Raw genomic sequence first — 115,343 nt, forward strand, 5'->3', positions numbered from 1 at the left:
ATAAAAAAATGATGTCGAATAATGTCGGCTCCTTGTCTTTATATTAAAACGCTTACAGATGACTGCTCAATTGAAAGAAAACGGCACTTTGGCAGGAGCCGTGTGACAAAATTTAATAGTTTCATTTTTTAGTCTGGTTTCGGCTGCCGCGGCCGACTCGAGGAAAATAAAGGCTCGCTGAAGAATTGCATAAAAAAAGACCATTCCTGATTGGAATGGTCTTTCCAGATTGTTGACAAAATCCTAAAACGGTTTTCAGTTTTAGGATTTTGTCACCCTTTCAGCGTGATTGAAAACCCTTGCAGTCTAGGAAGGCCGAGCATCGGAGCGCAGCGAATGTTGGAATTCGTGAGCACCGACGCGCAGGCCTGACAACGAATGCGAGGGTTTCTCGACACGCTGAAAAGACCATTCCTGATTGGAATGGTCTTTCTTCATCATATTCAGCTTTTCAGCGGCCCGTAGCCCGCCGCTCGCAAATTTTCCGCCATCGCTTCATACCCTCTGCTGTTTGGATGTACGCGGTCAATTGACAAATATTCTTGTTCGTGTCCTTTAAAGACAGCATAAGTATCGATCACCTTGATTTGCGGAGCGGACTCGAGCTGTTTTAAATGCCTGTTAAAGCCGGAAATCCATTTGTCCGCTAATTCGATCGACGGAAAAGGGTTGTATAAATTGAGAAGACGGACGAGGTAACGCGTATCTTTGTCTCCCTTTATGTCTCCGATTTTCTCAAGCATGCCTGAGTAGTTTTTCTGACAGTGTGAGGAAGCTTCCAAAAAGACGTGTTCATCCTTTTCTTTTTCATATATCTCCAGCGATTGCAGAAGGTCATTGCCGCAGCCCGTTATCGTGATGACGTCCGCTTTTTTGACCTGTTCCATGATGAACGGCTCGTTCAGCATCGCCAGAATGTCCGACGTTTCAAGACCCGATTTCGCAAATACAAGCAAAGAAACGCATTCGTTCAAATCCTCTTCCATTTTCCTTTTATAGCGCTGGACAAACCCCGGCTCAAACAAACCTGCACCGACCCCGACGGTTAGAGAATCGCCGAGAGCCGTATATTGAAGCGTCATATCCTTTCCCCCTCCGGTATGCCGTTTTTTCGCGGCAGCTACCATATATGTACTCGGGAGAGGCTCGAAAGGATACTTTTCTTTTTTCCTAAAAACCTAACTTTCTCGAAATGTCAAGCGCCGCCTTTTTCACTCTTTCGGTCAAATAAGGAAGACGGTCTTTCTGAAAGCGGGCTTCAAACCCGGCGATGCTGATCCCCGCCGCGACTTCGCGCTTATGATTGAAAATCGGCGCGGCGATCGCAGAGGTGTAGTCTTCGAGCTCCGAATGACTGACCGTGCAGCCGCTCCGGTACGACTCATTCAAAATACGGATCAGCTCGTTCTTATCCCGGATCGTACCGGAAGCGATCGGCACCAGCTCTGTTTTCTTGATATAGGCATCCCGCTCCTCTTCAGGTAAAAACGTCAGAATGCTTCTTGCGCAGGCTCCGGCATATAAAGGGGACCGCCTCCCGATCGCTGTATAGAGGCGAACGGTCTGCGTGCCCTCAATTTTTTCTATATACATCGCTTCATTTCCCTGCCTCACGATCAAATGGACGGCTTCATCCACGTCATCGCGGAGTTCTTCCATGATAGGCAGAGCGATTTTTCGGATATCAAGCCTTTCTGAAACAAGGTGGCCGTATTGCAAAAACAGCAGTCCTAAAGCATACATCCCGTTCTCGTCACGGTCGAGAAAACCCATTTCTTCGAGAGAACAAACCATGCGGTAGACAGATGTTTTCGGCATGCCTGTCAGCTCAATCATGTCGCCCAGTGAGAGCCTTTCTCTCGTCAGGAACAGATTGAGCAGGGTCATAGCTTTGACAACTGTTTTGTTTTTATGTTCCATGCCTTCCCCCTCCTGATACACATCACACCTATCATAACATGTATTCAAGCTTCAATCGGGCGGAAAGTTCGCTGATTTTCGTCTCCCGTTCGATGTAAATGCGCTCTGCTTCCTGAAGGCTGACAAGCTGAAACTGTACCTGCTCGCCCGGCATCATCTGCGTCACCTGTGAAAAATCGGCGGATACGATATGGGCGATTCTCGGATATCCGCCCGCTGTCTGTCTGTCTGCGAGAAGAACGATCGGATTGCCGTCAGGCGGCACCTGAATCGTTCCGAACGATACCGCTTCAGAGATCATTTCCAGCGGCTGAGTGAGTTCGAGCGCTTCTCCTTGAAGACGGTACCCCATCCGGTCGGATTTGGCCGTCACCCGGAATGTATCCGCGAAAAAGCGTTCTTGCGATGATGAGGTGAAGCAAGCGAACTGATCGCCTTTGATGACACGAATGACCGGATTCTTTTTTAACGGGAGAAAATATTTGCGGTCGACAGCCCACTTCGGAGCCCCAAAGCCTAAGCCATCGCCATGGTCTGCAAGCTTTCTGTACATCGCTTCCGACAACGGCGCCGGGCTGCCTAGTGATAACACGTCTCCCTTTTGAAGCGCCCTTCCTTGAAAGCCGCCGAGCCCTGCTCTGACATATGTGCTTTTGCTTTCCATCACAGGCGGCACATCAATCCCTCCGGCCACCGCCATGTATGCACGGCTGCCGCGCTTGCACATGCCGAATGTCAGCACACTGCCTTCTTTGATGAAAACCGGACGCCAAAGCGGGACTTCTTCGTCATTTACCATCAGTGAAAAGTCAGCGCCCGTCACCGCTATAAGAGCCGGTTTTTGAAAGCGGAGAGACGGCCCCGGTCCCATCAGCGTCACTTCAAGTGCAGCTTCGTTCTGGCTGTTCCCCGCGAGGAGATTGGCAATCCGCAAAGAATCGGCATCCATGGCCCCGCTGACAAGCACGCCGTATTTTTGAAAACCTGCGCGGCCCAAGTCTTGAACCGTCGTCATCAGACCCGGCTTTAACACTTCTATGCTCAAGATTTTCCCTCCTTCAGCGCGTGATACTCCTCTTCTGTCACGCTGACAAATTTCACGATATCCCCTGCTCTCAGAAGGCTCGGAGGCTGTTCATAAGGCTTGAATAATTCAAGCGGCGTATTGCCGATCAGCTGCCAGCCGCCCGGCGTTGAAAGGGGATAGACGCCTGTTTGCATGCCGGCGATTCCCACGGAGCCGGCGGGAATCGAAGTCCGCGGAGAGGACCGCCGCGGCGCGGCTATCTTTTCAGACATTCCGCCTAAGTAAGGGAAGCCCGGCGCAAAGCCGATCATATAAACGAGGTACTCACCCGAGGTGTGAATATCGATGACTTCCTGTGCAGTCAGTCCGTTGATGTCGGCCACTTCCTCCAAATCAGGGCCGAAACGGCCGCCGTAACAAACCGGAATTTCCACCGTACGCTGATTTGTTTCTTCTTCCATTGTGAGCTCTTGGAGATGATGTTCGATGAGGGCTTTTACCTTTTCATACGGAGAATCAACAGCCTTGCCGCTCTCCATCTTGCGGTATACTTCAAACGGCTGATAGAAAACGGTCACACTCGTGAAAGCCGGCACACACTCAATAAAACCGGGAAACGGATCGTTTTCAATCCGCTTTGTCAGTGCACTGACGACACGATGCGTCTGTTCGCTTATCCCCTCTCCGAGCTGAATGATAACCGCGGAGTCGCCGAGCGGAGACATTGTCACATTCGATAGATTTTTCATTCTGTTTCACCTTGCCTTTCATCCCCTTAAATCAAAAATCAATACAGATAAACCACTCTGTATTGATTTTGAGATCCTATAACACGCCAAATTGTTCGTCCCGAACATCGGTAACCAGCATATGGCCGGGCGAATGCGTGATCATCAGCTCCGGCTTTACGTGCATGGCGACGGCCTGAGGGGTGACGCCGCATGCCCAAAATACCGGAACTTCTCCTTTTTTTATCGTGACCGCATCGCCGAAATCGGGTTTTGCGATGTCTGTTATACCGATGGCTTCAGGACTGCCGATATGGACAGGTCCTCCGTGAACAGCGGGAAACCTTGATGTAACCTGAACGGCACGCACCGCCTGCTCTTCCGGAACCGGCCTCATACTGACAACCATCGGCCCTTGAAAACGGCCTGCCGGGACACAAGGAATATTCGTTTGATACATCGGAACATTTCGCTTTTCTTCAATGTGTCTGACAGGGATTCCGTTATTGATTAACGCTTGTTCAAACGTAAAGCTGCAGCCGATTAAAAAACCGACCATGTCGTTTTCCCATAAAGAATGGATATCGGTCACTTCATCCGCCAATTCGCCGCGCCTGTATACGCGGTATTTCGGAAAATCGGTGCGGATATCGGCGTCCGGCGCCATGATGGACGGCACCGGAGATCCGGGATCTGTGACATCGAGAATCGGACACGGCTTTTGATTGCGCTGGCAAAACAGCAAAAACTCAAAAGCGAGCTCTTTTTTCAAAATCACCAGGTTTGCCTGGGTAAAACCCCCGGCCATCCCGGCTGTCGGACCCGTTATTTCGCCTTTTCGAATCAGGGCCCTGACTTCGTCAGGGCGCATTTCATTTACATGACGCAACGATATCATCCCCATAACTTAGGAATTTCATTGATTAACGTATAGCCTCCCATGACCGCCATGACAATAACGACCAGAATACCCGGAATTGTAAGCCAGATCGGATGCCTGTAGTCGCCGACGATATTCTTCTTATACGCGCCGATCAAAAGGGATCCGAGTGCGATCGGTAAGATTAAACCGTTTAATGCGCCGGCAAGCACGAGAAGGTTGACCGGCTTACCAATTGTTACAAAGCAAATCGTTGATACGATAATAAAGACAATAATAATGCCGCGCGAATTCTTTTCAATTTTCGGAGAAAACGTTTTAAAGAAAGATACGGACGTATAAGCAGCGCCGATTACAGATGTAACAGCAGCTCCCCACATGACGAGACCGAAGATTTTGTAGCCGATATTTCCCGCAGCAAGCTGGAAGACAGAAGCCGGCGGGTTATCCGGATTAATGTGCAGGCCTTTTGAGACGACTCCAAGTACAGCAAGGAAAAGCGCAATTCTCATGACAGATGTGATCAAAATGCCGGAAACAGAGCTTTTCGTTACTTCAGGAATCGCAGCCCTCCCTTTAACACCCGCATCAAGCAAACGGTGTCCGCCGGCAAATGTAATGTATCCGCCGACCGTGCCGCCGACAAGCGTCACAATCGCAAGAATGTCGATATTATCAGGCATGATCGTTTTTGTTACTGCTTCTCCAACTGGAGGACCGGTCGTAATCGCAACGTACACCACTAATAAAATCATGACAAAGCCCGCGATCAGCGTAAACCGGTCCATCGCTTTTCCCGCTTCTTTAATGACAAAGATCAAAACCGCGATCGCGGCGCTGATGATCGCACCCGTCTGCGGTGTAATGCCGAATAAAACCTGGAGGCCGAGACCGGCGCCTCCGATATTGCCGATGTTGAAAGCAAGCCCGCCCAGAACGACGAGAAATGCGATGACATAGCCGAGTCCCGGAAAGACGAGGTTGGCGATTTCCTGCCCTCTTTTTTCAGAAACCGCAATGATTCTCCATACATTGGTTTGAACGAAGATATCTAAAATGATGGAAACGAGGATGACAAAGCCGAAGCTTGCAGCCAAGCTCTGTGTAAAGACTGTGGTTTGCGTTAAAAATCCCGGCCCGATTGAGGATGTGGCCATTAAAAAAGCGGCGCCCAAAAGCAACGTCCAGTTGCTTGATGACGCTTTTGTTTTTTTATTTTGTTTCAAATGGTATTCCTCCTTTTGTCAACATCATGTAGAAAAAGCTTGTATTTTAATATCTGCTGCTCTGAGTTCACGGCGGATTTTTTTCGCAAACTGAAGCGCGTGTGCACCATCTCCGTGAATGCACACCGTATCTGCTTTAAGGCTGACATCCGTTCCTTGCAGGCTGCGGACTTTGCCTTCTTTGACCATGCGGATCACCTGACCGACGGCTTCATCATCATCATGAATCAGCGCATCATTCTGGCGGCGGGAAGTCAGCGTTCCGTCTTCCTGATATGTACGGTCGGCGAACACTTCGTGAGCCGTTTTCAAACCGGCTCTTTCACCGGCAAGCACAAGTTCGCTTCCCGCCAAACCGAATAAAATCAGTTCCGGGTCTGTTTGATAAATTGCACGCGCGATCGCATCCGACAGTTCCCGGCTTTGCGCCGCCATATTATACAGTGCGCCATGGGGTTTCACATGCTGCATGGTCACACCTTCGGCCTTTAAAAATCCTGAAAGCGCACCGATTTGATACACGACAAGATCGTATGCTTCTTCAGGCGTAATCGCCATATTGCGGCGCCCGAATCCCGCTAAATCGGGAAGTCCCGGATGCGCGCCGATTTTCACGCCTTTTTCCGCCGCCATTTTGACGGTTTTGCGCATGACGCCAGGGTCTCCGGCATGAAATCCGCAAGCGATGTTGGCTGATGTAACAAATTCGAGAATCTCCTCATCGAGCCCGATTTTATAAGCGCCGAAGCTTTCTCCAAGATCGCAGTTTAAATCAACTTGATTCATCAAATCCCCCCTATATATTGATGCACATTCGGTCGAATTTTAGTATATCCCTCATTTTGTTCCGATTTTCGGAACCTTAATTCCGAATAATCAAACTTGAATAGATTATATCAAGGATTTGCCCGCTTGGCATCATATTGTTAGAAAACCTCACATAAAATAAATCATTTTTCCTAAAAAGTTTTAGCTGAAAAACCTGATTTCACAAGGTTTTTTCAACTTGCTTCAGTCCATGAATATTTTTTATTTTGCACAAAAAAAAGAGCCGTAAATCGGCTCTTTTTTCGGCTAGGACAATACCCAATGCCTGATCGCTTTTGCGACTCCGTGTTCGATATTGGAATCCGTGATCCAGTCTGCGGTTTCTTTGACGATTTCCTGGGCGTTCCCCATGGCAACGCCTAAACCCGCTTCTTTGATCATGGCGATATCATTTAAACTGTCTCCGACCGCCATCACGTGTTCCATCGTAAAGCCGAGGCGCTCGCATACTTTTGCCAAAGCGGCCGCTTTATTGATCCCGATGGCGTTGACTTCAATATTGGTCGGGCTTGAATTGCTGACTTCCAATTCTTTGTTCTTTTTCAGCTCTTCCAGGACCCGGTTTCTGACGTCGTCATCCGGAATATCAAAGCCGAATTTCAGCCATTCATACGCCTGAATATCCTCAGGAAACTCGCCTCTCCACACTTTATCGACGCTGGCGGCCCAGAAATCGGTGTTGTGCAGATTGCGCAAATCCCACATCATTTGGACATGATCGGGATGAAGCAGCTGACGCTCGACCAGGTTGAAAGACGAATCCCAAATTTCACTGCCGTTTGCCGTGATCAAAAAAGAAGACAGTTCGAGCGACTCCGCCAACTCCCGGCACGTCATCAGCGTGCGGCCGGTACTGAGCACGACATAAATCCCTTTTTCCTCTGCTTCTTTAATCGCATTTCTGTTTTCATCAGAAATGGTCTGTTCATCATTTAATAGTGTTCCATCCATATCCAGAGCTACTAGCTTCACATCGATTCGATCTCTTTGACTGACTGACACGATATTTAAGATACCTCACTTTTTTTAGGCTTTTATCTATTCTAATATAAAAATCGGCCAGGACAAAGAAATCTTAAACGAGCTGTTCCGCCGCCAGTGCGATATGCTCTGCGGTCAAACGGTAATATTTTTTCAAATAATCGATCGTCCCGACCTGTCCGAAGGCTTCATGAACCCCGATTCTCTTGAGCGGAGCGGGATGATGTTCACTCAGCACTTCCGCGACTGCGCTTCCCAATCCGCCTATGACATTATGGTTTTCTGCCGTGACAATCGCATTCGTTTTTTGTGCGTAGCGAATCACGGTTTCTTGATCGATCGGCTTGATGCAATACATATCGATGACCGCTGCATCGATCCCTTTTTCTTTTAGCAGTTCTGCCGCCCGCAAAGCTTCTGCGACCATGATGCCGCTGGCAAACAGCGCCGCATCGCTGCCGTCTTTGAGAACTTTAGCTTTTCCATCTGCAAATGTTTCATGTTCATCATAAAGTCTGACCGCCTTTTTTCTGATCGTCCTGATATAGTGAATGCCGTACTCCGCCGCAGCCTTTTTGATCAAAAATTGGAGCATTGCTGCATCGCTCGCTTCATAAACAAAGGCATTCGGGATTACCCGGGCGAGTCCCAAATCTTCAAAGGCCATGTGTGTTCCGCCGTTATGTTCAGCCGTAATGCCCGAATCTGAACCGAGAATCTTGATGTTTGTTTTGGCATAGGCACCTGAAACAAACAGCTGATCAAAGCAGCGTCTTGTCGCAAACTGGGCGAACGTGTGAACAAACGGGATTCTTCCGGTTAACGAAAGCCCGGCCGCAATCCCTATCATATTGGCTTCCATAACCCCGCAATTGATCACTCGCTCGGGAATGCGCCGTTTAATTTTGTCCATGGAAATCGAGCTCATCAAATCCGCTTCCAACGCCACGATGTCCGCGTTTTCCTGAGCCAGTTCATAAACGGCCGAGCTGTATGCCTGCCTCATTTCGACAGCATCCAGCTTGACATTTGCTGCCGCCTCATTCATGCCCTCACTTCCTTTTCTTCAAGCGTCATCATGATCTTTTCGATTATGCGATTTTGTTCATCATTCGCTCTAATGTGGTGGCTGTTCTCCATATTTTCAAAATAAGGGATGCCCTTTCCCTTCACCGTATCAAGGATGACGGCAACCGGCCTTTCCCGCTGGGCTTCTCCTCTTTTGATCGCTTGATAAATCGCATCCGGTTCATGTCCGTTTACCCTTTCGGAATAAAAACCGAAGGCTGAAAATTTGCTGACAAAATCCAGCGGATCAATAATATCTTTAGTCGGACCGTCCAGCTGTTGTTTATTATCATCCACAAACACATAAAAATTGTGGAGCTTATGGTGTGCCGCGAATTGGATCGCTTCCCAACATTGACCTTCATTCAGCTCCCCGTCGCCGACAATAACAAAGGTCCGGTTAGAGCGTCCTGAAAGCTTGTGCGACAGTGCGACTCCTGCCGCAGCCGAGATCCCCTGGCCAAGCGACCCGGTCGTCATATCGACTCCCGGTGTTAAATTCCGGTCAGGATGCGACGGAAGAGCCGTGCCGTTTTGGTTTAGCGTATAGAGCACATCTTCTTCAAAATAGCCGGTAAGATGAAGCGCTGCATACAAGGCGGGGCCGCCGTGCCCTTTTGAAAGGATAAAAAAGTCACGATCTTCCCACGACGGATTGGCGGGATCTATTTTCATCACCTTTCCATATAAAACGGCCAACACATCGGCGATTGACAAGCTGCCTCCATAATGCCCAAAACCGAGGTGATGAAGCTGTTTCAGTGTCAGCAGCCTGATTTGGTCACGAAAACGTTCCATATTGATTTCCTTCACTGACATCATTGCCCACTCCTTTATGCTTCAGCTTTATGATCGGACTTCCCCGCCTTTCCGCGTTTAAAGCCCAGTAAGACCGCACCGGCCACTACCGCTGCAATTCCAATTACAACTCCTCCTGCCCCCAGCAGTTTCAACGCATGCCCAAGCACGATTCCTGTCGCGGCAAAGTCGGTATCGGAAAATGTCGTATTGGCAAAGCCTAAATCACCCATGACCGGCAGCAGAAACACAGGGAAAAATGTAATGATCAGACCGTTGACAAAAGACCCCAAGACCGCTCCCCGTATCCCCCCTGCAGCGTTTCCGAAGACGCCGGCCGAGGCCCCTGTGAAAAAGTGGGGAACCACTCCGGGAAGAACGATGACGGCTCCGGCTGCTCCGAGAATCAACATGCCGGTGATGCCGCCAATGAAGCTGCAAAAAAAGCCGATTAGTACGGCGTTTGGTGCGTACGGAAAAATGATCGGACAATCCAGTGCCGGCTTGGAATCCGGCACAAGTTTGTCAGATATGCCTTTAAAAGCCGGAACGATCTCTGCGAGCACGAGTCTGACTCCCGAAAGAATAATAAACACCCCTGCCGCAAATGTGACCGCTTGAATAACGGAGAAGACAAGGTAATGTGTACCGCCGCTCAACTCGCGCTCCACATAGCCCGCCCCTGCAAATAAGGCAATCAAAACGTACAAGATGGTCATGGTGAGCGCAATGCTGACAGAACTGTCCCTTAAAAATCCGAGGCCCTTCGGAAACCCGATTTTTTCAGTCGAGCGCGAGCCCTTGCCTGCTGCTTTGCCGATTAACCCGGACACAGCGTAACCGATTGAAGAAAAGTGGCCGAACGCGACCTTATCATTGCCGGTTATCTTTTTCATAAAAGGCTGAACCATCGCCGGAAACACACTCATTGTCAAGCCGAGCGAAACCGCTCCGACGCCGATCAAAAACGGACCCTTCAAACCCGCCACCGCCAGTATGACGGCGATTAAACAAGCCATATACAATGTGTGATGGCCCGTCAAAAAAATGTATTTTAATCTGGTAAAACGGGCGATTAAGATGTTGGACAGCATCCCGAAAAACATAATCAGCGCTGTCGCCGTCCCGTATTCGTTGAGCGACATCGCGACAATCGCTTCATTGTTCGGAACGACGCCGTTCACATGAAAGGCGGCTTGAAACATCTTTCCGAACGGCTCAAGCGAACCAACAAGAATACCCGCCCCGGCTGAAATCACGATAAAACCTAAAAACGATTTCGTCGTCCCTTTCACGATTTCATTGGCCGGCTTTTTTTGAAGCAGAAGACCGATAAAAGAAATGGCTGCAATTAATACAGCCGGCTGGCTTAACACATCCATCATCAGCTTTAGCGCTCTTTCACCCATTTGCAGTTCCTCCTTTTCTGTGATTAAAGCACTCCTTTTTCCTGCAATGTTTTAACCAGTTTTGTTTTCAGTTCATCCATGTCTATAATGCTTTCAAGCACGACGATATCCCGCAGGTGGGCTGCTCCTTCCGCGATATCTTTGGCAACGACAAACAAATCCGCTTGATCAGGAGACGCTGAGCTCAAATCCGAATGATCCACCTCGATCTCCATTAACCCCATTTCCTGCAAAATATCTTTAATATTCATTTCCAGCATAAAACTGCTTCCAAGTCCTGATCCGCAAACTGCCAATATCTTCATGTTATCCCTCCTGTTTTTAATTGGATGAATAGGCTTCGATTAAACGTTTGATATGATCCAACGACTCGGTTTCCTTTAAGGAGTCCTGATTTTCTTTATTGCTGAGAAGCCGGGTCAGTTGGGAAAGCGCCTTCAGATGTGTCGTATGGTCAACCGCCGCAATGCAAAACAAAAGCCTTACCGGATACTGTTCATCATCCAAAAAATAGACCGGCTCCTTCAGTTTCAGGAGACTCATTCCCACCTTTCGGACGCCTTTTTCAGGTCTTGCATGAGGAACGGCAATCTCGGGGCCGATGATCATATAAGGTCCCATCTTTTTGACATTGTCGATCATGGCATCTGTGTATTCCTTCAAGATCACCTCCTTATCAAGCAAAGGCTTTGCCGCTGTTTGAATCGCTTCTTCCCAGCTTTTGATTTGGTCAGCCATTTGAATGGTTTCATCTGTCAGCAGATCTTTCAACACTGGTCGTTTCCCCCTTGTTTCCGTCACTTTTTGAATAAATACAATATTTTTCAATGCTTCTCTTAGGCCTTTTTCATCTATGATTTTGGCGTGCTTCTTGAGGATGTGAAGAAATTCGTCTGTCAAAAGCTCCTTTTGCTTCACGCCGAACAGTTCCTGATACACTTCATTGACAAGCCTGCTTTTTTCAGCGGGCGTCATCAGCGGCCCGACCATGTAGTATCGTTTTTTGGTTTTAAGCTCAACGGTGGAAAACACGGCATCATAACGGTCAAAGACGTCAGGTGTGAATGCCTGCAAAGACATCGCCTTCTCAACGACAATCTCTGAAAATAGCGATTCAAGCTGGCGCCTGACCATCAAGGATGAGCTGACACCGCTCGGGCAAATGACGACAGCTGTCTTTTTCGATGATCCGGACTGTACCGGCTGCTCAAGCAATGCACCAAAGTGAATCGTGATAAAGCCGATTTCTTCTTCTGGAACCGGTTTGTTCAGCAGCGCTTCAAGGTGCCGCATCAGCTTTTGAACGATGGTAAACAGTTCTTTGTGCTCTTTCTTAATCTTGCTGAGCAGGGGATTGTGAATCGGAATGCGGTATTTCATTCTGAAATATGCCGGCTTCAAGTGCCGATAAAGAGATTCCGCCACCTCGCGTCTCCTCGGAAATGTGATGCATGCTCTTGATTCAAATTCAAGCACAAGCTTTTCACACAGCTGATAAAGCGGATCATGCGCCGGCTGTTGTCCAAATGAAAGCCCGAGCAGCTGGATCAAAATGTAGCAAAGTTCGGTTTCATAGACGGGAATCCGAAGTTCATTCACAAGCCTTACGGCTGCGTTTTTCAGCGGACTTTGCTTTAAAAGCTCCCCCTCCTCCTGGTGAAAACGAACAATTTTTCCTTCGGCCACTCTGATCGAATACATCATCAGAAAGTAAACAAATTCATTGAGCCTTTCTTCAACGAGTTGAATCCTGTATTCTTTCGAGACAAGTTCAACCGCTCTTTTCGTTTCTTGTTGTGTGTGATCGCACGAGCCGGAAACTTTTAAAATATAATGAAGGATTTCTTTGCCGTAAGGCTTTTGCAGAAAATAAGAAAGGTGGTGCATGACAGGAACTCTTTTATCAAACTCGCTTCCTATTAAATGATAGCCGCGCTGTCTTGTATATCTGATCGCCACCAAAAACGGAGCCAGCGCCTCATTCGCTTTTTTCACATCATTCATGACCGTATTTTTGCTGACCTGCAATAACTGTGTGAGATGAGCGGATGAAATCGGCTCCCTGCGGACAAACAGGAACATGTACAAGGCTTTGATCCGCTCTTCCTGTGTAAAAATAAACGAGCGGCCGATGTCTGAACAGGCTTCGGAGAACCGCAATTCAAGCAATTTTTCCGGAACGGCCAGCCGGTTTTTTCTTTTATATTCGATTTCAGGCAGCTGCTTGCCGGTCAGCCAATGATTGATTTTGTCCAGGTCATAGCAGATTTGCCGTTTTGATAATTGAAAATGATCAATCAGCTGATGCATGGTCGCTTCTCTGACCCGCAGCAAATATTGAAGCAATTGAGCCGGACGTTTCTCGTTGATCATTTTTGCGCCCCCTTTATTGCCATCATATAATAAAGCGTTTTCATTTTGTTTGCCGATTGGGTACAATTCATGGGACTTCCGATCTTCAAGATTGGTCTGATATCCTTCTTTTTTATCGTACAAGCATGAAAAAACCTCTCAAAAGGTGTTGAGAGGTTTTTTTTCTATCAATCAGCTGTCATGCCAATATACTTTCATCAATTCTTCCGACCACTTCGGCTGTATGATTTGCCCTTTCGGAAGAAACTCTTTCATTACCGGTTTGATATCGATTACAGGTGTTCCGTTAATCGCATCCAACCCTTTCACTACAAGCTTGCTCCCGGATTTTTCAAGGAGTGTCACAACGGTTGCGCCGAGCCTGTTGGGCCTGTTTTTTCCCCGTTGGGCGAAAATGCCTGTCTCAGGATAGTTTTGATTGTTTCTCGGGCGCCTCGCCTGATATTGTATTTGATCCTCTTTTACTTGATGAAAGTAAAAGATAATGTCCAAATGAGAAAATGCTTCGATCCCTTTTAAAGCGTCCGGATGAATATCTTCAGCCAAATTAATTTCAGAAATCACATCGCCCCAATGATCATCCTGCGGCACAGTCCGCAAGTTTTTCACAAACGCGACAGGCTTTAATTCTATCAATTTTATCCCCCACTTTCACTTCGCTTCCATAAAAATCCCGATCTCCGCTTTCGCTGCCGGTTTTCCGTTTACTGAGGCGGTTCCGTTGCCGAATAAAAACCCTCTTTTAAAGCGGGAAACTTCAAAATAAAGATCAAGTTTGTCTCCCACAAAGACCTTGCCGGTGTATTCAGCTTTTTTCACCGAAGACAGAAAGCCGATCTCAGCCGGGTCTTTGAGCGCAGTAAATGCAGCGGTTTGAGCCAGCGCTTCAATGATAATGGAAAATGGCATTTCCTTTTGGTTTTCCGTGATAAACCAGTCGTTTTCCGTTATGAATTTATATCCTTTCACCCATTTTCCCGGCTCGCTCTCAACAACACGGTCAATGAATAGAAACGGGTATCGATGCGGCAGTAGAGAATTGTTCACGCTGATCATCCTTTTTTACATGATTATACCGTAGTTTCATTTTTTTCTCTTTTATTTAACGCGATGACACAGAATGAAGCTGCTGAACACTCAAACATTCCACCATGACAAAAAGCCGGGGTCTAAGCCCCCGGCTTTGCTTCATCAATTCGATTTCAGATTGTCCGGGAAGACGGTTAGATCCACTCCCCATAAATTCGGCAGAATGTAGAACACAGCTCCGACGATTAAAATCAGTGTGAAAATATTAATAACAAAGCCGGTTCGAACCATCTCGCTGATCTTCAATTTGCCCGATGCGAAAATAATTGCATTCGGCGGCGTGCCGACCGGCAACATGAAGGCGCAGTTTGCCGCCATTGCAGCAGGCACCATTAATGCGTACGGGTGAACATTCAGCGCTAAAGCGAGCGAGGCCAGTACAGGCAGAATCATAGTCGCCGTAGCCGTATTCGACGTAATCTCCGTCAAAAAGAGAACCAATGCCGCTGAGATAACAACAATGACCACAAAGTTAAATCCATCCAATACCGTAAGCCTTCCGCCGATCCACTCGGCGAGACCCGTTTCTTTAAAACCGGTCGCGAGCGCCAAGCCTCCTCCGAATAAAAGGAGAATCCCCCACGGCAAGTCCTTCGAAACCGACCAGTCCAATACCCTGCCCCCTTTATTGAGCGAAGGGATCAAGAAGAGCAATGAAGCTGCGAATATCGCAATCATTGTATCATCAATACCGGGTATTTTGTCATCCCATAAAAATGTCCTCGTCACCCACATAAACGCGGCAAACCCGAAGACAAGCAGAACCATTGTTTCTTCAAAGCTCATCTTTCCGAGCTTTCTTTTTTCTTCGAGAATCAATTCTTTTCCGCCCGGAAGCTCCTTCATCTTGATCGGATGCGCCACTTTCGTCAAGTACAGCCATACCGCTACAAGCAAAATGACAACGACCGGAACGGCAAAAGCCATCCACCCCCCGAAAGACACTTCAACTCCGTACAGCTTCTTAATATTGGCCGCCAAAATAATGTTTGGCGGTGTGCCGATTAGCGTACCGAGTCCGCCGATCGTCCCCGCATACCCGATGCTGAAGATCAGCGCTTTTGAAAATTTCGCTTCTTCTCCGGCTAAATCTTTTCTTTCAGATTTCATGACGGCTGATACCTGATGAATGATAGCGGTTCCAATCGGAAGCATCATCATGACCGCGGCCGTATTTGAGACCCACATGGACAAAAACCCTGTGGCCGCCATAAACCCGAGGACGATCCTTGACGTGCTCGTTCCCACTACAGAAATGATATTAAGCGCGATCCGTTTATGAAGATTCCAGCGCTCCATCGCAAGTGCAATCAAAAAGCCTCCTAAAAATAAAAAAACGATTGGATCGCCGTAGCTTGACGTGACAGCTGCCCCTTCCAGCGCCCCGGTTAGCGGAAGCAGCACGATCGGCAGCAATGATGCAGCCGGAATCGGAACAGCTTCCGTAATCCACCATACCGCAACCCACAACGTGGTCGCCAATACCATTCTTCCTTCATGGCTCAGACCCTCGGGAAAAAAGAACAAAAGGACGGCGAAAAACAATGCAGGACCAAGCAGCAGTCCGATTTTCTGAGGCGTTTTATAGCTCGGCGGCTTTTCTTCCTTCATGGTTTGCTCCGACTTGATCTTTAAATCAGCATCTTTTCCCGCCCTGACAGGCATGGCGAACAAAAGCAGCCTCTTCGCTTCCCGGTGTGATCTCCAAAGCATATCCCATGCTGACACAACGCTTGATTTCATCAAAAATCCCCCTTCCCCTCTATCGATAAAGCGCTTACAATAGTAAATAAAAAGTAAGCTGCCGACTGTCGACAGTTATAACTTAATTATAACGGACAGCTAATGGCAGTCAACACTTTTTTGTCACAAAATACTCAATATTATGGTAATTTTAGGTTGATGGTATTTCTCTCTTTTTGCTAGACTATTAGTGATTTCCGCAGTGAAAAATAAACGAGGTGAACAGCGTGAAGTTTTCCATACAACGTGCAGTCTCTTATCATGATCAAGTCCACCATTATTTAAAAGATATGATTATTAAAGGAGGATATCGACCCGGCGAACGGATCTACGAATCCAAAATCGCCAAGGAGCTGCAAGTGAGCCGCAGCCCCGTCAGGGAGGCGATTCGGACACTTGAACAAGAAGGATTATTATCGATAGATGATAAATCAAAAATTACAGTTTATGAACCGACAATCAAAGACCTTAAAGAAATATACCAATGCCGCCAAGCGCTCGAATCCCTGGCCGTTTCATTGGCAACCCGCCTTGCTTCAAATGCAACACTGGAGCTCATTTCCGAAACGCTCTCTGAAGCGCGTAAGCACCAGGAAACCCAAAGTCCGGAGTCGGCCAATGCACTTCTTCGTCTAAATACGCAATTTCATGATGTCATCATCGAAACGAGCGAAAACGAACGCCTGCAAAAACAGCTGCTTGATTTGCGGTCGCTGACCTTTTTCTACCGGAGCAAAAACCTTGAAAAACCGGCGCGCACCCTTGACATCATCAATCAGCACGAGGAGATTCTGCGTCACATGCAGGACAGAAATGACGCCAAGGCTGCCGAATCAATGAGGAAGCATATAGAGGCAGACCTTTGCTATTTAAAAGAGGTGTTGTTCGGAAGCAGTTCCGCACGCTAAAAAAGCAGGGTTACCCCTGCTTTTTTCAGTTCTGGCAGACAAATTCGGCTGTGCGGTTGATCCCTTTGATGATATCCGGAAGGCGGTCGCGTTCATTCACAATATGAACGCGCTGAAACCCTGCGGCTGCAGCCCTCTTCCCCGCTTCTTCCGTGAGGCAGACCGCCTGCAGACGGGCAGCCGTTTTTTCCGGATGGAGGCCGATTGTCTCAGCCTCGTTTACGAACAGCTCGACGCATGTTCGATTGGCAAAGATCACGATATCAACAGGAAACTCCTCGATCTCCCGTTTAATGATCGATGTAAAGCGGCTGTCGATCATCCTGTCATGTGTAATCAATACCTCACAACCGGAGTGCGGTTGATTTTGCACGGCTTCCCGGCTGCCGATCAGCAAACAGCTGTCCGAAATCGGCATTTCCGCCTGCAGAAAAGCGGAAAATCCCCGTTCTTCAAGAGCTGCTTTTACATGCAGATCTGAAGCGTAGAGCCGGCCGCGCATTTCCCTGACATCGATCTTCAAAGCGGCAAGCCGGCTGAAAAATCTGCGCAGTGACGCACTTGAGGTGAACAGCAGGCTGTCAAAAGAAGCAATTCGCTCTAAAACTGTATCGTCAGGCACCGTTTCGAGTGATTTCCATTTCGGCCATTCAACAACTTCAGCGCCTTGTTCACGAAGCGTCTCCACCGGGACTCGTTCTTCTTCACAGCTTTTGACCGCCATCATGTTCAGCCCGATCAAAGGCTTTTCTTCAAACCAGCTGTTCTGCCTGAATGATACGATGTCGCCGATGACGATGATCGCGGGATTTTTAATTTGATGCTCGGTTATTTTTTCCCTGATATTCTGCAATGTCCCTTTAACGCTCCGCTGCCGGCCCCATGTGCCCCATTGGATGACCATCGCGGGAACAAGGGGAGACTTGCCGTGTTTCATCAGCTGCTCGCATATATAACCAAGGTTTTTGATCCCCATGTAAAAGACGAGGGTTTGGACGCCTTTGGCCAGCCCTTCCCAATTCATTTCCGGTTTGCCCGATTTATCATGGGCGGTGACAACGGCAAAGGATGAAGCGAAATCGCGGTGGGTCACAGGCAGTCCGGCATAAAGAGGCGCGGCGATTCCCGATGTAATGCCGGGCACCATTTCGTACGGGATGCCGTGTTCGCTGACGGCTGCTGCTTCTTCTCCGACTCTGCCGAACACGCTCGGGTCTCCTCCTTTCAGCCGGACCACTTTGAGGCCTTGCAGCCCCTTTTCAATGAGCAGTGCATTGATTTCACTTTGTTTCATATAATGGCGGTCCGGGAGCTTGCCGCAGTAGACAAATTCACATGATGCTTTTGCATGCTCAAGCAGCCGGGAATTGACGAGCCTGTCATACAATATGACATCCGCCGCCTCGATCAGCTTTCTTCCTTTTAATGTGATCAATCCTGAATCGCCCGGTCCGGCCCCGACAAAATATACTTTCCCATTCCCCATCAACTGTCATCCTTCCATCTGCCGATTCTGTGAACGCGTGTTTTTTTAATAAAGAGGGAGCACATTCAGCGACCCTTGAGGCTTTTGACAATACATGTCTTTGAGCCGTTTAATAAACGATATACAAATCTTCGCCTTCAACGACCGTTTCGTATGTCTGAACACACCCTGTATCAGGCTCTTGGACTTTGCCGTCTTCAAGGCTGATCTTCCAGTCGTGCATTGGACAGAAGACGAATTTGCCGCTTACCATTCCTTCGGCAAGCACGCCCCCTTTGTGGGGGCAGCGGTTTTCAATCGCGCGGACATTGCCGTTTGAAAGCTTGAATACCGCGATTTCCTTGTCCTCGATAAGCACTGTCTTCCCAAGCTGATTCGGCAAATCCCCGATCTTCGAAACAAACACCTTTGTTAAGTTCTTGTTCACCATGTGAATTCCTCCTCAAGTTGATTTCTCATTTTAAGAAGTGACAACATTTTCGAATAGCTGTTTTGTTGTCTTTTCGTCTTCCAAAAAGTCTTTCCACGGGTCTTTATGGACAGACAGCGCTTGATTGATGCGGTCATTCAGCTCTTTGCGTTTTTCTTTATCATTCAATACGGATTGGACGTGGGACAAGCTGACACGTTCGATCCAAGCAGATGTCCGTTCTAAATAGTTGGCTGTTTCACGATAGTATTGGAGATACGCGCCTGTGATTTCGATGACTTCTTCAGCCGTTTTGACTTTCATTAACAGATCGCCGGCGCGCAAATGCGTGCCTCCGTTTCCGCCGACGTAAATTTCCCAGCCACCGTCGATGCCGACGACGCCGATATCTTTAATGCCGGATTCGGCGCAGTTTCTCGGACAAGCGGAAACCGCCATTTTAATTTTGTGAGGCGTGTAGAGCCCTTCAAATTTTTTCTCAAGGTCAATTCCGAGGGCCATTGAGTCTTGCGTGCCGAAGCGGCAGAACTGTTCGCCGACACACGTTTTTACGGTTCTGAGCGTTTTTCCGTAAGCAAATCCTGAAGGCATGTCAAGATCAGCCCATACTTTCGGAAGATCTTCTTTTTTGACGCCGATCAGGTCGATCCGCTGGCCGCCGGTCATTTTCACTAGCGGAATTTCATATTTGTCGACGACATCAGCGATGCGCCGCAAATCATTCGAATTGGTAACCCCGCCGTACATCCGCGGTACAACTGAATATGTGCCGTCTTTTTGAATATTGGCGTGCATCCGTTCATTGACGAAGCGGGATTCTCTTTCATCTTCATATTCCTTCGGATTGATCATGCCGAGGTAGTAGTTAAGCGCAGGGCGGCATTTGGAACAGCCTTCCGCCGTTTTCCAGTCGAGCACGTTCATGACTTCTTTCGTATGGGTCAGCCCTTTTTCTCTGATTTCGGCCACGATTTCGTCTCTTGACAGGTCCGTACATCCGCAAATCGCTTCTTTTTGTGCTGAAGCATCAAACTCTGAGCCGAGCGTATGCTGAAGAATCTCAGCGACAAGCGGCTTACATCCTCCGCAAGAGCGTGATGCGCCTGTGCAGGCTTTAATTTCATCCGTCGATGTGCAGCCCTGCTCTTTGATCGCCTGAATGATCATTCCTTTCGAAACGCCGTTACAGCCGCATACGATCTCATCGTCGCTCATCGCAGCGGTCAAGCTCATGCCTTCTTCCTGATTCAAAGGCTGTAAGATTGAAATTTTAGAAGTATCTGAAATATCTGCTCCTTTTTGAATCATGGAAAACAGCCTGTTACCTTCGCTGCTGTCTCCGAACAGTACGGCGCCGATCACCTGATTGCCGCGCAGAACGATTTTCTTGTAGATTCCGTCCTGTTCGTCAAACACTTTAAGCGCTTTTTTGTCTTCTCCGTCATCCTCATTAAAATCACCGGCAGAAAAGACCTCAACACCGGAAACCTTCAGCTGGGTTGATAAAACAGACCCTTCATACGGAGCTGTTTCAACGCCGCAGATTTTTTTGGCAAGCACTTTCGCCTGTTCATAAAGAGGCGCGACAAGTCCGTAGGCAATGCCTCTATGTTCCGCACATTCTCCGACAGCATAAATGTTGGGAACTTCGGTTTCCATGTAATCATTGACGACGATTCCTCTGTTTACCGGAAGGCCGCAGTCTTTGCCGAGCTGAACGTTCGGCTTGATTCCGACCGCCATGACGACCAAATCGGCTTCAAGCATTGAGCCGTCTTTGAATTTTAAGCCTTCGACACGCGTTTCTCCGTAAATTTCTTCTGTCTGCTTTTCCAGCAAAAATTTCATGCCCTGCTTCTCCAGCTCTTTTTGCAAAAGCCGTCCTGCGGTTGCATCAAGCTGACGCTCCATCAAATATGGCGCGAGATGGATAACGGTAACGTCCATGCCAAGGTTAAGAAGTCCGCGCGCTGCTTCCAGTCCCAGCAATCCGCCGCCGATAACGGCTGCTTTTTTGTACGTTTTGGAAGCTTCGAGCATGATATCCGTATCCTTGATATCACGGAATGCTGTTACACCTTCTTTATCCGCTCCGGGCAATGGCAGAATAAAAGGGAGAGAACCTGTCGCCAAAATCAGTTCATCATACGGCTGGACTCTTCCCGCATCCGTGATGACGGTTTTGGACTCCGGATCAACTTTAACGACTTCTTCCCCCGTATACAGCTGAATCCCGTTTTCTTCATACCAATCCCAATCATTCAGTGTAATGTCCTTAACATCCGTATCTCCTTGAAGCACTTTGGAAAGAAGAATCCGGTTATAGTTTGGGTGCGGTTCGTTTCCAAAAATCGTGATCTGAAACTCTTCGCTTGAAATTTTAAGAATTTCTTCAACGGCCCTGACCCCGGCCATACCGTTCCCTACCAGGACTAGCTGCTTTTTTTTCACTATGATCCTCCCCTTTTTCAAAACAATTCACTATACGCCCTAAACAAGTATTCTGTTTACATCTTTAAAACTATCACAAATTATAGTTAATTTTGTAAACTTTTTATGACTTTTTATGACAATTTATTCACATAATTGTCAACTGACGGACGAATTTTTACGGAGCAAACCTTAAATCCCGGCATTCTGCAAGACGGATCGAGCGTTTCCGCTATCAAATCGTTCACATTTTGCGAATCTGCCCAATGCATCGGCACAAAAATGGTATCCGGCCTGATGGCTTCCGATAATTTGCTCCTGACAATGATGCTGCCTCTTTTTGACTCCACCCTGACCAGCACCCTGTCGCTAATGTTGTATTTTTCCGCCGTTTTCGGATGAATTTCCATAAATGATTCAAAGTGTCTGGCCTTGAGTGCAGCGCTCCTTCTCGTCTGTACTCCGGTTAAATAATGAGACATCACCCTTCCGGTCGTCAGATAAAGGGGATACTCTTCAGTCGGTTCATCTTTTTTGATCATTGGTTCGTTCGGGACGACGCACATTTTCGCTTTTTTGTCCGGGTGGGCAAAGGATGATTCAAACAGGCGCTGTGTCCCGGGGTGTCCCTGTTCGGGACAAGGCCATAAAATGCCGCCTTCCTTTCTCAGACGTTCATAAGTGATGCCCGAATAGTCGGCAATTCCGCCGCGGCTCGCTTTTCTTAATTCATTAAAAACATCCTCTGCCGATCGATATGAGAAATAACGGCCTTTTCCAAGCGCAGCAGCAATATCGCAAATCATTTGCCAGTCATGCCTCGCTTCACCGGGGCACGGTTTTGAAGCTTCCCTTAATGTCACTCTGCCTTCCAGATTGGTCATCGTTCCTTCGTCCTCGAGATAGGATGATGCGGGGAGAATGACGTCCGCGAGTCTAGCCGTTTCAGAAAGAAACAAATCAACGGCGGCAAAAAACTTTAATTTTCCCAAAGCGGATTTGACAAAGCCTGCGTTCGGACTGGATACAACAGGGTTTGAACACATTAAAAACATCCCGGTAATTTCACCTTCATGAACTTTCTCCATCATTTCATAGGCGGATACACCCTTTCCTGGAAGGTCTTCAGCTTTTATGCCCCAAACATCCGCAATATAAGCGCGGTCAGCTTCGTTTTCAATCGACCGGTACCCTGGCAGCTGATCTGCTTTCTGGCCGTGCTCCCGCGCCCCCTGCCCATTTCCTTGTCCGGTGACGGCGCCGTAGCCGCAAGCAAATTTGCCGATTTTCCCAGTTGATATTAGAATATTCAGCAAATTTCTGACGGCAGCCGTTCCGTCCGTTTGCTGTTCAACCCCTCTTGCCGTGAACAGCATTCCCGTCTCCTCACGGGCAAATTTTACTGCAGCTTTTTTAATCTGCTCGATTTGTATCCCGGTTTTGGCCGAAATGTCTTCAAGTGATAAAGACGCCACATGGCGCTTGACCTCTTCAAAACCTTCAGCTCTCTCTCTGAGAAAAGCTCCGTCTGTCAGCTGTCCTTCAATGATGACTTTCAGCATACCGTTTGCGAGCGCGGCGTCTGTTCCCGGCTTGATTTTCAAATGCAGATCGGCGATCTTGGCCGTTGCCGTTTCGCGGGGATCGATGACAATGATGTAGGCCCCGTTTTGCTTCGCTTCTTCAAAATACGGCATGATCGTCGGCTGGCACTCTGCGATATTCGTACCTGCGAGGATGATGACCCTTGCATGGGGGATCTCGGAAAGGGCATTTGTCAGCCCCCGGTCCATTCCAAAGGTTTGATTTGCAGCTGTAGCGGCCGCCGACATGCAAAGCCTGCCGTTGTAGTCAATATGCTTCGTCTTCAAGGCGACGCGGGCGAACTTCCCCAGCAAATACGCTTCTTCGTTTGTAATGGACGCGCTGCCGTATACACCCAAAGCATCGCGGCCATCTTCATGCTGGATCGCTGTTACTTGCTGTTTGATGTACTGAAGCGCTTCATCCCATGTCACACGGACGAAGTCGCCGTTTTTTTTGATCAGCGGATGGGTGATCCTCTCCGAATGAAAGGCATGCTGGTGGGCGTTCATCCCTTTCATGCACAGCCGTCCTTTTGTCGTCGGATTGTCTTTTCCGACCGCCGTGTATTTTTTTCTTGTCACAATTGTCTGTTCAATGAGCTGCATTTTGCACTGCATGCTGCAAAATGGACATTGGGTGTCATACGTTTTTTCGGATTGCACTTCTTTTTGCTTCGTGCGAAAGTACTTTAGCAATCGTTCTGTCAATTCACATCAGCCCTTTTATCGTTTCTTGCTGAGCCAGCCGCTTCTCTTTTTCAAGCCGTTCGATCAGCTGGCCGCGAAGTCCGTTGTCAAATAAAACTTCCCGGATATGAATGATGCCGGCGCGTTCAATCCAATGCCCGACCTTCTCGAGATAATTTGCTGTTTCACGGTAATATTGAAGAAGGCCTTTCATGAATTCCCCCGCTTCCTCCGCCGAGTCGGCTACTGAAAGCAGCTCTCCCGGAGAAGCATGCTGGCCTCCTTGGCCGCCCGCATAAATCTCCCAGCCCCCGTTTACTTTGAGAAGTCCGATGTCATGAACTGAAGCGTACACGCAATCATCCAAACAGCCCGACACCCCGATCGAGACCTTGGCCGGAATGAGGAGGGATTCTGCTGCTTTTTCCAAGTCTGCCGCCAATGTTTGTATCTGCGGTTCGCCTCGTGAACCGCATGTGCACGTTTTAACCGCGGCGATCCCATGCTGAGGCGGCGGGCAATGCGGCATGCCGAGTTCTTCTTTCACGCGCTCTATATACTCCGGCTTGATACCAGCAAGCTTTAATCTCTGATGGTGTGTCATGTACACCTCTTGTATTTGATACTTTTCAATCACTTCTGCAATGCGCTTCAGCTCTTCGGCATTCGTTCGGCCTCCGTACATTTGCGGAATCATTATATTCGTCTCCTCATCGCGCTCCTTATAGATGATGTCCGGACGGATCATTTTTAAATAGTAGTGAATCGCGGGCAAGCAAATCCGGCAGCCGCTGCTGTTTTTCCAGCCGAGCGCCGAGATGACTTCGTGAACGGAAGAAAGATTTCTTATCTGTATTTCGTTCACGACTTCATCTTCCGTGAATGAAGTGCAGGCGCACATCGGCTGTTCCGCCGCAGATACGTAATCATCCTGTTCAGCGGTATGGAGCAGCAGTTCTTCGACTAACGGCCTGCAGCCGCCGCATGATCCGGAAGCATTTGTACAGCCTTTGACCTCCTCGGCCGTCTTTAAACCGTGCGTCTGTATGGCTTCCATGATCGCGCCTTTTGAAACCGCGTTGCATTGGCAGATCGTTTCACCAAGCGCCATAGAAGCGACTGAACTGTCTTCTTCCGATTGAAACAGCTCTTTTTTGACAACGGTAATATCCCTTTGTTTGATGATGCTTTCCAACAGCCTTCGGCTGCCGCTGGTGTCTCCGTATAAAATCACGCCGGCCATTTTATCCTCTTGAAAAACCGCTTTTTTATAGACTCCTGCCGCTTCGTCAAAAAGTTTAATAGCCGTCGTCGAGTCGTCCTCTGTGATTTTCCCTGCCGAAAAGACATCGATGCCGGACATTTTTAAAGCTGCGGACTGGACGGAGCCCTGATAACCAACACATTCGAGGCCGCAAATATGTTTGGCCAGCACTTTCCCCTGTTCATACAATGGCTTGACTAAGCCATAGACCGTTCCGTTATGCTCCGCGCATTCACCGACGGCGTAGACATTTGGCACATTTGTCTCCATATAGTCGCTGACAATGATCGCCCTGTTGGTTGCAATACCGCTTGCCTTGGCCAGTTCGATATTCGGTCTGACACCGGCAGCCATGACGATGAGATCGGCGCTGATCTTCGTCCCGTCTTTAAACCGCACACCCTTGGCGCGGGATCTTCCTAAAATCGCCTCTGCATCTTTATCCAAATGAAAATGAATCCCTTGGCGCTCCAGCTCTTTCTGGAGCATGGCAGATGCCGGCGGATCAAGCTGGTTCTGCATGATGCAGGAAGAGTGGTGAATCACATCAACCTTCATCCCGAGGTTTGCCAACCCTCGCGCCGCCTCAAGGCCCAAAATTCCCCCGCCGATAACGGCCGCTTTTTTAAACCGCTTTGATGCCTTTATCAATGCCCGGCAATCGTCTATTGTTCTAAAACCATATACCCCTTCTTTATCTGCACCATGAACCGGGAGAATAAACGGGGAAGAGCCCGTCGCAATAATCAGTTTGTCATAAGCGATTTCGCGGTTTTGATCTGTCGCCACCGTCTGTTTAACCGTATGGATTGCGACAGCCGTTTCCCCTGTATAAAGTGTAATCCCGTTTTCTTCATACCAGCTCCGGCTTTTTGTCATCACATCGTTCCAATCCGTTTCTCCCTGAAGGACAGAAGACAGCAGAATCCGATTATAGCTGAGGTGTGGTTCACTGCCGATGATGACGATCTCAAACTGGTTCCCGCCGTGTTGTAAAATTTCTTCGGCCGTGCGAACTCCGGCCATGCCGTTTCCTATTAAAACCAGCCTTTGTTTCCCCATTTTCTCCCCTCCTCTCTGCAGCTTTGCTCTGGATTATTATTTCACATTGCATCGCTAAAGCGTTCAAACCTGTTACATTTCCTGACAAAAAATTTTAGAAACAGGACGGTTTGACCAGTACTCATTGATGACGATTTAACGGCTTTGGCCGCCGATGTTAAAGTTCAACATTTTATCACATTTTTTATCACGTTCTGCTTGTTTCTTTTCCTGCAATCTACTAGGCTTATAAGTAAAGAACATAAGGAATGGAGGAGGAGAATGCTACCGATTAAAAGAAGACAGCAGATATTGGCGTGGGTCAAAGAAGAAGAATCTCTGCGCATTTCAGAAATTTCGAAAAGGCTGAACGTCTCTGAAATGACCGTTTACCGCGACATTAAACCGCTTGTTGAAAACGGACAGGTCATCAAGACGGCAGGCGGAATCACGCTAAACAAGCCGAAGCAGCAGCTTGGGCAGCTTTGCGTCGTGTGCGGAAAAGGGGCAGGCTCGAGGCTTTCCGTGCAAATTGTAAAAAACGACAGTCAAATTGAACAATTTTGCTGTGCCCATTGCGCAATGCTCCGCTATGAGAAAGTGAAAGATGACGTCTCCCAGATAATCTGCAGGGATTTTTTGCTAGATACGACGATCAGCGCCAAAGCCGCCGTCTTTTTGCTGGATACGAATCTTCATTTGAACTGCTGCGAGCCGCAGGCGATCCCTTTCGCTTCTGAAGCGGATGCACGGAAATTCAAAAAAGGCTTTGGCGGGCAGCTGTTATCGTTTGACGATGCCGCGCTTCTCGTCCAGAAAACGATGAAGAACAGCTGCTGCAGCCTGAAGACGTGAAATTTTGTTAAAAGATTGGATGAATGTGATGAAAAGAGCAACACTCTGGACAGTTCTCGCTGTTCTTTGTATCATTCTGCTGCCAAAAGCCGCTTTTGCTCACGCATATATCGTAAAATCAACTCCCGCTGAAAATCAGGAGCTGAAAAAAGCGCCTGCAGAAATCAAGATCGAATTCAATGAAGCGATTCAGAACGGGTTTCATTCGATAACGGTCAGAAATTCGTCGGGTGAGCGCGTTGATTCCGGCAAAACGGAAATCGATCCGCAAAACGCCAAAATCATGACCGTCATGCTGAAACCGAAATTGAAGGATGATATCTACTCGGCCGAATGGAGAGCTGTATCAGCAGACGGGCATCCCGTATCAGGCACGATCCCTTTCAGCATCGGAAACATTCAAGGCGGGCTGCCGAAAGATCAGCAAAAACAAGCATCAGGCCTGCCGGCAGCCGATACCGTCATGGAACGCGTCCTTTTGTATACCGGTTTCTCCCTGTTCATGGGGGCCGCTCTCTTTCAGCTCGTATGGTACCGCCCTGAAAACGGCTGGCCGGGTGGCAAACGGCGCCGTCTGAAGCGGATCAAGAATGCGGCGCTCTTATTGACAGGGGCCGCCATCATCATTCAGCTGCCCCTGCAAACCAAAGTAAACGCGGGCGTTTCCTGGATCGGGGCTTTCCAGCCTTCGCTTTTGCAAGAAACGCTTCTGAATACGACGGGCGGAATGCTGTGGCTGATCAACATCGCCATCATCGCCTTGCTTGTTTTTTGTTCGAACAGAAAAGGTCTGAAGAGCGCGATCTTGAGCCTGTTCCTTTTTGCCGGACTTTTGTTCGTCAAATCGCTCGACGGCCATGCCGCTTCGACGAGCGCCGGCTATATGACAATCGCGATGAACTTCATCCATCTGAATACCGCTTCCATTTGGACGGGCGGACTCGCGATGTTTGTGCTGTTTTTCGGAAAAGACTGGCTGAAGCCTGACAAAAGTTTAATATGGGAAACCATTCGGCGCTTCTCGCCATGGGCGCTCGCTTCTGCAGGGCTTCTGATATTCTCGGGCCTTTTCAACAGCTTCTTCATTGTTCACACACTGGATAACCTGCTAGGGACGGCTTACGGAAAAGCGCTCCTTGTAAAAGCGGCCCTCGTTCTTCTCATGATCGGACTCGGGGCATTACACTATTTCCGTTTTAGAAAAGCGCCGAAACAGCAGGGCGCCCGTTCGCTGAAGGCTGAATGGACGGTCGGACTTCTCATTCTGGTGACCACGGCGGTTTTCACCAATATTCCAAGTCCGCCCGCGCCGCTGCCGCAGCCTTTCAGTGAGACGAAGCAATTGACGGAAGGAAACACGCTGTCGCTCCGAATCAGCCCGAACATGCCGGGCTCAAATGCGTTTGAAGTCACAGTCAGAAACAGAAAAGGAGACGTCGTCAAAGATATTCAAAAAATCGAATTAACCGTTGAGAAAACCGGGCTTTTCGGGGATGACAAAGAGAGCACGTTCAGCCTCAGCAAAAATAAAGACGGCGTTTTTCAAACGAAAAATTTAAATTTAAGCGAAGACGGCATCTGGAAAATCCGTGTTCACGGGTTAACGGCGTCATTTGAGGAGATCAGAACGGTTTTCAATGCAAAAATTAATAAAAAGGAGTTTTGATTATGTTTAAAAAAACATTATGGCTGGGTGCAATCCTAGCATCATTTTTGCTTTTCTCCGTGCCTGTCAGCGCACATGTCACGGTAAAACCGGCAGAATCAGCAGCAGGCTCATGGGAAACATACACCGTCAAAGTACCGGTTGAAAAAGACAACGCCACAACCAAGGTCGTTCTCAGCATGCCAGACGGTGTTGAATTTCAGCAGTATGAACCGGTGCCAGGCTGGAAAACAAGCACTGAAACCGGTAAAAACGAGAAAGTGACAAGGGTGACGTGGGAAGCCGAAAACGGCGGCATTCAGCCTGGTGAATTCCAACAGTTTACTTTCACCGCCAAAAACCCTGACAAAGAACAAAAGGCCGCCTGGAACGCTTACCAATATTATAAAGACGGCACGATTGTCGAGTGGACCGGCGATGAAAACGCCGATACCCCGCATGCAATCACAAGCATTGTCGATGCTGCAAAGCTCGGGCACGAAACGGTTGACGCACACGGCGCTTCAACGAAACAAAACACAGCCGCAGAAAACGAAGACGGTCAAGCCGGACAAGGGATTCAAACCGCTTCCCTCATCCTGTCGATCCTCGCCGTGCTTCTTGGGGGTGCTGCGTTGCTCTTGACAGTGCGCAAAAAGAAATCGTAAAAATGAAAAGCTGTCGGGAATATCCCGACAGCCTTTTTGTGCCCATTTCAGTTCGAATCCCGCACGATCTGATAATACATGCCCGTTTTTTGATCGACCACCGCCTCTAAATGAAGCCCGTCATCAGTCTCAAATGTTCCATTCAGGCGAGCGGCATCCCCTGTATATAACGTGTACTTGCTTCCCTTAGGCGTTGTGAACGGTGAAGAAGCTTCCGCACTCTCCGTTTTCGGGTGATCCGATTTTACAATTGCGTAATTTAAGTCGCGGTACCATTGATATTTGCCGTTTTCCCGTTTGATGTGAGCGAGGCAAATTCCCTCTCCCTCCGAATCGCCGAATCGAAAAACGACGACTTGTTCGCCGTTTAAATCGATTTTGTCTATAATATCGTCTTTTGTGATGTTCTCGTAACGAATACCGTCCTCAATCGCTTCCTGTTCGCTGTTCACCCATTTGGTTTGTTCATCATTTTCTTGGGCGCTCGCACAACCCGCAACCAAGATCGCCAAAAATAATAAAACTGTTCGTTTTTTCATCCGCTTCCTCCGACTTTAATTGTTTTAGGGCATTATATGAATTCGGCCAGCGTTGAATATATCCTCTTTGCAGGAAAATTTCCAATACGGTGATTCAAAAATTGACAAACTTATCTTACAATAGAAAAAGTTCTGAATGATTGAGTAGGGAGAGATCGGAGTATGAAAGTATCGATTCTGTTTGTCTTGCTTGCGGCCATTTTATGGGGAACGACGGGAACAACCCAGGCGTTCGCGCCTGAAGAAGCGGCGCCTCTTGTGTTCGGCGCTGTCAGAATGGCGGTCGGCGGCATCACCCTGCTCTTGTTCGCGGCTTTGCGCGGTCAATTAAAACGCAGCGGCTGGCCCGTTAAAACGCTGATTATCGCAGCATTGAGCATGGCATTTTATCAGCCTTTCTTTTTTTCAGCTGTCAGTCTCTCAGGGATCGCCGTCGGAACGGTCGTCGCCATCGGCAGCGCTCCGATTATCGCCGGCTGCCTCGAATGGCTCGTGTTCAAAAAAGTACCCCAAGCGAAATGGTGGATCGCAACGGCTGCAGCGATAGCAGGCGTATCCTTGTTATTCATCCCTTCCGCCTCATCGGGAGGGAGCTTTCTCGGCATATTGCTCGCACTCGGCGCCGGTCTTTCCTTTGCCGTCTATACGCTGACAAGCAAAAAGCTCCTGCAACAGCAGAAGCCGGAGGCTGTCACAGGCACCGTGTTCTTTTTAAGCGCTGTATTGCTTGCCCCGTTGTTGTTTCTGTACGATTTGAGCTGGATCTTATCGGTTCAGGGATCGGCTGTCAGCCTCTATATCGGCGTCATTGCAACCGGTGCCGCGTACCTGTTATTTACGACAGGATTGGCAAAAGTGCCCGCCTCAACAGCGGTGACCCTGTCGCTGGCTGAACCGCTCACAGCGTCGCTTTTAGGAACCGTGCTTGTCAAGGAATCGCTGCCTCTTGTTTCCTGGGCCGGAATCGCATTGCTTCTGCTGGGCATTTTTTATATTTCCTATCAGCCCAAAAAGAATAAAATGAACGCTGAACAAGTGAAAGCGTAAAAAAACCGCCCGTGGATATGCGGGCGGGTTTTCATGTTGTCTTGTTATTCATCCAAACCGATAGACAAATATTTTGTTTCCAAATACGGCTCGATGCCTTCCTGTCCGCCTTCGCGTCCGATGCCGCTTTCCTTCATGCCGCCGAAAGGCGCCTGAACGGTTGACGGTCCGCCATCATTCCAGCCGAGAATGCCGTAATCAAGATTTTCGGATAAATAGATGCCGCGGCGGTAGTTTTCCGTAAAGAAGTATGCCGCTAAACCGTAAGGCGTATCATTGGCGAGCTTGACTGCTTCGTCCAGCGTTTTAAAAGTCGTAATCGGCGCAACGGGACCGAATGTTTCCTCATGCATGATCGTCATTGAAGGATCAACATCCGTCAGCACTGTCGGGTGGACAAAGTAGCATGATTTCTCATCATCGCTTTCGTATTCGGCGCCGATGAGAACTTTCGCCCCTTTATCCACCGCGTCATTGATTTGATCAACTATTTTTTGGAAGCCGTTTTTATTGATGACCGGGCCGATTGATACACCTTCTTCAAGTCCGTTTCCGACTTTCAGCTTGGCGACTTCCGCGCGGAGTTTTTCTGCAAATTCATCCTTAACCGATTCATGAACGATCAGACGGTTTGCACAGACGCACGTTTGTCCGGCATTCCTGTATTTCGACAGCATCGTCTGTTTAACGGCGAGGTCGATGTTGGCATCTTCATCAACGATCAGCGGAGCATGGCCGCCGAGCTCCATTGACACATGCTTCACCGTCTCGGCGCTGTTTTTCATTAAATGTTTGCCGACAGGCGTTGACCCGGTAAACGTAATCTTGCGGATCAGCGGATGGCTTGTAAAAATAGAACCGATCTCTTTTCCGTCGCCGGTCACACACTGAAGGACGTCTTTCGGAATGCCCGCTTCGTGGCCGAGGCGAACGAGCTCAAGCGCCGTTAAAGGCGTGTCAGGCGCAGGCTTGATGATAAAGGTACAGCCTGCCGCCAAAGCCGGTGCCGCTTTTCGCGTGATCATCGCCGCCGGAAAGTTCCACGGGGTAATCGCCGCAACAGGACCGACTCCCTGGCGCGTGACGATGATGCGCTTGTTCGTCACAGATGCGGGAACCGTTCTTCCGTAGATGCGTTTTGCTTCCTCCGCATACCATTCGATATAGCCTGCGCTATATATGACTTCTCCCTGTGCTTCAGCGTACGGCTTGCCGTTTTCAAGCGTAATTAATTTTGCCAGCTCGTCCTTCTGCTCCACAATCAAATCAAACCATTTTTTCAGCAAGCCCGCTCGTTCTGAAGCCGATGTTTTCGACCATTTTTGAAATGCTTCATGCGAGCGGACGACAGCCTCTTCGACTTCCTTTGCAGATTGCTGGGGAACCGATTTGATTTTTTCTCCAGTCGCAGGATTATATACTTCTAGCATGCTGGTCATGTTGAATCTCCTCCCCTTTACGTTTTGAACTGCTGTTGTATAAAAGAAAACCGATCAATGTCCATCCTGCCAAGATCAGCCACTCATACGGCCATGTGAGCGCGGCCGGCATGCCTGGCAAATAAAAGGCAAGAAAGATAACACTTAAGAGGATAGCAGATATACCCGTCGTTTTCCACTTATTGATTTTATACGGTCTGTTTAAATCCGGCTCTGTCTTTCTCAGCTTCATGAATGCAATCGACACGATCAAATATCCGACTATAATACCTGTTCCCCCTGCATTAACGATCCAAACAAGAGCCGGGCGCCCGAGCAGCGGCGCAAAAAACGCCAGCGCCCCTAGAAATAAAATCGCGTTAGTCGGCGTTTTATACTTCGGATGGATGAAGCCGAACCATTTCGGCACCATGCCTTTTTCCGACATGGCAAACAGAATGCGGCTCGCGCCGATGATAAATGCGTTCCAGCTCGTAATGATACCGGCGACTCCGCCGAGGACAAGCACCGTGCCGAACAGCTGGTTCCCGAGCAGATTGACCATTGCATCCGCGGTCGCCAAAGAAGTCGTTGCAAGCTCGCTTTCTGACAGCCCCATCGTCACGCCGAAAACAATCAGCAAATAAAACACGACCGCACTGACAATCGAAATAATCAAAATTTTGCCGATGATTTTTTTCGGGGCATTAATTTCAGCCGCAACCTGTGGGATGACGTCAAATCCGACAAACAGAAACGGTATCATGACGAGGACGGACATCATACCGGAGAACCCGTCTTTAAAAAGGGGCTGTACATGTTCGACATCACCGTTTACCAAGGCGCCGCCCAAAAGGAGAAAGCCCGTGGCGATAATCGCGATCGTGAAAACCGACTGAAATATCGCGGCCGGCTTGACGCCGAAGTAATTGAGCGCGGTCAGGACGACCGCACCTCCTGAACCGATCAACACCCAAGTGGCATACACGTCCCAGCCGCTTAGCGACCAGAGAAAGCCCTGATGTTCGACAGGCAGGACGTAATCAATGACGGTCGGCAATGCGACCGCCTCAAATGTAATCACCGAAACATAGCCGAAAAGCACCCCCCAAGCGGCGACAAAAGCCGTTTTTCGGCCGAACGCCCTGTAGACGAAAATCAAGCCGCCCCCCGTTTCAGGGATGGCAGAAGACAGCTCTGCGTACGTTAACCCGATTAGGATGACGAGTATGCCGCCGATGATAAATGCGATGGTACTGCCCAAAAAGCCGGCTGTCGAAATCCAGTCGCCGGAAAGGACGACCCAGCCCCAGCCGAGCATAGCCCCGATCGCTAAAAATAGCACATCCGTCTGCGACATCGTTTTTTTCATTTGCTGTTTACCCATCAAAATCCGCCCCTTCTTTTAGAAGATGTCAAACTAGAGCTGTTCCAGTGCTTCTTCGATGATGTCGAGTCCTTCCTCAAGCAATTGATCAGTAATGACGAGCGGAGACAGAAAACGGATAATGTTGCCGTTGATTCCTGCCGTCAACAAGAGCAGGCCGTGTTCATTGGCGTACTTGGCAATCTTGGCCGCAGCTGCTTTGTCCGGCTCCTGCGTCTTTTCGTCCCGGACAATTTCAATCGCCGCCATCGCGCCAAGTCTGCGGACTTCCCCAATCTGCGGATATTTCATCTTCCATTCAAGCGCCCGCTCTTCGATGGCTTTACCGATTTCTTCAGAGCGTTTGTTGAGCTGTTCCGATTCGATAATATCGAGCACTGCCAAAGCGGCTACGCATCCAAGCGGACTTCCGGCGTATGTGCCCCCGAGTTCCCCCGGATCCGCCGCATCAAGCATTTCCGCCCGGCCGATGACACCGCTGAGCGGAACACCGGCAGCCAGCGATTTTGACACCGTCACAAGATCAGGAACGACATCAAAATGCTCAATCGCAAAATATTTGCCTGTTCTGGAAAAGCCTGTTTGGATCTCATCGGCGACAAAAACGATGCCGTGTTTTTGACAGAAGGCTGCGACATGCTGCACAAACCGTTTGGAAGGAATAATAAATCCTCCTTCTCCCTGCACCGGCTCCATGACAACGCAAGCGACCGTCTCCGGAGCAACAGATGAGACGAAGAAATCGTCAAATGCCTGAATAACCATGTCATCGTAGCTTTCATCAGTCATCCCTTCAGGTTTTCTATAGTAGTAAGGAAACGGCGCCTGATATACTTCAGGTGCAAAAGGGCCGAATCCGAATTTGTATGGTTTTACCTTGCTCGTCATGCTCATCGTCATGTTTGTGCGCCCGTGGAATCCGCGGGTAAAAGAAACGACTGCTTGACGCTTCGTATATTTTCTGGATATTTTCACGGCGTTTTCTACGGCTTCCGCCCCCGAGTTCAGGAAAATCGCTTTTTTCTCGTGTGAGCCCGGTGCAAGCCGGCAAAGTTTTTCCGCCAATTCGATATAGGCCTGATACATCATGACGTTAAAACCCGGATGAATGAGCTGTTCGGCCTGTTGCTTGACAGCTTCTACAACTTTCGGATGTGAATGCCCGACATTTAATGTACCGATCGCCCCGGCAAAATCGATAAAACGGCGCCCGTCAATATCGTATAAAACGGCCCCTTCCCCTTTAGCGGCCAGATGACGGTTTCCGTTGGAGACACCCCTTGCCACAAATTGATCCCGTTTGGCCTGCCAATCTTCCGTTGTGAATGCTTTTGTGTTCAGACTCATAAAAAATCTCTCCCCCACTCTTATTTCTTATAATTCTGAATATTTTTTGGTATGATGAAAAGTACCAATCATTAATTTTCAAAGGTACCAGGGGGGAGGCGCTATGATTACGATACCGATTGACCGCTCCAAGGATGCGGATTATATTTATCACCAAATTTATCAACGGATTAAAGAAGAAATTTTCAGCCGCAATCTTTTGCCGGGAAAAAAACTCCCTTCCAAGCGCGAGCTCGCCGAAGCATTGAACGTCAGCATTAATTCGGTCAACGCTGCCTACCAGCAGCTTCTGGCAGAAGGTTATCTTTATTCACGTGAAAGAAAAGGCTTTTTTGTAGAGCAGATCGAAACGTTCCATGCCAGCCGCCATCCCGGCCCTTTTCAATTGGAAAAAGAACTGGTTGAAAAGCCGGCAAGCAAAGACGGCTGGATATCGTTTTCCCATATGAGCGTCGATACGGCGCATTTTCCATTTAAAACATGGCTTCGCTGTGAACAGAAAGCGGTTTCTTCTCATGTAAACGAACTTGGAGAAATGACGCATCCGCAAGGTGTCTACGAAGTGCGCCAAACGATCGCACGGTTTATCGCTTTAACGAGAGGCGTCAAGTGTCACCCCGAACAAATCGTGATCAGCGCAGGCACGCAGTCCTTAATTCATACGCTTCAGGATCTTCTCCCCGCCTCAGCCGTCTATGCGATGGAGGAGCCGGGATACAGCCGCATTTATCGACTGCTGAAAAATGAAGGGAAAGAAGTGGCCACGATTCAGCTCGATCATAAAGGAATGCGGATCAGCGAGATTCACCGTCTGAATCCGGATGTTTTATTTGTCACGCCTTCACACCAGTTTCCAACAGGAATCATTATGCCGGTATCGAGAAGGATTCAGCTTTTAAATTGGGTTTCCGACGGGGAAAACCGCTATATTGTGGAAGACGATTATGACAGCGAATTCAAATATGGGAGCGATACGATCCCCGCCCTGCAAAGCCTTGACCGCTCTGAGAAAGTCATCTATATCGGCACGTTTTCAAAATCGCTTCTTCCGGGTCTGAGAATCAGCTATATGGTACTGCCGCAAAAGCTGCTGAAGCGATACAGAAAAAGGCACCATTTCTCGATTCAATCGAGCAGCGTTTTAACACAGCTCGCCTTGCAGGAATTGATCGAATCGGGGGAATACCAAAAGCACATCAAGAAAATGAACCAGATTTACGAAGAAAAGCGGACAAGGCTGATCGGAAGCCTTGTCAAAACCTTTAACGGCCGGGTGAAAATTAAAGGCGAAAGCGCAGGCCTTCACTTTGTGGCCGATTTTGAAACAGATAGAAGTGAAGAAGAGGTTTTATCAAGAGCAAAGGATAGACGGGTCGAGGTTTACGGCATGAACCGGTTTACGTTAAAGAAAGAGCAGACAAAACATGAAGGAACAGTATCGCTCGTGCTTGGATTTGCTAAAATCGCTGCCGATCAGATCGACAAAGGGACTGCCAAGCTTTATGAAGCGGTATGCGGTGATGAGAAGTTTTAAAAAATACCGGCAGGTTCGCTCCTGCCGGTATCAACTTGGCTTTAGAAAGCCAACGTCTGCCCGTTTACCACCGTTCCTTTTCTACCTGAAGAACCGCCTCAATCAGTCCCGGAAACTGCTCCTCCAATTCCCGTTTGCAGAGGGAGTAATAATGATGCTTCCCTTCAATGCGGACTTTGAGTAGCCCCGCTTCTCTCAGCACCTTGAAATGGTGGGACAGCGTAGACTTTGCGATATTGAGATTTGTGCATGTACCGCACGTTTTCTCGGCTGTGTCAGCCAGGGCTTTGACAATCTCAAGCCTGTATGGATCACTCAAGGCATGGAGAACAGATGTTAACTTCATTTCATTTGTTTTCATGGGTTAAATGTATCATAATCCTAGCTTCAAGACAATTCGTCAAGAAGGCAAATAGGTTGCCGCCAAAGCAAAGACATGTTACGATGCAATTGTTCGATGATTTTCGAACAATCAATTCAATGTGTATACAACGTACACGCAAAGGAATTCTAAATGACATGACGGAGGTTTGAACCGATGATCGTATTGCAAGCCTATATGAAAGTAAAACCAGAAAAACGCAACGCCTTTCTCGAAAGCGTACAACCGCTGCTTAAACATTCAAGAGCTGAAGCCGGCAATGCCCAATACCAGCTGTTTGAAGATACCGAAGATGCCAATACATTTGTCATGCTTGAGCAATGGAAAGATCAAAACGCAATTGACGCCCATAATCAGACAGAGCACTTTCAAGCTTTCGTTCAAGCCGCGGGCGACCTTTTATCAGAACCGCTGAATGTGGTTAAAACGCACACACCGGATTAAAGAAAGGATGACGTTTAAATGAATGAAGTATTGAAATCATTGACAGACCATAGATCGATTCGCAGCTATACAGATGAGCCCGTGAACCCTGAACAGCTGGACAAGATCATTCAAGCCGTTCAAGCCGCACCGACTTCAATCAACGGCCAGCAGGTCACCGTGATTACGGTTCAAGATGAAGAACGGAAAAAGAAAATCGCCGAATTGGCCGGCGGACAGGTCTGGATCGAGCAGGCCCCCGTTTTCCTTTTGTTCTGCGCGGACTTCAACCGTGCGAAAATCGCCCTTGAGAAAAACGGCGAAACGCTTGCGATCACAGACGGAATGGAATCCGTGCTTGTCGGAGCTGTCGACGCAGGCATCGCTCTCGGTACGGCCACAGCGGCCGCTGAATCGATGGGGCTTGGCACTGTGCCGATCGGCGCTGTCCGCGGCCGTGCAGAAGAGCTGATCGAGCTGCTCAATATTCCCGAATACGTCTTCCCTGTCGCAGGGCTTGTCGTCGGCCATCCGGCGGACCGCTCCGCGAAAAAGCCGCGACTTCCTGAACAAGCGGTAAGGCACAGCGAAACCTATCAACCTGACTTAAAACCGCTGATCGACGCGTACGATGAAGAAATATCCGAATACATGACAAAACGGACAAACGGACAGGAAACAAGAAACTGGTCTCAGGGCATATCCGCTTATTACAATAAAGTGTATTATCCTCACATCCGTGAGATGCTTGAGAAACAAGGATTTAAACTCGAATAGATACTTTAGGCTATCGGTGATCGATAGCCTTTTTTCATGCGTTCCATTCCACATTTCGATGAGCATCGAAGGTCTTTACCTTTACACTATGTAAAAAAGGAGTGGAACACATGAAACCATTTGCAAAATATAAAGCATTTCTAGACCTCCATCATCAGTCAGGCCCGTTCGTTCTGCCGAATGCCTGGGATGCGGCCAGCGCCAAAGCGTTTCAAAACTGCGGTTTTAAAGCAGTCGGCACAACCAGCGCCGGAATTGCCATGTCCCTCGGCTATCCCGACGGCGAACATCTCCCTTTTGAAACATTGCTTTCCGTCCTGAAAACCATCACGGATGCCGTCGATATTCCCGTCAGCGCAGATCTTGAAGCGGGTTACGGCCAATCACCGGAAGCAGTTGCTGAAAACGCAAAAAAAGCCGCAGCGGCCGGCGTTGTCGGTATGAATATTGAAGACGGAACGAAAGACCCCTGCCGGCCGCTTTGTGATGCAACATTAATGGAAGAAAAAATTGCGGCTGTCAAAAAACTGAACCTTCCTGTTTTGATCAATGCCCGCACGGATGTATACTGGCTCAATGCAGACGCTCCCGGTTCCCGGCTTCAAACAGCCGTCCGGCGGGCAAATCGGTACAGACAAGCAGGCGCGGACTGCATATTTATCCCCGGAGCCAATGATACAGGCACCATTGCCGGGCTGAGAAAAGATATACCCGGACCACTCAACGTACTGGCCGGCTCACACACTCCCTCTTTACAAATTCTTTCCGAACTGGGGATCGAAAGAATCAGCTGCGGATCCGCCCCGTTCAGAGCCGCCCTGTCGCTGGTGAAAAAGATCGGTGAAGACATCATCACCCGTGGCTCCTTCAGTCATATGACGGACGGAGTCCTTTCATACGGCGAAGCTGCCGATTGGATCAGCCTTCACCGTAACCCAAAACAAAATCGTTGACCTAAACAGTTCGGTCTGTTAATATTTCATTTATGAAAACTCATGGGTTTTTTCGTAACCCATGAGTTTTATCATTGCGAAAGAAGGAGCCGGAATGAACGAAAAAAGAGCAGCAGTCTTAAGGGCCGCCAAAAAGCTGTTTGCCCAAAAAGGCTATCATAACGTTGCAATGCAAGCGATCGCTGAAGAATGCAAAATGTCAAAAGCATCTATTTATAAACTGTTTCAATCTAAAGAAGATCTTCTGCTGGCATTGATCAAGTTCAGAAAGCATGAAATGCTGAACAAAAGCGCCATCATCAATACGGAAACCTCGCTGACGCCAAAAGAAAGACTCGCTAAAAAAATCGCTTTGGAGATTACGGAATTCAGGGAAAACCGCCAATTTATCAATTTCCTCTCCAATGAGGGATCGTCTCCGGATACCGCGGTATTTAAAAAGCATCTGAAAGAAACAAAATCGCTGATCATCAGCTGGCATAAAGACTCTATCATTCAAGCGTACGGCGAAGAGGTGGAACCGTTTATATGGGATATCGTCATCATTTTCCACGGTTTGATGAGAGAATTCCTGTTTTTAGTCGGCACTGGAAAAGCGCAGCCCGACGTTAAAACGATTCCGCCATTCATTATGTCGGTTCTGGATCTCTTCATAGAGAAAAAGCTGAACGAAGATCAGAAAAGTTCATTAAATGAAGACATTATTGCCTCCTATACGAATTTCTCATCATGCTGGGCACCGCCCAAAAAAGAGGAATTGCTTGAAGACCTTTTGCAAAAACTGAAAAACAAGATTTCCTCGCTGCCACAAGACGACGTTTCCGTGACAGAATTGCTGTCTGCCGCAGATTTGCTGAGCGAGGAGCTTTTCGCCAATGAGCCCCGCACGTATTTAATTAAGGCTCTCCTTGATTACCTTGGAAAAATCGAGGCGCTCCAATGCGATGTTTCACAAATACAAACAATTAGTATCAAAGAATAAGAGGGATTGATATGAACACAGGAACTGAACAACAGACATACAACAGAAATATCATCGTAGGTTTGCTCATTGCAGGGGCGTTTATCGCGATCTTGAACCAAACGCTTCTGGTTACGGCACTGCCGCATATTATGGCAGACTTAAACATAGACGCTACAAAAGCTCAATGGCTGACAACGGCGTTCATGCTGACAAACGGGATTCTCATTCCGATTACCGCCTTTTTAATCGAAAAATTTTCGAGCCGCGCGCTCGTTATTGCCGCGATGAGCATCTTTGTGGCGGGAACGGTCGTCGGCGCAGTTGCGCCTAACTTCCCGGTTCTCCTTGCGGCGCGAATCATCCAGGCCGCGGGTGCGGGAATTATGATGCCGCTCATGCAGACGATCTTTTTAACGATTTTCCCGGTTGAAAAACGCGGGGCTGCAATGGGTATGGTCGGTTTGGTCATCGCATTTGCACCGGCCATCGGACCGACATTGTCAGGCTGGATCGTCGACAGCTTTACATGGAGATACTTATTTTATATTATTCTGCCAATTGCCCTGATTGATCTTGTGCTTGTCATCTTACTGATGAAAAACGTTACGAAATTGAGAGAAACATCAGTCGACATCTTATCTATTATCCTGTCCAGCCTGGGTTTCGGCGGTTTATTGTACGGCTTCAGCAACGCCGGATCAGAAGGCTGGGGAAGCAATACCGTTTTAATTTCCTTTGCAGTCGGTGCGGTCGCTCTGTTCTTCTTTATCTCTAGACAATTAAGAATCAAAAGGCCGATACTCGAGTTTCGCGTTTTCCAATCGTGGACTTTTACGATAACAACGCTCCTCGGTATGATCGTTTTTGCATTAATGATCGGTACTGAAACCATTTTGCCGCTGTATACGCAAAACGTCAGAGACGTGACAGCTTTCGATTCCGGTCTGATGCTTCTGCCGGGCGCGATAGCAATGGGTATCATGTCGCCGATCATCGGCCGGATTTTTGACAAGATCGGTGGAAAAGGTCTTGCGATTATCGGTTTTGCCATCTTGCTGCTGACGTCGATCCCGTTTGCGGATCTGCAAATGGATACTTCGCTGACATTTATTATCGTCATTTATACGCTGCGGATGATGGGCACTTCCATGATTATGATGCCTCTCACAACCGCTGGCATCAATGCACTTCCGATGCATCTCATCCCGCACGGAACAGCGATGAACAATACGATGCGCCAGATCGGCGGTTCAATCGGCACGGCCGTTTTGATTTCCGTCATGAGCAATTCAGCCAAAAACGCTGCCGCATCTAACCCGTTAAATGCGCTCATTCACGGCATGAATTCCGCCTTTATCGTGGCCGCTGTCTTGGCGCTGATCGGATTTATCCTTTCGTTCACATTGAAAAAGAAGCCGCAGGCCGACAAACAAGGCCAGCCGGCGCGCTGATCCTGACACGCCAGTTCAATCAAACTGGCGTGTTTTTATATGGTTTGATATATTTGATCCCTTGCAGCGTAAGAAGCATGAAGACCTGCTCTGCGTCTCCTTTCATATGAAATGAATATCATTCGAATTCTTCTCCTGAACAGACAAAAAGGCTGCCGGATACACCGGCAGCCTCGCTCTTTTATTTTAATCCATTTTCAACTTCTGTCACCATTTCAGATACGGACTCAAGACCTCCGCCTGACAGGTACCAGTAACCTGGATCAAGATATGTGATATGGCTCTTTTTATAAGCTTTTGTTGATTTTACAATTTCATTTTCAATGACTTCTTTTGCTGTTCCTTTTTCGCCGATGGCAGCGCTTCGATCGATGACAAACAGGTAATCAGGGTTCTTTTCAGAAATATACTCGGAAGAGACGCTTTGGCCGTGAAGGGAAGCCTCGATGTTTTTGTCGACAGGTTCAACGCCGAGCACATCATGGATCAAACCGAATCTTGAGCCGCTTCCATATGCGCTGATTTGTTTATCGCTTGTTAAGACGACCAATCCTTTGCCGCCTTTTTCTTTCGCAAGCTTGTTGGCTTTCTCTACTTTATCATCGATTTTCGCAAGAGCTTCTTTGACAGCATCTTCTTTACCGAAGATTTTTCCAATATTTTCGGTATTTTCTTTAAAACTGTTCATGTAGTTCTTCTGGTCAAGCTCGATGTCGATCGTCGGTGCGATCCTTTTAAACTCGTCATACTGCTCAGACTGTCTGCCTTCGATGATGATCAAATCGGGGTCAAGCTCTGCAATTTTTTCAAAATCAGGCTCTTTTAGTCCGCCGACGCTTTCGTATTTACTGTCTTTGTATTTTTTCAAGTAAGACGGGAGGGTTTGTTTCGGAAGGCCGACAACGCGATCGCTCAAGCCAAGCTCGTCAAGCGTGTCAAGCATTCCAAAGTTGAAGACAACGACTTTTTTCGGGTTTTTCGGTACATCTGTTGTACCGCTGTTATGTTTAATTGTGACGGTTTCTTTTTTAGAGGAAGATTTTGCATCTGTATCAGCAGCTTTGTTTCCGCAGGCGGATACGACAAGAACGGTTATCAATGCCATAATCAATAAAGATAGTTTTTTCAATTCAAGTCACCTCATCATTTAAAATATACACAGATTTTTTGGTCTCCGATTTGTTGGATCGGAATGTCCATATCATAGATGTCTTTCAGCACCGGCGTTTGGATAATGTCTTCCGCCGGCCCCTCTTTTACAATCCGCCCGTTTTTCAGGGCTGCGATTCTGTCTGAATAAACCGAGGCAAAATTAATGTCATGAATGACAATGACGATCGTTTTACCGCGATTTTCGACAAGGTCTTTCAAGAGCTTCATTATCTCTACTGAATGTTTCATATCGAGGTTATTTAATGGTTCATCAAGCAATATATAGTCGGTATCCTGAGCGATGACCATTGCGATAAAAGCACGCTGGCACTGGCCGCCGCTCAACTGATCGAGGTGTTTATGCTCAATCTCTCTCAGCTTCATATAATCAATCGCTTCGTCGACATATACCCAGTCCTCTTTCGAGAGCCTTCCCTGTGAATAAGGAAATCTGCCGAAACTGACGAGCTCCCTGACAGTCAGCCTGATGTTGATCTGGTTGGACTGCTTTAAAATGCTGATTTTTTTGGCTAAATCATTGCTTTTGTATGCGCTGATTTCCTTGCCGTCAATCAGCACTTTTCCGGCGTCCATGCCGATCAGCCTGCTGATGATGGACAAAAGCGTGCTTTTCCCCGCTCCGTTCGGTCCGATGAAGGACGTGATCATTCCTTTTTTTATCGTTAAAGTCGTGGGATGAACAACGGTCTGCTCTCCGAATTGTTTCATGATATCTCGTACTTCTATCATCATTTACGCTCCTTCAGCAACAGGTAAATAAAATAAATCCCGCCGATAAAATCAATGATCACAACAAGCGTCACCGTTAAACCAAACAGTTTTTCAACAATGAACTGGCCCCCGACAAGCGCAATGATGCTGAACAAAACCGCTCCGGGAATCAGGACGCTGTGCTTATACGTTTTAAATACTTCCCGCGCCACATTGACGACGAGCAGCCCCAAAAATGTGATCGGCCCTACAAGTGCAGTAGACACGGAGACGAGAACGGCGACGACGATCAGCATTTTCTTCACCGTCCGGTCGTAATCGATTCCGAGGTTGACGGCTTGATCCCTGCCGAGCGAAATGACATCAAAGTACGGATTATACCGCCAAGCGTAAACGAGAATCGCCAGAATGATGAGCGAAGCAAGCATTAAAATGTCCGTGTTCAAATTGTTGAAGCTGGCAAACATCTTGTTTTGAACAACTTGAAACTCGTTCGGATCGATCAGCATTTGCATAAAGGATGACAGGCTTCTGAACAATGTGCCGCATACGATTCCAACTAACAGCAGCAAGAAGATGTGCCTTCCCCCGCGGCGAAACATCAGGAAAAACAACACAAATGAAAAACAGACCATCAAACCGGTTGACAATAAAAAATTGCCGTTTTTACCAAGATCGGCAAGTTTGGCTGCACCGAAAAAGTAAATAATCCCGGTTTGCAGCAGAACATAGAGAGAATCGAGTCCGAGAATGCTCGGCGTCAAAATTCTGTTGTTTGTGATCGTTTGGAAAATCATCGACGAATACGCAATGGCTGTACCGACAACGATGATCGCAAAAACTTTGGCAAACCTCCGCGGAAGCGCATATTCCCATACAGACGGCAATCCGTAGAACAGAAACAAGCCGATGCAGGCTGCCGCTATCACGATGAGTATAAGCATTTTCTGTTTATGACGCATAGGCTTTTCTCCTTAAAAGCAAGTAAAGAAAAACGCCGCTCCCGATGATGCCGACCATCAAACCAACCGAAATTTCGTACGGGTAAATGACGAGACGTCCCGCTATATCGCAAAACAAGACGAAAACGGCTCCGAGAACCGCCGTATGAGGCAGGCTGTTTTTCAAATGATCTCCCCTGTAGATGGACACGATGTTCGGGATGATCAATCCCAAAAAGGGAAGCGTGCCGACCGTCAGGATGACGACGGACGAAATAATAGATACGATGATCAATCCGATATTGACCACCCGCTTATAATTCAATCCAAGATTGATGGAAAAAGACTCCCCCATCCCGGCCAACGTAAATTTATTGGCGAACAGATAGGCAATGATAACGAGCGGTATACTCAGAAATAAGAGCTCATACCTCCCCTTCATGACCAGCGAAAAATTCCCTTCAAACCATGCATTGACGTTTTGAATGATATTGTACTGATAAGCCATGAAAGTGGAGATGGCGCTGACAACACTTCCGAGCATCATACCGACGAGAGGGATGAAGATCGCATCTTTGAACTTGATTCTGTCCAAAATTTTGACGAACAAAAAACTGCCAAACAGTGCAAAAACAAAGGCAAACAGTATTTTAACCACAATTCCTGCAGACGAAAAAAGCACGATCGCAATGATCACACCGAGCCTCGCCCAATCCATCGTTCCAGCGGTGGTCGGTGAAACAAATTTATTGCGCGTCAGCTGCTGCATGATCAGCCCGCAAATGCTCAAGCTCATTCCCGCAAGCACGATGCTAATCAAGCGCGGAATTCTACTTATGTAAAGCGTTTGAATTTCGTCCTCGTTAAAGCGGAAAAGATCAAGAGGCGAAAGCTCCTTAACGCCGATGAAAATCGAGCTGATTGAAAGAATGATGAGCATTAGCAATAAGTATCGTAATTTCATGCTGCAGTAGCCTCCTTGCACAACAAAGCAAACCCCTCCGCCGACGTTAATGATTATCATTATCAATAAGGGTCTTCATATATCTTACCATTTTTTCTGACATAGTCAATAAGATTAATAGATACAAAGGTTGAAACCATGCGATTTCCCCATCTTTAGTCCTCCTCAAAAATACATTTGTTCATTCCTGAAAGAAAAAACTTGATTCTTCTTGTAAAAAGCGCAATAATTAAGATTAAATTTATTTCGAAAATTTAAACTTTGGGAGATGTAACAAATGAAAGTCGTTAAATTTGGGGGCAGCTCGCTCGCTTCAGGGGCTCAGCTAGAGAAAGTATTTCAAATTGTCACTTCTGATCCGGAAAGGAAGGCCGTCGTTGTATCAGCACCCGGAAAACGGCACCCCGAGGATACGAAAGTAACGGACCTTTTAATCGAATGCGCCGAACAGTACTTATCATCAAAAAAAGCGCCCGATCTGGTTGAGGCGATTGTCGGACGGTATGCCGATATCGCGCTTGAGCTCGGACTTGACGATGTCGTGATCGACCGGATCCGGGCCGACCTGCTTCAGCTGCTCGAAGGTGATAAAACAAATCCGGAACGGTTTATCGATGCGGTCAAAGCAAGCGGCGAAGATAACAATGCCAAATTGGTAGCGGCTTACTTCAGGCACCAGGGAGTTGAAGCGCACTATGTCAGTCCAAAAGACGCCGGGCTGTTTGTGACGAGCGAGCCAGGCAACGCACAAGTCCTGCCCGAGTCGTATGACAATCTGTTTCAGCTGAGACAGCAAAAGGGCATCATCATCTTTCCCGGCTTCTTCGGTTTCAGCCGGGAAGGCGAAGTCATGACGTTTTCGCGGAGCGGCTCTGACATTACGGGTTCCATTTTAGCGAATGGATTGAAAGCCGAGTTGTATGAAAACTTCACTGACGTTGACGCCGTTTATTCTGTCAACCCGGCGATCGTATCCAACCCGAAAGAAATCCGCGAGCTGACATACCGGGAAATGAGGGAGCTGTCGTATGCAGGCTTTTCCGTCTTTCATGATGAAGCATTGATCCCTGCTTTCCGGGCGCGCATACCGGTTCAGATCAAAAATACAAACAATCCGGACGCGGAGGGGACAAGAGTTGTCACCACACGCGACAATACGAACGGACCTGTCGTCGGGATCGCCAGCGACAGCGGATTTTGCAGCATTTACATCAGCAAATATTTAATGAACCGCGAAATCGGCTTCGGACGCCGCGTTCTGCAAATCCTTGAAGATGACGGGCTGACGTATGAACACATTCCATCCGGCATTGATGATATTACGATCATTTTAAGGCAGGATCAAATGGATCAAGCAGCAGAAAAACGGATAATCAAACGGATTAAGGAAGAACTGGATGCCGATGAAGTGACGATTGAACACAATATTGCCCTGATTATGGTCGTCGGCGAAGCCATGCGCCATAACGTCGGAACGACGGCAAGAGCGTCAAAAGCATTGTCCGATGCGCGCGTCAACATCGAAATGATCAACCAGGGCTCCTCGGAAGTCAGCATGATGTTCGGCGTTAAGGAAGCTCAGGAAAAACAAGCGGTCCGCGCGTTATACCAGGAATTTTTCGCAAAAGTTCTCGTTTAAAAAAACCCCTTTTTTTATGGGGTTTTTTTGCTGTCAGAAAATATACCCTTCCCTAAAATTGCCTGCCTTAAATTCATTCACAAAACCGTTTTGAAAGCCGATATGTAAAGTAAATAAACTGATGGGAGAACACTTATGAATCTGTTGAAAAATATAAAAATCAGAAGCAAACTATTTGTCATCATTATCATTTCAGCGCTGGCTTTGTCGATTGTCGGCATCCAGGGGATAGGCGGGCTGAACAAGCTTTCCAAAGGTTCAGAGATCATCTATCAAGATCAATTGGTTCCCAACCAGTTGTTTGCAAAATTAAAAGCGAACAACCTTGATATTGATACGTACAAATTCGAGCTGATGGTGACGAAAGACAACGATCGAAATGAAACATTGCAAAAACACATTAAGGAAAAAAACGAAGAAAACAGCACCTTAATGGAAAAAATCGATCAGCTGAAATTAATGGACAACGTCTCTAAAAAATACGAAAATTTCAAAACCGAATACAAGAAATTGCAAGATATCAGCAGCGAGATGCTCAGCTTGGCGGTGAAGAACGAAAATGATAAAGCATATGACGTCTATCTAAAAAAGATGGAGCCTCAAAGAGAAACGGTCAACCAGCTCATTGAAGACATTCAAACCTTAAATGCTGATAACGCCAAAACAATCTATCAGCAGGATTCTAAAGAAGCCGGTTCAATCATCACGCTTCTCATCATTGTCATTGCTGCAGCGCTTGTTTTATCCATCTCGATCGGCCTCTTAATGACAAGGCTGATCACAAAGCCGATCAAAGACATTCAGGCGCTGTTCGCAGAAACCGAGCAAGGCGATTTTACTGTCAAAGGAACATATCAATCGAAAGATGAATTGGGATTGCTGACATCATCATTTAACAAAATGGTAGGAGGCGTCCGTTCGATCATTGAAACGGTCGGCGAAACGTCGCACCAAGTTGCTTCTTCATCACAAGAGCTGAGCGCCAGTGCGGATGAAAGCACAAAGGCGAGCGAATACATCTCAACAACGATCCAGGAGCTTGCAGTAGGCTCCGATCAGCAGGTGGAAAGCGTTGAAAACAGCAGAACCGTTATTATGGGAATGACCGAGTTTGCCGGAAGAATTTCTTCAAATGCCGAAAAAGCGGCCTCCACCGCTGACCAGACGGCGAAGATGTCGCTTGAAGGCACGAAAGCCATTGATAAAGTGAGCACTCAAATGAAGTCTATTAATGAAACGGTCGTCTCGCTCTCAGAAGCATTTAAACATTTAACAGAGCGTTCCAATGAGATCGGAAATATTACCGAAGTGATTACGAGCATCGCTGAACAAACGAACCTGCTTGCTTTAAACGCGGCCATTGAAGCGGCCCGGGCGGGAGAACAAGGAAAAGGCTTTGCCGTCGTCGCGGATGAAGTCAGGAAATTAGCCGAGCAATCGGCCCGCTCAGCAGAACAGATTACAAGATTGATTACGATCATTCAAAACGATACGAAGCAGACGATGAACTCGGTCATTTCGGCAACCGGCGAAGTCAAAGAAGGACTTGTCGTCGTTCATGAAGCGGGAGGCGCTTTCCAAAAAATCGAAAACTCGATTACGGAGGTCGTCACACAGATCAATGACGTGACAAACTTGGTGAAAAACCTGACAGCCGGCGCAAGCGAAATCGAAACCGCCATTTCCGGCGTCAAAGAAGTAGCCGAAACAGCAGCGGGAGGCACGCAAACGGTTAGTGCGGCAACTCAGGAGCAGCTTGCTTCAATGGAAGAAATCGCCGCCGCATCACAGATCCTCGCGCAAAACGCCGAAGAGCTGCAGCACCTGATCCAGAAATTCAAAATTAAAGATTAACAAAACCCGCCAGACGCTGTCTGGCGGGTTTCTATTCATCATCATCTCTCGCTGTCAGCGGCAGACGGATGATAAATTTTGTTCCTTTGTTTTTCTCACTTTCAATCTCTACCGTACCGTTGTGCAGGGCGACGAGCTGTCTGACGATCGACAGCCCCAGCCCGTATTCTCCGTAAGGGGTGTTCGTCCGTGATAAATCTGCTTTATAAAAACGATCCCAAATGTTTTCAATATCCTTTTCATCAATGCCGATTCCGGTATCCTCTATTTCGATCACCGTCTCCTTATAGTCTTCCCGGCCTCTCAGCCAAACGGTTCCGTTCGTTGTGAATTGAATACTGTTTTTCGTAATATTGACGAGTATCTGGATGAGCCGGTCGTAATCGGCATTGACCATCACATGATCCTCCACATCGAGGATCAGCTGATTCTGTTTCTCCTCAGCCTGAAGCGCCAGCTGCTCTTTAATGATTTCAAACACTTCGATCAGCGGATAATGCAGTTTTTGCAGTGTAATCTGATTGGAACGGATTTTTTCATAATCAAGGTTTTCGTTGACGAGGCGAATCAGCCTTTTTGTCTCCTCCGTAATCAGCTTCATACATTTATCCTGCTGATCTTCGGGTATCGTCTGGCTGTTCATCCCTTCCACTAAACCGCTGATCGTCGTCAGCGGCGTCTTCAGCTCATGTGAGACGTCAGTGATAAACTGCCTTCTTCGCTTTTCAAGCCGGTCGATTTCTTCGCTTGAGCTTTTTAACTTGCGGGCCATAATGTTAAAATCGTCGCCCAAATCACCGATCTCATCCTTATTGCGGTTTTCGATATGGATGTCATAATCTCCGGCGGCGACTTTTTTCGTTGCATCGCGGAGCTTCTGAATGCGGGCGACATGGAATTTGGACGTCAGCCAGCTTAGAAGAATAGCGACTAAGATAACACCCGCCGCCGTAAAGAGCATAAAGCGGTTCATGTCGCTGATCATTTCCTCGGTCCCGCTGATCGGAGCGGTCAGCAGAATGCCTCCCTGAAATTCATTGTTGACGATGTTGGGCAGCGCCACAACCGATACTTCCTCATTAAAACGGTTAAAATCGGTTTTGACGACCACGGCCTTTCCATCTTTAAGCTCTTTCCATTCTTCATCACTGAGCAGCAGCTTTCGCGGCCGCAAATCGGCCGGCGTCATCAAGACCTCTTTCTTTTCATTAAAAAGAAAGAAGCTGATCTTCCTGCTTCGCAAAATTTCCTCAAACGGCTTCATAATGGCCGGTGCGCCTTTTGGCCGCATCTCCATTTCGCCCATGATGCGATAGCCGTATGAAGACAGCTCATCGACTTTGCTTTCGTATGCAAAGTCTTTGACAAAGTGGGAAAACAGCGCCCCGGTAATGAGAAAAGCCATGATTAATATAGTGATGTGACTGGCCAGCAGCTGATAGAGATACTTAATCTTCATCGAACTTGTACCCTACTCCCCATACGGTATAAAGAAACGGCCGCGAGTCGCTGCCAAGCTTTTTTCTCAGCCTTTTAATATGAACATCAACCGTCCGCTCGTCTCCGTAGAATTGATATCCCCAAACCTGCTCAAGCAGCTGCTCCCTTGAGAAAACCTGTTTTGGACTTTGCACCAGGTAATACAATAAATCGAACTCCTTAGGCGTCAAATTTTGAATTTGAACGCCGTCCAAAAACACTTCTCTCGTTTTTTTATTGATTTTAAAATGTTCCGTTTCAAGCGAGTCGCTGTCAGCGGAATCCTGCGGGCCGGCACTTTGATACCTCCGGCTCACCGCTTTGATTCTCGCCACAAGCGCCAAAGGGCTGAACGGCTTTGTCACATAATCATCAGCTCCGAGCTCAAAACCGAGCACCTGGTCTGATTCCGTATCTTTTGCCGTCAGCATAATAATCGGAACCGTGCTCTCTTCCCTGACCTTTTTGCAGATCGTGACCCCGTCCATGGACGGCAGCATGATATCGATGATCAACAAATCCCAATCATCCGATTTAAAACGGTTATATCCTTCAAGTCCGTCATGGACGAACTCTGTTTCAAATCCTTCTTTTGCAAAAAACATTTCTGTCATTGTACATACGCTTAAATTATCCTCAATCATTAATATTTTCATCGTCAATATGCCTCCGCTAGACAAACGTTAGATTCATTTTACACAGGGCTCAGCCATTTCTCAATTCCATTATGAACATTTAAAGGACTGGCAACAGTTTGGTCATAATTTATTCATAAGTAGCGGCTAAGATGAAATCAAGCATAAGGCAAAAGTCCTGTTGCCGTTTGACTTCGCAGCCATAATAAATGAAATAGATACGGAGGAATCACGCGTTATGAATTTTTTCAAACGAGCCTTTTGGAGCATGAAAGCGAAAAAAGGAAAAACACTTTTACAATTGTTTGTTTTCACGATGATTTGCGTGCTCGTGCTGACAGGAATTACGATCCAGTCGGCGGCCGTGAAATCGAGCGAACTGGCAAGGGAGCAGCTTGGAGGCAGCGTCACGCTCAAAGTTGACAGGGAAAAAATGCTGAAAGAACAGCAGGAATCAGGAGAACGGAAAAGGTTTGAATCGACCCCCGTTTCTGTTAAATCAGCCGAGAAGCTTGCGGGCCTTGACCATGTCAAAAGCTATAACTACATCTCCTCTACGTCTGCCTTAGCGGACAATTTCGATCCGATCGAAAGCGGTGACGAGGATTCTTCGGCCTCAAACAGCGAGCAGCCGGCCGGACCGGGCGGCAATGAACAGGGCGGCCGGCAAATGATGCAGGCTGACGTATCAATCGAAGGTGTGACAAGCACAGCCCTTGTCGACGAATTTTCCAACGGGACGTCCAAGATCACGGAAGGCCGTGCTTTAACAAAGGATGATGTGAATAAAAAAGTCGCCGTGATTGAAGAAACGCTTGCCGAAGAAAACGCTCTGAAAGTCGGCGATACGATCAAAGTCAAAGCGAGCAGCGATGAAGCTACAACGATCAATTTGAAAATCGTCGGAATCTATCAAACGACTTCATCCGGAGACAATCAAGCGCAAAACTTTGCCTTTTTAAACCCTTATAACAAAATCTACACACCATATACGGCGGCATCGGCCTTAAAAGGCGACGATTATAAAAACGCGATTGATGAAGCGGTCTACAATATGGACGACGCCTCCAACATCGACACTTTCATTGCGGCTGCCAAGAAAACAGGCATTGATTTGGATACATTCACATTGGATGCCAATGATCAGTTGTACCAGCAGATGGTCGGCCCGATTGAAAATGTCGCGTCCTTCTCGAAAAATGTCGTCTATCTCGTCACGATCGCCGGAGCGGTGATCCTCGGACTGATCGTCATGATGTCAATCAGGGAGAGAAAATACGAAATGGGCGTTCTGATGGCGATCGGTGAAAAACGCTGGAAACTCATCGGACAGTTTTTGACCGAAATCTTAATGATCGCAGTGCTTGCCATCGGCATCTCAGCATTAACCGGCAGCTTGATTGCCGGGCAAATCGGGAACCAGCTCTTGAGCCAGCAAATCGAACAAACGTCAGCTGGCCAGTCTGCAGGCGGAATGATGGGCCTTGGCGGCGGAGGCTTCTTAGGACAAAGGACCGCCCAAGTCTCAGCCATTGATCAGCTTGACATTCAAGTATCCTTCGGGAACTTGATGGCACTCGGCGGCATCGGCCTTTTAATCGCGCTGTTCGCGACGCTCCTTCCGTCAATATCTGTTTTAAGGCTCCATCCGAAAACGATTTTAACAAAACAAGAATAGAAAGAAGTGAAGATCATGGGCACTATTTTAGAATTTCAGAATGTCGGCTATTGGTATAAAAATCAGGATCAGCCTCTTTTCGAAGAGATCAGCATTCAATTCAGCCAAGGGCTTTTGTATACGATTGTCGGGACTTCCGGCTCCGGCAAAACCACCTTTTTATCGCTGGCAGGCGGACTTGATGTACCAAAAGAGGGAGACATCCTGTATAAAGGAGAAAACATTTCAAAAATCGGGCTGACCAGCTTCCGCAATCAATATGTATCGATCGTCTTTCAGTCCTATAACCTGCTCCCGTATATGACGGCTCTCCAAAATATCACGTCGGCCATGGAAATTACCGGATCTCAGGTCAAAAACAAAGAACAATACGCTTTGGAGATGCTCGAAAAAGTCGGCATCGGCGAAAAGCAGGCCAGACAGAAAGTACTGACATTAAGCGGCGGGCAGCAGCAGCGTGTCTCCATCATCAGAGCGTTCTGCTGTGACACGGACTTAATCGTCGCCGATGAACCGACCGGCAACTTGGATGAAAATACATCAAAGGACATCGTCCGGCTCTTCCAAAACCTTGCCCACCAAGAAAACAAATGCGTCATCATGGTCACCCATGACGAACAGATCGCAAAGGTATCCGATGTCAACATCCGGCTTTCAAGAGGCGGCTTTACCGTCAAAAACCGCAGATCAGCAGGATAAGGGGAACGGCATGAGCCGTTCCCCTTCTTTTATGATGAAGCAAAAGCTTCTGCAGCCGCCGCCAAATAATACGAGAGGCCGGTTTGCTGATTTTCAAGCATCCCGCGATGAAAATCATCTTCGATAAAAAAGCGTGTCTGCGTCTGAAAATCGCCGGACGTGATCCCCAAAAACTTGAGGTGCCGTTTAATTGCGGTCTTTACTTGGTCATGGTCGTGTTTGACTCCATCTCTGAGCGCTTCGGCCATTCCATTCATAAAACGGGCCGCCTCTTCAGCTTTTTCATTCATTTCTTCCGCGATGACCGGTTCTCCTCTCAGCAAATCGACATCATACGCCTCCTTCAAATAGCGGTTCTGTTCAGCGAGTGCATCCTCCCATTCCCTGCTGCTTGAAAACCCTTTAAACATGCTTGATTGATCCATTGCTTCTCCTTTCCCGGCCTGCTGAATCGAGAGATCGATCGTAGAAATAAGCTGTTTTATCCTGTCCAAACGGGCAGTAAAAAGACGTTTCTGCTCAGATAAAATCGTCAGTCGATCAGCTTCGCCGTCCAGTATTTGCTTAATTTCCTTGAGCGGAAATTCGAGCTCCCGATAAAACAAGATATGCTGCAGCCGTTCCAGCTCTTTTACCCCGTAAAGGCGGTAGCCGGCATCCGTCACCTCCGCGGGGCATAAAAGGCCGATCTTATGGTAGTGGTATAGCGTTTTGATCGTGATATTCGCCAACCCGGCCACTTCTTTTACCGTATAGAGCATCAAACTTCACCTCGTCTGTCATGTTAAAGGGTGCCCTAAGGGCGGGGTCAATCCATTACACGGTCTTTTTTTTATTTTTTTTCATTTTCGCATAAGCGACCAGGCAAATAAAAGCAGGAAGGATCACCTGCATCGGCAAATGGACATATAAAGGAACAAACTCGATTCCTTCTTTTACATGCTCCGAAATATTGCTGGCAATGGAGACAGATAAAATCAAAATGATAATGCCGATGACATGAACGATTTTGGAGGGTTTTTTAAGCTTGAATAAGACGGTCACGCCTTCGGTTACGGCATACATGAAAATGCTCATCTTAAAAAAACCGCCAATCACCAACACGAGCATGAAAAATACATCAAGCCTGTCCAGAAATTCGGCGACTTGAATCGTCTGGATCGTACTCAGCAATGGGAAGCGCGACCTCATATTGAGGTCGACGCCAAGCACGCTGATGTTCAATGCCACATTAAAAGCCAGGATGATGCCGCTGATGGCGATTCCCAACAGCCCCGCTTTTTTTGCCTGTTTCTTTTCTTTTAAATACGGCAGGATCAATGTAAAGACGATAATTTCGCCAAACGGAAAATACAGCGTTTGCGTGAACACGGCATGGAACATCGGACCGGGTCCGTTTCCAAAAATGGGAAAAAGCTCTTTCGGTTTAATCAAGCCTGACGAAACAATTAAGATGAGGCCTATGACAGCGAGCCAAAACATGATGCCAAACAGCAGCTCGCCTGAACGGGCCAGGACCTCGATTCCTTTCCTCACGGTAAAAATACAAACTGCAATCAACAAACCATTCGCGAAGATAATCGGCGTGTTCGGATAAGCCGACGTCAGCAGCATTTCGCCAAAATCGCGCAAAACCCTTGCCGCAATATAACAATAATAAACAATGTAGATAAAAGACAGGCCCCAGCCAACCGGTTTTCCAAAAATACTCATCAGCGTTTCATAGGGAGAGGCGTCGGGATTCACCTGGTAGAAAAAGTGGTGCATCATAAACAAAGCCAGCCCTCCGACTGTTCCGAACAAGATCGCCATCCAGGCGTCCTGTTCGGCAGATTGTCCTGGAAAAATCAGCAGAGAGCTGCTGAGTTCAAACAGAACAATCAGCACGAACAACTGTGCAGCACTGATTTTTGCTTTCTCCATTTAAAGCCCTCCTCTCTCTTTCATTCAAGAACGCCCTTCGTGATGATTCAAAATGTTCGGGTTGTTCCTTAAACCTGTTCTCCGTACATATGCGTTAACCGTAATGTCGACATCTGTATCAGGAAAATACCGATTGCTCCATTCGCCCTCCATCTTTTCCCACACTTTTGGGTGGTTGCGATACACAACGTCACCGAATTGCAGAACATCCGTCTTGTTTCGCTTAACAACGTCAATGGTATTCTGCAATTCATTTTTCAGCTCCTTTGCCACCTTCCTTTCGATGTCGCTCAGCACTTTTGGATCATCCAGGTGAATCGGCACAGTGGTTTCGCCGATGTCCCCTTCCATGTCTACTTCAACCGAAATCGCCGGTTTGCCGTTTTTAAGATGTGATCTGATTTTTGTTTTTTGGCGGATGACATCAAATGTGACGGCGTCTTTTTCGTGATTCAATGTAGTTGTCAAATACGTTCTGCTGATTTTATTGCGCAGCCATAAAACGCCCCGCGCGGTTTTGCCTTCAAGCCAGTTGACGAGCTTGCCCTCTTTAATGACTGCCAGCCCGTCCGCTTCGACTATTGCCTCAGGAGATGTAGACTGCACGTTTTCCATCTTTTCACCCTTCTCCTTGTTTCCGGATACTTTAAAAGAAGTAATAATCGGGTGCTTTGCCTTCGATGTCAAGCACTTGATGACATCCTGCACGCTCGTCTTCATATGTTCTCCCAAATGCTCTTCAGTAAATTGCAGTGTTTTGTTTACTTTATTTGACGGGATCTTATCGATCGGCGTCAGCGTCCGGATGAATGTTTTCGCTTTTTGGCCGCGGGAAATAATAATCGTCGCCGTTGAACGAAAATCGGTGTCCCGGTCAAGAACATCAAGAATTTTAATCAAGCCTTCTTCCTTGGCGAGTTTTTCATCAACAACCACGAGGTTCGTGTGGGAGTAATAAATTTCCCTCGACATTTTCGCCGACGCGTGCCTGCTCATTTCCGTCAGATTATTGCCCGTCACAGAATAGCTTGAAACCGGCGGCCTGTCTCCTCCCTGTCCGCCTTGAAGGCCTCCTGTCACATTGATCGGATTGACGATCTGATAGCTCAATTCGTAATCTGTATTTTTACCTTTATCAATACCAATGGCAGTGATCAGCAGCAAATCTGTCAGTTCTCTTTTATCCCAGCATCCTTGAAGAAGAACAATGGCGGCCAGCAGGAGCACAATCTTAAGGCTTCGTTTCATTTGGATCACCATCTTCTTGTTTTGTCTTCATATCGCCTGATTCCGGCGGATTGGGTTTCTGGTATTCTCCTTGACGCACCTTATTGTCATTGCCGATCAGTTCAGGCCGCTTCTCATGTGTCCACCAAGGCAAACGAACGATGGAGTCGCCCCAGTTTTTCAGAATAAACGGCGCAAAAGGAGTCATATATGGAACACCGAACGAACGGAGGCTGCATAAATGGACAAACATGATGATCAGTCCAAGAATAATGCCGTAAAAACCCGTCGTCGCCGCGGCTAATATGAAGAAAAACCGAACCAGCCGGGCGGATATCGCCATGGCGAAGGAAGGTGTGGCAAAACTTGAAATCGCTGTGATCGCTACGACGATGACCATCGCCGGCGACACAATCCCCGCCTGAACAGCCGCCTGTCCAATGACGATGGCTCCCACAATCGAAACGGCAGAACCTATCGCTTTCGGAAGCCGGATGCCCGCCTCTCGCAAAATTTCAAACGAAATTTCCATGATCAGCGCTTCCACCACAGCCGGGAACGGCACGATTTCACGCTGCGCGGCAATTACGATCAAAAGCTCCGTCGGGATCATTTCCTGGTGAAACGTCGTCGCACCGACGTAGACGGCAGGTGCAATAAGCGAAATAAAAAAAATCAACACGCGTAAAAAGCGGATGAACGTCGCAATGTCAAAGCGTGAATAGTAATCCTCAACAGATTGAAAAAATTGAATAAAAACGGCAGGGACAAGCAGGACAAACGGTGTACCGTCAACAAAGATGGCGATTCTTCCTTCAAGCAGATTCCCTGCGACCATGTCCGGCCTTTCGGTATGATATATCGTTGGAAAGGTCGTAAACACAGCGTCTTCAATAAACTGTTCAATATACCCCGATTCAAGGATGCTGTCGATCTCAATGCCAGCCATCCTTTTTTTGACTTCTTTCACCGTTTTCGGGTCGCACACCCCGTTGATATACATGATCGCCACATCGGTTTTTGTGACGCTTCCCATCGTCATTTTTTCAACCCAAAGATTTGGGTTTTTAATGATTCGGCGCACCAAAGAAATATTCGTGTCGAGAGATTCGATAAATCCCTCACGTGAACCGCGGAATGCCTGCTGATTTTCAGGCTCCTTGATCGAACGCTTTTCCCCGCCTTTCGTGGTCGTAATAACCGCTGTTTCCGTTCCCTCGGCCAAAATGATCGTATCCCCTGCCATCAACGATTCAAGCATCTTGTCCAATCGCTTTTCTTTTTCGACACCGCCCAACGCAACGGCATCACCTGCAATCGTCTCAAGAACATCCTGTCCGTACTCCTTTTTCGCTAATTCTTCAGAGCTCATGATCGATTCCAGCAAAAAGTCATGGATGGCTTTCTCATCTGTAATGCCGCCGACATAAACGACGGCCAATTCGATTTTCTCGTCAGCGCCCGTTTTTAATTTGCGGATGACGACATCTGCGCTGTTTCCGGTTATTTCTTTAATCACGCTCAGGTTTTCGGCAAGCAAGGGACGCACAAACCCGGATACATTTACGGTTTCCGGGTTTTTATCTCCGCTCATAAGAGATTCTTGTTTGTTATCCTTTTGATGACGACCTTTAAAAAAGAATGGCATGGCTGTCAGAATCCCCTTTTCGTTTTTCATATTTTTCCTTGCAAAAGCACATTTATACTATTCCCGGGGGAATAGTGCTTTATGAAAAGAGAAAAAATAACGGGGAACGGAGAGTGGTGAAAAGTTGAAACTGATCGGAATCGGGCTTTTATTATTTGTTTCCTTAGAGACTTTTGCTGTCATGCTTGATGTATTTCAAGGCATGACCTTGCAAAGAGCCGTAATAAACTCCCTGACGTTTGCCATCTTAGAGGTAGGCGAGTGGATCATGATCCTTTTATTTTTGTTTATCATTTTTCTCGAAGCCTCGGCGAACTTCCGCAAGAAGAAAAAAAGGACATAAAAAGCTCCCTATCAAAAGGGAGCTTAAACTTCAATATTTCCATGAACCGTATCTGTCTCGTGGGAATGGATCATACCTTTTACAACCGTATTGCCGATGATCAGCGTTTGCCTGGACGTATTGGTTTGAATTGCCGTCACTCTTGCAGCGGTATTGCTGCGGAGCGTGTTGTCGAGGATCGCCGAGTTCGACGATTGGTCGAGATAAATGAGGATAGCCGGCAAGGTCGGCCTGCCGAGCGTGATCGTATTGCCAATAATCTCGTGGGTTCCGCGGGTGAGATACAGCGTGACAATCAGCGGTGAATCTTCGATGTCGTTTCCGATAATTTTTGTATGCTCATTTGTCGAGCAGTATATTGGAAAGTTTCTGAAGCGGGTGAAGGTGTTTTTCCGAATGACTGCAGAAGCCGTATTTGTGACGGATACGGCATATGACTCCGGCACCGTTTGAAAGCCGGCCGGCGAAATAAAGTTTCCTTCTATCACAGCATTACCTTGCGATATCCAGATGCCTCTGGAGAATTGCTTGATGACGTTATCCTTTATTTGGACGTCATTGCCTGTGCTCCTGACCGCAAGTACGACATTTGCGATCTGATTGCCGGAAAACGTTACATTGTCTGATTGCGTGATGCTGAGAGCGGTGCCGGACCTTTGCTCAGGCACGTCGTTTTCGATATTATTCCCTTCAATGAAGATTTGCGACGCTTGATAAGCAAGAATTCCGGCATTTACAAAATCACGGATTTGATTTCCCGTGGCAAAAACGCTTTTTCCGCGGATATCGATGCCTGTCGTAAAACCCGAAATCAAATTCCCCTTTATAACGGCATCGCTTCTTGCTTCCAAAGCCCCTACACCGAGGCCGTTAATTCCGATGCTCTGTCCGGTGGATTCGGGGTTTTTCTTGATGATATTGTTTGCAATCGTCGTACTCGTCCCGTATCCGTATGAAATGGTACCGTCTGCGATATTGCCTTCGATGATGACAGAAGTGCCGTTGAAATTGGAAATGGCATTGTTGACATTGCCCTTTAACACGTTGTTTCGGATGATGACATTAACGGGTTCTTCATAGACGATGTTTCCTTCACTGTAGCCTTCTATATCAATCCCAAAACGGGGAGCCGTGCCGTTGCCTGTCCCCGCATCTGCAATTTCGCATCCTTCAACAAGAACATTGTCGCACCCTGTGATCGACAAATTATTTCTTCTGGAGCGCCTGATTTCACAATTGGTTACCTTAATACGCTTTGACGGCTTATAGCCGTCTCCTCCGTTGCTGATAATGATTCCGTCTCCTGTAAAATCGGCTATTCTCACATGTTCAATAACGACATTTGACGCCCCTTCGATACAAATTCCGAATCCCCATTCATGGGTCGGTCTCGGCGCCGTTGTATATGTGTGTTCATCCCTTTCCCCAATGATGCTGCCTCCGGATATTTTCACATTGGATGTTCCGCCTATATAAAAAGCAGCGTATCCCCATGAGCTGTTCGGTTTTACCTTGATGACGGTCTCCGCGTCCATCAAAATTTCAATATTGCCCGGAACATTGATGCCGGCTCCGCGAAACGGAGCACGCGGGTCGCTGTTTTTCGTCCCGTCAATCAGGTACGTGCCGTTCGGTATCCATACCGTGTTGTATCCCATCGACTTTGTCCACGCCAAACATTCGTTGATCGCATTTGTGGAGTCTGTTTTGCCGTCGCCGACAGCACCGAACTTTGTCGCGTCAACCACTGTCATTCTCATTTCCTCAGGTTGCTGCTGCACGCTGTTTTCAGCCTCCTTTTGTAAAACGGTTTCCGATATATATATGCCAATCTAGTAAAATCCGCTTGTACATGAGATAGGTAAAATTTTATTAAAAAATCTTTTCATCTAAATTTTTTTCCAAAAGTTTTTACTATCCGCTTGTAAAGCGCTTCACAACTTGTTGCATTAGCGATCAAAAATTCAAATCGATTGAAGGTGTATTGACACGAACATTATATAAGAATATGATTTTTATAATAGACATAGAAAGAGAAGGAGTATTGCGAATGTCAAACCATCAAAAAGAAACTTTTCAAAACATTCCGCAAAAGGGGTTTTTTGGACATCCCCGCGGACTCTTCACTTTATTCTTCACTGAATTTTGGGAGCGTTTTTCATACTACGGTATGAGAGCCATCCTTATCTACTATTTGTATACAGAGGTGACAAAAGGCGGCCTCGGATTTGATCAAACCACAGCAAACTCGATTATGGCCGTATACGGTTCCCTCGTCTATATGTCCGGCATCATCGGAGGCTGGATAGCGGACAGGCTCCTCGGAACTGCAAACACCGTGTTTTACGGCGGCGTGCTCATTATGTTCGGACACATACTTTTGTCATTCCCGGGAAGCGTCCCCGCGTTTTTCATCAGCATGTTCTTGATCATCATTGGGACAGGCCTTTTAAAACCAAACGTATCAAGCGTTGTCGGCGAGTTATACAGCCCTGAAGACACCCGCCGCGATTCAGGTTTCAGCATCTTTTATATGGGGATCAACCTTGGCGGATTTCTTGCGCCGATTATCGTCGGCACAGTCGGCCAGACATACAACTACCATCTCGGCTTCAGCCTTGCTGCCATCGGCATGCTGTTTGGGCTGCTGACCTATTTGGCGACACGGAAGAAAAACCTCGGACCTGCCGGAAGAACGGTACCGAATCCGCTGACACCCGCTGAAAGAAAAATGGTGTTCGGACGGATTGGAATCGGTGTTTTGGTGATCGCTGCCATCTTTGGCTATTCCGTCTTTATGGGCTGGATGACAATTGAGCTGTTTACGATGATTGTCAGCTGTCTCGGTATTTTGATCCCGCTGATTTATTTCATCGTTATGTTTAAAAGCTCCAAAACGACGAGTGATGAACGTTCCCGTCTCACAGCTTACATTCCGCTGTTTGTCGCATCGATGATGTTTTGGGCGATTCAGGAACAAGGCGCCAATATTTTAGCCACCTATGCAGATAAACGCACTCATTTAGAATTTTTAGGTGTCCAATTGCACTCATCTTGGTTCCAGTCGCTGAATCCGTTGTTCATCGTTGTGCTTGCACCGGTTTTCGCATGGATTTGGATGAGGCTCGGCAACCGTCAGCCGTCAACGCCGACAAAATTTTCACTCGGCTTGATTTTAGCCGGACTTTCATTTGTCGTCATGATTTTCCCTGCTTATATCAACGGCACTGAATCACTTGCCAATCCAATGTGGCTTGTGCTCAGCTTCCTGATCGTCGTTCTAGGGGAATTGTGCTTGTCTCCAGTCGGGCTATCCGCAACGTCAAAGCTGGCTCCTGCGGCATTCTCAGCGCAGACGATGAGCCTGTGGTTCCTGTCAAACGCTTCTGCACAGGCTATCAATGCACAGATCGTCAGATTTTACAGCGCTGATACAGAGATCGCCTACTTCGGAGTCATCGGCGGTGTATCCATCCTGCTCGGAATCATTTTGATGTTGCTGTCACCGAAAATTCAGAAATTTATGAAGGGTGTCAATTAAAAAGCAACAGGCGATACTCCTTTTCTGAAGGATTTGCTTCTTGTCCGGCGAATAACTGAATAACCAATCGGTGCAGGATGGGAGGATAAAATTTGGAGATCAAAAAGACAGCAAAGCCCGGATTTGCCGGTGTTGGTTTTTCACAAACCGTTTCATTCGAAGAAGCCCGGGCGAAAAAGCTCCACGGCGTCATTCAGCAGCTGAAAGACCGGCGCGGAGAAATAGTCGGTGTTCAAGAAGACAGCGGCATGTGGGCCATATCGGATCATCACGGCGAAGGGGAATTCACTTTTTATATATTAATGGAGACGGAGAACCTCCCTGAAACCCTTCCGGAAGGAATGATCAGCTATCAGGCGCCCGCTCTGACATATGCTCAGACAAGGCATCCACAGCATGAGCGGCCTGAAGTGACTTATCAAAAAGTATATCAATGGATCAAAGATCAAGGTCTTCGTTTAAATTGTGACACTTTTACACAATTGGAATTTTACCCGATGGATGGGGATTTAAACGAACTTGCATTTGAAATATACATTCCGATTCATTGAGAGATAGCGATGTTAACCCCCGGAAAAAATTCCGGGGGTTTTCTTTGCGGTTTCGTACTCTAGAGTATCGGCGGTCTTTTTTAGCCATCACTTTTAACAAAAGTTTACATACCCTCAAATGATAATTTTCATTGGTTTGCTAGGATAAATGTTATCAAAAGGAGGTTAATATATGAACTTTTACAAAACGCTCGCTTTATCAACACTCGCAGCATCCTTATGGTCTCCCTCATGGAGCAGTCTCCCCCATAACGAAGCTGCGGCTCACAAAGAATTCACGGTGACTGCCGATGCAGAGACAGAGCCGGTGGATACCCCTGACGACGCGGCAGATGACCCGGCGATTTGGGTTCATCCGAAGCAGCCTGAAAAAAGCAGGCTCATCACCACAAACAAAAAGTCGGGCTTAATCGTCTATGATTTGAAGGGAAAACAGCTTGCGGCCTATCCGTTTGGCAAATTAAACAATGTCGACCTGCGCTACAATTTTCCGCTCGATGGCAAAAAAATTGATATTGCCGGGGCCTCAAACCGGTCAGACGGCAAAAACACGGTTGAAATTTACGCCTTTGACGGCGAAAAAAGCAAGCTGAAGAATATCGTCAATCCTCAAAAACCTATTCAAACCGATATCCAGGAGGTATATGGCTTCAGCCTGTATCACAGCCAGAAAACCGGCAAGTTCTACGCCATGGTGACCGGAAAGAACGGAGAATTCGAGCAATATGAACTGTTTGACAACGGAAAAGGACAAGTCGAGGGCAAAAAGGTCCGCTCATTCAAAATGAGCTCTCAAACAGAAGGGCTTGCGGCAGATGATGAATACGGCAAAATGTACATCGCCGAAGAAGACGTTGCGATTTGGTCTTTCAGCGCCGAGCCGGACGGCGGAGATAAAGGAAAAATCGTCGATCGTGCCGACGGACCGCATCTAACCGCTGATATTGAAGGGCTGACGATTTACTACGGAGAAGACGGAGAAGGGTATTTGATCGCGTCCAGTCAGGGCGATAACCGCTATGCCATCTATGACCGGCGCGGGAAAAACGACTACGTCACTGCTTTTTCAATTGAGGACGGCAAAGAAATCGACGGGACAAGCGATACCGATGGAATCGACGTCATCGGCTTCGGCCTCGGCAAAACATATCCATACGGCATCTTTGTCGCCCAAGACGGCGAAAATACGGAAAATGGACAACCGGCCAATCAGAACTTCAAAATTGTCTCCTGGGAAAAAATCGCCGACGCGCTGGACGACAAACCTGATATCGATGATCAGGTCGATCCTCGAAAACTGAAAAACCGAGCCAAATAAGGACGGATCCGCGGGTATTTCCCGCGGATTTTTCACATCCCTTCATGTTAAGATAACAATTAATGGAGGGATGGTATTGCGTCTAAATCTTTATGCTGTAGTGTTTATCATGTTGGCGGTTTTATCAAATGTGGTGCTTCTCTGCGTTTTCGATCAAGGTGTGTTGGCGTATACTTCAGCTGTCATCTTCCTGCTCGCTGCTGCATTTTGCACGAAGCGTCGGCCTGAAGAATGAGGATTCCTAGGCTTTGCGGCTTCTCCGCAAAATGCTCGTTCCGTATGGAACCAGTTTGAGAGCGCCTTTTTTCCGGGTTCCTTTTAAGACGTCCGTATATGTTTCTTCCGGAAGCGAGACCGTGCGGTTTTCCGCTGTAAAATTCATCACGAAAATATAATCGTGGCGGCCGTCTGTGCGGAGCTGGGCGGTGACGCCTTTCGGAAGCTCTGTATCGAGCACTTTGGCAATCCCGCACTCTTCAATGAGCCTCGATATAAACGCCTCTTGGAACGCCGCCTCATTCCTTGAAGCGATATAGTAGGCCTTCCCGTCTCCGAAAAAATTGACCGTCAGCGCGGGCCGGCCCGCGTAAAAATCTTCCCCGTACAGAGCGAGCGCTTCGGCTCCTTCTAAATGAATCAGGTCGCAAAGCTCGCTGGTTTCATAGCTCCCGCTTAACCCGAGCCGGTTATCTGCATCCATCACAATCGTATTTTTCTGTCCGTCATGAAGCGCATCGATCTCCTCAGACCAAATGCCGAGCGTTTTTCTTAAGCCTCCAGGAAACCCTCCCAAGAACACAAGATCATTCTCATTGACAATGCCCGACCAATAAGTGGCGACAAATGTACCCCCGTTTTGAACGAACTGTTCAATCCTTTCGGCGGTGCCTTCTTTCAGCATGTAGAGCATCGGGGCGACCAAAAGCTTATAGCGGGAGAAATCGGCCTCCATATGAATCACATCAACCGGTACACCTTCACGCCAAAACGGTTCATAAAACGATTTGGCTGTCCGTTCATAATGCATGCCGATATTGCGCGGACCTTGGGCGTCTTCCAAGGCCCAGCGATTCTCCCAGTCAAATATAATCGCGGCCTCGGGTTCGACTGTCGTTCCTGCGACATCCTCAAGTTTTTCGAGCTTTTCCCCAAGTTTTTTTACTTCCTGGAAAACGCGCGTATGCTCTGATCCCGCATGATCAACGACTGCCCCGTGAAACTTTTCGCTTGAGCCGCGGCTTTTCCGCCATTGAAAATACTGAACAGTGTCCGATCCGTGAGCGACTGCCTGTAATGATGACAATTCGTGCATACCGGGGCGCTTCAGCTTGCTGACGTCCTGCCAGTTCGTCATGCTCGGCGTACTTTCCATCAGCATGAACGGCCGGCCGCCTTTAAGAGACCGATTGATATCATGAACAAAAGCAATATCGGCTCCAAGCCGGCTGTCTTCCTGCCGGCTGTTGTGCCATGCCGGATAAGAATCCCACGAGATGACATCAAGCAAGTCGGCGAACTTCCAATAATTCAATCCCGCGTATGTTCCCATAAAATTCGTCGTCACGGGCAGGTCGGGGTTAAAAGAACGGACATGGGCAATTTCATGCCGGCAAAAATCAACCGTCTGATCCGTGACAAAACGCTTCCAGTCCAAATTCAAACCGTGAACAGCATCCTCGCCGTGCGGAGCCGGCGACTCGATCTCGTCCCAATCTGTATAGGTGTGGCTCCAAAACGATGTCCACCATGCATGGTTAAGGCGGTCCAGCGTTTTATATTTCGCGAGCAGCCACTCTCTGAACTTATCTTGGCAAAGTTCACAATGACACTCTCCGCCGTATTCATTGGAGATATGCCAGCCGATGACAGCCGGGTGATGCGCATAGCGCTCCGCAAGCCTTCCGTTTATAATCGCCGTTTTCCTGCGGTAGACAGGCGACGTATAGCAATGATTGTGCCGCTTTCCGTGAAGGTTTCTGATCCGGTTGCGCTCCGTTCTCAGCACCTCGGGATACTTTTTGGACATCCAAGCCGGTCTGGCACCGCTCGGTGTAGCCAAGAACGCATAAATTCCGTTTTCCTTGAAAGTATCAAGAACCTGATCGAGCCAATCAAATGTAAACCTTCCTTCTTCAGGCTCGAGCGAAACCCATGAGAAAATGCCGACAGACATCACATTGCAGCGGGACAGCTTCATCAGGCGGATATCTTCTTTTAAAACGTCCGGATATTTAAGCCATTGATCAGGGTTGTAATCGGCTCCATGCAATAGTCGGGGAACTTTCCGGCTGATCGGGGGATACGGTTTGACCATCGTAAAGTTTCATCCTCTCTTCCTCGTTTTCATATGACGCGGAGACAGACATTAAACGCTTACAAAAACAGGTTGTTAGATTATATACTCTGTTTTCTTCCCTCTTTCCTGCCTGGTGGATGAATTTTCCTGTACGATTGAATTTATCTTTCTTTATTTGTAAAATATAATCTATCATTAACATTTTTAACTTTATTTCCATACACTTGACTAAATCAACTATTTTATTATAATTGATTAAAGCAACGATTTATAGAAAGAGAGGTTTTGAGATGACAGAAATCAATCATTCTATCACATTAAAATTCAGAAAGTTCAATCGATTCTACACAAATGTGCTCGGTTTTCTGAATGAACATATTTATGACAGCCCTTTTTCATTGACGGAAACCCGGATATTATTCGAAATTCACAATACGGCCGATTGTACAGCCAAGCTGATTCAAGATACGCTCGGCCTGGACCGGGGCTATGTCAGCCGGATCCTGAAACGGTTCGAAAAGGAAAATATGGTCTATAAAAAGAGAAGCGAGGAGGACAGCCGCAACCACTATATCTATTTAACAAGCTTCGGCGAATCCATTTATAAGAAGCTGGAGGCAAAAGCCAATCAGCAAATCGAATACATGCTGAAGCATATCGACGGCCCTCATCAGGAAAAGCTGACGGAGGCGATGAATACAATTGAATCCATATTGTCGGAACACCTGCCGCCCGAAAAATCGGACGTTTCCATAAGAGATTACTATATATCGGACGATATCAAACTAATGATCGAAAAACAACGTGCGTTTTATGCGGAGACACACGGCTGGGACGATTCATTTTTGGATTACCTTCACGAAACATTTGATGCCGATATTGAAAACATCTGGATCGCAGAGAGCGCCGGAAGGTTTGCGGGATGCGTCGGGCTCGTCAAACATCCCGGCAAAACCGTACAGCTCAGATGGTTTCTGGTCGATGCCGCTTTTCGGCATCAGGGAGTCGGCACGCGCCTTTTGAAGCATCTCATCGATTATTGTAAAGACAATCAATTTGAGCGGATTTTTCTATGGACGGTAAGTACGATGGCTGAAGCGCGGCCTTTGTATGAAAAATTCGGATTCAGACTGACGGAAGTGAAAGACGAGACTTTATTATGGGGACAGCGGCTCCGGGAAGAACGCTGGGATGCCGAGTTAGGCTGACGAAATGGAGGATCTATGAAACGGAAAATACACTACGCCTGGATTATCGTTTTTGTGACGTTTTTGACGCTTTTGGCCGTCCAAGGAGTGCGCCTTTCTTTCGGGGCCTTTATTCAGCCTTGGGAAGAGGAATTTTCAATGGACAGGGGCACGATTTCGCTTATTTCCATGCTGAGCTTCATTGTCTACGGCGTATCCCAGCCGGTAATCGGCAGGCTTGTCGACCGGTTCGGACCGCGGATCATTTTATCTCTCAGCACGCTTCTGGTCGGCTTGAGCATCTTTTTTACATATCTCGTGACTTCTCCGTGGCAACTGTTTATTTTGTACGGCATCATCGTTTCTCTCGGCGTCGGCGGTGCGTCGAATGTCGCATCGACCGTGATCGTGACCAACTGGTTCAATGAGAAGCGGGGGCTTGCATTCGGCATTATGGAAGCGGGATTCGGCGCGGGGCAGATGCTGCTTGTCCCTGGATCGCTCATGTTGATCCACTGGTTTAACTGGCAAGTGACCGTCATCGTTCTCGGATTGTTTTTAGCTGTTATCGTATTTCCGATCGTCATCTTGTTATTGCGGAATCATCCTTCGGAAAAAAATGTACAGCCGATCGGCGGCACTCAGGGCGGCGAGACAAAAGAAGAGCCGGACGCCCAGCCTAAAAAGATTCCATACAAAGCCGTTTTTCTCAAAAGAACGTTTTGGTTCCTCGTCTTGCCGTTTTTCATTTGCGGATTTACAACGACGGGGTTAATGGATACCCATCTTATCCCTTTTTCGCATGACCACGGGTTTTCGACCGAAGTAACAAGCGCCGCTGTCAGCCTGCTGGCCGGGTTTAACATCATCGGAATTTTGATTTCCGGCGTCGTCGCTGACCGCTGGAGCAGCCGAAAAATTTTGTGCTTTTTATATGCCGTAAGGGCGCTGTCGCTTGTCATTTTGTTGTCGAGCCACAACTCGGTCCTCCTGCTTTGCTTCGCGGTTTTGTTCGGTTTGGTCGACTTTGCGACCGTCGCCCCGACGCAAATGCTCGCAACCCAGTATTTCAGGCAGTACTCCGTCGGGTTCATTCTCGGCTGGCTGTTCCTCAGCCACCAGCTCGGTTCGGCGCTCGGCGCTTATTTGCCGGGCGTCTGGTACAGCCAAACAGGCAACTATAACCTGTCTTTCTACCTTTCAATCGTTATTTTGGCGGCAGCAAGCATTTTGAATATCCTGCTGCCGGAACCTAAAAAAATAAACCCCACACTGAATCAGGAAGGACGTTCAGTCCAGCAATAATGAAAAAACCTGTTTTTGATGTTCAAAAACAGGTTTTTCTTTATCAATTAAGAAGTTTTATTCTTATTGTAAATATCAAATGCAACGGCAATCAGAAGGACGAGGCCTTTAATTGCTTGCTGCCAGTCGATGCCCAGACCGAGCAGCGACATGCCGTTGTTCATGACCCCCATGACAAGGCCGCCGATGATGGCCCCGCCGATCGTGCCGATTCCGCCGTAAGCTGAAGCACCGCCGATGAAGCAGGCCGCAATGGCGTCAAGTTCAAACAGGTTTCCTGCTTTCGGAGTGGCCGCGTTTAAACGGGCGGCAAAAATCAATCCGGAAAGAGCAGCTAAGACGCCCATATTGACGAAAACCATAAAGGTAAGCCGTTTTGTTTTGATTCCTGAAAGCTCGGCTGCTTTTTCATTGCCGCCGATTGCGTAGATTCTCCGCCCGATGACGGTTTTTTTCATAACGAATGTATACCCGGCGATTAAGATGAACAATGTGATCAAAATGAGAGGTATGCCTTCGTACGTCGCGAGAATGTAGGTAAAAAGGTTGATAATGGCGATGATAAAAAACACCTTAACTGCAAACAGACCTTTTCCCTGCAAGTCAAATTGGAATTTCTTCTGCATGTTTCTCTGCTGAAGCTGATACACGAGATAAAGAATCGACACTCCCGCTCCGGCGACAATCGTCGTCATATGGAGCGCGCCTCCGTTCAGCCAGTCCGGGATAAAGCCGGACGCCATTTTTTGAAAGGACACGGGAAATGGAGCGATCGATTTCCCCTCAAGCACGATCATCGTGAGTCCTCTGAACAATAGCATTCCCGCCAGCGTCACGATGAAGGCCGGAATCTTGACATAAGCGATCCAAAATCCCTGCCAGGCGCCGATTGCCGCTCCCAGAAGCAACGACAGAACGACCGCCGCAAACAGCGGCATATCGTTTTCGATGATCATCATTGCGGAGACGGCGCCGACAAAAGCGGCGACTGAACCGACTGATAAATCAATGTGTCCCGTAATGATGACGAGCATCATCCCGATGGCTAAAATGAGAATGTAGCTGTTTTGCAAAATCAAGTTCGTAATGTTCAGCGGCCTCAGCAAAATTCCGTCTGTCAGTATTTGAAACAGTAGCATAATAAACACGAGCGCAATGACCATGCTGTATTTCCGGATGTTCTGCTTATACATGTCGCGAAACAGCTGAAAGTAACCGGGCTGAGCGCGGTCTTTATCCGTTTGCACCGGTGTCTGCATACGCCTCTCCCCCTCTCTTCATGCGGATGGTCATATATTTCATCAGCTTCTCCTGATCAGCTTCTTCTTTGGAAAATTCAGCGGTGATTTCCCCTTCACACATCGTATAGATTCTGTCGCACATTCCCAGCAGCTCGGGAAGCTCCGAAGAAATCATAATAACCGCTTTACCTGCTTCGGCAAGCTGATTGATGACGCCATAGATTTCGTATTTGGCGCCGACATCGATGCCGCGCGTCGGTTCATCCAAAATTAAAATGTCAGGCTCCGCAAAAATCCACTTGCTCAGCATGACCTTCTGCTGGTTGCCTCCGCTTAAATTTCCGGTCCGCTGGCCGATGTCGGGCGTCTTGATGTTCAATTTCCTGCGAAAATCCTCCGCTTCATGTTTTTCGCGGCGCTCGTCCATCACCAATCGGCTCGACACCTTCTCCAGTTTGGACAGCGTAATGTTTTCTTTAATGCTGTCATCCAGAATCAGACCGTTTCCTTTCCGGTCCTCCGTCACATAGACGATGCCGTTTTTAATGGCTTCTTCAGGGTGGCGGATGTAAAGCTCCCGCCCGTCTTTTTCGATTGTGCCGGAGATGTTTTTTCCGTATGATCTTCCAAAGATGCTCATCGCCAGCTCCGTCCTTCCGGAGCCCATCAAGCCGGCAATTCCTGCGATCTCGCCTCTTTTGACGGAAAGGGCCGCCGTGTTTACCACTTTGCGGTCCTGTTGAAGAGGATGATGAACTGTCCAATCCTTCACTTCAAAGATGACGTCCCCGATCTTGGCGCTTCTGGCAGGATAGCGGTTTTGCAGCTCCCTGCCGACCATGCCTCTGATGATCCGGTTTTCGGTCAATTGCCCGCTTTGCACATCAAGCGTTTCGATCGTCTGTCCGTCTCGGAGCACGGTAATCGAATCTGCGACGTTCGTAACCTCATTTAATTTATGGGAAATCATAATTGAAGAGATCCCCTGTTTTTTCAGTTCGAGTAAGAGCCGCAGCAGATTCTCGCTGTCCGCTTCATTTAAAGCCGCAGTCGGTTCATCCAAAATCAAGAGCTGCACCTTTTTTGCCAGCGCTTTGGCGATTTCAACAAGCTGCTGCTTTCCGACGCCGATTTGGGAAACAAGCATATCCGGAGATTCATGAAGCCCGACTTTTTTCATTAACTCGAGCGTTTCCAGCTTCGTTTTTCGCCAATTGATGACGCCGCGGCTCGCCTGTTCATTGCCCAAAAAAAGATTTTCCGCAATGGAAAGCTGGGGGACGAGCGCCAGCTCCTGGTGGATGATGACGATCCCCGCTTCCTCGCTTTGCTTAATATTTTTGAATTGGCATACTTTCCCTTTATACAAAATGTCGCCCGTATACGTACCGTACGGATATACACCGCTCAGCACCTTCATCAAAGTCGACTTGCCCGCCCCGTTTTCACCGCAGAGGGCATGGATTTCGCCCGCTTTAACGCGGAGGTGGACATTGTCGAGCGCTTTGACGCCGGGAAACTCCTTCGTGATGCCTCTCATCTCCAAAATGCAATCAGACATCGGATCACTTCCCTAATTCCGATTCTTTATAGTAACCGCCGTCAACGAGCACTTTTTTATAGTTCTCTTTATCGACGACGACCGGCTCAAGCAGGTAGGACGGAACGACCTTCTCTCCGTTGTCATACGTCTTTGTGTCATTGACTTCCGCTTTTTCGCCTTTTAAGACGGATGTCGCCATCTCAACGGCTTTTTTCGCCAGCTCTCTCGTATCTTTGAAAATGGTTGAGGTCTGCTCCCCTTTAATGATCGAGTTCACGGAAGCAAGCTCCGCATCCTGTCCCGTAATAACCGGCAGCGGCTTCTTGTCCGATCCGTAGCCCGCACCTTTTAAGGATGAAATGATTCCGATGCTGATCCCGTCATACGGTGAAAGCACCGCATCAAGCTTCGCCTTTGTATAATGCGCGCTCAGCAAATTGTCCATCCGGGATTGTGCGGTTGCGCCGTCCCACCTGAGCGTCGCACCTTGCTCAAATGAAGTCTGGCCGCTCAATACCTTTAATTTGCCCGAATCGATATAAGGCTTCAAAACAGACATGGCGCCGTCAAAAAAGAAATGCGCGTTGTTGTCGTCGGGCGATCCTGCGAACAATTCGATGTTGAACGGCCCTTTTTTGTCTTTTAAGCCAAGCTTTTCTTCAATATATTTCCCTTGGAGTTCTCCGACTTTATGATTGTCAAATGTCGCATAATAGTCGACATGTTTGCTGTTCATAAGCAGCCGGTCATAGGAAATGACTTTAATATCCTGCTTATTTGCTTTTTCAAGGACGTCGGTCAGCGCTTCCCCGTCAATCGAAGCAATGACGAGGACATTGACGCCTTTTGTAATCATATTCTCGATTTGTGAGACTTGGTTTTCAACGACATCTTCCGCATACTGCAGATCCGTTTTATACCCGAGTTTTTCAAACTCTTTCACCATATATTTCCCGTCATACACCCAGCGTTCCGATGACTTTGTCGGCATTGAGATTCCGACGTAGCCTTTGTCTCCCCCTCCGCTCGCCTGATTCCCCGAACAGGCGGAAACAATAAGACAGAAAAGCATTGCAGTGATCAACAGCCAGCATTTTTTCATGCTTGGTATCCCCCTTTTGATTTCTCCCATCATGAATCATGCCAACTGTACCATGTCTTTCGAAGGTCCGTCTTTTGAATTAATTAACTATTTTTATAAAAATCAGACTTTTTTAAAGCGCTTACATTACAATTTTCTCCCTGTTCGTTCAATTCCCGACATGCGTCGGTACTGATTGGGGGATACTCCCATCGTTTTTTTAAATACCGTGCTGAAATAGTGCTGTGTATCATACCCCGTTTGTTCGGCAATATCGTGAATCGAAAGAGGGGTTGTCTCTAACAGGTGAACCGCTTGATCTATGCGCATCTCGGTCAAAAGCTGAACAAATGTCATGCCGAGCTCCTTCTTCATGATCCTGCTCAAATAGACGGACGAAACTTGAAGCGCATCTGCCGTCTGTTTTAAAGAAAACTCCCTTTCAGTGAAATGCTTTTGCATATATTCTTTGGCCCTCGTGACAACCGGCGAGATATTAAATGCTTTCGAGACTTGCTGTCTGCAATGCTGATAGCATTGCGCAGCTGAGCGGCCGTTTTCAGCAAGCTTCGCGAAGCAGACAGCGGCGCTTACCTGCATTTCAGCTTCGATCATCTCTGCAAGCGCCTGCTGTTCAGCTTCTGTAACAGAGCGCCACAGGCAGGCGACGATCAGGCGGTCTCCGTCGAAAAAAACAGCCTTATCCCGTTCAGCGACAAAGAAGCGTTCTACTTTTTCTTTCAGACTGTCAGCTTCAAACGGCTTGTTCCATACATGCCCGGCCGCGATGACACCGAGCGTCTCAGGATCGCGGGCCGGCAGACGGAGGCATTCGAGCTGCCGGTAAACGCCTTCTTCCACTGCCCGGCCTTCGATCCAGCTTCTGAAAACATGCTCTTTCAGAAGGCCGAGGTTTTGTTGAATATGCTGCTCGGCAAGCTTTTGCTCGCTGAGCTTCTTTTTTTCAGCTGCCAGCGACAAGCTGATCTTTTCGAGCACTTGTTCCAGATGAGCGGGATCGACCGGCTTTAACAAATAATCATCGACATTCAGCCGGATTGCTTCTTGCGCGTATGCAAACTGATCGTAGCCCGTCACGATGACAAAGCGGCACTGCGGCAGGGCGCCGCGGAGCTTTTTCATCAGCGTGATTCCGTTGACGATCGGCATATTCAAGTCGACAATCAATAAGTCGATGCCGTGTTTGAGAGCGAGCTCAAATGCCTCCTCGCCATTCTCCGCTTCAGCCGACACCGACATTTGATAGCGCTCCCAAGAGACGGCATCCCGTATTCCTTCCCGAATCCACGGTTCATCATCGGCAATCAGTACGCGCCAACATTCACTCAAGGCTTGTTCCCCCTTTTGTTAAGATTGGGAGCCGTATTGTGACGGCGGTTCCGGCTCCTTTTCGGCTTTGAACCGTTAAACCGTACGGCTCGCCAAATGTAAGGGCGATCCGTTCATGGACGTTGATCATGCCGTAGCCCGCTGTATCATCCCTGTGTTTGAATTGATCGGTTATTTGCTTTATCGTCTCTTCATCCATTCCGGCTCCGTCATCCTCGATTTTGATAATCAGCGAGCCGTCTTCCTCCATGCCTTTGATCGTAATATGACCCGGCCCCTTTTTTTCTTTAATTCCGTGATAAATCGCATTTTCGACAATCGGCTGAAGCACGAGCTTTAATATCAGGCGGTCGTCACAAAGTCCGGTCATTTCGATTGAGTAGTTTAATTTTTCGCGGTATCGCGCTTTTTGGATTTTTAAATAGTTTTCAACATGTGCAAATTCATCAGACAGCGGAATGATATCTTTCCCTTTGCTCAAGGAGATGCGGAACAGCTTGGATAAAGCCTGCACGAGACCGCTGACCTCTACCGCTCCTTTCTTCCTCGCCATCCAATTGATTGTATCCAGCGTGTTGTAGAGAAAATGAGGGTTGATCTGCGCCTGCAGCGCCCTTAATTCGGCTTCTCTTTTTTGGCGCTCTTGTCTTTCGGTGACCGACATCAGCTCCCTGATTCTCATCATCAGGCGATTGAAGCTTTTTCCCAAAAGCCCGATTTCATCTTCCCTTTCCTCCTGATAAAATGTTGAAAAATTCCCGCTTTCCGCCGTTTTCATGACAGCATTCAGCTTCAAAATCGGCCGCGACATGGAATGGGACAAATAATAGGAAGCAGACATTCCGAGAAACGCCGCCGTCAGTAAAAACAAAAGCACATACAAGTGGATTTCCTTCACTTCGAATACGGGTTCACCCGCTTTAAAAACGCCGACCGTTGTCCAGTTCGTAAAGGAAGACGTCTCATAAATGAATTGATATTCCTCTCCCTTGATCCGCTTCGAAAAATATCCGGACCGGTCTTGACTGAACCACTTTTTCGGCAGAAACAGCTTTGAGGTCTCCGGTGCATAAATATTGCCGCCATTTTCATCCATGATCATCAAATAACCCGTTTTCCCCAAGCGGATATTTTTTGTCGCTTCTGCGAGGACGCGCAGCTTCAAATCGATGAGCACAACACCTTTCACACGCTGTGTCTCAGGATCGATAACAGCTCTAACGGCAGAAACGACCTCGTCTTCTCTGTAGTGCACATGGCTTCTAATATTCCGATTGACAGGCTTTCCAATCATCTTGAAAATCCCTTCATTAGCTACAGCCGCCAGATACCACGGTTCTTTTGTCAAATCTGTCGGCGTCCGTTCATACATCTCATTGCTGATCATCTCACCCTTATCATTGACGACGAGAATGCCCGCGGCTTCGGAATATAAAGAAGTCAGGCCCTGCAAAAACGTCCTTCTCTTATAATCCGCCTCTCCATCCTCCTTTTCATGATTAAAAAATGCTTCCATTTCTTCATTCATTGATATTAAATATGTCAGGTTTTGCATGTGGCTGACATATACTTCAGCCGTCTTGTTCACTTCGCCGATCAGCTGCAGTGTTTGGTCGATCACCTGTTTTTCAATAATATTTTCAACGGCCCATCCCGATAAAATACCGAGGCCGATCGTCGGCAGCATGCTGATTAACAAGAGAAGGCTGATCAGCTTATGACGGATCGGCGCATTGTTGATCAAACGTTTAATCATTCGCATAATAGGCTGCCACATTTTCTTTCGTTATGATCGTAATGCCTGTATCGATCGCTGCCGGAAGCGGGCGTTCATGCTTCAAATGGTGATTTGAGAAAAACAGCATGTGCAGCGACCAATAGCCCATTTGCCATGTGTCCTGACCCATTGTCGCGGAAATCGATCCGCTTTTGATGCCGTCCAGCGTTTTCTTGTCTTTATCAAAGCCGATAATACATACTTCCCTTTCAAGTCCCGCCGCCTTCACAGCCCGGGCCACACCGTTCGCTCCATTGGCTTCTGTCGTGAAAATCCCTTTAATGGATGGATTTTTTTCCAGAATCTTCGCTGCTTCTTTTTTCGACGTCAGCTCATCCCCTTTTCCGTCCAAAACCGCGGCGACCTTCATGTTCGGGTATTTTTGCTTGATCGTTTGTTCAAAGCCCTTCGTCCTTTCCTGGTGATTGTACTGCCGCGGCTGGGTAATGATTGCGGTTTCTCCCTTTCCATCTAAAAACTCGGCCATTCGCCTTGCGGCCTCAGCACCCGCTTTCATATTATTTGTGCCGACATATGCAGAGGCTTTGCTGAGCGGGGCGTCTGAATCGAATAAAACGAGCGGAATACCCTGCTCATGCGCCTTGTCAATGACAGGGTTTAAAGCTTTGGGATCTATTGCCGAAAGTGCGATCCCCGCCGGCTTTTTTGCAATGACCTGCTCGAGGACGGTCGTCTGCTCATGGACATCATAATGGGCCGCCCCCCGATACTCGACAGAGACGTTGAAAAGCTGCGCGGCATCCTCAAAGCCTTTCAGGCCGCTCTTCCAATATTCGATTCCCGATTGAAACGTGACCATCACATATTTTTCGGACAGACTTCCGGCCGCCGGCCTTTTGCTTGCTTCTGTAGATCCGGTTTTATCGCCCCGGGAGTAGTCGTAGACATACAGAAAAAACAAACAAAGCATCACGGCATAAACAACTAACAGCTTCTTCATCTTCATCCCCCTGTTGGTCAGAGGACAAGACAGCGTTTACAATCTATCATGAAGTATATATTTGGCCGCATATTTTTCTTAGAATCCAGCTGAGGCATCCTGACAGAAATTTCGCCCGTCCCCTTTTTCATCACAAACAGACAATTTCCCCCCTTGTTTATATGAAATATCTAATCTATTTGACATTTTGCCCGAAAAACCTTGTTTAGTGTTCGACAAGATCGCCTCTTTCTTAAAATTACCTTAAAGTTTGTGAAACAAAAAATAAATATCACAAAAAACACAGCCCTAAGAACCACGACTTTTGTCCTTGAAAGAAAATGGAGAAATGTGCAAAATCGCAGTCATAATAAGGAATCCCCTGCTCCACCGCTTGATTCGATCCTTTAATCACGGTACATTTTTCCTATTCAACTCATTTATACCATGTTGTAACATTAATAAGGTCCTTTAATGAACGGATCCCAACAGGTCATTTGAATCAAATTTTCCGGGAGGTGGCAGTAACATGATCTGGGAAAAAACAGTTTTATACGGGCTGCAAGGTACACTTCTCATCAAAAAACAACAGCTCGAACAACTGAAAAATTGCCAAACTGAATTAGAAGCAGATAAAAAGGAATTTGACGATTCAAAAGACAGCATCAAAAAGCCCGAACTGTCGCCGACAACATGGCAGGGCAGCCTTGCTGATTCTTTTAAAAATGTCAGAAGCGATATGAAAACGGCCTACAATGATATTTGCGGAAAACAGTTAAATGAAGTGTTTAAACAATTAAAAGAGAAAATCTCTTCCTTAAATGATGACATTGATTCACTAGGTAAGGATATCAGCTCATTAAAAACGAAAATTGAAAAGCTGGAAAAAGAAGAAAGAGAAGCCCGCCGCTAAAGGAGTGATTACGATGGGTCAAGAAATCAAAGTCAAAACAGGCGAAGTCAAACAGGCGCTCTCGAAGCTGAAGCATTCAGCCCAAGCTGTAAAACCGAACGTGCCGACAGATATCAGCGGCAAAAACAACCTTGACGTCGTCAAAAAAATCGAAAGCATGAACAAAGATTTGAAAAGCCTGACAAAAGCATACGCTTCGGCTCTCGCTAAACAGATTGCGCAAACCGAACAGGCTGTCAACGCTATAAAAGACGCCGACAAAAAGCTGTCGTCATCGATCAAAGCCAAGTAGAAGGAAGGGACTACGCATTGAAAACTCTAGATGTTCAGGCTTTTCAAACCGGCCTAGACAAAACGCTGACCGAATTAAAAAACCAGACTGACGAGATTTCAAAAGTCAAACAAAGCGTCAAAGGTCTCACCTCCCTTGACGACGCCTTAAAAGGCGCGGGCGGTGAAGCGATCCGCTCGTTCTATGAAGAGTGCCATACCACTTTTCTTCTTTTTTATGAATCTTTTATTTCCGACTATAAAGGACTTTTAGAAAAGACGAAAAGCGCACTTCATTCCCTTGAACCGAACCAAAACGGCTTTATCTCGCAAACCTTTCTTGAAAACGAACTCCATGACGGCGTCAGTCAAGCCGAATCGCTGACAGGCAGATTGACGTCAAAAGCCAATATGACTATTCTAACGGTCAAAAACATCGTCGACCTGCCCGACCTCGACGATTCAGCCGTCAACGAGAACGCCAAAAAAGCCCAAAGACAAATCAGCGAGACGCTTGAAAAGCTTCATACTTTTGACCGCGAACAGACAAATGCGCTAAAAGTGGCGAGGGATGACCTCGACACAATGAAGCAATACATCCAGCAGCTGGAGAGGATGTATACGGGGCCGAAGATTGAGATTCAAAATTACTCTTCCAGTGTTTTAAAAAAAGAACCTGCAATTCAAAACCTGTTTAATGAATTGCAGAAAAGGAATACTAGTTCAACTGAAATTGATAATATTAAGAATGGTAAAAAGTCGAACACTGTAAAAGAGTTTTATGGTATAGGTAATACATCAAGTAACGAGAAAGTTGACGGAGAATTTAAAACAGAAGTAACAGGGGGATTTGGGTATTCTGGTGCTGGAAATGCCAGTTTTAAGTATTCAAGAAAAGATTATGAAGTTGATATGAATTTTGATGCAAGTATTTTAGATACAAATAAAGGTTTTAAAGATAAAGGAGAAGATGAAAAAGAAACTTATTTTCAGTTGGGAGACGTCGAAGGCGAAATCAGTGTTCCATATCATCCAGATAAATTTGTAGACAATTATGCTACAAACAATTTCATGGGTGCTAAAGGAGAAGTTAATGGAATAAAGGCAAACTTCGATCACGAAAATTCACCTGTGCGTGTTGGTATTGATATCGGTCATGCCGAGGCAGGTGCAGGTATAGAAGACTATGGAGTCGGCATAGGAGCTTCGGCAAGCATTGCAGACGCAGAAGTCGTTGTCAGCCCATTTAACTGGAACGGCTATAAACCTCTTGAAGAATGGTTTGGCTGGGATTATAATCCGTATATCGGTGTTGAATTTACTTTTGGAGGAGCAGGTGTTGAAGCTAAACTCGGGACAGAAACTGAACTTAAAGTCGCCGCCGGTGTGGGCATCGGTTTAAAATTAGGAGCCGAAAAAGACGAATAGGAGGCTTTTTATGAATCATGGAAAGGATTTTCTAAATAAAAAAATAAATGAAGCTATGATAATCTTCACTATTTTATTCCCTGTAGTAGGTATCTTTTTTGTCATCATGGCGATATGGGGCCTAGCAGAACAAGCGCCTTCAGAGATTCCATTTGCAATATCAGTTATTAGCATATTCTTTTTCATTTTTCCAATCATCTTACATATTTACAGAAAAAAAATTTGGCTTAAAAAACATCCTGAGTTACAACGAAAAAATGGAAAATCGGAGGAATAAGCATCATGTTTAACGAAAAAAAAGACGAAGAACATATATCTGAAGATTGGCTTCCTATCGGTACAGTAGTGAAAATCAAGAGCGTCCGCAAACCTGTCATGGTTTATGGAAGAAATCAAATTCAATCATCCAGCCAAAAAAAATTCGATTATGTTTCAGTCCCATATCCTGAAGGCAATATTACCGAAGACTACAACCTATTCTTTAATCACCATATGATAGAAGAAATCCTTTACATGGGCTATGTAACAAATGAAGAACTCAACTACAAAAAAACTTTAGGTCCTAAAATGCACGATAAGGAGATTTAACATTTGGAAATTTGGAAGAATTACAGAAAAAAGATAGTCATATTCATCTACTGCTTTTTTACATTTGGAATAGGGTTTAGCGCTGTAGTCATTCCTGATATACCATGGAGCGAACGACTGGGTTTATTTACCATTCAATTTGTTATGTTGAGTATAGTTATCTTTATAGGTTATAAAATATGCAACAGAATTTTCTTAGGGAGTTTCAAATAGGTAAAAAAATATACAAACATTGTACAATTATTAATCAATCACACTAATAAGTAAATGTTTTCCGAAAGCATCTCTCCCGGGATGCTTTCTCTTATGTTCATTTTCAACACCGGAGGAAAGACAGCTTGCTTAAATTGAAAGATACTATACTATACAAAGATTTACCTACCAATATTCAGTCTCATTTGACAGCTCCCATCAGCCGGGAAAGGAAATGGGGAATGGCGTGTTTTATCGTGATGATGCTGGATATTTTAAGCATATTACCTGTGCTGGTGAACAAAGCAGATTTTTTCATATTCGCCGCTGTTCCTGTTGCTATCCTGATCAATATATGGATGATCATCATGAATACCAAAAGCATGACCGGATATCATCATCACCTTCAATATGTTCGCTTTATGGGCGTATCATTCAGCGGTACGTCATATTGCCAGTTGATCACAGCGCAAAAAATGATGGTTTCTGCTATCGGTTTTCATGTACCGCTGATCAGTCTGTCATTATTCATTTATGCCGCCGTTATTTTCCTCATCATTCGGTATTATTTGGTTGTTTTCCCTGATTCTAAAAAAGGCAAAAGGGAGACAGCAGCTCCGACAAGGATGCTCCTGGCAGCTGTTCCGGCAGGCGGTTTTGTAATAAGTCATGCCGTTTTGCGAGTTTCCGAGTCTGCCGTTTATTTGTTGATGAGTACCGTCTATCTGCTTATGGCTTGTTTATTTTCTATGATGGGGGTCAAATTCATCCACAAATATTTCTTCATCAAAGCGAATCAAGACATCATCAGACAGCATAGGATTTAAGGCACAAGGAGAGGTCATGTTTGAAAGGCAGAAATAAAATCATTCTCTCAGTTTATTCCCTACTTGCAGCAATCGTTATTTTGACCGGCCTTGTCAAACCTTCAATGAACTGGAAGGAAAAGCTTGCCGTCATCGGCTTTATGTTCGTTTCAATTTCTTTATTCGCCTTCATCACTTATGTGTTCATAAATAAGCCGAAGAAAGATCAAAGCGCGCCCCGATGCAACATCGTCGCGAAAATCTTTTGGAAGAAATACAGAAAACCGTTCATGCTCTCTTTCTACTTCGTCGGCATCCTGATTGTGGGAACATCCGTGTTTTTCATGCCCGAACTCTCACTCGCTTGGAAATCCGGCGTGTTTGCAATTTTGTTTGCCGTGATATCTGGCGGCTTTTTTACTGTTTATCAAGCGGCGAATCAAATGCTGAACCGGTCTTGTTTGGAAAGAATGCCTGACGAAGAATGAGAAGCTTTTTTTAGCAGAAAAAAAGTTTTGTTAAAAAACGCTGGAGTCCGCCATTCATAAAGGAGTAATGATGTCACCAGAAACTTTTGTTGAATATACCGAATATTTCATCGCCGGTATGTTGGCCGCTCATTTCGCTTACAGTTTGGGTTTTTTAATCATTGCGAGTCACATGATCATTGAATATGAAAAAATGATCTTTTTAAAACCTGAAAAATGGTCCCATAAAATCACAAATACATTCGTTTTTCTTCTTGTCGGCACCGGTTACTTTGTTTACAAACGGCTATTAAAATACAACTGGTTCCTGAGAAAACTGTATTTCGCCCTCTATCTTCTGGGCAGAGGCATTTTAAGCATCATCATTTTTTATATTTTTTCTTTTCTGATCCATCTCATTTTCAGCGTTTAAATCATTTACGATTGGAGAGATCCGAATGTCTAAATTTCTACAAAAACCAAGAAACAAAGCTATCTTATCCGTCTACCTGTTTTTCGTTTGCGGCTCCGTTCTCAGCTCTGTTCTGAATCCGGTGATGAGTCTGGGAGAAAAGCTGTTTATCCTCTGTTTTAATATTTTCTCGGCAACTTTATTCGCATTTCTCATTTATGTGCTGCTAAATAAACTGATGAAAGATGAAGACCGCAAACACCCGGCAGACCCCGAAAGAAACGGGATTAATCAAGTAATTTGGAAAAAATACAAAAAGCCGCTGATCCTGTTTGTTTATTTTGGCGGCGTGTTTTCCGTCTGCGCTGTTATTCTTCCTATGTCGATATATACCGTTGCTGAAAAGCTCGTGATCCTTTCGATCGCGATTATTTTCATTACAATTGGCTGTACCTTGGCTTATAAAGTGACGAATAAGATGCTGCAGAAATAATTGAAAGGACCATGGTTCGCCATGGTCCTTTTCTTCAGTTCCTCAGCTCCTCCAGCGTCTCCTCCCACCGCCGCAAAACCGCCGCTTCATCCTTCAGCTCAATCTGAACGCCGGAGATGATATCGGCGTATTTTGCGATATCTTCCCGGGCCGCTTCGACGGTGCCGGCGAAGCGCGCTCTCGGGTGTTTGGCGTCTTTTAATTCGGGCAGTTTCTTTAAAGAGAGCCGCACATAATGTGCTTTGCCTTTCCAGCAAGTGACGAAGAGCGCCCGGCCTGTTCTCGCGATGTTCGCGGTTGTCGTTGTGCCTTGCCAGAGAGCCAGGCGGATGTCGGTTTTGTTCAAGGCGAGGATTTCGCCGGCGCTGATCATCGCTGTGTGCGGCCAGCCTTCTTCTGTGACGGTCTGGAGCATCATCGCTTCGCGCCGCTTTCCGGCGAGTTTCTCTCCGTTTAACAGCTGAAATAATTCGTTTGATAGCTGAGTCATGCCGGATGCCTCCCTTTAGATTTTCCGATCTGGAACCGCTGGCACTTGTACGGCTGTTTCCACTTCAGAAGGGTCGATTTTAAAGGCCGGATTGTATTTTTCAGGATTTGTGATCGTCTCCGGCTCCGATGATCTCCAAGTGAAAAAGCAGTGCTGACATTGATAAACTTCCCAGGCTCCTTCAACGGGTGACTTGCTGACGGTTTCCGCTTTTTTTAATTCGCAGCGCGGACATGTATGCATGATGAAACACTCTCCTCTTTTATTGATTTAGCAGATTCATTAGTTTCGCTTCCCACTCTTTCGTTCCTATAGGGGAATCGAGCGGTTGTGAATAGTGTCCTCTTGTTTCCGGGGCCACAGGTGTTGTCGCGTCCAAGATCATTTTGTGGGTGATTCCCGCCGGTTCAGAACCCGGGTCAAGCGCCAGAACGGATAAATCCGGGATAATGACTGCATCGTGTTTTGGATGCATTTTCGTTGAAATGGCCCACATCACTTGCGGGAGATTAAACGGATCGACGTCTTCGTCAACGAGGATCACCATTTTGCAGTAGCCGAGGCCGTGCGGCGTCGTCAGCGCGCGCATACCGACAGCTTTGGCGAATCCGCCGTAGCGGCTTTTCGTTGAGACAATGGCGATCAAGCCGTGTGTATACATCGCGTTTACCGCGACAATTTCATTCGGATAGGCCTCTTTTAGCTGCTGGTAAAGCGGCACACATGTATTAATGCCGACCATGTAGTCAACCTCAGTCCAAGGCATGCCTAAATAGAGGTGTTCAAAAATCGGGTTGTTGCGGTGGCAGACGCGCTTGATTTTGATGATCGGCATGCTTCTTCCGCCTGAATAGTGGCCGGTAAACTCGCCGAACGGGCCTTCATACTCGCGTTCGCCCGCCAGGATCTCACCTTCGAGAACCACTTCCGCGCCCCATGGGATATCTAAGTTAGACAGTTTTGATTTGACGATTTTATAAGGTTCACCTTGCAAGGCCCCTGCCATTTCGTATTCTGATTGATCGTATAAGAGCGGTGTGGATGCCGCCGTTGCAATGACCGGTTCGCAGCCGAGCGCAATCGTGACAGGCAGGTTTTCGCCGCGCTCTTCAGCCTGACGCAGGTGGATTGCAATATCATGCTGCGGGACGGGCTGAATGCCGAGACGGTCTTTTCCTTTTACCTGCAGTCTGTACATGCCGACGTTTTGTTTGCCGAAGTGTTCCGGATCCTCGACATCTCTGGAAATGACGCATGCCTTGTCTAAATAAAAGCCGCCGTCGCCCTGATTGATGCGGAAGAGCGGCAGAATGTCAAACAGGTTGATGTCTTCTGTGATGTCATTTTCGTGAAACGGCGCTGTCTCCTCTCTTTGCACTTTTACAGGAAATTGATCATAGCGGCGTGCGAATTCAAAGAACTGTTCTTTGACCGGCGTGTCTTTCGGAAGGCCGAGCATTAACGCGTGGTTCGGCCAGGAGCCGATGACATTCAGGGCGATTTGGGCATTGTTATAGCCGTAAATGTTGTTGAATAAAAGAGCGGGTGATTTGTCTCCGAGGTTATTGGCGGCGCGTGCAGCGGCACCCAAATCGGGTTCCGGCTTCACCTCTTCCTGAACTTCAAGAAGCTGTCCTTCTTTTTTCAGCGTGTTTAAAAAATCTCTAAAATCTTGATAAGCCATTCTGTTATCCTCCTTATTTCTTCTGTTTCATTCCTTCCCAGCGCTTCGCTTCAGACAGATGGATTCCAAATTGGTCCAGCGTCCGGAATACGATATGGTCGACCATTTCGGTCAGATTTTGGGGATGATTATAAAAAGCCGGCATCGGCGGCAGGATCACCGCGCCCATTTTTGTCAGCTCAAGCATGTTTTCAAGATGAATCTGGTTCAGCGGCGTCTCCCTTGTTAACAGCACAAGCTTTTTCCGTTCCTTCAGCATGACGTCCGCCGAACGGGTCAACAGGTTATCCGCCATACCGGTGCGAATGCCCGCCAACGTCTTCATGCTGCACGGTGCGACAATCATTCCGTCCGTTTGAAAGGAACCGCTTGAAATGCGGGCCGCCTGGTCTTTGTGGGAATACGTAAAAGATGCGAGCTTTTCTACGTCTTTCATCGTATATCCCGTTTCATGCAGAATCGTTGCTGCTGCCCACGGAGAGATGACTAGGTGTGTCTCTGCGTCGGTTTTCTTCAGCCACTCCAGCATCCGCACGCCAAATATCGCGCCGGTCGCGCCCGTAATTCCGACGATGATGTTCATATGCGCCCCCCTTTCCCTCTTGGTGCTTCAGTTAAAATGATACGCCTCTATTTACCATATTGAAAATATCTGTTAAATCTATATATAATACTTTAAAGGTATAAAAAGGAGTGCCGAGAAAATGGATATTCGCCAGTTAAAGTACTTTGTTACGATCGCACAGGAAGGAAAGATTACAACGGCGGCGAAACGGCTTCATATTGCCCAGCCGCCCCTCTCCAGGCAGTTGAAGCAGATGGAAGAGGAGCTCGGAGTCGTTTTATTTGACCGGAACAAAAAGAAAAACCTGACGCTGACCTATGAAGGAGAAGTGTTTTTGAAAAGAGCAAAAGAAATCCTGCACAAGCTTGAGGATTCCATCTTGGAGGTTCGGGAGCTGCGTGAAGAAGTCAACGGAACCCTTGCCGTCGGTTCAACGATTTACTGTGCAGCTCTATTGCTCTCAAAAGTCTCGAAGATCAGGGAAATGTACCCGAATTTAATGTTTAACATTTGGGAAGGTGAGCCTTCACGGCTGAGCGGGCTCTTGGAAAACCGGCAGATCGATGCAGCGGTCACGACAACGCCTTTCCACAGCAAAAATATCGAAGCAAAGAGCCTGCCGGAGGTCCCATGCAAGCTCGTTCTTCCGGGGAATCAGTCGTATGGCTTAAAAGGGGAAGCTGGAATGAAAGAAATTGCCGGTCTGCCGCTGATTCTGCTCAGACCGTCGCACGGAAAAGGGATTTATGATGAGGTCGTCCATCACTTTCACTCATTGGACCTTGAGCCGAAGGTCGTCTGTGAGTGCCATGATTCTACAACGCTCCTCAGCCTTGTCACCTCGGGATTCGGAGCAACGATTCTGCCGCTGTCCATGCTGCCGGCGCATTTTGCGCGTCATGTTCAGACATTGGAGATTCAAGACAATCCGTTTATTCTGCAGCCATCTGTCGTTTGGCGGGCCGGCAGTTTTCTGCCGAAGCCCGTAAGAGAGTTTTTGGCTTTATTTTGATAAAAAAAGAAAAGGCATCATGCCGATGCCTTCTCCTTTTCATTGGTTACAGCAGCTTCTTCCCTAACAGCGATTCGATCAGTTCGACGGCCGCCTCACCGGTTTTATTTTTATGATCAAGTATCGGGTTGACTTCAACAAACTCGGCAGAAGTAATGATATCTGCGTCATAAAGCATTTCCATCGCCAAATGGCTTTCCCTGTAGCTGATGCCTCCGACGACAGGGGTGCCGACTCCCGGAGCGTCGCTCGGATCAAGACCGTCCAGATCGAGGCTCAGATGAATGCCGTCGCAATTTGCTGACAGATACTCGATCGTTTCCTCTATCACCTTCGTCATGCCAAGCCTGTCGATTTCGTGCATGGTGTAGACTTTCATGCCGGTTTCACGGATATATTTGCGCTCTCCTTCATCAAGCGAGCGCGCACCAATGATGACGACATGCTCCGGCTTGACTTTCGGCGTATAGCCGTGAAGGTTGACCAGCTTTTCGTGGCCGACACCGAGACTTACCGCCAGCGGCATACCGTGGATGTTGCCTGACGGCGATGTCTCCAGCGTATTTAAGTCGCCGTGTGCGTCATACCAAATCACGCCGAGTTGTTGATAATGCTTGGCTACCCCCGCCAATGTCCCGATGGCTATGCTGTGGTCTCCGCCCAACACGAGCGGGAAGCGGCGCTGCTCGATGACATTGTCGACGATATCAGCCAGCTTGCGGTTTCCTTCGAGTACGGAAACTAAATTTTTCAGCCCTTCGTCTCCTTTTGGCTGATCCCGATTGATCGGCACATCGCCCAGATCATCGATATCATAGCCAAGCTCGGTCAGACGTTCCACGATATGAGCGTAGCGAATCGCGCTCGGTCCCATATCCACACCGCGCCGCGCCTGTCCCAAGTCCATCGGCATTCCAATCAGAGAAACTTGCTTATTCATCAATAACCACCTCATCGTTTGTTTTGTTTTGATAGATCAATGCTTCTTGTCGCTCAAGACCCTGGCGTTTTTTCACAAATACGTGATAAACAAAGTAGCAGGCCGACATGAACAAAATCCCGCAGTACAATGCCATCCTCTGCTCTGAATCAAAGGCAAGGCTCACAAGGACGGCGCTGTTTAAAATAAATCCCGTCAGCGGCAAATAAGGGTAAAGAGGCGTTTTAAATTTCAAGTCTTCAACCTTACCGCCTTCTTTAACATATCTTCTGCGAAATAGCAGCTGTGATACCGTAATCGTGATCCAGCCGACTTGTGCGCTTAAACCGGCTAGAGACAGAAGCCAGATGTAGAGCGTTTCCGCGGCAACTACGCTTGAGACGAGGGACAAACCCGCAAAACCGAGCGTGATCCACAGCGCATTCATCGGGATCCCTCTTTTATTGACCCGGCTTAAAGCCTGAGCGGCCATTCCTTCTTTCGCAAGGGAGTAAAGCATCCTCGTCGATGCGTACAAACCCGAATTCGCCACCGATAATAAAGCAATTAAAATAACAAAGTTCATCAGATCGGCGGCATACGGAATGCCAATTTGTTCAAATACGACAACGAACGGGCTTTCAACAACCCCCGCTTTTTCCCATGGAATCAACCCCGCCAGGACAAATACGGACAGGCCGAAAAACACGAGTGTCCGCCAGACCGTCTGTTTGATGGAGCGGGGCACCGTTTTTTCCGGATTTTCGCTTTCCCCCGCCGCGATCCCGATCAGCTCTGTCCCTTGAAAGGCAAAGTTGACGGTGATCATCGTGATAAAGATCGCGCCGAATCCGTTTGGAAAAATTCCGTCTCCAATCAGATTGGAAAAGAACGGTGCAGCCTGTCCGTCTTTCATATCGATAAATCCGAACATCGCGCCTCCGCCGAGGATAATAAACAGAAGGATGACGATAATTTTAATGCCGGACAGCCAAAATTCCGATTCCCCAAAGGCTTTCGCCGATAGCGCGTTAAGCGAAAAAAGCAGCAGACCGAAAATCAAACACCATATCCAGACGCCGACATCGGGAAACCACCTTTTCATCAGCTGCCCCGCCGACAGAAATTCCAAAGCGACCGTAACCGACCAGCCGAGCCAGTAGATCCAGCCAACGGCAAATCCTGTGGCAGGCCCGATAAATTTTGTCGCGTACGTCTGAAAAGAGCCTGAAACCGGCATTGCCACTGCGAGCTCCCCGAGGCAAAGCATCGTAAAATACATGATCATTCCGCCCGCTAAATAAGAAAGAATCGCGCCGATCGGCCCGGCTTCATTAATCGTATATCCTGTTCCAAGAAAAAAGCCGGTTCCGATGACGCCGCCAAGCGAGATCATAAACAAATGGCGTGATTTCATCGTTCTTTTCAGTGTATATTGTTCACGGTTTTCATGGTTCAAACCGCCTTCACCCCTTCCGTTTCCATTCTCCCTAATGTCATCTCCCCCTATGACATATAGACTATTTTTTAAATCTTCTGAACATTTTCCTGATATTTCAATTTTTGACAAACTTCGCACATGCGGCGAAAAAACGGGCTGAACAATCCCCTTATTGTTCAGCCGTCCGCTTTACTTCGACAAAACACGGGTAATCTTTTCAATCGCCCAATCCAAATCCTCATTTGAAATAACAAGAGGAGGCGCAAAGCGAATCACCGTTTCATGCGTTTCTTTGCAGAGCAGGCCTTCTTCTTTCAAACGCTCGCAATACGGACGCGCCGCCTCGGTCAGCTCAACCCCGATGAACAGCCCTCTGCCGCGCACTTCTTTGATTTTTGGATTATCGATTTGCGAGAGCTTCTCTTTAAAATATTCCCCGAGCTCCAGCGACCGTTCAGCGAGCCGCTCATCTTCCAACACTTCAAGGGCGGCGATCGATACGGCGCATGCAAGCGGGTTCCCTCCGAAAGTCGACCCGTGTGAGCCGGGATTAAACACGCCAAGCACATCCCTGTTTGCAGCAATACACGATATTGGGAACACGCCGCCTCCGAGCGCTTTTCCTAAAATGTACATGTCCGGTGTGACATCCTCCCAATCAGAGGCGAACATTTTGCCTGTTCGCGCAAGCCCTGACTGTATTTCGTCAGCGATAAACAAGACATTGCGTTCTTTACAGACTTCTGCAGCCTGTTTCAAAAAGCCTTCCGGCGGAATGACAATACCCGCTTCACCCTGAATCGGCTCAATTAAGAAAGCGGCCGTATTCGGTGTGATCGCCTGTTTCAGCGCCTCCAGATCCCCGTATGGAATCAGCTTGATGCCAGGAAGCATCGGCCCGAAACCGCGTTTATACTCTTCTTCTGATGAAAGCGACACAGCCAGCAGCGTCCGGCCGTGAAAATTGCCTACACATGCGATAATTTCAGCCTTATTGTCCGGAACGCCTTTTACATCATAAGCCCAGCGCCGGGCTGCTTTAATCGCGGACTCAACCGCTTCCGCTCCGGTGTTCATCGGCAGAACCATATCTTTCCCCGTTAATGAAGCGACCTTTTCATAGAAAGGACCAAGCTGGTCATTGTGAAAAGCTCTCGACGTCAAGGTGATTTTGTCGGCCTGATCTTTTAACGCCTGGATGATTTTCGGATGCCTGTGCCCTTGATTCACTGCGGAATAAGCGCTCAGCATATCCATGTATCGGTTACCTTCCGGATCTTTCACCCACGCGCCTTCCGCTTCAGAAATCACGATCGGCAGAGGATGATAGTTATTCGCGCCAAAATGTGCGGTTTGCTTCATAATTTTCTCGGACTTTGATAGAACCGTCATTCTGATTCCTCCTTCTTATTTTTGGACATACATGCCAGATGTCGTATTTTGTTTCACACTATTTTATATGCAAGGATCGTGCCAATCTTAAAACCGCAAATTTTCAGAACATTGCATGTATAATTCGCAAAAAATTTTGCGGTCTTTATTCAAAGGTGCAAAAATAAATGCATATTTTTTTGCACCCTTATCAAATCTTCACTTACAATGGAGAGACAGTTACGAACAAAGGGGGATGTCACTTGCTGAAGAATTATGATTTACTCAAGCTTATTTTTCAAAGAATTATAGATGAAATCGATATCGGCTTGCATGTCGTCGACGAAAACGGCACATCTGTTGTCTATAACAAAAAAATGAGCCAGATTGAAGGGATGGATGTCAACGATGTGCTCGGCAAAAACGTGCTGGACGTGTTTACCTTTGCCAGCCAATATGACAGCACTCTCCTGCAGGCGCTGCATCACGGGAAAACGAACAAAAACGTCAAGCAGACCTACTTCAATAACAAGGGCCAGGAAATTACGACCGTCAATCATACGTTTCCCATTATGGAAAACGGGAATACGAAAGGAGCGGTTGAGATTGCCAAAGATGTCACAAAGCTTGAACGGCTGATCAGAGAAAATATGAACAAAACAGAAAACACAAAGTATACGTTTGACAGTCTGATCGGCGTCAGCCCGGCGTTCAAGGAAGTCATTGAACATGCAAAGCGGGCGACCCGGACCTCTTCCTCCATTCTCATTGTCGGCGACACCGGAACCGGAAAAGAACTGTTCGCCCAAAGTATACATAACGGAAGCCAGCGGTCGACTGGCCCATTCATCTCACAAAACTGCGCAGCCCTCCCGGAAAGCCTCGTCGAAGGCCTTTTATTCGGCACGGCCAAAGGCGCATTCACGGGTGCCGTCGATCGCCCGGGTCTTTTCGAACAAGCAGACGGCGGCACACTTCTCCTTGACGAGATCAATTCTTTGGACTTCAGCTTGCAGGCAAAGCTTTTGCGCGCGATTCAAGAAAAAACGATCAGGCGGATCGGCGCTTCGAAGGATACTCCGATCGATGTCAGGATCATCGCGACGATGAACGAAGATCCAGTCGACGCGGTCAGCGGGCAAAGACTGCGAAAAGATTTGTATTACAGGCTGAGTGTCGTCACCTTGTTTATTCCTCCATTAAAAGATCGAAAGGAAGATATCATGCCGCTCACCCAGCATTTTATCGACAAATACAACGCATTGTTCCAAATGGAGGTCAAAGGTTTTGAAGAAGAGGTGCAGCGGTTTCTGCTTTCATATGATTGGCCGGGAAACGTCAGAGAACTTGAACATTTAATTGAAGGCGCCATGAATTTGATGTCTTACGAAGACAAACTCGAGCTGACGCACCTTCCATTGCAATACAGGACAAAACCAGCGGCAAAAAAGCAGCTGCCGCAGCAGGGCTATGATCTGTTCGCCCCGCTTCCTTCCGTCTCGGCAGCTCCTTTGAAGGAACAAATCGAGAATGCCGAAAAGTATTATATTCAAAAAACCGTTAAAAAATGCAATTACAATGTGTCCCAAGCGGCGCGGGTTCTGGGGATCAGCAGGCAGAGCCTGCAATACAGGCTTAAAAAATGGAAGATCCGTTTTGATCAGGAATCAGAATGATTATCACTAAAAACGAATTTCTTGACTCATACTAAAAAAGGTTTATGCTTTACTTTTGTAAGACCGTTAAGTACAATCATATCAACTAAATCCAATCAGAAAAGTGGGGAATAAAATGAAGAAAGCAATATTCGCTGTATTACTGACGCTGTTGATCACCGTGATGGCCGCATGCGGCGCGTCAGGGGACAATTCCAAGGATAAAAACGCAGCAGGCGACAGCCTCTGGTCTTCAATTAAAGATAAAGGCGTTTTGACCGTCGGTACTGAAGGAACGTACGAACCATTTACATTTCACGATAAAAAAACAGATCAATTAACAGGTTATGATGTCGAAGTGATGCAGGAAGTCGCCAAGCGCCTCAACCTGAAAGCTGAATTTAAAGAAACGCAGTGGGACAGCATGTTTGCCGGCCTCAACTCCAAGCGTTTTGACGTCGTTGCCAACCAAGTCGGGAAAAAAGACCGTGAAAATCAGTATGATTTTTCCGATTCATATACAACTTCCCAAGCCGTCGTTGTCACAAAAGCGGACAACAACGATATAAAAGCTGAAGGGGACGTCAAAGGGAAAAAAGCTGCACAATCTTTGACAAGCAACTATAATGACCTTGCGAAAAACGCCGGCGCTGAAATCGAAGGCGTGGAAGGAATGGCTCAAGCGTTTCAGTTGATTCAGCAGGGCCGTGTCGACCTCACCTTTAACGATAAACTGGCGGTGTTGAACTATTTGAAGACATCAGGAAACAAAAACCTGAAAGTCGCTTTTGAAACAGGCGAGCCGCAAACTACGCATTTTGCTTTCCGCAAAGGAAGCGGCGAGCTGGTTGACAAGGTCAACTCCGCGCTGAAAGACATGAAAGAGGATGGCACACTCGCGAAAATAGCGAAGAAATGGTTTGGCGAAGATGTTTCTAAATAATATACAAGCGGCGGCCATCGGCGCGGCGATCCCCTGGGATCTTGTGCGTGAATCATTTTGGCCGATCTTTTTAAGGGGAATCTATTACTCGATTCCCCTTGCCATTCTCTCTTTTATATTCGGTATGATCATCGCATTGATCACGGCGCTGGCGAGAATGTCCAAATCCCGCATTTTAAGAGCGGTTTTCGGCATTTATGTCTCAGCGATCCGCGGAACGCCGCTGCTCGTTCAGCTATTCATTATTTTTTACTTGTTTCCAGCATTTCAAATCACGATTGACCCGTTTCCGAGCGCGATCATTGCCTTTTCATTAAATGTCGGCGCATATGCTTCGGAAATCATCAGGGCTTCCATCCTTTCCGTTCCGAAAGGGCAGTGGGAAGCGGCTTATTCGATTGGAATGACTCAAAAAACGGCCCTTACCAGGGTCATCCTGCCGCAGGCTGTACGCGTGTCGATTCCGCCATTATCCAATACATTCATCAGCTTGGTTAAAGACACATCGCTTGCGTCACAAATTCTTGTTGCTGAATTATTCCGGAAAGCCCAGGAAATCGGGGCCAGCAATCTAGACCAAATTTTAATCATTTATATGGAAGCCGCATTCATCTATTGGATCATCTGCTTTGTTCTCGCGCTTGTTCAGCAGCAGATTGAACGGCGATTGGACCGGTATGTGGCCAGGTAAGGAGGGAAATAGACAATGCTTGCGATCAAAGGGCTGAATAAATCCTTCGGCGAAAACGAGATCTTAAAAAAAATCGACCTGAACATCGAAAAAGGAAAAGTGATCGCCATCTTAGGGCCTTCCGGTTCCGGCAAGACGACGCTGCTTCGCTGCCTGAACGCTTTGGAAATTCCGAACCGCGGCATTCTTTCTTTTGACGATTTTACCATCGATTTTTCCAAGAAAAATAAACCGGCTGACCTCCTTCGACTGCGGAGAAAGTCGGGAATGGTGTTTCAGGCCTATCACCTGTTCCCGCACCGCACCGTGCTTGAAAATGTGATGGAAGGGCCGGTAAAAGTGCAAAAGCGCAATAAAGAAGAAGTCAAAAAGGAAGCCGTTCAGCTTCTGCAAAAGGTCGGCCTAGAAGACAAAATGGACCTTTATCCATTCCAGCTTTCCGGGGGACAGCAGCAGCGCGTCGGGATCGCCCGCGCTCTGGCCATCAAGCCAGAACTGATGCTTTTTGACGAACCCACATCGGCGCTTGATCCCGAGCTGGTCGGTGAAGTGCTGAAAGTCATGAAAGACCTTGCAAATGAGGGCTGGACGATGGTTGTCGTCACCCACGAAATCAAATTCGCGCAGGATGTCGCAGACGAAGTCGTCTTTATCGACGGCGGCGTCATCGTCGAACAGGGTCCGCCTGAACAAATTTTCTCAGCCCCTAAGGAAGAACGAACAAAACAGTTTTTAAACCGGATTTTGAATCCTGTATAAACAAAACAGCCTGATCTCTCTGGATCAGGCTGTTCTTTTTTATTCTGCGGCCAGTTTAAACTTGGATGCCGCTTGATTCAATTCTTCCGACAAAGCGGAGAGCTGCTGAATGGCCGAAGCGATTTCCTGCATACCGGCGCTTTGCTGTTCCGCTGCTGCCGCGACTTCCTCAGAACCTGCCGCCTGCTCTTCGGTAACGGCGGAAATCTGTTCCATCGCAGCCGAAATGTTTTGATACGATTTTTCGACTTTTAACAAAGACTGAAGCAACTGATCGGTCCGTTCGGCAAATTGAGAGATCCCTTTAAAAATTCCTGAAAAGTTCTCGTATGTGCCATTGATTAATATTTGCCCTTTGTCAACCGCTGCGTTTCCTTCCTGAATGCGTTCCATGACAAGCCGGCTGCTCTCCTGCGTGCCCGCCACAAGCTGGGAAACGGATAAAGCGGCATCTGCCGAGCGTTCAGAAAGCTTTCTGACTTCTCCCGCTACAACAGCAAAGCCCTGGCCTTCTTCACCGACCCGGGCGGCTTCAATTGAAGCATTGAGCGCCAGCAAATTCGTCTGTTCGGCAATAGAGGAAATCATTCCGATGACTTTTTCAATTTCTTCGGTATGGTTTTGCATCTCTGCTGCTGCTTGTTTGGACTCTTCCATCACGTTTTTAATCGTCTGGGTCTGCCGCAATGTTTCTTCGACAAGCTCCTGTCCGGTCTTGGAATCCTTGCTGACGCCTTCGGCAACGTTCTTCATCTCGTTCACTTCTTCTGTGACGTGTGTAAGCTGATGATCGATTTCGGCAGCCGATGTGTGGCAATCCGAAACGGACGAGACCACTTCGTTGATCCCCTCGCTCATGCTGTTCATCGATTCAGCCACCTGGGCCGCGCTTTCGCTCGATTCAGCCGATACATTTTTCAGCTGGAGACTCGTCTTAGATACCTCTTCAGAGGAAGCTGAAATTTGCCCAATCAATTGTTGTAAATTTTCGCTCATCCGCTTGAACGATTCGGCAAGCTTTCCGGCTTCATCACGGCTCTTGACAGAAATGTCGGCCGACAGATCGCCGTCGGCAATTTTTTCTGATGCCTTCATCAGCTGCCTGATCGGCTTCGCGATAAAAGAACCGAGAAAATAGGCCATGGCCATTCCGAGCAGCAAGACAAATGCTGCGATCGCAATTGTATACCACTTCGCTTTTGCAGCCGTCGCCGGAATCACGGAAGCATCAAGATCGATCCCCAAAATTCCCACCTTTTCGCCGGAGCTGTTCTCAAGCGGCTGAAAAATCGACTGGTGAATGCCGTATTCATCCTCATACACGTCGCTTACCGTCTCTTTGTTTGTCGTTAAGGCTTCTTTCATTTCAGGAGAAAAACTGTAATCCGTGCCGAAATCATCGGACGTATCCGACAGCACGAGAATCCGCTCCTTCCCGCCCTCATTGGAAAGGATATAGATATTTTCAAGATTGTTTTTCTTTTTCAGGCTGTCCACAGCCATTTTTGTCTGCTTGTAAAGCGGATTGTCCGCAGAATCGATTTCAAGCGGATTCCCGTCCAGACGTTTGATTTGGTTTTCAGCAAGATGAATATCGGTATAAAGACGGTTTTGGAACTGCTGTCTCAGCTGCTCTGACAAGTCTTTGCTGATATAAGTAAACACAGCTGAAAATGATGCGATCGTGATTAAAAGCACTAAGGCGACGCCAATCATAATTTTGACTGAAATGTGTTCTGTTAGCTTTTTCTTCAACGTTTTCATCGTCTATATCCCCTTTAATTTGTCATGAGAGATCCATGCTCCCGGCAGACTTCCTCAATATTTTCTTTTAAATAATCGATAATTCCCGGGACATGTTCAGGCATGGTATACGGAGAAATGACGAAAAATTTGCTGACGCAAAGCGGTATCTCAGTCCCTTCACAGGATTTCACAAGCAAGTGCTTTTTCGTATCGCCAAAAAACATCTTGTCCCTTTTTGTTCCGAGCTTTTCAAATAGTTTTTCAGTGAGTGCATTGTTTCTTTCCAGCTCTTGAACGGTGCATGCTCCCGAAATTTCGTCTTCAAATCTAGGGGCACCTTCAGGATAAATGCGAAACAGCGTAGACATGCCGAAGTTGTCCGGGTTCACAATATCGGCCTCCGGAATCTGCTGAGAAAGCTGTTCCCTAAAATGCAGGTTGACTTCAAGAAACTGTCCGAGCAGCTTTTGATAGCCTTCATAGCCAAATGCCATCAACGCGCTGTACATACTGATCGAACTGGCCATGCGCGAACATTCCAGCGTGTAGCCCGTATGGTAGTCCCCATAGCCGCGGTGGCCGACATACGGCGTCTCATCAGGATCCAGATCGATCCGTTTTAAGTCATTGCGATCTTTCACAAGAAACAGGCTCGTCACATAAGGCGTCTGTCCGAGCTTCTGAAAATCAAAACAAAGCGAATCGGCTGCGTGCAGATGCCTCATTTTTTCCTGAATCGGCTTGATCATGCTGAGAACACCGGGACTGAAGGATAAAGCGTTCTCATTCAGATCGTACTCATTAAAAAAGGCAAAAAAGCCTCCCAGGGCGGAATCGGCGTGGATATGCGGAACCGGCAGCCCGAAGCTTTTCGCCGTTTCTTCAGCCGCACGGCGGACAGCGCTCACATCATCGATGCCGATCGCATCTGTCGTTCCTGTTGTAGCTACGATATAAACGGGAATCCCCCCGGCTTCGCAGACTTGTCTAAGCTTCGCCCGCAAATCTTCCGTATCCATGGAATGGTCGAGATTTGTTTTGACTTTAATTAAATGATCGCTCCCGAGTCCTGCGGCTTCCATTGACTTATACAAGCTGTAATGAGCCGCTTCAGAACAAAACGCGTAGAAATTGCCGGGAACCCCTTCTTTCAGCGATGACGGCGCCATTTTGGCAATCGCGATTCTGAGGCCGCTGTATACCGCACCTTGTCCTCCCCACGTCGTGTAGCCTCCGCTTGTTTCGGCATCATACCCCGCAAGCTTTGACATCATCGCCGTAACTTTCACTTCCGCCTCCGCTCCGGCTGGACCGTACACATCCCACAGGTTGTTCCCATTGACCATGAACGCCGTAAGCATGCCTAATATCCCCGGGATGCTCGCCATCGGCAGAATGTTTGTGAAAAAGTATTTGGTATGATACGGATGGCCGTGCAACAGCTTCAACAGCTCTTCGTTGACCTCTTTCATCGGCGCACCTTCGTGCGGAATCCGGCTCTCTGCGACCAGCTTTTCATAAAAGAAGCCCTCACGGTTCTTCTCGCCGCCAAGGTTGACCTGATCTGGATTTTTCAGCTCGTCCACTCCCTCGATCAGCTGTTCGATCAATGATAGGAATTCATGTCTTTTCGCTTCATTTCCGTCCTCGCTCGGAAACCATTTCTGTACATCCGGTGTATTGCGTTGCTGCATGATTTTCTCTCCTGCCTTGTCTTTAATATTTCGGAAAAAGTTTTCACTTGCCATATCGGTATAATATTCCTATATTTTTAGGCCTTCGCTCAAAAAGTTCATGAAATTGTTTAATCTTTTACATTTTCTTTTAAATAAAAAAACTTCTTAACGATATATTAAGAAGTTTTCGAAACATTTGAGCGCTATTTCCGTACAATAGAATGATAAATTCATATTGGAAAGGATTTCTTTAAAATGAAACAAGAAAATGAGAAAAAAACATTCAGTATGAGAATGCTGCTCAATATGGTCGGCCTATTCGTCTTTACCGGCATGATAGTCAGCGCATATACCCAGGCTTTTTACTTGGATGAACATCTCGAGATCTACCGCTTTGTATACATGACGGCAAGAGAGTGGAAAGAATTTTTTTTGTTTGTGTCCGGGACGGCCATCATCTATTTCGTTTTGGCAAATGTTCTTTCATTCAAGAAAAAACGCTGAAGAAAAACTTAGTGCTTTCGTCTTCTCCATTCCTTCGTTTCCTCTTTAAAGGCAAGATACAGACAGACGATCAAGGCAATGATCAAAGCAATCCAAACGGGCATCGCCAGAAAAGGTGCATAGTTCAATATAAGCAACAGTGCGAGACAGGCTAAAACGGAAAGACAGATCAGCCTTACTAAAAAAATCAACGCCATTCCCCTCCTTTTTTCATAACATCTGCTGTTTTTTCCCTGCAAACTGCTGAACCGCAATGACAGCAAAGAGCCAGCCTACAAGAACGGCCCAAGCGCTCGGTTCGCCCATTGGCTCTGTCGAATAGAACTGGCAGATGATGCTTCCTCGAAAGAAACAAAGGGTTCAGGACCCTTATCAGACTCTGAATTTCTCCCCTCCACAATGGAAAATGTATCTCTACAGCTATCATACATCATTTTCATCAATTGGAATATAATCATAATTATGTAAATTGAAGAGCCGCATTCCGAAATCCGCATTTATCCGTTCTGAAGAATGTGATACAATGACAATCGATTGTTTTTTTGAAAAGAGGGGAATCCATTGAAGCGGGAACTTGTTTTGCGCTGGCTTTTTTATTTTGTCGGATTGATTGTTTTGTCTTTTGGGGTTTCTCTTACGATTGAAGGGAAAGTGCTCGGCATCGGTCCTTGGGATGCATTTCACTACGGGTTGTATATGCTTTTGGGCCTTACAGTCGGCCAATGGGCGATTATTGTCGGGGCGGTTATCGTAGGTTTAACGTCCTTATTTACAAAAGCATGGCCGAAAATCGGCGCCGTGCTTAATATGCTGTTAATCGGTATTTTTATAGATTTCTTTACTTATATTCTTCCAGACCCGGAAACGTATATTTCAAGCACTGTCGTATTCGTGATCGGCGTCATTTTTATCGGTTACGGAGTCGGCATTTATGTGTCGGCAGATCTTGGTGCGGGTCCGCGCGACTCCCTGATGCTTTTGATTTCCGAGAAAACGGGCTGGAACGTTCAGTGGGTCCGCAACGGAATGGAGCTGACGATTTTACTGATCGGCTGGCTGCTCGGCGGGCCGATCGGCATCGGCACTGTTTTAACCGCCATTTTAACAGGCCTGATTTTGCGGTTTTCTTTGCCTCAGTCCAAACAGCTTTTAAAAACAGCTATGACAGGAAGGCGCATCAGAGCTGCCAAGCCTGTACATATGTCGCTGAAAAAAAAACGGATGAGCGTTTCATCCGTTTTTCTCGTTCAGATTATTTCTGTTTTACCACCGGTATCCAAATTTCGGTGATATGGTCTTGCGCCATAATATCCCCGTCCTCAGGATAGGCTTCAAATTGCGGCGCGTTCGCCAGTTCATAGCCCGTCGCCGGAAACCATTCTGAGAAGATTCTTTCCCATGTGGCTTGAACAGCCGGATTGACGGGACCGATGGCCTCAAATACGGCCCAAGTTGCGGCGGGAATCGATTTTTCGACACAGCCGGCAGGCGTATCGGCGGTTGTTTTTTCGACCCCGATGACATAATTGAACGTATCGGCTTGATCGTTAAAATCCATGCAGACGCCAAGGAAGCCGAGCGGGCCGATATCCGGCTTTAAAGAATCGGTAAAGCCGTTGTGATTTAATTCGTTCCAAAAAGCCGGAATGTCCTTTTTGTTTTGATCATCCTTCACCGTAACCTCCAACGCTTTGCCGATCACCTGAAACGGTTCTTTTTCAACAATCTTGTAATTCATATCCTCCACTCCCTTTATTTGAATATGAAAGGATAGACGCGGAAATGCCCTGAGCGTCCTGCCTTTTTCACGGGCCTGTGAAGGGCTGATACCGTGAAGGCGGCTGAATGCCTCCTGAAAATGATTCCGGTGTGTTGTAGCCGTATTTAAAAGCAGCTTCAACCACTTTTATATGTGAAGCAGCCAGCTCCTGCGCGGCGACTGTCAGCCTTCTTTTCCGAATGTAATCGGCAAGGGTAACACCCGTCAGCATGTAGAACATCCGCTGATAATGAAATTTCGAACAGTATGCGATTTGGGCGATTTCTTCGTGTTTCAGCGGCTGATCCAAATGCTTTTCAATATAATCGATGCTTTCAGCCAAACGATTCAGAATGTCCATTGTTTCCGCTCCTCTCATTTACAACGATACTTCATGCCAATCAGAAATTCCGGTCATTCCGTGCGTTGTTGTGACAGGAGCCGAACAGCCATTTGACGGCTTCCGGAAAACGCTTCGCAAACCTCTCAAGCCGATGTGAGCCTCCTTCATCAATGACAAACTTCAGTTCTTTTTCGAAGGCGGCGCTTTCGGTTAACAGGCTGAAGGCTTCCTTCGTCCTCGGTATCATCTCCTTCTGCAGATTATCCCTGTCTGCTCCTTCCATGCTTCCAACATCCATATAAATGCGCAGATGCTCATTTTCAAAGCGGTTATTCTTCATAAACTCGGTCATTCCTTCAAACCAGAAAGACCCTGACAAAGATCCGATTTTCCCAAATGTCTTAGATGCTAAATACGCCGTGTAAACCGAGATCAATCCGCCGAACGACTTTCCGATGATTCCTGTATGTTCACGGCTTGGATTTGTTCGGTAGCGCCCGTCGATATAATGCTTGAGCCGATTGGCCAAAAAAGCGGCATATTCGTTGCCCTTCCCGCCGTACGCCCGTTTATTCGGCAGCAAATGCGGTTTGGGAAAAGGCGTGTATTCGCTTTCCCTGTCTTTCGGAGCCACTCCGACCAGCAGCAATTCCGGCACTTCCTGATTCGAAAACAGCTTTTCGATTGAGGGCAAACTGCCGCTGTGTGCCGGATCGAACAAATCGCCCAGATCGTGTACGTATAGGACGGGATAGCGGTTATTACTGCTTCCGTATGAAGGAGGAAGATAGATCAAAAGCTCCCTCCCAAAGTATGTATCTTTTATCAATGTTCCGTCTATCATGTTCATCACTCCATTCTGCACAGGTATCATGCCTATCTTTCCTGCTGCCTGTTTGCTAAAATGAAAGCAGAAAAAATATCATGTGAAGAGGTTGCATTTGATGAAGATTTACGCCGTTTATATGGATCAGCTGCCGGAAGCCGGCCAATTTAACCGAATGATGGCCATGGTGTCTGAAGAAAAGCGCAAAAAAGTGGGCAGATACAGATATCCCGAAGATGCCAGCAGGACGCTGATCGGGGAAGTGCTGGCGAGGCACATCATCAGTGAAACGTTTCATTTACCGAACGATCAGATCCGTTTTACGGAAGGAAGGTACGGCAAACCGGCAGCTGAAGGTCTGAACGACTTTCATTTCAACATTTCCCACTCCGGAAACTGGATCGTGTGCGGAGCTGGCACCAAGCCGATCGGAGTGGATGTCGAAAAAATCAAGCCGATCAATTTCGACATTGCCGAGCGGTTTTTTTCTCCTTCAGAGCACCATGATCTCATGGAAAAGGACGACTCAGAGCGCCTGTCGTATTTCTATCATTTGTGGACGATGAAAGAAAGCTTTATCAAACAGGCGGGAAAAGGCCTGTCTCTGCCGCTTGATTCCTTCTCCGTCAAACTGAACGAACAAGGACGCGCTTCGGTGGAAACTCCCCCAGGCTATCCGCCTTGCTATATCCAAGCCTATGAAATTGACCCAGGCTATAAAATGGCGGTGTGTTCCGCCGCACCTGAATTTCCAGACCGCATTGTGATGAAAAGCTGCGCTGAACTGTCAACGCTTTAAAAAGTTCCGCTCTAAAAATAAGCGGTTTCCACCGCTTGCCGCAAGCGGTCGATGCCGCGGCGGATGTCGTCTTCCTTTACATTGGACGTATTGATTTTTAATAGATTTCTTTTTGGAAAGGCCGACATATAATGAGCGTTTACCGGTTCGAGCAGGACGTTCCGTTTTTGTAAGCTTTTGATCAGACGGGACGCCGGGATCGTCCGGTCCAATTCGATGTGGGTGTGGATGGCCGGATGGCCGTGTGGATGGAATTCAAGCACATCCCCCAGTGACGCGGCACATTCTTTTAGCAGATCATGCAGAAGGCATGATCTTTTTTGATAGGAAGAACGGATCTTTTGCTTATGCTTTTCAAACATCCCGCTCTTCAAATAGATCTCCAAAGCGGCCTGAGACAGCATGGAACTGTCAATGTCGAGCAGCTGTTTGTACCGGTTGAACACATCTGTCAGAGAATCGGGCAGCACAGCGGCTCCGACCCGCAGACCCGGAAAAATAATCTTGGAGAAACTTTTCAAATAAATGACGTGTGAAGAAACGTCATAATAATGTAACGGGTCCGCCTTTTTATGATTCTCCAAATCTCCTAAAAAATCATCCTCGGCGATATAGACGTCATACTTTTCCGCCAGCTTGACGATGGCCATTTTTTCCCGTTCCGTATAGGAAGTCCCGAGCGGATTGTGGAATCTCGGCATCGTATAAAAGAATTTGATGTCTTCGGTTTGGAAAGTTTGCTCCAGCTCGTCCATATCGATGCCCTCAGCGGTTCTCTCGATGCCGATTGCGGGTATGCCGTGAACTTCAAGGTATTGAATCAGTAAATGATAGCTCGGCTGTTCGATCAGAATTTTCCGCTTCCGGTTGGGAAAAGGCATTGAAGCGAGCAGAGCGAGGGCCTGCTGCACGCCTGATGTAATAAAAATGTGTTCCTCTTTCGCAAACACCTGGCCGTTGGCAAGCTCTTTTTGTATGGCCTCGATTAATGACGGAAGACCTTTCGGCGTCCCATAGATAAACAGATCGTTTTTGTATGTGTCAATGGCTTTATTGATGCAATGCTGAAAATCGATGTATGGAAAGACATCAGGATCAGGAGCAGATGCTGAGAAATCGATCACAGCCTTTCCGGGATTTGGTCGCTGATTCGTTTTTTTCACGACGTAATAGCCGCTTTTCGGCACTGAGTAGATGAGGTGCTGTCTCTCCAGCTCGCTAAACGCCCTGATGACCGTGCTTTTGCTTACTTTGAAGCGTACGGACAGCTCGCGGATGGACGGCAGCCTGTCCCCTTCCTGAAAGGATTTGTCTTCGATCATATCCTCCAATTCGTTCATCAGCGCTACATATTTGTGCATGTTCGTCTCCTTCGCCAATCTGTAACGGTACAGATTCCGTTTTTTTGTATTGTATCAGATTTCGCTTCCGTATAAGATGACAGAAGCCGGTAAAATATCTGTATTGCATGCATACTTTAACGGAGATGATCGACTTTGAACAAATCTGCTTATGCGGCAGCTTTGCTCTATGCTTTTATCATTGGGTTTTCTTTTTTCTTTGTCAAATTGGCTCTCACTGCAGCGAATCCGGTCGATATTCTGGCCCATCGCTTTACGGTCGCTTTTTTGGCCGCGCTTTTTCCCCTTCTGCTTGGATGGGTAAAGATCGGCATCAGCATGAAAGATGCGCTGAAGGTACTGCCTTTAGCTTTATTTTATCCTGTCATGTTTTTTGCTTTTCAAGTGTTTGGGCTCGTCTACACGTCTTCGTCTGAAGCCGGCATCATTCAAGCGGCGATCCCGATCTTTACGATGATATTCGCCGCTTATTTTTTAAATGAACGGTTTACGAAGCGGCAATTCTTTTTCACCGTCTTGTCAGCGGCGGGGGTGGCCTGCATCTTTATGATGAAAAGCGCAGGCACCGGAAGCTCCGATTTGAGAGGGGCGGCGCTGATTTTGCTTTCGGCGCTTTCATCGGCGGGCTACAGTGTGCTCGCGAGAAAGATGACACGCACCTTCAATTCGCTTGAATTAACATATGTGACCACTGGTGCGGGATTTCTCTTTTTCAACGGCATCGCCGGGATCAGTCACATGGCAGACGGCACGCTGAGCGGATTTTTTGCTCCCTTCACTGATCCGGTGTTTATTCTTTCGGTTTTGTATTTGGGCGTGTTGTCATCGTTTGCGACATCATTTTTATCTAATTATGCTCTCTCAAAAATAGAAGCTGCGAAAATCAGCATGTTTAATCATCTGGCGACACTGGTGACGATTTTGGCTGGGATCATATGGCTGGGAGAATCACTTGAATGGTTTCACTTCGCAGGAACGGGGATGATTATTGCCGGACTGATCGGAGCGACGATGGTCAGGCCGGAAAGTCGGCTGAAAAAAGGCTGAAAAACGGAAAATCGGCTGTTTCAACACACCGATTTTCCGTTTTTCTTTATATTGCCGGGCCGGCCTCCTTGCGGCTGGCCGCGGCAATCGTTTTGATCTTCGCGGCTACTTGTTCCGTTTTTGCTAAAAGATACATATGGCCGCCTTTGAAATAGTGGAAATCGATCGTACGCGCCCACTTTTTCCAGCCATGCGCATCCTTCATGCATTTTTCATCGCGATCTCCGTTCAGGATATGAACAGGCGACATGAGCGGCGTATGATCCGTATGGCAGAACGTCTCAAGCGCTCTGTAGTCCGCTCTGAATGACGGCAGGAAAAAGTTCATGACTTCCCTGTTATCTTTCAGTTGTTGGGGTATTCCGCCAAGCTGGATGAGATGGTCGAGAAATGCGTCATCATTTTTGTGAGACACTTTTTGCCGCTGAATATGAGGCGGCTGAATCGCTGAAATCACCGCAGCTGCCGGAAAGATGCCTTCTTGTTCAAGCTTTTGCGTCAACCTGTAAACAACCATCCCGCCCATGCTGTGGCCGAACAGTACGAATGGAGCGGAGAGCCTCGGCTTGAGCGCCGCTATATACAGATCGACGAGTTCTTCCAAATTGTCGACAAACGCCATTCGATTTGTTCCGTGTCCAGGCGGTTCGATGGCCAGTACTTCAAAATCTGCTTTTAAATGTTCATAAAGCGGTCTGAATGATGCCGAATATCCCCCGGCAAACGGGAAACAGATCAACTGCGTGCCGCCTGCCGGCGCTCCAAACTGCTTAATGATCTCGTTCATTTATCATGCACCCCCGATTACAGCGGCACGTTCGCCCAAAATCTGTCTGATCAGATCTGCATTGGTTTTGACAAAGACGTCCGCGAGCATTTCATCATGTCTTCCAGCACCTTGATATTCATCATAAGAAGACTCCGTTCCTTCTTTCCACGTCGAAAGCCATTCCGGGAGCGGTTTCGCGTGCTCTGATTTGATCAAGTGAATCTCGCAGCTGACCGTTCCTTGATGGACAAGGTTAACAAAGTAAGAATAATAGGCTGCCATCTTTTTGGCGATGCCATCGGCAACCGTCTTGATTTTCATATATTCATTGTCCTTGTTGGCTTCCATCAGAGCAGCTGTATCAGCTTCAATTGACCGCCCTTCTAAATCGCTGACACCGTTCTTCATATATGAATCGATCATCAGCAGCTTTTCGACTTTCCGCCCGTTCTTTTCGAGTGTTTGCGCCACTTCAAAGGCGAGTCCGCAGCCGGCCGAATAGCCGATCAATGTCAGCGGCCCTTCAGGCTGAAGGCCGGAGATGGCTTCTGCGTAGCGCACGGCGCGGTCATCGCTTTCTATAAAGTCAAACGCATGAATCTTGTATTCCGGCATTTGTTCGGCCAGTTTGCCGTACACGATGCCATAGCCGAGGACAGGTGGGAATGCGAACAAATGGCGGGTGCTTTCCTGATTGAAGACGGTTTTTTTCACGTCATCCGTATGTCCGCCCTGGTCGATATAAGCCGCGAGGCCCTCGATTGTGGGCATTTCAAACAACACATTCACCGGAACATCGATGGCGAGATCTTTCAGCATCCGGGAGGTGACAGCCATAGCTTTCAATGAATGTCCCCCGATTTCAAAAAAGTTCTCGTCTATTCCGATCTGCTGTCTACCGAGAACCTCAGACCAAATGATCGCAAGCTTTTCTTCCGTCATATTGCGAGGTGCACGGTGCTCTGTTGGATTCGGCCGGCCATCTGCTTCAGGAAGAAGGCGGCGGTTGACTTTTCCGTTTGCGGTGAGCGGCAGCTCTTCAAGCATGATATATGCATCCGGCACCATGTAAGCCGGGAGATTCCGAGCCAGTTGGCGGCGAACCTCCTCGTTCGAAACCACAGCTCCCCGCACCGGGACGACATAGGCGGTGAGCGCCGCATCCCCATTCCCGCTTTTCTTGGCGATTACAACGGCTTCCTTTACGCCTTGACAGCGCATCAGCTCCTCTTCGATTTCACCGAGCTCAATTCGGTGGCCGCGGATTTTCACTTGATCATCGATCCGGCCGATGAAGTCGATATTGCCGTCCGGCAGCCAGCGGGCCAGATCCCCTGTCCTGTACATCGTTTCACCGCTGTTGAACGGATGCGGCACGAATTTTTCCGCAGTCAGTTCCGGCCTGTTTAAATAGCCGCGCGATACCCCTGTACCGCTCAGACACAATTCACCTACCGCTCCAATCGGTTGAAGCCGGTTATTTTCCGTCAGAATGTATGCATTGGTTTCGTTTATCGGCTTGCCGATCGGAATGGAAACCGCGCTGTCCTCAATGCGGTTGACCGGATAGAACGTCGCGAAGACGGTCGTTTCCGTCGGCCCGTATACATGAATGATCCTGTCCGGTCCCATGGCGGCAAATGCTTTCTTGACATGGCTGACAGATGAGCGCTCTCCGCCGAACAGAACTTTGCGAATCCCTTTCATCCACTCTGTTCCCGCATCGACCAGGAGGTTGAACAGCGCCGTTGTCACAAACATGACCGTGATGTTCTCCTTCTGAATCGTTTCTGTCAGCTTGCCGATATGGAGAATCGTCGCCTGATCGGCCACTACCAGCTTTGCTCCGTTTAAAAGCGCGCCGTACACATCAAATGTGAAGCCGTCAAACGCATAGTTTGAAAGGGACAGCAAGGTGTCTTTCTCGGAAAGGCTGATGTAGTTTGTCTCTTTTACAACTCTTGTAATATTGGCATGTGTCGTCAGATTGCCTTTCGGTTTTCCCGTTGTGCCTGACGTATACATGATATAAGCAAGGTCGTCCGGTTCGGCGGCAATTTCAAGGTTTCGCCCGCTTTCTGCAGACACCGCCGGATCGTCGATCAAGATCGTATTCTGATGAAAAGAAAGCGACGCCGCCTGTCCGGCAAGCTCTTCTTGTGTCAGCATGCAAACAGCCCCGCTGTCCTCCAGCATATACTGAATCCGCGCTTCAGGATATTCCGGGTCAATCGGCAGATAGGCGCCCCCTGCTTTTAAGACGGCGAGTATCGCGATGACCATTTCCGGCGAACGACGGAACAAAAGAGCGACAGGTTCGCCGCGGCCGACGTTCTTTTTGCGCAAAAGATGCGCGACCTTGTTCGCCTGTTCGTTCAATTCCCGATATGTCAGCGTCCGCCCGGCCGCTGATACCGCGGGTTGTTCCGGGAGCGCTTCAGCACATTGCTCAAACCGTTGCGGGATCGTCAGCCCGGTTTGCTTCCGTTGGACTTGACCGTTAAATTCATGGAGAAGGCGCTCTTTTTCCTTTTTGGATACGACACAAATGTCGTCAAGCGGCTGCTCCGGATTTCTGATGATCTCGCGAATAGCTGTCAATAGCTGTTCTTTTAGCTGCAAGATGAAAGATGGTTCGAAGACATTCCTGTTGTATGCGAGTTTCAGCAGCATTTCTTCACCCGGTGAAGCAAGCAAATTCAGATCATAATTCGATTTTTCGAAAACGGTGATATCATCCATTGTGAAGCCGAGATTTTTTTCTTCGTGCTGTTTGTTGGCTTCTTGCAGCGGATAATTTTCAAAAACGATAATGTGGTCGATCAAGTTCGGCGCTGCTATATGACTTTGGATATCATAGAGCGGCATATATTGATGCGGCTCAGCTTCAAGCGCCTGCTTCTGCAATTCAGCGACCAGCTCTGTAAAGGTCGTTTGCGCGCCAAAGGTTACCCGTTTCGGGACGACATTGATAAACAAACCGACCATGTGCTCGACACCTTGAATGTCAGCGGGGCGGCCTGACACAACTGTACCGAAGATCAGATCGCGGGATCGCTGATAGCGGCTGAGCAGCACCGACCACACCGCCTGAAGAGCCGTGCTCAACGTGGTATGATGCGCTTTTGCAAGCTGTGTGAACACTTCTGTATCTTCTTTTGGAAGTGTAAACAGCAGTTCTTCCGGCTGATTGCCGGCTTGCTCCGGTTTTTTCCGCTGTTCGCTGAATGTCGTCTGCCCTTCGAATCCTGCTAAATGATGTTCCCAGTAAGCCAGCGATCTTTGTTTGTCCTGACTTTCGAGCCATTTAATATAGTCTTTATAAGGTTTGACGGGCCCGAGGCTGTATAGCCTGTTTTCGCGGAGCGCGTTGTACACTTCAAACAGTTCCTGTACGACGATCCCGAAGCACCATCCGTCCAGAAGAATATGATGATAGCTCCACACCCATTCGTAACGGTCCTGTCCCTTTTTAAAAACCGCGGTTCTCATCGGAATGTCTTTTGAGAGGTTAAACCCTTTTTCTTTATCTTTTCGTTTATAATCTTCGATTCTCTCATTTTGTTCTGCTTCAGAAAGTCCTGATAGATCAATTTCTTCTGCCTGAAACGACCTTTCCTTTAAAACGACTTGAACCGGACGTTTCATTTTTTCATGAACGAAAACGGTTCGGAATATATCATACCTGCCGATGATGACATTCATGCTTTTTTCCAATATATCTTTTTGAAAAGAGCCTTTCACCTGCATGCTGATTTGTTCAATATAAAAGCCTTGTCCCGGATGCAGCAGCGTATGAAACAGCATCCCTTCCTGCATCGGCGACAAATAGTATATGTCCTGGACATGTTCTTTTTTGAACTGGCTCAAAATCGTATCCCCCTTTCATAGGCTCGCCCGCTTAACAAGCGGGCAAGTCCTCGGTGTTTATTTCAAGTTTTCTTCAAGAACGTCAAACAGGTCGCCCATTTCTTCCATCTCAAGATCGCCGGCAGAAAAATCACTCGGTGTAAATTCGCGCTCCTCTTTAGCTGTACAATGGTCGATCAATGCCGTTAGGGAAGCTTTGAATCTGTCCATCAGCCCTTGTACGGTCTGTCTGTCATATTCCTCTGTATTGAATGAACATGACAAGATGAATTTTTCCTTGCTGATGATGCCGCTGAAGCTCAGCGCATAGAGCGCTTCAGACCTTTCAGAAACCTGTCTGCCCATATCATAAGAAGAAGGTCCGAAGAAATCGGTCTGCACCTCCCTGTCGATCTGCCCCAGGTAGTTAAAGCTGATGTCAGGCTTGATCGAGAAATCGGCACCGGCTTTTTTCCGGTCTGTTAAGTAGCGAAGGATGCCGTAGCCGATTCCTTTGTCAGGAATGCGCCGAAGGGTTTCTTTGACGTTTTTAATGGTCTCAGGCAATCCTGCCGCTGCTTCGCTTTTTAAAACAACCGGATATTGCGCGGTAAACCATCCCGCCGTTCTCGAAATATTCATCCCCGGAATGATTTCCTCTCTGCCGTGCCCTTCCATATTGATGCAAATATTGGAGCCGTTCGTCCATTCTCTGATTGTCAGGCTGAGGGCGGAAAGCAGGATGTCGTTGATATCCGTTCCATACGGCTCATGCACTTTCGTCAGCAGCAGACGCGTCTCCGCTTCGCTTAATTCAAACGTAACTGCAGAATTGTTTTCCGCTTTTCTTTCTGCGGCAGCCCGATCTTTCGGCAGCTCGCAAATGCGCTCTTGTTCAAGTCTGCGCCAATAATCGACCGTTTTAAGAAAGCGTTCGCTTTGTGCATATGCCTCAAGCTCTTTTGCCCAGTCTTTAAACGAATTGGTTTTGTCGGGGAAGACAATGTCATGCTGCTGTGCGGCTTGCGAATAGCCTGATGCAAAGTCTTCCAGCAGAATTCGCCATGACACGCCGTCGATCACCAAATGGTGAATGACGATCAGCAAATGGTCGCCTTCCGCAGTCTGATACTGTTCTGCCTTTACAAGCGGCCCGTTTTCGAGATCAAGGCTTGCCTGAAGACGGTTTGCCTGGGCGGCGATTTCCGTTTCAATGTCAGTGACATATCGAAGGTCAACCACTCGAAAGGCGAACGAACGGTCGCCCGGCCCGCGGTTATACTGAATGAGGCGGCCGTTTTTCTTTTGATACACCATGCGCAAGGCATCATGATGCTCTGTCAATGCCGCCAATGTCTGTTCAACGAGCTCCGGGTCAAACCCTGAAGGCGCGTGAAGCATAACCGACTGATTCCAGTGATGCTCGTTCGTAAATTTGCGTTCAAAGAACCAGCGCTGAATCGGCGTCAATGTGACTTCCCCTTCGACAGGTCCTTGATTGATCGGTTTAGCATCGGCCCATTCAATATACGAACTGATCTCTCCGATCGTCGGGTGCTGAAACAAGTCCTTCATCTCCAGCTTCCACCCGTGCTGCTGAAGCCGGCTTGCCATTTGAATTCCTTTGATCGAGTCCCCGCCGAGCGCGAAGAAATTGTCTGTGATCCCGATTCGGTCTATACCGAGAACCTCCTGCCAAATGTCCGCCAACAGCTGTTCCGTTTCTGTAAGCGGCGCTTTGTATTCGGCTGTCTGCGCTTCGACGTCAGGCTGAGGCAGCGCCCTTCGGTCGACTTTTCCGTTCGCCGTAACCGGAAGCTCTTTAAGCTGCACCCAGAATGACGGTACCATATAGTCCGGGAGCGTCTGCGCCAGCTTCCGGGCGAGGCTTTCTGTATCAAGCTGTTCATTCGCAACGACATAGCCGCACAGCGCTTTGTTGCCGCAGGCGTCTTCGATGTCGGTGACGACGGCTTCCTGCACTTCAGAGAGCCGCGCGAGCTGGACTTCGATTTCAGAAAGTTCGATCCGGAAGCCGCGGATTTTCACCTGCTGGTCAATTCGGCCGATGTACTCAAGCCGTCCATCTTCCAGCCATTTGACCGCGTCCCCCGTCCGGTACATGCGCTCGCCCGGCACAAACGGGTCTTCCGTAAAACGCTTCGCCGTTTCCTCCGGCTTGTTCAAATAGCCGCGCGCAAGCCCGCGGCCGGCGATGCACAGCTCACCCGCGACACCGACAGGCTGGACTTCGTTGTTTTGTCCTAGCACATACACCCGCGTATTGGCGATCGGCTTTCCGATTGAAAGCATTCCTTCATCAGGATCAATCGCCGTGCTCGTCGCGACGACCGTGTTTTCCGTCGGTCCATAGTTGTTGACGAGCGTGTAGGAGCGTTTTGCGATCCGTTTCAGCTTGTCTCCGCCCGTAAGCAGCACGCGCAGCGACTGGTTGTCCAGCTCCATGAACTGTTCGCACAACTGTGTCGGCAGGAACGTGATCGTTATTTTGTTCTCTTCAAAGTATTGATTCAAGCGCGTAATATCCATCCGAATCGATTCATCGATGATGTGAAGCTCCGCTCCGGCGATCCAGTACGGGAACATTTCCCAGACGGAAGCATCAAAGCCGAAGCCGGCATATTTCGCGCTTTTGTCGTGTTCGGTGACCTTAAAGGCGTCATTATGCCAATAACACAAATTCACAAGCGACCGGTGTTCGACCATGACGCCTTTCGGCTGGCCGGTCGTGCCCGATGTGTAGATCAAGTAGGCCAGGTTGTCTGACTGAACTTGCGCGTTTGGATTCATGTCATCCTCTGGATAAAGCTCGCCGTCCAGAATGGAGCCTTCTCTATTCAAATCGATCACGTCTCCGGTAAATGTGTCTGGCACCGTTAATCCGCTTTGCGTCAAAAGCAGCTCTGCGCCGCTGTCTTTCAGCACGTATCCGATCCGCTCGGCCGGATAGCTAGGATCGATCGGCACATAGGCCGCTCCCGCTTTCAAAATTCCGAGCACGCCAGCGGCCATTTCAAGCGAAGGCTTGACCATGATCCCGATCCGCTGTTCAGGGCGGGCCCCTTTTTCGATCAGCAGCCGAGCCAGGCGGTTCGCCCGCGCGTTCAGCTCTTTGTATGTCCACTCCACGCCGTTGTACACCGCTGCCCCGCGGTCAGGCGTGCGGAGGACTTGCGCTTCGAACAGCTCATGGACCGTTTTGTCCTCCGGCACATCAAGCTTCGTCTCATTCCAATTTTGGACGATCCGCCGTTTTTCCGCTTCATCCAGAAGCGAAAGCTCTGAAAGGCGGGCATCCGGGTTTTCGGCAACCGCTTCGAGCAGGTTAAGCAAGTATCCGCTCCAGCGTTCAATCGTTTGTTTCTGAAACAAATCTGTTGCATATTCGAACTGAAGACCAATTTCATGATCTTTTTCATAAGCCCCAAGTGTCAGGTCGAACTTGGCAGCTGCATGTGAAATCTCGTACGGCTCGATTGTCAGACCGTCTAAATCGAGCGTCTCTTTATCAGGATCTTCCGTTGTCAGCATGACATTGAACAGCGGATTCCGGCTCATGTCGCGCGGTAAATCAAGCTTGGCGATCAGCTCTTCAAACGGATAGTCCTGATGGTCGAGGGCTGCGAGGCTGTTGTTTTTGACCTCTTCCAGAAACTCGCTGAATGATGCTTGATCAGGCACATGGTTTTTCAGCGCCAACGAATTGACGAACATTCCCGGCATGTCTTTCAGATCAGCATTCGTTCTGCCCGCTGCCGCTGTACCGACGACAATATCGTTTTGGCCGGATAGACGGCTTAAAAACAGGTTAAAAACGGCGAGCATCACAATATTCAGCGTCGTGTTTGTTTCCGCCGTCAAACGGCGCATTTTAAGGGCGGTGTCTTTTGATACTTTAAAGCGAACCCGGTCACCGGCAAAGCTTTGGACAGGAGGACGCGGAAAGTCGAGCGGAAGGCTGAGTTCCGGAACGCTTTCCTTAAACTGACGGAGCCAGAAATCTTCCTGTTTCCGAATGTTTTCTTGCTGGTCAGGTTCTTGCTGCCACACCGCATAATCCTTGTAGTGCAGCTTCGGCTCAGGGAGCGAAGCGTCTTTATAAAGCTGAGCGATTTCTTTGACGAAAAGGCTTCTGGAAACGCCGTCCGCAATAATATGATGTGTATCAATCAAAAGCAGATGGCGCGTAGAGCTGATGGAAAGCAACTCGGCTCTGATCAGCGGAGCGGTGCTGAGATCAAACGGTCTGATAAAGCGGTTGATTTCCGCTTCTGCGTCCTCTTCACGAATATGAATAACCTTTAAGTCAATGTCCGCTTTTTCATGCACAATTTGAACGGTACGGCCATCGACTTCAATAAATGCGGTTCGCAATGATTCATGGCGGTTCACCAAGTCGGCGAACGCCCGTCTTAAACGATCCGTATCAAGCACGCCTTCCATCATGAGAACAGACGGCATGTTGTAGCCCGTTCCGTTCTTTTCAAAATGGTGGAGGGCATACATCCGTTGCTGAGCGGATGAAACCGGATACCAGTCGCGTTTTTCGGCAGGCTGAATCGCGCTTTGTTGTGACTGTCCTTCGGATGCTTCAATACTGCGGGCGAGCAAGCCGACTGTCGGACAATCGAACAATGTTTTTAACGGTACTTTTTTTCCGAGCTTGGATTGGATTTCCGCTGTCAGCATCATTCCTTTTAATGAATGTCCGCCAAGATCGAAGAAATTATCGTCAAGTCCGACCTTCTGAACGCCAAGCACCTCTTCCCAAATGCCGCAGAGGGCTTTTTCAATTTCGGTTGACGGCGCTCTATACGAATCGCTTCGTCCGTTTAGACCTTGCGGCTCCGGGAGTGCGCGGCGGTCCACTTTTCCGTTTGCCGAAAGCGGCATTTTATCCACCGTTACGAAGTATGACGGGATCATGTACGACGGCAGCCGCTCGGAAAGACGCTCTCTCAGTTCGGAAACCGGCAGCTGTCGTTTCGCTTGAATATAAGCGCACAATTCGTCTAACCCCGAGTCAGTCGTAAAGGAAAGAACGATAGCCCGCTCTATATCATCAAGCCCGTTAAAGGCTTCTTCGATTTCTTTCAATTCGATTCTGTAGCCGCGGATTTTCACCTGATCATCCGTCCGCCCCAAAAATTCAATCTCTCCATTCGGAAGACGGCGGACGAGATCCCCTGTTCGGTACATGAATGTGCCCGGCGTGTAAGGATTTTCGACAAACTTCGCAGCCGTGAGTTCCCGGTTGTTCACATATCCTCTTGCAAGCCCGCTTCCCGTTATATACAGCTCGCCTGCTGCTCCGGCGGGAACAAGCCGGTGGGAGGCGTCTAATACCAGTGCTCCGGCGCCCGAAATCGGCCGTCCAATCGTCGGACGCTCGGCGAATTGTCCGATCATGTCCGGCTCGAGCGGTTTAGCGATTGCTCCGATCGTCGTTTCCGTCGGACCGTAATGATTGATGAATCTGGTGTCCGGATAGCGGGAATGGAACCGCTCCACATCTTTCGGATTGATTTTTTCTCCCCCTAGTACAATCAGTCTCAATGACTGAAGCCCCTTTGCCAAAGCGAAGCTTTGCGGCTGAACGACCGTATGGAAAAGCGACGGCGTCAGCTTCATATATGTGATCCCTTGTTCACCGATATAATGAGTAAATGCCTCCGGTTCTGTATACGTTTCTTTCGGGACGATATGCAGCTCTCCTCCGGCAAGCAGCACCGGGAAAAAGCTCGTGTATCCGAGATCGAACGCATAGGAAGACAAAAGCATCGTTTTATCCGAAGCTGACAGGTGCGCCTCACTGATAAACCAGGAAACATAGTTTGCCAGATTCCGGTGTTCGAGCTGAACACCTTTCGGCCGGCCAGTCGTTCCGGATGTGTAGATGATGTACGCCAAACTCGCTCCGTCCGTAGTTGGATGCGGCCGTTTATTACTTGCCATCAGCGTGTCTTTTCTGACATCTATCAGTCTCCCGGTATACCAATCCGCAAGATCCACTTGATGGGAAGGTTCTGTTAAGAGCCAGCGGACTCCGCTGTCTTCCAGCATATATTGCACCCTGCTCGTCGGCATTTCCGGATCAATCGGCAAAAAAGCGCCTCCTGATTTCATTACACCGAGAATCGCTGCGGCGACCTCTGCAGAACGATTCAGCATAATGCCGACAACATCGTCTTTTCCGACGCCTTCACTGCGCAGCACATTTGCGATCTGATTTGCTTTTTCATCGAGCACGCGGTATGTGAGGATCGTTTCCCCGCAGACAACGGCCGGCTGATCAGGCATTTCGTCCACCTTTTCTTCAAACTGTACATGAAACGGCCGCTCCTCAAGGCGCTCCGCCTGGCTGCGCCTCGCTTCTTCGAGCAGAAGTGCGCGCTCTTTGACTGAAAGCAGTTCGATGTCCCTGAGCTTAATGCCGGGGTTTTCGCAGATTTTTTTAATCACATTTAAGAAGTGACCGCTCCAGCGCCTAATCGTTTCTTCTTTAAATAAGGATACGGCATAGTCAAAACTCAAACCGATTTCGCCATCATGCTCCACAGCCTCAAGCGACAGATCGAACTTCGCCGTGCGGTGGCGCACCGAGTAAGACGAAATCTGCAAATCTCCGAGTTTCAGCGTCGGGACCTCCATGTTCTGCATGTTGAAAAAGACGCTGAACAGCGGATTTCGGCTTGTATCCCGCGGCAATGGCAGTTTTTCAATCAGTTCTTCAAGCGGATAATCCTGCTTGGCAAAGCCTTGAAGACTTGTCTCTTTGACTTCCTGCAAAAACTGCTTAAACGTTTTTTCTCCTTCGGGACGATTGCGGAGCGCCAGCGTATTGACAAACATGCCCGGAATGTTGTGCAAATCCGGATGGGTTCTGCCTGCCACGGGCGATCCGACGATCAAATCATCCTGTGACGCATACTTGGAAAGCAGGATATTAAATGCAGCCAACAGGAACATATAAAGTGTCGCATCAGCTTCAGAAAGCAGCTTTTGAATGTCTGCCGTCAGTTTTTGATCGATTCCGAAGACGACACGGTCACCTTCAAAGCTGCGTTTTGACGGCCGCGGAAAATCGTACGGCAGATCGAGAACAGGCAACTCGCCTTTAAAAACGTCAAGCCAATACTGTTCTTGTTCTTTCAATTTCTCCTGATGCTCCGGTCCGTTTTGCCACACAGCGAAATCTTTATAGTGGA

General features: G+C 47.7%; 99 protein-coding genes and 3 pseudogenes (1 of these 102 cut by a window edge). 41 read left to right on the forward strand and 61 right to left on the reverse strand.

Annotated elements, in window-relative coordinates:
• Nucleotides 1-443: 443 nt before the first annotated feature.
• From M1E03_RS19045 to M1E03_RS19120, 16 genes are all read right to left on the reverse strand, one after another.
• Nucleotides 444-1,082, reverse strand: a complete 639-nt coding sequence (locus tag M1E03_RS19045; RefSeq protein ID WP_020450209.1) for a GDSL-type esterase/lipase family protein — start codon at nucleotides 1,080-1,082, stop codon at nucleotides 444-446.
• A gap of 88 nt (nucleotides 1,083-1,170) precedes the next feature.
• The gene (locus M1E03_RS19050) at nucleotides 1,171-1,920 is read right to left on the reverse strand and encodes an IclR family transcriptional regulator (RefSeq protein ID WP_023857908.1); all 750 of its coding nucleotides are present in this window, start codon (nucleotides 1,918-1,920) and stop codon (nucleotides 1,171-1,173) included.
• Between the two features lie 31 nt (nucleotides 1,921-1,951).
• Complete coding sequence (locus M1E03_RS19055; RefSeq protein ID WP_105980722.1) at nucleotides 1,952-2,965, reverse strand: 5-oxoprolinase subunit C family protein; 1,014 nt, start codon at nucleotides 2,963-2,965, stop codon at nucleotides 1,952-1,954.
• Nucleotides 2,962-3,696: a 5-oxoprolinase subunit PxpB gene (pxpB, locus tag M1E03_RS19060; RefSeq protein ID WP_020450206.1), complete on the reverse strand. Its 735-nt coding sequence runs from the start codon at nucleotides 3,694-3,696 to the stop codon at nucleotides 2,962-2,964. The genes M1E03_RS19055 and pxpB overlap by 4 nt, the downstream gene beginning before the upstream one ends.
• A 76-nt stretch (nucleotides 3,697-3,772) precedes the next feature.
• Nucleotides 3,773-4,546 carry a putative hydro-lyase gene (locus tag M1E03_RS19065; protein WP_101561693.1) on the reverse strand — a complete coding sequence of 258 codons (774 nt, stop codon included), beginning with the start codon at nucleotides 4,544-4,546 and terminating at the stop codon, nucleotides 3,773-3,775.
• Between the two features lie 23 nt (nucleotides 4,547-4,569).
• Nucleotides 4,570-5,781 carry an NRAMP family divalent metal transporter gene (locus M1E03_RS19070; RefSeq protein ID WP_101561607.1) on the reverse strand — a complete coding sequence of 404 codons (1,212 nt, stop codon included), beginning with the start codon at nucleotides 5,779-5,781 and terminating at the stop codon, nucleotides 4,570-4,572.
• A 24-nt stretch (nucleotides 5,782-5,805) separates the two neighbouring features.
• Nucleotides 5,806-6,567 (reverse strand): 5-oxoprolinase subunit PxpA, encoded by a 762-nt coding sequence (gene pxpA / locus M1E03_RS19075; RefSeq protein ID WP_268510530.1) that lies wholly within the window; start codon nucleotides 6,565-6,567, stop codon nucleotides 5,806-5,808.
• A gap of 288 nt (nucleotides 6,568-6,855) precedes the next feature.
• Nucleotides 6,856-7,611 carry a Cof-type HAD-IIB family hydrolase gene (locus tag M1E03_RS19080; RefSeq protein WP_020450202.1) on the reverse strand — a complete coding sequence of 252 codons (756 nt, stop codon included), beginning with the start codon at nucleotides 7,609-7,611 and terminating at the stop codon, nucleotides 6,856-6,858.
• 73 nt (nucleotides 7,612-7,684) lie between these two features.
• Entirely contained in the window at nucleotides 7,685-8,638 is a 954-nt protein-coding gene (locus tag M1E03_RS19085) for a transketolase family protein (protein ID WP_429674019.1), read from the reverse strand.
• Complete coding sequence (locus M1E03_RS19090) at nucleotides 8,635-9,477, reverse strand: transketolase (RefSeq protein WP_035337178.1); 843 nt, start codon at nucleotides 9,475-9,477, stop codon at nucleotides 8,635-8,637. Before M1E03_RS19090 ends, M1E03_RS19085 begins: the two co-directional genes overlap by 4 nt.
• A gap of 14 nt (nucleotides 9,478-9,491) precedes the next feature.
• Nucleotides 9,492-10,865 carry a PTS ascorbate transporter subunit IIC gene (locus M1E03_RS19095; RefSeq protein ID WP_245117779.1) on the reverse strand — a complete coding sequence of 458 codons (1,374 nt, stop codon included), beginning with the start codon at nucleotides 10,863-10,865 and terminating at the stop codon, nucleotides 9,492-9,494.
• Between the two features lie 23 nt (nucleotides 10,866-10,888).
• Complete coding sequence (locus M1E03_RS19100) at nucleotides 10,889-11,170, reverse strand: PTS sugar transporter subunit IIB (RefSeq protein WP_003179002.1); 282 nt, start codon at nucleotides 11,168-11,170, stop codon at nucleotides 10,889-10,891.
• 16 nt (nucleotides 11,171-11,186) lie between these two features.
• Nucleotides 11,187-13,238: a BglG family transcription antiterminator gene (locus M1E03_RS19105; RefSeq protein ID WP_429674020.1), complete on the reverse strand. Its 2,052-nt coding sequence runs from the start codon at nucleotides 13,236-13,238 to the stop codon at nucleotides 11,187-11,189.
• Nucleotides 13,239-13,409: 171 nt separating this feature from the next.
• The gene (tsaA, locus tag M1E03_RS19110) at nucleotides 13,410-13,874 is read right to left on the reverse strand and encodes a tRNA (N6-threonylcarbamoyladenosine(37)-N6)-methyltransferase TrmO (RefSeq protein WP_095292516.1); all 465 of its coding nucleotides are present in this window, start codon (nucleotides 13,872-13,874) and stop codon (nucleotides 13,410-13,412) included.
• Nucleotides 13,875-13,889: 15 nt separating this feature from the next.
• Nucleotides 13,890-14,285, reverse strand: coding sequence for a 3-hydroxyacyl-ACP dehydratase FabZ family protein (locus tag M1E03_RS19115; protein WP_023857918.1), 396 nt, complete (start codon nucleotides 14,283-14,285; stop codon nucleotides 13,890-13,892).
• 144 nt (nucleotides 14,286-14,429) lie between these two features.
• Nucleotides 14,430-16,070 (reverse strand): SLC13 family permease, encoded by a 1,641-nt coding sequence (locus tag M1E03_RS19120; RefSeq protein ID WP_023857919.1) that lies wholly within the window; start codon nucleotides 16,068-16,070, stop codon nucleotides 14,430-14,432.
• Nucleotides 16,071-16,297: 227 nt separating this feature from the next.
• Between M1E03_RS19120 and M1E03_RS19125 the strand changes: the two genes are divergently transcribed.
• Nucleotides 16,298-16,978 carry a GntR family transcriptional regulator gene (locus tag M1E03_RS19125; RefSeq protein WP_396278988.1) on the forward strand — a complete coding sequence of 227 codons (681 nt, stop codon included), beginning with the start codon at nucleotides 16,298-16,300 and terminating at the stop codon, nucleotides 16,976-16,978.
• A gap of 25 nt (nucleotides 16,979-17,003) precedes the next feature.
• Here M1E03_RS19125 and cobA read toward each other — a convergent pair whose 3' ends face one another.
• The 5 genes from cobA to nirB (M1E03_RS19150) form a co-directional block, all read right to left on the reverse strand.
• Nucleotides 17,004-18,464: a uroporphyrinogen-III C-methyltransferase gene (gene cobA / locus M1E03_RS19130; protein WP_458110561.1), complete on the reverse strand. Its 1,461-nt coding sequence runs from the start codon at nucleotides 18,462-18,464 to the stop codon at nucleotides 17,004-17,006.
• 109 nt (nucleotides 18,465-18,573) lie between these two features.
• Nucleotides 18,574-18,894 (reverse strand): nitrite reductase small subunit NirD, encoded by a 321-nt coding sequence (nirD, locus tag M1E03_RS19135; RefSeq protein ID WP_020450192.1) that lies wholly within the window; start codon nucleotides 18,892-18,894, stop codon nucleotides 18,574-18,576.
• Between the two features lie 30 nt (nucleotides 18,895-18,924).
• On the reverse strand, nucleotides 18,925-21,345 hold the full coding sequence (nirB, locus tag M1E03_RS19140; protein WP_458110562.1) for a nitrite reductase large subunit NirB: 2,421 nt from the start codon (nucleotides 21,343-21,345) through the stop codon (nucleotides 18,925-18,927).
• Between the two features lie 113 nt (nucleotides 21,346-21,458).
• Complete coding sequence (gene nasC / locus M1E03_RS19145; RefSeq protein WP_144497705.1) at nucleotides 21,459-23,618, reverse strand: assimilatory nitrate reductase catalytic subunit NasC; 2,160 nt, start codon at nucleotides 23,616-23,618, stop codon at nucleotides 21,459-21,461.
• A 1-nt stretch (nucleotide 23,619) separates the two neighbouring features.
• A complete protein-coding gene (gene nirB, locus M1E03_RS19150; protein WP_396278987.1) occupies nucleotides 23,620-25,923 on the reverse strand; it encodes a nitrite reductase large subunit NirB in 2,304 nt (767 codons plus the stop codon).
• 261 nt (nucleotides 25,924-26,184) lie between these two features.
• Here nirB (M1E03_RS19150) and M1E03_RS19155 point away from each other — a divergent pair, with 261 nt between their 5' ends.
• Genes M1E03_RS19155 through M1E03_RS19165 form a run of 3 tightly spaced genes read left to right on the forward strand, consistent with a single transcriptional unit; the run spans nucleotide 26,185 to nucleotide 29,070 of the window.
• Entirely contained in the window at nucleotides 26,185-26,757 is a 573-nt protein-coding gene (locus tag M1E03_RS19155) for a DeoR family transcriptional regulator (RefSeq protein WP_039073212.1), read from the forward strand.
• 19 nt (nucleotides 26,758-26,776) lie between these two features.
• Nucleotides 26,777-28,423 carry a copper resistance protein CopC gene (locus M1E03_RS19160; protein ID WP_311196156.1) on the forward strand — a complete coding sequence of 549 codons (1,647 nt, stop codon included), beginning with the start codon at nucleotides 26,777-26,779 and terminating at the stop codon, nucleotides 28,421-28,423.
• 2 nt (nucleotides 28,424-28,425) lie between these two features.
• Nucleotides 28,426-29,070: a YcnI family copper-binding membrane protein gene (locus M1E03_RS19165; RefSeq protein WP_026580558.1), complete on the forward strand. Its 645-nt coding sequence runs from the start codon at nucleotides 28,426-28,428 to the stop codon at nucleotides 29,068-29,070.
• Between the two features lie 47 nt (nucleotides 29,071-29,117).
• Here M1E03_RS19165 and M1E03_RS19170 read toward each other — a convergent pair whose 3' ends face one another.
• Nucleotides 29,118-29,609 (reverse strand): hypothetical protein, encoded by a 492-nt coding sequence (locus M1E03_RS19170; RefSeq protein WP_026580557.1) that lies wholly within the window; start codon nucleotides 29,607-29,609, stop codon nucleotides 29,118-29,120.
• 162 nt (nucleotides 29,610-29,771) lie between these two features.
• Between M1E03_RS19170 and M1E03_RS19175 the strand changes: the two genes are divergently transcribed.
• Complete coding sequence (locus tag M1E03_RS19175) at nucleotides 29,772-30,656, forward strand: DMT family transporter (RefSeq protein ID WP_026580556.1); 885 nt, start codon at nucleotides 29,772-29,774, stop codon at nucleotides 30,654-30,656.
• 44 nt (nucleotides 30,657-30,700) lie between these two features.
• Here M1E03_RS19175 and gabD read toward each other — a convergent pair whose 3' ends face one another.
• From gabD to gabT, 3 genes are read right to left on the reverse strand one after another with little or no spacing between them, the layout of a single operon-like run.
• Nucleotides 30,701-32,095 (reverse strand): succinate-semialdehyde dehydrogenase, encoded by a 1,395-nt coding sequence (gabD, locus tag M1E03_RS19180; RefSeq protein WP_458110563.1) that lies wholly within the window; start codon nucleotides 32,093-32,095, stop codon nucleotides 30,701-30,703.
• On the reverse strand, nucleotides 32,070-33,461 hold the full coding sequence (locus M1E03_RS19185) for an APC family permease (RefSeq protein WP_182069292.1): 1,392 nt from the start codon (nucleotides 33,459-33,461) through the stop codon (nucleotides 32,070-32,072). Before M1E03_RS19185 ends, gabD begins: the two co-directional genes overlap by 26 nt.
• A gap of 33 nt (nucleotides 33,462-33,494) precedes the next feature.
• The gene (gabT, locus tag M1E03_RS19190) at nucleotides 33,495-34,808 is read right to left on the reverse strand and encodes a 4-aminobutyrate--2-oxoglutarate transaminase (protein ID WP_249727095.1); all 1,314 of its coding nucleotides are present in this window, start codon (nucleotides 34,806-34,808) and stop codon (nucleotides 33,495-33,497) included.
• Between the two features lie 103 nt (nucleotides 34,809-34,911).
• On the opposite strand from gabT, the gene gabR reads away from it, so the two are divergent.
• Nucleotides 34,912-36,342: a MocR-like transcriptional regulator GabR gene (gene gabR / locus M1E03_RS19195; protein WP_026580552.1), complete on the forward strand. Its 1,431-nt coding sequence runs from the start codon at nucleotides 34,912-34,914 to the stop codon at nucleotides 36,340-36,342.
• Nucleotides 36,343-36,406: 64 nt separating this feature from the next.
• On the opposite strand, the gene M1E03_RS19200 is transcribed toward gabR, so the two are convergent.
• Nucleotides 36,407-36,703: an ArsR/SmtB family transcription factor gene (locus M1E03_RS19200; RefSeq protein ID WP_026580551.1), complete on the reverse strand. Its 297-nt coding sequence runs from the start codon at nucleotides 36,701-36,703 to the stop codon at nucleotides 36,407-36,409.
• Nucleotides 36,704-36,880: 177 nt separating this feature from the next.
• On the opposite strand from M1E03_RS19200, the gene M1E03_RS19205 reads away from it, so the two are divergent.
• The 5 genes from M1E03_RS19205 (at nucleotide 36,881) to M1E03_RS19225 (ending at nucleotide 41,292) form a co-directional block, all read left to right on the forward strand.
• The gene (locus M1E03_RS19205) at nucleotides 36,881-37,168 is read left to right on the forward strand and encodes a putative quinol monooxygenase (RefSeq protein WP_059231861.1); all 288 of its coding nucleotides are present in this window, start codon (nucleotides 36,881-36,883) and stop codon (nucleotides 37,166-37,168) included.
• 18 nt (nucleotides 37,169-37,186) lie between these two features.
• On the forward strand, nucleotides 37,187-37,924 hold the full coding sequence (locus M1E03_RS19210; protein WP_059231859.1) for an NADPH-dependent oxidoreductase: 738 nt from the start codon (nucleotides 37,187-37,189) through the stop codon (nucleotides 37,922-37,924).
• Nucleotides 37,925-38,034: 110 nt separating this feature from the next.
• A complete protein-coding gene (locus M1E03_RS19215) occupies nucleotides 38,035-38,877 on the forward strand; it encodes an isocitrate lyase/PEP mutase family protein (protein ID WP_026580549.1) in 843 nt (280 codons plus the stop codon).
• Between the two features lie 94 nt (nucleotides 38,878-38,971).
• On the forward strand, nucleotides 38,972-39,859 hold the full coding sequence (locus tag M1E03_RS19220) for a TetR/AcrR family transcriptional regulator (RefSeq protein ID WP_020450175.1): 888 nt from the start codon (nucleotides 38,972-38,974) through the stop codon (nucleotides 39,857-39,859).
• 11 nt (nucleotides 39,860-39,870) lie between these two features.
• A complete protein-coding gene (locus M1E03_RS19225) occupies nucleotides 39,871-41,292 on the forward strand; it encodes an MDR family MFS transporter (protein ID WP_026580547.1) in 1,422 nt (473 codons plus the stop codon).
• 181 nt (nucleotides 41,293-41,473) lie between these two features.
• Here M1E03_RS19225 and M1E03_RS19230 read toward each other — a convergent pair whose 3' ends face one another.
• From M1E03_RS19230 to M1E03_RS19245, 4 genes are read right to left on the reverse strand one after another with little or no spacing between them, the layout of a single operon-like run.
• Nucleotides 41,474-42,421, reverse strand: a complete 948-nt coding sequence (locus M1E03_RS19230; protein ID WP_023855630.1) for a siderophore ABC transporter substrate-binding protein — start codon at nucleotides 42,419-42,421, stop codon at nucleotides 41,474-41,476.
• A gap of 14 nt (nucleotides 42,422-42,435) precedes the next feature.
• Nucleotides 42,436-43,194, reverse strand: a complete 759-nt coding sequence (locus tag M1E03_RS19235) for an iron ABC transporter ATP-binding protein (protein ID WP_025810135.1) — start codon at nucleotides 43,192-43,194, stop codon at nucleotides 42,436-42,438.
• Entirely contained in the window at nucleotides 43,194-44,138 is a 945-nt protein-coding gene (locus M1E03_RS19240) for an iron chelate uptake ABC transporter family permease subunit (RefSeq protein WP_020450171.1), read from the reverse strand. The genes M1E03_RS19235 and M1E03_RS19240 overlap by 1 nt, the downstream gene beginning before the upstream one ends.
• Nucleotides 44,128-45,081: an ABC transporter permease gene (locus M1E03_RS19245; RefSeq protein WP_026580546.1), complete on the reverse strand. Its 954-nt coding sequence runs from the start codon at nucleotides 45,079-45,081 to the stop codon at nucleotides 44,128-44,130. The genes M1E03_RS19240 and M1E03_RS19245 overlap by 11 nt, the downstream gene beginning before the upstream one ends.
• 277 nt (nucleotides 45,082-45,358) lie before the next feature.
• On the opposite strand from M1E03_RS19245, the gene M1E03_RS19250 reads away from it, so the two are divergent.
• From M1E03_RS19250 to M1E03_RS19260, 3 genes and pseudogenes are all read left to right on the forward strand, one after another.
• Nucleotides 45,359-46,720, forward strand: a complete 1,362-nt coding sequence (locus M1E03_RS19250; protein WP_026580545.1) for an aspartate kinase — start codon at nucleotides 45,359-45,361, stop codon at nucleotides 46,718-46,720.
• Nucleotides 46,721-46,855: 135 nt separating this feature from the next.
• A pseudogene (locus tag M1E03_RS19255) lies at nucleotides 46,856-47,572 on the forward strand (MCP four helix bundle domain-containing protein); the annotation flags it as partial.
• Nucleotides 47,573-47,932: 360 nt separating this feature from the next.
• A pseudogene (locus tag M1E03_RS19260) lies at nucleotides 47,933-48,574 on the forward strand (methyl-accepting chemotaxis protein); the annotation flags it as partial.
• A 31-nt stretch (nucleotides 48,575-48,605) separates the two neighbouring features.
• Here M1E03_RS19260 and M1E03_RS19265 read toward each other — a convergent pair.
• Together M1E03_RS19265 and M1E03_RS19270 are read right to left on the reverse strand one after the other, a co-directional pair.
• Entirely contained in the window at nucleotides 48,606-50,033 is a 1,428-nt protein-coding gene (locus M1E03_RS19265) for a sensor histidine kinase (RefSeq protein WP_039073204.1), read from the reverse strand.
• Nucleotides 50,023-50,709, reverse strand: a complete 687-nt coding sequence (locus tag M1E03_RS19270) for a response regulator transcription factor (RefSeq protein ID WP_020450166.1) — start codon at nucleotides 50,707-50,709, stop codon at nucleotides 50,023-50,025. Before M1E03_RS19270 ends, M1E03_RS19265 begins: the two co-directional genes overlap by 11 nt.
• 217 nt (nucleotides 50,710-50,926) lie before the next feature.
• Between M1E03_RS19270 and M1E03_RS19275 the strand changes: the two genes are divergently transcribed.
• Nucleotides 50,927-52,366, forward strand: coding sequence for an ABC transporter permease (locus tag M1E03_RS19275; protein WP_458110564.1), 1,440 nt, complete (start codon nucleotides 50,927-50,929; stop codon nucleotides 52,364-52,366).
• A 15-nt stretch (nucleotides 52,367-52,381) separates the two neighbouring features.
• Complete coding sequence (locus M1E03_RS19280; RefSeq protein WP_026580540.1) at nucleotides 52,382-53,065, forward strand: ABC transporter ATP-binding protein; 684 nt, start codon at nucleotides 52,382-52,384, stop codon at nucleotides 53,063-53,065.
• Between the two features lie 29 nt (nucleotides 53,066-53,094).
• On the opposite strand, the gene M1E03_RS19285 is transcribed toward M1E03_RS19280, so the two are convergent.
• Genes M1E03_RS19285 through M1E03_RS19300 form a run of 4 tightly spaced genes read right to left on the reverse strand, consistent with a single transcriptional unit; the run spans nucleotide 53,095 to nucleotide 57,863 of the window.
• Nucleotides 53,095-53,826: a MerR family transcriptional regulator gene (locus tag M1E03_RS19285; protein WP_039073202.1), complete on the reverse strand. Its 732-nt coding sequence runs from the start codon at nucleotides 53,824-53,826 to the stop codon at nucleotides 53,095-53,097.
• Between the two features lie 55 nt (nucleotides 53,827-53,881).
• Nucleotides 53,882-54,988, reverse strand: coding sequence for a GerAB/ArcD/ProY family transporter (locus M1E03_RS19290; RefSeq protein WP_458110565.1), 1,107 nt, complete (start codon nucleotides 54,986-54,988; stop codon nucleotides 53,882-53,884).
• 24 nt (nucleotides 54,989-55,012) lie between these two features.
• Complete coding sequence (locus M1E03_RS19295) at nucleotides 55,013-56,236, reverse strand: Ger(x)C family spore germination protein (RefSeq protein ID WP_026580537.1); 1,224 nt, start codon at nucleotides 56,234-56,236, stop codon at nucleotides 55,013-55,015.
• A complete protein-coding gene (locus M1E03_RS19300) occupies nucleotides 56,220-57,863 on the reverse strand; it encodes a spore germination protein (protein ID WP_191456889.1) in 1,644 nt (547 codons plus the stop codon). Before M1E03_RS19300 ends, M1E03_RS19295 begins: the two co-directional genes overlap by 17 nt.
• Nucleotides 57,864-57,987: 124 nt before the next feature.
• Here M1E03_RS19300 and M1E03_RS19305 point away from each other — a divergent pair, with 124 nt between their 5' ends.
• Nucleotides 57,988-58,206, forward strand: a complete 219-nt coding sequence (locus tag M1E03_RS19305) for a hypothetical protein (RefSeq protein WP_026580535.1) — start codon at nucleotides 57,988-57,990, stop codon at nucleotides 58,204-58,206.
• Nucleotides 58,207-58,229: 23 nt separating this feature from the next.
• On the opposite strand, the gene M1E03_RS19310 is transcribed toward M1E03_RS19305, so the two are convergent.
• Nucleotides 58,230-59,966: a right-handed parallel beta-helix repeat-containing protein gene (locus M1E03_RS19310; RefSeq protein ID WP_458110813.1), complete on the reverse strand. Its 1,737-nt coding sequence runs from the start codon at nucleotides 59,964-59,966 to the stop codon at nucleotides 58,230-58,232.
• Nucleotides 59,967-60,256: 290 nt separating this feature from the next.
• On the opposite strand from M1E03_RS19310, the gene M1E03_RS19315 reads away from it, so the two are divergent.
• The 4 genes from M1E03_RS19315 to M1E03_RS19330 all read left to right on the forward strand — a co-directional run bounded on the left by M1E03_RS19315 (nucleotide 60,257) and on the right by M1E03_RS19330 (nucleotide 63,851).
• Entirely contained in the window at nucleotides 60,257-61,747 is a 1,491-nt protein-coding gene (locus M1E03_RS19315; RefSeq protein WP_020450157.1) for a peptide MFS transporter, read from the forward strand.
• A 92-nt stretch (nucleotides 61,748-61,839) separates the two neighbouring features.
• Nucleotides 61,840-62,298 (forward strand): GyrI-like domain-containing protein, encoded by a 459-nt coding sequence (locus tag M1E03_RS19320; protein ID WP_458110566.1) that lies wholly within the window; start codon nucleotides 61,840-61,842, stop codon nucleotides 62,296-62,298.
• Between the two features lie 172 nt (nucleotides 62,299-62,470).
• Complete coding sequence (locus tag M1E03_RS19325; RefSeq protein ID WP_128823407.1) at nucleotides 62,471-63,616, forward strand: phytase; 1,146 nt, start codon at nucleotides 62,471-62,473, stop codon at nucleotides 63,614-63,616.
• A 76-nt stretch (nucleotides 63,617-63,692) separates the two neighbouring features.
• Nucleotides 63,693-63,851: a hypothetical protein gene (locus M1E03_RS19330; protein ID WP_165389270.1), complete on the forward strand. Its 159-nt coding sequence runs from the start codon at nucleotides 63,693-63,695 to the stop codon at nucleotides 63,849-63,851.
• Between the two features lie 6 nt (nucleotides 63,852-63,857).
• Here the strand turns inward: M1E03_RS19330 and M1E03_RS19335 are convergent, their stop codons facing one another.
• Nucleotides 63,858-65,930 (reverse strand): beta-galactosidase, encoded by a 2,073-nt coding sequence (locus M1E03_RS19335; protein WP_145645834.1) that lies wholly within the window; start codon nucleotides 65,928-65,930, stop codon nucleotides 63,858-63,860.
• A gap of 272 nt (nucleotides 65,931-66,202) precedes the next feature.
• Between M1E03_RS19335 and M1E03_RS19340 the strand changes: the two genes are divergently transcribed.
• Both M1E03_RS19340 and M1E03_RS19345 read left to right on the forward strand, forming a co-directional pair.
• Nucleotides 66,203-67,120: a bifunctional helix-turn-helix transcriptional regulator/GNAT family N-acetyltransferase gene (locus tag M1E03_RS19340; protein WP_020450152.1), complete on the forward strand. Its 918-nt coding sequence runs from the start codon at nucleotides 66,203-66,205 to the stop codon at nucleotides 67,118-67,120.
• A 15-nt stretch (nucleotides 67,121-67,135) separates the two neighbouring features.
• Nucleotides 67,136-68,404 carry an MFS transporter gene (locus M1E03_RS19345; protein ID WP_105980704.1) on the forward strand — a complete coding sequence of 423 codons (1,269 nt, stop codon included), beginning with the start codon at nucleotides 67,136-67,138 and terminating at the stop codon, nucleotides 68,402-68,404.
• Between the two features lie 47 nt (nucleotides 68,405-68,451).
• Here M1E03_RS19345 and mmsB read toward each other — a convergent pair whose 3' ends face one another.
• The 6 genes from mmsB to M1E03_RS19375 form a co-directional block, all read right to left on the reverse strand.
• Complete coding sequence (gene mmsB, locus M1E03_RS19350) at nucleotides 68,452-69,663, reverse strand: multiple monosaccharide ABC transporter permease (RefSeq protein ID WP_020450150.1); 1,212 nt, start codon at nucleotides 69,661-69,663, stop codon at nucleotides 68,452-68,454.
• A complete protein-coding gene (gene mmsA / locus M1E03_RS19355) occupies nucleotides 69,638-71,206 on the reverse strand; it encodes a multiple monosaccharide ABC transporter ATP-binding protein (protein ID WP_026580531.1) in 1,569 nt (522 codons plus the stop codon). Before mmsA ends, mmsB begins: the two co-directional genes overlap by 26 nt.
• A 4-nt stretch (nucleotides 71,207-71,210) precedes the next feature.
• Nucleotides 71,211-72,290 (reverse strand): multiple monosaccharide ABC transporter substrate-binding protein, encoded by a 1,080-nt coding sequence (gene chvE / locus M1E03_RS19360; protein WP_025809534.1) that lies wholly within the window; start codon nucleotides 72,288-72,290, stop codon nucleotides 71,211-71,213.
• Nucleotides 72,291-72,416: 126 nt separating this feature from the next.
• The gene (locus M1E03_RS19365; protein ID WP_020450147.1) at nucleotides 72,417-73,619 is read right to left on the reverse strand and encodes a response regulator transcription factor; all 1,203 of its coding nucleotides are present in this window, start codon (nucleotides 73,617-73,619) and stop codon (nucleotides 72,417-72,419) included.
• Nucleotides 73,612-75,375: a cache domain-containing sensor histidine kinase gene (locus M1E03_RS19370; protein ID WP_318602623.1), complete on the reverse strand. Its 1,764-nt coding sequence runs from the start codon at nucleotides 75,373-75,375 to the stop codon at nucleotides 73,612-73,614. Before M1E03_RS19370 ends, M1E03_RS19365 begins: the two co-directional genes overlap by 8 nt.
• The gene (locus M1E03_RS19375) at nucleotides 75,368-76,357 is read right to left on the reverse strand and encodes a substrate-binding domain-containing protein (RefSeq protein ID WP_079289543.1); all 990 of its coding nucleotides are present in this window, start codon (nucleotides 76,355-76,357) and stop codon (nucleotides 75,368-75,370) included. Before M1E03_RS19375 ends, M1E03_RS19370 begins: the two co-directional genes overlap by 8 nt.
• A gap of 508 nt (nucleotides 76,358-76,865) precedes the next feature.
• Between M1E03_RS19375 and M1E03_RS19380 the strand changes: the two genes are divergently transcribed.
• The 9 genes from M1E03_RS19380 to M1E03_RS19420 all read left to right on the forward strand — a co-directional run bounded on the left by M1E03_RS19380 (nucleotide 76,866) and on the right by M1E03_RS19420 (nucleotide 81,905).
• On the forward strand, nucleotides 76,866-77,249 hold the full coding sequence (locus tag M1E03_RS19380) for a YwqH-like family protein (RefSeq protein WP_003178893.1): 384 nt from the start codon (nucleotides 76,866-76,868) through the stop codon (nucleotides 77,247-77,249).
• 13 nt (nucleotides 77,250-77,262) lie between these two features.
• Nucleotides 77,263-77,541, forward strand: coding sequence for a YwqI/YxiC family protein (locus tag M1E03_RS19385; RefSeq protein ID WP_020450144.1), 279 nt, complete (start codon nucleotides 77,263-77,265; stop codon nucleotides 77,539-77,541).
• Nucleotides 77,542-77,558: 17 nt separating this feature from the next.
• Complete coding sequence (locus M1E03_RS19390) at nucleotides 77,559-78,947, forward strand: ribonuclease YeeF family protein (protein ID WP_458110567.1); 1,389 nt, start codon at nucleotides 77,559-77,561, stop codon at nucleotides 78,945-78,947.
• Between the two features lie 10 nt (nucleotides 78,948-78,957).
• Entirely contained in the window at nucleotides 78,958-79,224 is a 267-nt protein-coding gene (locus M1E03_RS19395; RefSeq protein ID WP_026580529.1) for a hypothetical protein, read from the forward strand.
• A 5-nt stretch (nucleotides 79,225-79,229) separates the two neighbouring features.
• The gene (locus M1E03_RS19400) at nucleotides 79,230-79,535 is read left to right on the forward strand and encodes a DUF4176 domain-containing protein (protein WP_035400541.1); all 306 of its coding nucleotides are present in this window, start codon (nucleotides 79,230-79,232) and stop codon (nucleotides 79,533-79,535) included.
• A gap of 338 nt (nucleotides 79,536-79,873) precedes the next feature.
• On the forward strand, nucleotides 79,874-80,554 hold the full coding sequence (locus M1E03_RS19405; protein ID WP_429674024.1) for a hypothetical protein: 681 nt from the start codon (nucleotides 79,874-79,876) through the stop codon (nucleotides 80,552-80,554).
• 20 nt (nucleotides 80,555-80,574) lie between these two features.
• Nucleotides 80,575-81,021, forward strand: a complete 447-nt coding sequence (locus M1E03_RS19410) for a hypothetical protein (protein ID WP_145930095.1) — start codon at nucleotides 80,575-80,577, stop codon at nucleotides 81,019-81,021.
• Between the two features lie 67 nt (nucleotides 81,022-81,088).
• On the forward strand, nucleotides 81,089-81,433 hold the full coding sequence (locus tag M1E03_RS19415; protein WP_231562565.1) for a hypothetical protein: 345 nt from the start codon (nucleotides 81,089-81,091) through the stop codon (nucleotides 81,431-81,433).
• A gap of 25 nt (nucleotides 81,434-81,458) precedes the next feature.
• Nucleotides 81,459-81,905, forward strand: a complete 447-nt coding sequence (locus tag M1E03_RS19420) for a hypothetical protein (RefSeq protein WP_075213069.1) — start codon at nucleotides 81,459-81,461, stop codon at nucleotides 81,903-81,905.
• Between the two features lie 34 nt (nucleotides 81,906-81,939).
• Here M1E03_RS19420 and M1E03_RS19425 read toward each other — a convergent pair whose 3' ends face one another.
• Genes M1E03_RS19425 through M1E03_RS19440 form a run of 4 tightly spaced genes read right to left on the reverse strand, consistent with a single transcriptional unit; the run spans nucleotide 81,940 to nucleotide 84,662 of the window.
• Nucleotides 81,940-82,395 carry a pyridoxamine 5'-phosphate oxidase family protein gene (locus tag M1E03_RS19425; protein ID WP_458110568.1) on the reverse strand — a complete coding sequence of 152 codons (456 nt, stop codon included), beginning with the start codon at nucleotides 82,393-82,395 and terminating at the stop codon, nucleotides 81,940-81,942.
• A gap of 15 nt (nucleotides 82,396-82,410) precedes the next feature.
• The gene (locus M1E03_RS19430) at nucleotides 82,411-82,638 is read right to left on the reverse strand and encodes a non-oxidative hydroxyarylic acid decarboxylases subunit D (protein ID WP_020450130.1); all 228 of its coding nucleotides are present in this window, start codon (nucleotides 82,636-82,638) and stop codon (nucleotides 82,411-82,413) included.
• A 19-nt stretch (nucleotides 82,639-82,657) separates the two neighbouring features.
• The gene (locus tag M1E03_RS19435) at nucleotides 82,658-84,079 is read right to left on the reverse strand and encodes a non-oxidative hydroxyarylic acid decarboxylases subunit C (protein ID WP_023855656.1); all 1,422 of its coding nucleotides are present in this window, start codon (nucleotides 84,077-84,079) and stop codon (nucleotides 82,658-82,660) included.
• Nucleotides 84,080-84,092: 13 nt separating this feature from the next.
• Nucleotides 84,093-84,662 carry a non-oxidative hydroxyarylic acid decarboxylases subunit B gene (locus M1E03_RS19440; protein ID WP_020450128.1) on the reverse strand — a complete coding sequence of 190 codons (570 nt, stop codon included), beginning with the start codon at nucleotides 84,660-84,662 and terminating at the stop codon, nucleotides 84,093-84,095.
• 121 nt (nucleotides 84,663-84,783) lie between these two features.
• On the opposite strand from M1E03_RS19440, the gene M1E03_RS19445 reads away from it, so the two are divergent.
• The gene (locus tag M1E03_RS19445) at nucleotides 84,784-85,656 is read left to right on the forward strand and encodes a LysR family transcriptional regulator (RefSeq protein WP_020450127.1); all 873 of its coding nucleotides are present in this window, start codon (nucleotides 84,784-84,786) and stop codon (nucleotides 85,654-85,656) included.
• A 46-nt stretch (nucleotides 85,657-85,702) separates the two neighbouring features.
• On the opposite strand, the gene rocF is transcribed toward M1E03_RS19445, so the two are convergent.
• The 3 genes from rocF to M1E03_RS19460 all read right to left on the reverse strand — a co-directional run bounded on the left by rocF (nucleotide 85,703) and on the right by M1E03_RS19460 (nucleotide 89,408).
• Nucleotides 85,703-86,596 carry an arginase gene (gene rocF, locus M1E03_RS19450; RefSeq protein WP_020450126.1) on the reverse strand — a complete coding sequence of 298 codons (894 nt, stop codon included), beginning with the start codon at nucleotides 86,594-86,596 and terminating at the stop codon, nucleotides 85,703-85,705.
• Nucleotides 86,589-87,992, reverse strand: a complete 1,404-nt coding sequence (locus tag M1E03_RS19455; RefSeq protein WP_223254835.1) for an amino acid permease — start codon at nucleotides 87,990-87,992, stop codon at nucleotides 86,589-86,591. Before M1E03_RS19455 ends, rocF begins: the two co-directional genes overlap by 8 nt.
• Nucleotides 87,993-88,205: 213 nt before the next feature.
• A complete protein-coding gene (locus tag M1E03_RS19460; RefSeq protein WP_103750264.1) occupies nucleotides 88,206-89,408 on the reverse strand; it encodes an ornithine--oxo-acid transaminase in 1,203 nt (400 codons plus the stop codon).
• Nucleotides 89,409-89,650: 242 nt separating this feature from the next.
• Between M1E03_RS19460 and M1E03_RS19465 the strand changes: the two genes are divergently transcribed.
• The 4 genes from M1E03_RS19465 (at nucleotide 89,651) to M1E03_RS19480 (ending at nucleotide 93,435) form a co-directional block, all read left to right on the forward strand.
• The gene (locus M1E03_RS19465) at nucleotides 89,651-91,063 is read left to right on the forward strand and encodes a sigma-54 interaction domain-containing protein (protein ID WP_023855659.1); all 1,413 of its coding nucleotides are present in this window, start codon (nucleotides 89,651-89,653) and stop codon (nucleotides 91,061-91,063) included.
• Nucleotides 91,064-91,178: 115 nt separating this feature from the next.
• Nucleotides 91,179-91,985: a cystine ABC transporter substrate-binding lipoprotein TcyA gene (gene tcyA, locus M1E03_RS19470; RefSeq protein WP_020450122.1), complete on the forward strand. Its 807-nt coding sequence runs from the start codon at nucleotides 91,179-91,181 to the stop codon at nucleotides 91,983-91,985.
• Complete coding sequence (locus M1E03_RS19475; RefSeq protein WP_020450121.1) at nucleotides 91,972-92,676, forward strand: amino acid ABC transporter permease; 705 nt, start codon at nucleotides 91,972-91,974, stop codon at nucleotides 92,674-92,676. The genes tcyA and M1E03_RS19475 overlap by 14 nt, the downstream gene beginning before the upstream one ends.
• Nucleotides 92,677-92,691: 15 nt before the next feature.
• Nucleotides 92,692-93,435 (forward strand): amino acid ABC transporter ATP-binding protein, encoded by a 744-nt coding sequence (locus tag M1E03_RS19480; RefSeq protein ID WP_003178866.1) that lies wholly within the window; start codon nucleotides 92,692-92,694, stop codon nucleotides 93,433-93,435.
• Between the two features lie 39 nt (nucleotides 93,436-93,474).
• On the opposite strand, the gene M1E03_RS19485 is transcribed toward M1E03_RS19480, so the two are convergent.
• Nucleotides 93,475-95,199 carry a methyl-accepting chemotaxis protein gene (locus M1E03_RS19485; protein ID WP_020450119.1) on the reverse strand — a complete coding sequence of 575 codons (1,725 nt, stop codon included), beginning with the start codon at nucleotides 95,197-95,199 and terminating at the stop codon, nucleotides 93,475-93,477.
• A 14-nt stretch (nucleotides 95,200-95,213) separates the two neighbouring features.
• Entirely contained in the window at nucleotides 95,214-96,875 is a 1,662-nt protein-coding gene (locus M1E03_RS19490; RefSeq protein ID WP_143261182.1) for a pyridoxal phosphate-dependent decarboxylase family protein, read from the reverse strand.
• Between the two features lie 237 nt (nucleotides 96,876-97,112).
• On the opposite strand from M1E03_RS19490, the gene M1E03_RS19495 reads away from it, so the two are divergent.
• Nucleotides 97,113-97,361 carry a hypothetical protein gene (locus tag M1E03_RS19495; protein ID WP_236808639.1) on the forward strand — a complete coding sequence of 83 codons (249 nt, stop codon included), beginning with the start codon at nucleotides 97,113-97,115 and terminating at the stop codon, nucleotides 97,359-97,361.
• 8 nt (nucleotides 97,362-97,369) lie between these two features.
• Here M1E03_RS19495 and M1E03_RS19500 read toward each other — a convergent pair whose 3' ends face one another.
• Nucleotides 97,370-97,558 (reverse strand): hypothetical protein, encoded by a 189-nt coding sequence (locus M1E03_RS19500; protein ID WP_020450116.1) that lies wholly within the window; start codon nucleotides 97,556-97,558, stop codon nucleotides 97,370-97,372.
• A gap of 364 nt (nucleotides 97,559-97,922) precedes the next feature.
• Here M1E03_RS19500 and M1E03_RS19505 point away from each other — a divergent pair.
• Nucleotides 97,923-98,561: pseudogene (locus M1E03_RS19505) on the forward strand (YczE/YyaS/YitT family protein); the annotation flags it as partial.
• A gap of 52 nt (nucleotides 98,562-98,613) precedes the next feature.
• Here M1E03_RS19505 and M1E03_RS19510 read toward each other — a convergent pair.
• From M1E03_RS19510 to M1E03_RS19520, 3 genes are all read right to left on the reverse strand, one after another.
• Nucleotides 98,614-99,099, reverse strand: coding sequence for a GyrI-like domain-containing protein (locus tag M1E03_RS19510; protein ID WP_306420067.1), 486 nt, complete (start codon nucleotides 99,097-99,099; stop codon nucleotides 98,614-98,616).
• A 67-nt stretch (nucleotides 99,100-99,166) separates the two neighbouring features.
• Nucleotides 99,167-99,481, reverse strand: coding sequence for a helix-turn-helix domain-containing protein (locus tag M1E03_RS19515; RefSeq protein WP_306420066.1), 315 nt, complete (start codon nucleotides 99,479-99,481; stop codon nucleotides 99,167-99,169).
• A 40-nt stretch (nucleotides 99,482-99,521) separates the two neighbouring features.
• Entirely contained in the window at nucleotides 99,522-100,337 is an 816-nt protein-coding gene (locus M1E03_RS19520; RefSeq protein ID WP_143261181.1) for an alpha/beta hydrolase, read from the reverse strand.
• Between the two features lie 70 nt (nucleotides 100,338-100,407).
• On the opposite strand from M1E03_RS19520, the gene M1E03_RS19525 reads away from it, so the two are divergent.
• Entirely contained in the window at nucleotides 100,408-101,088 is a 681-nt protein-coding gene (locus tag M1E03_RS19525) for a 4'-phosphopantetheinyl transferase family protein (RefSeq protein ID WP_020450111.1), read from the forward strand.
• 11 nt (nucleotides 101,089-101,099) lie between these two features.
• Here the strand turns inward: M1E03_RS19525 and M1E03_RS19530 are convergent, their stop codons facing one another.
• Nucleotides 101,100-102,449 (reverse strand): aminotransferase-like domain-containing protein, encoded by a 1,350-nt coding sequence (locus M1E03_RS19530; RefSeq protein WP_026580518.1) that lies wholly within the window; start codon nucleotides 102,447-102,449, stop codon nucleotides 101,100-101,102.
• Nucleotides 102,450-102,584: 135 nt separating this feature from the next.
• Here M1E03_RS19530 and M1E03_RS19535 point away from each other — a divergent pair, with 135 nt between their 5' ends.
• Nucleotides 102,585-103,496 (forward strand): DMT family transporter, encoded by a 912-nt coding sequence (locus tag M1E03_RS19535; protein WP_020450109.1) that lies wholly within the window; start codon nucleotides 102,585-102,587, stop codon nucleotides 103,494-103,496.
• A 46-nt stretch (nucleotides 103,497-103,542) separates the two neighbouring features.
• Here M1E03_RS19535 and licTE read toward each other — a convergent pair whose 3' ends face one another.
• The 3 genes in view from licTE to licB are tightly spaced (at most 57 nt apart) and all read right to left on the reverse strand, a layout consistent with a single transcriptional unit that may run on beyond the window.
• Entirely contained in the window at nucleotides 103,543-104,283 is a 741-nt protein-coding gene (gene licTE, locus M1E03_RS19540; protein WP_035337259.1) for a lichenysin biosynthesis thioesterase LicTE, read from the reverse strand.
• 3 nt (nucleotides 104,284-104,286) lie between these two features.
• Complete coding sequence (licC, locus tag M1E03_RS19545) at nucleotides 104,287-108,135, reverse strand: lichenysin non-ribosomal peptide synthetase LicC (protein WP_458110569.1); 3,849 nt, start codon at nucleotides 108,133-108,135, stop codon at nucleotides 104,287-104,289.
• Between the two features lie 57 nt (nucleotides 108,136-108,192).
• A protein-coding gene (gene licB, locus M1E03_RS19550) for a lichenysin non-ribosomal peptide synthetase LicB (protein ID WP_429674027.1) crosses the window boundary here: on the reverse strand, nucleotides 108,193-115,343 show its 3' portion. The gene runs 3,619 nt beyond the window's last position; 7,151 of the gene's 10,770 nt are visible here — the last part of the coding sequence; its start codon lies beyond the right edge, outside the window; the stop codon is at nucleotides 108,193-108,195.

This window comes from Bacillus sp. PK6-013 (assembly GCF_054161445.1).

Coding starts and splice junctions, on each gene's coding strand:
- cobA (WP_458110561.1), bottom strand. CDS start 18,464: ATGGGGAATGGGAAAGTATATTTTGTCGGGGCCGGACCGGGCGATTCA.
- M1E03_RS19480 (WP_003178866.1), top strand. CDS start 92,692: ATGCTTGCGATCAAAGGGCTGAATAAATCCTTCGGCGAAAACGAGATC.
- M1E03_RS19245 (WP_026580546.1), bottom strand. CDS start 45,081: ATGAAATTACGATACTTATTGCTAATGCTCATCATTCTTTCAATCAGC.
- M1E03_RS19170 (WP_026580557.1), bottom strand. CDS start 29,609: ATGAAAAAACGAACAGTTTTATTATTTTTGGCGATCTTGGTTGCGGGT.
- M1E03_RS19120 (WP_023857919.1), bottom strand. CDS start 16,070: ATGAAATCAAGCGTTGTGTCAGCATGGGATATGCTTTGGAGATCACAC.
- M1E03_RS19395 (WP_026580529.1), top strand. CDS start 78,958: ATGAATCATGGAAAGGATTTTCTAAATAAAAAAATAAATGAAGCTATG.
- M1E03_RS19420 (WP_075213069.1), top strand. CDS start 81,459: ATGTCTAAATTTCTACAAAAACCAAGAAACAAAGCTATCTTATCCGTC.
- M1E03_RS19455 (WP_223254835.1), bottom strand. CDS start 87,992: ATGAAATCACGCCATTTGTTTATGATCTCGCTTGGCGGCGTCATCGGA.
- M1E03_RS19490 (WP_143261182.1), bottom strand. CDS start 96,875: ATGCAGCAACGCAATACACCGGATGTACAGAAATGGTTTCCGAGCGAG.
- M1E03_RS19275 (WP_458110564.1), top strand. CDS start 50,927: ATGAATTTTTTCAAACGAGCCTTTTGGAGCATGAAAGCGAAAAAAGGA.
- M1E03_RS19065 (WP_101561693.1), bottom strand. CDS start 4,546: ATGCGCCCTGACGAAGTCAGGGCCCTGATTCGAAAAGGCGAAATAACG.
- M1E03_RS19235 (WP_025810135.1), bottom strand. CDS start 43,194: ATGATAGAAGTACGAGATATCATGAAACAATTCGGAGAGCAGACCGTT.
- nirB (WP_396278987.1), bottom strand. CDS start 25,923: ATGGGGAAACAAAGGCTGGTTTTAATAGGAAACGGCATGGCCGGAGTT.
- M1E03_RS19485 (WP_020450119.1), bottom strand. CDS start 95,199: ATGAAAACGTTGAAGAAAAAGCTAACAGAACACATTTCAGTCAAAATT.
- M1E03_RS19475 (WP_020450121.1), top strand. CDS start 91,972: ATGTTTCTAAATAATATACAAGCGGCGGCCATCGGCGCGGCGATCCCC.
- chvE (WP_025809534.1), bottom strand. CDS start 72,290: ATGAAAAAATGCTGGCTGTTGATCACTGCAATGCTTTTCTGTCTTATT.
- M1E03_RS19370 (WP_318602623.1), bottom strand. CDS start 75,375: ATGATTAAACGTTTGATCAACAATGCGCCGATCCGTCATAAGCTGATC.
- M1E03_RS19240 (WP_020450171.1), bottom strand. CDS start 44,138: ATGCGTCATAAACAGAAAATGCTTATACTCATCGTGATAGCGGCAGCC.
- tcyA (WP_020450122.1), top strand. CDS start 91,179: ATGAAGAAAGCAATATTCGCTGTATTACTGACGCTGTTGATCACCGTG.
- M1E03_RS19400 (WP_035400541.1), top strand. CDS start 79,230: ATGTTTAACGAAAAAAAAGACGAAGAACATATATCTGAAGATTGGCTT.
- M1E03_RS19510 (WP_306420067.1), bottom strand. CDS start 99,099: ATGAATTACAAGATTGTTGAAAAAGAACCGTTTCAGGTGATCGGCAAA.
- mmsA (WP_026580531.1), bottom strand. CDS start 71,206: ATGTCTGATTGCATTTTGGAGATGAGAGGCATCACGAAGGAGTTTCCC.
- M1E03_RS19095 (WP_245117779.1), bottom strand. CDS start 10,865: ATGGGTGAAAGAGCGCTAAAGCTGATGATGGATGTGTTAAGCCAGCCG.
- gabR (WP_026580552.1), top strand. CDS start 34,912: ATGATTACGATACCGATTGACCGCTCCAAGGATGCGGATTATATTTAT.
- M1E03_RS19335 (WP_145645834.1), bottom strand. CDS start 65,930: ATGGTCAAACCGTATCCCCCGATCAGCCGGAAAGTTCCCCGACTATTG.
- M1E03_RS19295 (WP_026580537.1), bottom strand. CDS start 56,236: ATGAAACGAAGCCTTAAGATTGTGCTCCTGCTGGCCGCCATTGTTCTT.
- M1E03_RS19105 (WP_429674020.1), bottom strand. CDS start 13,238: ATGATCAACGAGAAACGTCCGGCTCAATTGCTTCAATATTTGCTGCGG.
- M1E03_RS19435 (WP_023855656.1), bottom strand. CDS start 84,079: ATGGCTTATCAAGATTTTAGAGATTTTTTAAACACGCTGAAAAAAGAA.
- M1E03_RS19290 (WP_458110565.1), bottom strand. CDS start 54,988: ATGGAGAAAGCAAAAATCAGTGCTGCACAGTTGTTCGTGCTGATTGTT.
- M1E03_RS19085 (WP_429674019.1), bottom strand. CDS start 8,638: ATGAATGAGGCGGCAGCAAATGTCAAGCTGGATGCTGTCGAAATGAGG.
- M1E03_RS19165 (WP_026580558.1), top strand. CDS start 28,426: ATGTTTAAAAAAACATTATGGCTGGGTGCAATCCTAGCATCATTTTTG.
- M1E03_RS19200 (WP_026580551.1), bottom strand. CDS start 36,703: ATGAAAACAAATGAAATGAAGTTAACATCTGTTCTCCATGCCTTGAGT.
- M1E03_RS19515 (WP_306420066.1), bottom strand. CDS start 99,481: ATGGACATTCTGAATCGTTTGGCTGAAAGCATCGATTATATTGAAAAG.
- M1E03_RS19460 (WP_103750264.1), bottom strand. CDS start 89,408: ATGACGGTTCTATCAAAGTCCGAGAAAATTATGAAGCAAACCGCACAT.
- M1E03_RS19300 (WP_191456889.1), bottom strand. CDS start 57,863: ATGCCATTCTTTTTTAAAGGTCGTCATCAAAAGGATAACAAACAAGAA.
- pxpA (WP_268510530.1), bottom strand. CDS start 6,567: ATGAATCAAGTTGATTTAAACTGCGATCTTGGAGAAAGCTTCGGCGCT.
- M1E03_RS19340 (WP_020450152.1), top strand. CDS start 66,203: ATGACAGAAATCAATCATTCTATCACATTAAAATTCAGAAAGTTCAAT.
- M1E03_RS19250 (WP_026580545.1), top strand. CDS start 45,359: ATGAAAGTCGTTAAATTTGGGGGCAGCTCGCTCGCTTCAGGGGCTCAG.
- M1E03_RS19185 (WP_182069292.1), bottom strand. CDS start 33,461: ATGGGTAAACAGCAAATGAAAAAAACGATGTCGCAGACGGATGTGCTA.
- M1E03_RS19155 (WP_039073212.1), top strand. CDS start 26,185: ATGCTACCGATTAAAAGAAGACAGCAGATATTGGCGTGGGTCAAAGAA.
- M1E03_RS19425 (WP_458110568.1), bottom strand. CDS start 82,395: ATGACTCAGCTATCAAACGAATTATTTCAGCTGTTAAACGGAGAGAAA.
- M1E03_RS19445 (WP_020450127.1), top strand. CDS start 84,784: ATGGATATTCGCCAGTTAAAGTACTTTGTTACGATCGCACAGGAAGGA.
- M1E03_RS19090 (WP_035337178.1), bottom strand. CDS start 9,477: ATGTCAGTGAAGGAAATCAATATGGAACGTTTTCGTGACCAAATCAGG.
- M1E03_RS19385 (WP_020450144.1), top strand. CDS start 77,263: ATGGGTCAAGAAATCAAAGTCAAAACAGGCGAAGTCAAACAGGCGCTC.
- M1E03_RS19310 (WP_458110813.1), bottom strand. CDS start 59,966: ATGAGAATGACAGTGGTTGACGCGACAAAGTTCGGTGCTGTCGGCGAC.
- mmsB (WP_020450150.1), bottom strand. CDS start 69,663: ATGCAGACACCGGTGCAAACGGATAAAGACCGCGCTCAGCCCGGTTAC.
- M1E03_RS19495 (WP_236808639.1), top strand. CDS start 97,113: ATGAAACAAGAAAATGAGAAAAAAACATTCAGTATGAGAATGCTGCTC.
- M1E03_RS19045 (WP_020450209.1), bottom strand. CDS start 1,082: ATGACGCTTCAATATACGGCTCTCGGCGATTCTCTAACCGTCGGGGTC.
- M1E03_RS19280 (WP_026580540.1), top strand. CDS start 52,382: ATGGGCACTATTTTAGAATTTCAGAATGTCGGCTATTGGTATAAAAAT.
- M1E03_RS19325 (WP_128823407.1), top strand. CDS start 62,471: ATGAACTTTTACAAAACGCTCGCTTTATCAACACTCGCAGCATCCTTA.
- pxpB (WP_020450206.1), bottom strand. CDS start 3,696: ATGAAAAATCTATCGAATGTGACAATGTCTCCGCTCGGCGACTCCGCG.
- gabD (WP_458110563.1), bottom strand. CDS start 32,095: ATGACCAGCATGCTAGAAGTATATAATCCTGCGACTGGAGAAAAAATC.
- M1E03_RS19265 (WP_039073204.1), bottom strand. CDS start 50,033: ATGAAGATTAAGTATCTCTATCAGCTGCTGGCCAGTCACATCACTATA.
- M1E03_RS19270 (WP_020450166.1), bottom strand. CDS start 50,709: ATGAAAATATTAATGATTGAGGATAATTTAAGCGTATGTACAATGACA.
- M1E03_RS19205 (WP_059231861.1), top strand. CDS start 36,881: ATGATCGTATTGCAAGCCTATATGAAAGTAAAACCAGAAAAACGCAAC.
- M1E03_RS19215 (WP_026580549.1), top strand. CDS start 38,035: ATGAAACCATTTGCAAAATATAAAGCATTTCTAGACCTCCATCATCAG.
- M1E03_RS19440 (WP_020450128.1), bottom strand. CDS start 84,662: ATGAACATCATCGTCGGAATTACGGGCGCGACCGGCGCGATATTTGGC.
- M1E03_RS19285 (WP_039073202.1), bottom strand. CDS start 53,826: ATGCTCTATACGGTAAAAGAAGTGGCCGGGTTGGCGAATATCACGATC.
- rocF (WP_020450126.1), bottom strand. CDS start 86,596: ATGAATAAGCAAGTTTCTCTGATTGGAATGCCGATGGACTTGGGACAG.
- M1E03_RS19415 (WP_231562565.1), top strand. CDS start 81,089: ATGATGTCACCAGAAACTTTTGTTGAATATACCGAATATTTCATCGCC.
- M1E03_RS19225 (WP_026580547.1), top strand. CDS start 39,871: ATGAACACAGGAACTGAACAACAGACATACAACAGAAATATCATCGTA.
- M1E03_RS19380 (WP_003178893.1), top strand. CDS start 76,866: ATGATCTGGGAAAAAACAGTTTTATACGGGCTGCAAGGTACACTTCTC.
- M1E03_RS19530 (WP_026580518.1), bottom strand. CDS start 102,449: ATGCACAAATATGTAGCGCTGATGAACGAATTGGAGGATATGATCGAA.
- M1E03_RS19160 (WP_311196156.1), top strand. CDS start 26,777: ATGAATGTGATGAAAAGAGCAACACTCTGGACAGTTCTCGCTGTTCTT.
- M1E03_RS19375 (WP_079289543.1), bottom strand. CDS start 76,357: ATGAAGAAGCTGTTAGTTGTTTATGCCGTGATGCTTTGTTTGTTTTTT.
- M1E03_RS19050 (WP_023857908.1), bottom strand. CDS start 1,920: ATGGAACATAAAAACAAAACAGTTGTCAAAGCTATGACCCTGCTCAAT.
- M1E03_RS19345 (WP_105980704.1), top strand. CDS start 67,136: ATGAAACGGAAAATACACTACGCCTGGATTATCGTTTTTGTGACGTTT.
- M1E03_RS19220 (WP_020450175.1), top strand. CDS start 38,972: ATGAACGAAAAAAGAGCAGCAGTCTTAAGGGCCGCCAAAAAGCTGTTT.
- M1E03_RS19100 (WP_003179002.1), bottom strand. CDS start 11,170: ATGAAGATATTGGCAGTTTGCGGATCAGGACTTGGAAGCAGTTTTATG.
- nirD (WP_020450192.1), bottom strand. CDS start 18,894: ATGGTGAACAAGAACTTAACAAAGGTGTTTGTTTCGAAGATCGGGGAT.
- M1E03_RS19175 (WP_026580556.1), top strand. CDS start 29,772: ATGAAAGTATCGATTCTGTTTGTCTTGCTTGCGGCCATTTTATGGGGA.
- gabT (WP_249727095.1), bottom strand. CDS start 34,808: ATGAGTCTGAACACAAAAGCATTCACAACGGAAGATTGGCAGGCCAAA.
- M1E03_RS19210 (WP_059231859.1), top strand. CDS start 37,187: ATGAATGAAGTATTGAAATCATTGACAGACCATAGATCGATTCGCAGC.
- M1E03_RS19430 (WP_020450130.1), bottom strand. CDS start 82,638: ATGCATACATGTCCGCGCTGCGAATTAAAAAAAGCGGAAACCGTCAGC.
- licTE (WP_035337259.1), bottom strand. CDS start 104,283: ATGAACGAGATCATTAAGCAGTTTGGAGCGCCGGCAGGCGGCACGCAG.
- M1E03_RS19500 (WP_020450116.1), bottom strand. CDS start 97,558: ATGGCGTTGATTTTTTTAGTAAGGCTGATCTGTCTTTCCGTTTTAGCC.
- M1E03_RS19520 (WP_143261181.1), bottom strand. CDS start 100,337: ATGATACCTGTGCAGAATGGAGTGATGAACATGATAGACGGAACATTG.
- M1E03_RS19315 (WP_020450157.1), top strand. CDS start 60,257: ATGTCAAACCATCAAAAAGAAACTTTTCAAAACATTCCGCAAAAGGGG.
- M1E03_RS19525 (WP_020450111.1), top strand. CDS start 100,408: ATGAAGATTTACGCCGTTTATATGGATCAGCTGCCGGAAGCCGGCCAA.